Source organism: Metallibacterium sp. (genome assembly GCF_054637675.1).
The window spans coordinates 1-105,900 of the sequence record NZ_JBTSRB010000006.1 but is presented as its reverse complement, the minus strand read 5'-3'; the positions used below and the strand labels follow the sequence as shown (position 1 = coordinate 105,900).

General features: G+C 67.2%; 105 protein-coding genes, 2 tRNA genes and 1 pseudogene. 66 read left to right on the top strand and 42 right to left on the bottom strand.

From position 1 onward, the window contains the following. Nucleotides 1–336 precede the first annotated feature (336 nt). Entirely contained in the window at nucleotides 337–741 is a 405-nt protein-coding gene (locus tag ACYDAT_RS03860; protein ID WP_461440065.1) for a hypothetical protein, read from the bottom strand. Between the two features lie 45 nt (nucleotides 742–786). Here ACYDAT_RS03860 and ACYDAT_RS03855 point away from each other — a divergent pair, with 45 nt between their 5' ends. Next, nucleotides 787–1,134 carry an MGMT family protein gene (locus ACYDAT_RS03855; protein WP_461440066.1) on the top strand — a complete coding sequence of 116 codons (348 nt, stop codon included), beginning with the start codon at nucleotides 787–789 and terminating at the stop codon, nucleotides 1,132–1,134. 6 nt (nucleotides 1,135–1,140) lie between these two features. Here the strand turns inward: ACYDAT_RS03855 and ACYDAT_RS03850 are convergent, their stop codons facing one another. From ACYDAT_RS03850 to ACYDAT_RS03805, 10 genes are all read right to left on the bottom strand, one after another. Further along, complete coding sequence (locus ACYDAT_RS03850) at nucleotides 1,141–1,830, bottom strand: TVP38/TMEM64 family protein (protein ID WP_461440067.1); 690 nt, start codon at nucleotides 1,828–1,830, stop codon at nucleotides 1,141–1,143. A 109-nt stretch (nucleotides 1,831–1,939) separates the two neighbouring features. Next, nucleotides 1,940–3,112, bottom strand: coding sequence for a carbohydrate porin (locus tag ACYDAT_RS03845; protein WP_461448506.1), 1,173 nt, complete (start codon nucleotides 3,110–3,112; stop codon nucleotides 1,940–1,942). A 254-nt stretch (nucleotides 3,113–3,366) separates the two neighbouring features. After that, nucleotides 3,367–3,732: a hypothetical protein gene (locus ACYDAT_RS03840; RefSeq protein ID WP_461448505.1), complete on the bottom strand. Its 366-nt coding sequence runs from the start codon at nucleotides 3,730–3,732 to the stop codon at nucleotides 3,367–3,369. 31 nt (nucleotides 3,733–3,763) lie between these two features. Further along, complete coding sequence (locus ACYDAT_RS03835) at nucleotides 3,764–4,645, bottom strand: tetratricopeptide repeat protein (RefSeq protein WP_461440070.1); 882 nt, start codon at nucleotides 4,643–4,645, stop codon at nucleotides 3,764–3,766. 69 nt (nucleotides 4,646–4,714) lie between these two features. After that, nucleotides 4,715–5,734 carry an ABC transporter ATP-binding protein gene (locus ACYDAT_RS03830; protein ID WP_461440071.1) on the bottom strand — a complete coding sequence of 340 codons (1,020 nt, stop codon included), beginning with the start codon at nucleotides 5,732–5,734 and terminating at the stop codon, nucleotides 4,715–4,717. Beyond that, nucleotides 5,731–6,720 carry an ABC transporter ATP-binding protein gene (locus ACYDAT_RS03825; RefSeq protein WP_461448504.1) on the bottom strand — a complete coding sequence of 330 codons (990 nt, stop codon included), beginning with the start codon at nucleotides 6,718–6,720 and terminating at the stop codon, nucleotides 5,731–5,733. The genes ACYDAT_RS03830 and ACYDAT_RS03825 overlap by 4 nt, the downstream gene beginning before the upstream one ends. 162 nt (nucleotides 6,721–6,882) lie before the next feature. Beyond that, a complete protein-coding gene (locus ACYDAT_RS03820; protein WP_461448503.1) occupies nucleotides 6,883–7,824 on the bottom strand; it encodes an ABC transporter permease subunit in 942 nt (313 codons plus the stop codon). Then, nucleotides 7,821–8,753, bottom strand: coding sequence for an oligopeptide ABC transporter permease OppB (oppB, locus tag ACYDAT_RS03815; protein ID WP_461448502.1), 933 nt, complete (start codon nucleotides 8,751–8,753; stop codon nucleotides 7,821–7,823). Before oppB ends, ACYDAT_RS03820 begins: the two co-directional genes overlap by 4 nt. Further along, nucleotides 8,753–10,432: a peptide ABC transporter substrate-binding protein gene (locus ACYDAT_RS03810; protein WP_461448501.1), complete on the bottom strand. Its 1,680-nt coding sequence runs from the start codon at nucleotides 10,430–10,432 to the stop codon at nucleotides 8,753–8,755. The genes oppB and ACYDAT_RS03810 overlap by 1 nt, the downstream gene beginning before the upstream one ends. Nucleotides 10,433–10,579: 147 nt before the next feature. Further along, the gene (locus ACYDAT_RS03805; RefSeq protein ID WP_461440574.1) at nucleotides 10,580–10,846 is read right to left on the bottom strand and encodes a SemiSWEET transporter; all 267 of its coding nucleotides are present in this window, start codon (nucleotides 10,844–10,846) and stop codon (nucleotides 10,580–10,582) included. Between the two features lie 194 nt (nucleotides 10,847–11,040). On the opposite strand from ACYDAT_RS03805, the gene leuS reads away from it, so the two are divergent. Continuing rightward, nucleotides 11,041–13,824 (top strand): leucine--tRNA ligase, encoded by a 2,784-nt coding sequence (leuS, locus tag ACYDAT_RS03800; protein ID WP_461448500.1) that lies wholly within the window; start codon nucleotides 11,041–11,043, stop codon nucleotides 13,822–13,824. A 250-nt stretch (nucleotides 13,825–14,074) separates the two neighbouring features. On the opposite strand, the gene ACYDAT_RS03795 is transcribed toward leuS, so the two are convergent. Continuing rightward, nucleotides 14,075–14,347: a BrnT family toxin gene (locus ACYDAT_RS03795; protein WP_461448499.1), complete on the bottom strand. Its 273-nt coding sequence runs from the start codon at nucleotides 14,345–14,347 to the stop codon at nucleotides 14,075–14,077. Between the two features lie 103 nt (nucleotides 14,348–14,450). On the opposite strand from ACYDAT_RS03795, the gene clpB reads away from it, so the two are divergent. The 21 genes from clpB to ACYDAT_RS03690 all read left to right on the top strand — a co-directional run bounded on the left by clpB (nucleotide 14,451) and on the right by ACYDAT_RS03690 (nucleotide 34,898). After that, a complete protein-coding gene (gene clpB / locus ACYDAT_RS03790) occupies nucleotides 14,451–17,057 on the top strand; it encodes an ATP-dependent chaperone ClpB (protein WP_461448498.1) in 2,607 nt (868 codons plus the stop codon). Nucleotides 17,058–17,195: 138 nt separating this feature from the next. Beyond that, nucleotides 17,196–17,522, top strand: coding sequence for an FmdB family zinc ribbon protein (locus ACYDAT_RS03785; RefSeq protein ID WP_461448497.1), 327 nt, complete (start codon nucleotides 17,196–17,198; stop codon nucleotides 17,520–17,522). Between the two features lie 72 nt (nucleotides 17,523–17,594). Beyond that, nucleotides 17,595–19,352: an aspartate--tRNA ligase gene (gene aspS, locus ACYDAT_RS03780; protein WP_461448496.1), complete on the top strand. Its 1,758-nt coding sequence runs from the start codon at nucleotides 17,595–17,597 to the stop codon at nucleotides 19,350–19,352. A gap of 115 nt (nucleotides 19,353–19,467) precedes the next feature. Further along, complete coding sequence (locus ACYDAT_RS03775) at nucleotides 19,468–20,196, top strand: YebC/PmpR family DNA-binding transcriptional regulator (RefSeq protein WP_461438242.1); 729 nt, start codon at nucleotides 19,468–19,470, stop codon at nucleotides 20,194–20,196. Between the two features lie 213 nt (nucleotides 20,197–20,409). Further along, nucleotides 20,410–20,931: a crossover junction endodeoxyribonuclease RuvC gene (gene ruvC, locus ACYDAT_RS03770; protein ID WP_461438241.1), complete on the top strand. Its 522-nt coding sequence runs from the start codon at nucleotides 20,410–20,412 to the stop codon at nucleotides 20,929–20,931. A gap of 10 nt (nucleotides 20,932–20,941) precedes the next feature. Next, nucleotides 20,942–21,538, top strand: a complete 597-nt coding sequence (ruvA, locus tag ACYDAT_RS03765) for a Holliday junction branch migration protein RuvA (protein WP_461438240.1) — start codon at nucleotides 20,942–20,944, stop codon at nucleotides 21,536–21,538. A 10-nt stretch (nucleotides 21,539–21,548) separates the two neighbouring features. After that, the gene (locus ACYDAT_RS03760; RefSeq protein WP_461438239.1) at nucleotides 21,549–23,450 is read left to right on the top strand and encodes a potassium transporter Kup; all 1,902 of its coding nucleotides are present in this window, start codon (nucleotides 21,549–21,551) and stop codon (nucleotides 23,448–23,450) included. A 180-nt stretch (nucleotides 23,451–23,630) separates the two neighbouring features. Next, nucleotides 23,631–24,671: a Holliday junction branch migration DNA helicase RuvB gene (gene ruvB, locus ACYDAT_RS03755; RefSeq protein ID WP_461438238.1), complete on the top strand. Its 1,041-nt coding sequence runs from the start codon at nucleotides 23,631–23,633 to the stop codon at nucleotides 24,669–24,671. Then, a complete protein-coding gene (ybgC, locus tag ACYDAT_RS03750) occupies nucleotides 24,668–25,090 on the top strand; it encodes a tol-pal system-associated acyl-CoA thioesterase (protein WP_461438237.1) in 423 nt (140 codons plus the stop codon). The genes ruvB and ybgC overlap by 4 nt, the downstream gene beginning before the upstream one ends. Further along, nucleotides 25,087–25,773: a protein TolQ gene (gene tolQ / locus ACYDAT_RS03745; RefSeq protein ID WP_297921398.1), complete on the top strand. Its 687-nt coding sequence runs from the start codon at nucleotides 25,087–25,089 to the stop codon at nucleotides 25,771–25,773. Before ybgC ends, tolQ begins: the two co-directional genes overlap by 4 nt. A gap of 8 nt (nucleotides 25,774–25,781) precedes the next feature. Further along, nucleotides 25,782–26,231 carry a protein TolR gene (gene tolR / locus ACYDAT_RS03740; protein ID WP_461438236.1) on the top strand — a complete coding sequence of 150 codons (450 nt, stop codon included), beginning with the start codon at nucleotides 25,782–25,784 and terminating at the stop codon, nucleotides 26,229–26,231. Further along, nucleotides 26,218–27,162: a cell envelope integrity TolA family protein gene (locus tag ACYDAT_RS03735; RefSeq protein WP_461438235.1), complete on the top strand. Its 945-nt coding sequence runs from the start codon at nucleotides 26,218–26,220 to the stop codon at nucleotides 27,160–27,162. The genes tolR and ACYDAT_RS03735 overlap by 14 nt, the downstream gene beginning before the upstream one ends. Continuing rightward, nucleotides 27,159–28,499, top strand: coding sequence for a Tol-Pal system beta propeller repeat protein TolB (tolB, locus tag ACYDAT_RS03730; protein WP_461438234.1), 1,341 nt, complete (start codon nucleotides 27,159–27,161; stop codon nucleotides 28,497–28,499). The genes ACYDAT_RS03735 and tolB overlap by 4 nt, the downstream gene beginning before the upstream one ends. Nucleotides 28,500–28,796: 297 nt before the next feature. After that, entirely contained in the window at nucleotides 28,797–29,321 is a 525-nt protein-coding gene (gene pal / locus ACYDAT_RS03725; RefSeq protein WP_461438233.1) for a peptidoglycan-associated lipoprotein Pal, read from the top strand. Continuing rightward, nucleotides 29,318–30,178, top strand: a complete 861-nt coding sequence (gene ybgF / locus ACYDAT_RS03720; RefSeq protein WP_461448495.1) for a tol-pal system protein YbgF — start codon at nucleotides 29,318–29,320, stop codon at nucleotides 30,176–30,178. The genes pal and ybgF overlap by 4 nt, the downstream gene beginning before the upstream one ends. Next, a complete protein-coding gene (gene queE / locus ACYDAT_RS03715) occupies nucleotides 30,179–30,850 on the top strand; it encodes a 7-carboxy-7-deazaguanine synthase QueE (protein WP_461438231.1) in 672 nt (223 codons plus the stop codon). A 129-nt stretch (nucleotides 30,851–30,979) separates the two neighbouring features. After that, a complete protein-coding gene (gene queC, locus ACYDAT_RS03710; RefSeq protein ID WP_461438230.1) occupies nucleotides 30,980–31,660 on the top strand; it encodes a 7-cyano-7-deazaguanine synthase QueC in 681 nt (226 codons plus the stop codon). 181 nt (nucleotides 31,661–31,841) lie between these two features. Next, a tRNA-Lys gene (locus ACYDAT_RS03705) sits at nucleotides 31,842–31,917 on the top strand. A gap of 96 nt (nucleotides 31,918–32,013) precedes the next feature. Next, entirely contained in the window at nucleotides 32,014–32,970 is a 957-nt protein-coding gene (gene rfaE1, locus ACYDAT_RS03700) for a D-glycero-beta-D-manno-heptose-7-phosphate kinase (RefSeq protein ID WP_461448494.1), read from the top strand. A gap of 5 nt (nucleotides 32,971–32,975) precedes the next feature. Further along, on the top strand, nucleotides 32,976–34,055 hold the full coding sequence (gene rfaD / locus ACYDAT_RS03695) for an ADP-glyceromanno-heptose 6-epimerase (RefSeq protein WP_461448493.1): 1,080 nt from the start codon (nucleotides 32,976–32,978) through the stop codon (nucleotides 34,053–34,055). Nucleotides 34,056–34,304: 249 nt separating this feature from the next. Continuing rightward, on the top strand, nucleotides 34,305–34,898 hold the full coding sequence (locus ACYDAT_RS03690; RefSeq protein ID WP_461438227.1) for a Slp family lipoprotein: 594 nt from the start codon (nucleotides 34,305–34,307) through the stop codon (nucleotides 34,896–34,898). Nucleotides 34,899–35,159: 261 nt separating this feature from the next. On the opposite strand, the gene rimI is transcribed toward ACYDAT_RS03690, so the two are convergent. From rimI to ACYDAT_RS03675, 3 genes are read right to left on the bottom strand one after another with little or no spacing between them, the layout of a single operon-like run. Further along, nucleotides 35,160–35,636, bottom strand: coding sequence for a ribosomal protein S18-alanine N-acetyltransferase (gene rimI / locus ACYDAT_RS03685; RefSeq protein ID WP_461438226.1), 477 nt, complete (start codon nucleotides 35,634–35,636; stop codon nucleotides 35,160–35,162). Continuing rightward, entirely contained in the window at nucleotides 35,636–36,172 is a 537-nt protein-coding gene (locus tag ACYDAT_RS03680) for a hypothetical protein (protein WP_461438225.1), read from the bottom strand. Before ACYDAT_RS03680 ends, rimI begins: the two co-directional genes overlap by 1 nt. Beyond that, nucleotides 36,169–36,954: a CDP-alcohol phosphatidyltransferase family protein gene (locus ACYDAT_RS03675; RefSeq protein ID WP_461438224.1), complete on the bottom strand. Its 786-nt coding sequence runs from the start codon at nucleotides 36,952–36,954 to the stop codon at nucleotides 36,169–36,171. Before ACYDAT_RS03675 ends, ACYDAT_RS03680 begins: the two co-directional genes overlap by 4 nt. A gap of 181 nt (nucleotides 36,955–37,135) precedes the next feature. Between ACYDAT_RS03675 and ACYDAT_RS03670 the strand changes: the two genes are divergently transcribed. Continuing rightward, nucleotides 37,136–37,579 (top strand): DUF4124 domain-containing protein, encoded by a 444-nt coding sequence (locus ACYDAT_RS03670; protein WP_461438223.1) that lies wholly within the window; start codon nucleotides 37,136–37,138, stop codon nucleotides 37,577–37,579. A 41-nt stretch (nucleotides 37,580–37,620) separates the two neighbouring features. Here the strand turns inward: ACYDAT_RS03670 and trxC are convergent, their stop codons facing one another. Next, nucleotides 37,621–38,067, bottom strand: a complete 447-nt coding sequence (trxC, locus tag ACYDAT_RS03665; RefSeq protein WP_461448492.1) for a thioredoxin TrxC — start codon at nucleotides 38,065–38,067, stop codon at nucleotides 37,621–37,623. Nucleotides 38,068–38,348: 281 nt separating this feature from the next. Here trxC and ACYDAT_RS03660 point away from each other — a divergent pair, with 281 nt between their 5' ends. Together ACYDAT_RS03660 and ACYDAT_RS03655 are read left to right on the top strand one after the other, a co-directional pair. Next, on the top strand, nucleotides 38,349–39,059 hold the full coding sequence (locus tag ACYDAT_RS03660) for a YbaY family lipoprotein (protein WP_461438221.1): 711 nt from the start codon (nucleotides 38,349–38,351) through the stop codon (nucleotides 39,057–39,059). Nucleotides 39,060–39,119: 60 nt separating this feature from the next. Then, complete coding sequence (locus ACYDAT_RS03655; protein WP_461438220.1) at nucleotides 39,120–39,614, top strand: FKBP-type peptidyl-prolyl cis-trans isomerase; 495 nt, start codon at nucleotides 39,120–39,122, stop codon at nucleotides 39,612–39,614. Nucleotides 39,615–39,723: 109 nt separating this feature from the next. Here ACYDAT_RS03655 and ACYDAT_RS03650 read toward each other — a convergent pair whose 3' ends face one another. The 5 genes from ACYDAT_RS03650 to ACYDAT_RS03630 all read right to left on the bottom strand — a co-directional run bounded on the left by ACYDAT_RS03650 (nucleotide 39,724) and on the right by ACYDAT_RS03630 (nucleotide 42,661). Next, on the bottom strand, nucleotides 39,724–40,206 hold the full coding sequence (locus tag ACYDAT_RS03650) for a C40 family peptidase (RefSeq protein ID WP_461440786.1): 483 nt from the start codon (nucleotides 40,204–40,206) through the stop codon (nucleotides 39,724–39,726). Nucleotides 40,207–40,235: 29 nt separating this feature from the next. Then, nucleotides 40,236–40,442, bottom strand: a complete 207-nt coding sequence (locus ACYDAT_RS03645; protein ID WP_461448491.1) for a hypothetical protein — start codon at nucleotides 40,440–40,442, stop codon at nucleotides 40,236–40,238. Between the two features lie 96 nt (nucleotides 40,443–40,538). Further along, the gene (locus tag ACYDAT_RS03640; protein ID WP_461448490.1) at nucleotides 40,539–41,837 is read right to left on the bottom strand and encodes a TonB family protein; all 1,299 of its coding nucleotides are present in this window, start codon (nucleotides 41,835–41,837) and stop codon (nucleotides 40,539–40,541) included. Then, entirely contained in the window at nucleotides 41,834–42,259 is a 426-nt protein-coding gene (locus tag ACYDAT_RS03635; protein ID WP_461438217.1) for a BlaI/MecI/CopY family transcriptional regulator, read from the bottom strand. Before ACYDAT_RS03635 ends, ACYDAT_RS03640 begins: the two co-directional genes overlap by 4 nt. A gap of 153 nt (nucleotides 42,260–42,412) precedes the next feature. Then, complete coding sequence (locus tag ACYDAT_RS03630; RefSeq protein WP_461438216.1) at nucleotides 42,413–42,661, bottom strand: hypothetical protein; 249 nt, start codon at nucleotides 42,659–42,661, stop codon at nucleotides 42,413–42,415. 232 nt (nucleotides 42,662–42,893) lie between these two features. Between ACYDAT_RS03630 and ACYDAT_RS03625 the strand changes: the two genes are divergently transcribed. The 3 genes from ACYDAT_RS03625 to hutG all read left to right on the top strand — a co-directional run bounded on the left by ACYDAT_RS03625 (nucleotide 42,894) and on the right by hutG (nucleotide 45,267). Next, nucleotides 42,894–44,147 carry an NAD(P)/FAD-dependent oxidoreductase gene (locus tag ACYDAT_RS03625; RefSeq protein ID WP_461448489.1) on the top strand — a complete coding sequence of 418 codons (1,254 nt, stop codon included), beginning with the start codon at nucleotides 42,894–42,896 and terminating at the stop codon, nucleotides 44,145–44,147. 85 nt (nucleotides 44,148–44,232) lie between these two features. Then, entirely contained in the window at nucleotides 44,233–44,442 is a 210-nt protein-coding gene (locus ACYDAT_RS03620; protein ID WP_297927060.1) for a YgaP family membrane protein, read from the top strand. 39 nt (nucleotides 44,443–44,481) lie between these two features. Continuing rightward, nucleotides 44,482–45,267: an N-formylglutamate deformylase gene (gene hutG / locus ACYDAT_RS03615; protein ID WP_461438214.1), complete on the top strand. Its 786-nt coding sequence runs from the start codon at nucleotides 44,482–44,484 to the stop codon at nucleotides 45,265–45,267. Between the two features lie 103 nt (nucleotides 45,268–45,370). Here the strand turns inward: hutG and can are convergent, their stop codons facing one another. Next, a complete protein-coding gene (can, locus tag ACYDAT_RS03610) occupies nucleotides 45,371–46,036 on the bottom strand; it encodes a carbonate dehydratase (RefSeq protein WP_461438213.1) in 666 nt (221 codons plus the stop codon). An 82-nt stretch (nucleotides 46,037–46,118) separates the two neighbouring features. Beyond that, entirely contained in the window at nucleotides 46,119–47,516 is a 1,398-nt protein-coding gene (asnS, locus tag ACYDAT_RS03605) for an asparagine--tRNA ligase (RefSeq protein WP_461438212.1), read from the bottom strand. 103 nt (nucleotides 47,517–47,619) lie between these two features. Between asnS and ACYDAT_RS03600 the strand changes: the two genes are divergently transcribed. The 11 genes from ACYDAT_RS03600 (at nucleotide 47,620) to ACYDAT_RS03550 (ending at nucleotide 57,284) form a co-directional block, all read left to right on the top strand. Then, nucleotides 47,620–47,946 (top strand): HesB/IscA family protein, encoded by a 327-nt coding sequence (locus ACYDAT_RS03600; RefSeq protein WP_461448508.1) that lies wholly within the window; start codon nucleotides 47,620–47,622, stop codon nucleotides 47,944–47,946. Nucleotides 47,947–48,106: 160 nt separating this feature from the next. After that, nucleotides 48,107–48,505, top strand: a complete 399-nt coding sequence (rpsF, locus tag ACYDAT_RS03595) for a 30S ribosomal protein S6 (RefSeq protein ID WP_461438211.1) — start codon at nucleotides 48,107–48,109, stop codon at nucleotides 48,503–48,505. Nucleotides 48,506–48,516: 11 nt separating this feature from the next. Further along, nucleotides 48,517–48,747: a 30S ribosomal protein S18 gene (gene rpsR / locus ACYDAT_RS03590; RefSeq protein WP_297905197.1), complete on the top strand. Its 231-nt coding sequence runs from the start codon at nucleotides 48,517–48,519 to the stop codon at nucleotides 48,745–48,747. Nucleotides 48,748–48,818: 71 nt separating this feature from the next. Continuing rightward, entirely contained in the window at nucleotides 48,819–49,265 is a 447-nt protein-coding gene (gene rplI, locus ACYDAT_RS03585) for a 50S ribosomal protein L9 (RefSeq protein ID WP_461438210.1), read from the top strand. A 224-nt stretch (nucleotides 49,266–49,489) separates the two neighbouring features. Beyond that, nucleotides 49,490–50,881 carry a replicative DNA helicase gene (dnaB, locus tag ACYDAT_RS03580; RefSeq protein ID WP_461448488.1) on the top strand — a complete coding sequence of 464 codons (1,392 nt, stop codon included), beginning with the start codon at nucleotides 49,490–49,492 and terminating at the stop codon, nucleotides 50,879–50,881. Next, entirely contained in the window at nucleotides 50,878–51,954 is a 1,077-nt protein-coding gene (gene alr, locus ACYDAT_RS03575; RefSeq protein ID WP_461438208.1) for an alanine racemase, read from the top strand. Before dnaB ends, alr begins: the two co-directional genes overlap by 4 nt. Nucleotides 51,955–52,180: 226 nt before the next feature. Then, on the top strand, nucleotides 52,181–52,933 hold the full coding sequence (locus ACYDAT_RS03570; protein WP_461438207.1) for an acetoacetate decarboxylase: 753 nt from the start codon (nucleotides 52,181–52,183) through the stop codon (nucleotides 52,931–52,933). A 70-nt stretch (nucleotides 52,934–53,003) separates the two neighbouring features. Further along, entirely contained in the window at nucleotides 53,004–53,789 is a 786-nt protein-coding gene (locus ACYDAT_RS03565) for a 3-hydroxybutyrate dehydrogenase (protein WP_461448507.1), read from the top strand. 329 nt (nucleotides 53,790–54,118) lie between these two features. Then, the gene (locus tag ACYDAT_RS03560) at nucleotides 54,119–55,243 is read left to right on the top strand and encodes a patatin-like phospholipase family protein (RefSeq protein ID WP_461448487.1); all 1,125 of its coding nucleotides are present in this window, start codon (nucleotides 54,119–54,121) and stop codon (nucleotides 55,241–55,243) included. A gap of 73 nt (nucleotides 55,244–55,316) precedes the next feature. After that, the gene (radA, locus tag ACYDAT_RS03555; RefSeq protein ID WP_461438205.1) at nucleotides 55,317–56,690 is read left to right on the top strand and encodes a DNA repair protein RadA; all 1,374 of its coding nucleotides are present in this window, start codon (nucleotides 55,317–55,319) and stop codon (nucleotides 56,688–56,690) included. 126 nt (nucleotides 56,691–56,816) lie between these two features. Beyond that, entirely contained in the window at nucleotides 56,817–57,284 is a 468-nt protein-coding gene (locus ACYDAT_RS03550) for an OsmC family protein (RefSeq protein WP_461448486.1), read from the top strand. Between the two features lie 16 nt (nucleotides 57,285–57,300). Here the strand turns inward: ACYDAT_RS03550 and ACYDAT_RS03545 are convergent, their stop codons facing one another. Continuing rightward, nucleotides 57,301–57,672, bottom strand: coding sequence for a PilZ domain-containing protein (locus ACYDAT_RS03545; RefSeq protein ID WP_461438203.1), 372 nt, complete (start codon nucleotides 57,670–57,672; stop codon nucleotides 57,301–57,303). Between the two features lie 82 nt (nucleotides 57,673–57,754). Next, a complete protein-coding gene (locus ACYDAT_RS03540; RefSeq protein WP_461438202.1) occupies nucleotides 57,755–58,546 on the bottom strand; it encodes a cytochrome C assembly family protein in 792 nt (263 codons plus the stop codon). Between the two features lie 76 nt (nucleotides 58,547–58,622). On the opposite strand from ACYDAT_RS03540, the gene ffh reads away from it, so the two are divergent. The 5 genes and pseudogenes from ffh to ACYDAT_RS03515 form a co-directional block, all read left to right on the top strand. After that, a complete protein-coding gene (ffh, locus tag ACYDAT_RS03535; RefSeq protein WP_461438201.1) occupies nucleotides 58,623–59,999 on the top strand; it encodes a signal recognition particle protein in 1,377 nt (458 codons plus the stop codon). Between the two features lie 114 nt (nucleotides 60,000–60,113). Then, nucleotides 60,114–61,097 carry a glycosyltransferase family 2 protein gene (locus ACYDAT_RS03530; protein ID WP_461438200.1) on the top strand — a complete coding sequence of 328 codons (984 nt, stop codon included), beginning with the start codon at nucleotides 60,114–60,116 and terminating at the stop codon, nucleotides 61,095–61,097. A 34-nt stretch (nucleotides 61,098–61,131) separates the two neighbouring features. Beyond that, entirely contained in the window at nucleotides 61,132–62,952 is a 1,821-nt protein-coding gene (locus ACYDAT_RS03525) for a phospholipid carrier-dependent glycosyltransferase (protein ID WP_461438199.1), read from the top strand. After that, nucleotides 62,844–63,329: an SET domain-containing protein gene (locus tag ACYDAT_RS03520; protein WP_461438198.1), complete on the top strand. Its 486-nt coding sequence runs from the start codon at nucleotides 62,844–62,846 to the stop codon at nucleotides 63,327–63,329. The genes ACYDAT_RS03525 and ACYDAT_RS03520 overlap by 109 nt, the downstream gene beginning before the upstream one ends. Before the next feature lie 103 nt (nucleotides 63,330–63,432). Beyond that, nucleotides 63,433–63,675, top strand: a pseudogene (locus ACYDAT_RS03515) (CZB domain-containing protein); the annotation flags it as partial. Between the two features lie 3 nt (nucleotides 63,676–63,678). On the opposite strand, the gene ACYDAT_RS03510 reads toward ACYDAT_RS03515, so the two are convergent. Continuing rightward, nucleotides 63,679–63,801, bottom strand: coding sequence for a hypothetical protein (locus ACYDAT_RS03510; RefSeq protein ID WP_461448509.1), 123 nt, complete (start codon nucleotides 63,799–63,801; stop codon nucleotides 63,679–63,681). A 146-nt stretch (nucleotides 63,802–63,947) separates the two neighbouring features. Here ACYDAT_RS03510 and ACYDAT_RS03505 point away from each other — a divergent pair, with 146 nt between their 5' ends. From ACYDAT_RS03505 to ACYDAT_RS03495, 3 genes are all read left to right on the top strand, one after another. After that, nucleotides 63,948–65,453 (top strand): amidase, encoded by a 1,506-nt coding sequence (locus ACYDAT_RS03505; RefSeq protein WP_461438196.1) that lies wholly within the window; start codon nucleotides 63,948–63,950, stop codon nucleotides 65,451–65,453. A gap of 115 nt (nucleotides 65,454–65,568) precedes the next feature. Next, nucleotides 65,569–66,612: a glycosyltransferase family 9 protein gene (locus tag ACYDAT_RS03500; RefSeq protein ID WP_461438250.1), complete on the top strand. Its 1,044-nt coding sequence runs from the start codon at nucleotides 65,569–65,571 to the stop codon at nucleotides 66,610–66,612. Nucleotides 66,613–66,829: 217 nt separating this feature from the next. Then, nucleotides 66,830–68,212 carry a cytochrome C gene (locus ACYDAT_RS03495; protein WP_461438195.1) on the top strand — a complete coding sequence of 461 codons (1,383 nt, stop codon included), beginning with the start codon at nucleotides 66,830–66,832 and terminating at the stop codon, nucleotides 68,210–68,212. A 118-nt stretch (nucleotides 68,213–68,330) separates the two neighbouring features. Here the strand turns inward: ACYDAT_RS03495 and ACYDAT_RS03490 are convergent, their stop codons facing one another. From ACYDAT_RS03490 to ACYDAT_RS03470, 5 genes are all read right to left on the bottom strand, one after another. After that, entirely contained in the window at nucleotides 68,331–68,771 is a 441-nt protein-coding gene (locus ACYDAT_RS03490) for a biotin/lipoyl attachment domain-containing protein (protein WP_461438194.1), read from the bottom strand. A gap of 371 nt (nucleotides 68,772–69,142) precedes the next feature. After that, complete coding sequence (locus ACYDAT_RS03485; protein ID WP_461438193.1) at nucleotides 69,143–70,561, bottom strand: MBL fold metallo-hydrolase; 1,419 nt, start codon at nucleotides 70,559–70,561, stop codon at nucleotides 69,143–69,145. Beyond that, entirely contained in the window at nucleotides 70,558–71,466 is a 909-nt protein-coding gene (locus ACYDAT_RS03480) for a ribose-phosphate diphosphokinase (RefSeq protein ID WP_461448485.1), read from the bottom strand. Before ACYDAT_RS03480 ends, ACYDAT_RS03485 begins: the two co-directional genes overlap by 4 nt. A 4-nt stretch (nucleotides 71,467–71,470) precedes the next feature. Continuing rightward, nucleotides 71,471–73,003, bottom strand: a complete 1,533-nt coding sequence (locus ACYDAT_RS03475) for a thymidine phosphorylase family protein (protein ID WP_461438191.1) — start codon at nucleotides 73,001–73,003, stop codon at nucleotides 71,471–71,473. A gap of 166 nt (nucleotides 73,004–73,169) precedes the next feature. Then, nucleotides 73,170–74,591, bottom strand: a complete 1,422-nt coding sequence (locus ACYDAT_RS03470; RefSeq protein ID WP_461438190.1) for an FAD-binding oxidoreductase — start codon at nucleotides 74,589–74,591, stop codon at nucleotides 73,170–73,172. 118 nt (nucleotides 74,592–74,709) lie between these two features. Here ACYDAT_RS03470 and ACYDAT_RS03465 point away from each other — a divergent pair, with 118 nt between their 5' ends. From ACYDAT_RS03465 to tsaB, 3 genes are all read left to right on the top strand, one after another. After that, nucleotides 74,710–75,045: a hypothetical protein gene (locus ACYDAT_RS03465; protein WP_461438189.1), complete on the top strand. Its 336-nt coding sequence runs from the start codon at nucleotides 74,710–74,712 to the stop codon at nucleotides 75,043–75,045. Between the two features lie 144 nt (nucleotides 75,046–75,189). Then, nucleotides 75,190–77,121 carry an ATP-dependent DNA helicase gene (locus ACYDAT_RS03460; protein WP_461440775.1) on the top strand — a complete coding sequence of 644 codons (1,932 nt, stop codon included), beginning with the start codon at nucleotides 75,190–75,192 and terminating at the stop codon, nucleotides 77,119–77,121. A gap of 272 nt (nucleotides 77,122–77,393) precedes the next feature. After that, nucleotides 77,394–78,086 (top strand): tRNA (adenosine(37)-N6)-threonylcarbamoyltransferase complex dimerization subunit type 1 TsaB, encoded by a 693-nt coding sequence (gene tsaB, locus ACYDAT_RS03455; RefSeq protein ID WP_461438187.1) that lies wholly within the window; start codon nucleotides 77,394–77,396, stop codon nucleotides 78,084–78,086. 6 nt (nucleotides 78,087–78,092) lie between these two features. On the opposite strand, the gene ACYDAT_RS03450 is transcribed toward tsaB, so the two are convergent. The 3 genes from ACYDAT_RS03450 to ACYDAT_RS03440 all read right to left on the bottom strand — a co-directional run bounded on the left by ACYDAT_RS03450 (nucleotide 78,093) and on the right by ACYDAT_RS03440 (nucleotide 81,553). Beyond that, the gene (locus ACYDAT_RS03450; RefSeq protein ID WP_461438186.1) at nucleotides 78,093–78,782 is read right to left on the bottom strand and encodes a TSCPD domain-containing protein; all 690 of its coding nucleotides are present in this window, start codon (nucleotides 78,780–78,782) and stop codon (nucleotides 78,093–78,095) included. A 151-nt stretch (nucleotides 78,783–78,933) separates the two neighbouring features. Beyond that, nucleotides 78,934–79,341 carry a hypothetical protein gene (locus ACYDAT_RS03445; RefSeq protein WP_461438185.1) on the bottom strand — a complete coding sequence of 136 codons (408 nt, stop codon included), beginning with the start codon at nucleotides 79,339–79,341 and terminating at the stop codon, nucleotides 78,934–78,936. Nucleotides 79,342–79,405: 64 nt separating this feature from the next. Further along, the gene (locus ACYDAT_RS03440) at nucleotides 79,406–81,553 is read right to left on the bottom strand and encodes an adenosylcobalamin-dependent ribonucleoside-diphosphate reductase (RefSeq protein ID WP_461448484.1); all 2,148 of its coding nucleotides are present in this window, start codon (nucleotides 81,551–81,553) and stop codon (nucleotides 79,406–79,408) included. A 600-nt stretch (nucleotides 81,554–82,153) separates the two neighbouring features. On the opposite strand from ACYDAT_RS03440, the gene ACYDAT_RS03435 reads away from it, so the two are divergent. The 3 genes from ACYDAT_RS03435 (at nucleotide 82,154) to ACYDAT_RS03425 (ending at nucleotide 85,404) form a co-directional block, all read left to right on the top strand. Further along, the gene (locus tag ACYDAT_RS03435; protein WP_461438183.1) at nucleotides 82,154–83,248 is read left to right on the top strand and encodes a substrate-binding domain-containing protein; all 1,095 of its coding nucleotides are present in this window, start codon (nucleotides 82,154–82,156) and stop codon (nucleotides 83,246–83,248) included. Continuing rightward, complete coding sequence (locus ACYDAT_RS03430; RefSeq protein WP_461448483.1) at nucleotides 83,245–83,946, top strand: HAD family hydrolase; 702 nt, start codon at nucleotides 83,245–83,247, stop codon at nucleotides 83,944–83,946. The genes ACYDAT_RS03435 and ACYDAT_RS03430 overlap by 4 nt, the downstream gene beginning before the upstream one ends. Before the next feature lie 84 nt (nucleotides 83,947–84,030). Further along, the gene (locus ACYDAT_RS03425; RefSeq protein ID WP_461448482.1) at nucleotides 84,031–85,404 is read left to right on the top strand and encodes a leucyl aminopeptidase family protein; all 1,374 of its coding nucleotides are present in this window, start codon (nucleotides 84,031–84,033) and stop codon (nucleotides 85,402–85,404) included. Nucleotides 85,405–85,658: 254 nt separating this feature from the next. Here ACYDAT_RS03425 and ACYDAT_RS03420 read toward each other — a convergent pair whose 3' ends face one another. Continuing rightward, nucleotides 85,659–86,480 carry a universal stress protein gene (locus ACYDAT_RS03420; RefSeq protein WP_461438180.1) on the bottom strand — a complete coding sequence of 274 codons (822 nt, stop codon included), beginning with the start codon at nucleotides 86,478–86,480 and terminating at the stop codon, nucleotides 85,659–85,661. Nucleotides 86,481–86,630: 150 nt separating this feature from the next. On the opposite strand from ACYDAT_RS03420, the gene ACYDAT_RS03415 reads away from it, so the two are divergent. The 3 genes from ACYDAT_RS03415 (at nucleotide 86,631) to trhA (ending at nucleotide 88,248) form a co-directional block, all read left to right on the top strand. Further along, nucleotides 86,631–87,074 carry a hypothetical protein gene (locus tag ACYDAT_RS03415; RefSeq protein ID WP_461438179.1) on the top strand — a complete coding sequence of 148 codons (444 nt, stop codon included), beginning with the start codon at nucleotides 86,631–86,633 and terminating at the stop codon, nucleotides 87,072–87,074. An 18-nt stretch (nucleotides 87,075–87,092) separates the two neighbouring features. Further along, nucleotides 87,093–87,500: a GFA family protein gene (locus tag ACYDAT_RS03410; protein WP_461448481.1), complete on the top strand. Its 408-nt coding sequence runs from the start codon at nucleotides 87,093–87,095 to the stop codon at nucleotides 87,498–87,500. Between the two features lie 70 nt (nucleotides 87,501–87,570). Then, nucleotides 87,571–88,248, top strand: coding sequence for a PAQR family membrane homeostasis protein TrhA (trhA, locus tag ACYDAT_RS03405; protein ID WP_461438177.1), 678 nt, complete (start codon nucleotides 87,571–87,573; stop codon nucleotides 88,246–88,248). A 93-nt stretch (nucleotides 88,249–88,341) separates the two neighbouring features. On the opposite strand, the gene ACYDAT_RS03400 is transcribed toward trhA, so the two are convergent. The 3 genes from ACYDAT_RS03400 to ACYDAT_RS03390 form a co-directional block, all read right to left on the bottom strand. Beyond that, nucleotides 88,342–89,244, bottom strand: coding sequence for an NUDIX hydrolase (locus ACYDAT_RS03400; RefSeq protein ID WP_461448480.1), 903 nt, complete (start codon nucleotides 89,242–89,244; stop codon nucleotides 88,342–88,344). A gap of 121 nt (nucleotides 89,245–89,365) precedes the next feature. Then, on the bottom strand, nucleotides 89,366–90,715 hold the full coding sequence (locus ACYDAT_RS03395) for a ClcB-like voltage-gated chloride channel protein (protein WP_461438175.1): 1,350 nt from the start codon (nucleotides 90,713–90,715) through the stop codon (nucleotides 89,366–89,368). A gap of 24 nt (nucleotides 90,716–90,739) precedes the next feature. Continuing rightward, a complete protein-coding gene (locus ACYDAT_RS03390; RefSeq protein WP_461448479.1) occupies nucleotides 90,740–92,344 on the bottom strand; it encodes an electron transfer flavoprotein-ubiquinone oxidoreductase in 1,605 nt (534 codons plus the stop codon). Between the two features lie 96 nt (nucleotides 92,345–92,440). On the opposite strand from ACYDAT_RS03390, the gene ACYDAT_RS03385 reads away from it, so the two are divergent. Together ACYDAT_RS03385 and ACYDAT_RS03380 are read left to right on the top strand one after the other, a co-directional pair. Next, entirely contained in the window at nucleotides 92,441–93,838 is a 1,398-nt protein-coding gene (locus tag ACYDAT_RS03385) for an amidase (protein ID WP_461438173.1), read from the top strand. Continuing rightward, the gene (locus ACYDAT_RS03380; protein WP_461448478.1) at nucleotides 93,825–94,451 is read left to right on the top strand and encodes an alpha-ketoglutarate-dependent dioxygenase AlkB family protein; all 627 of its coding nucleotides are present in this window, start codon (nucleotides 93,825–93,827) and stop codon (nucleotides 94,449–94,451) included. The genes ACYDAT_RS03385 and ACYDAT_RS03380 overlap by 14 nt, the downstream gene beginning before the upstream one ends. 29 nt (nucleotides 94,452–94,480) lie before the next feature. On the opposite strand, the gene ACYDAT_RS03375 is transcribed toward ACYDAT_RS03380, so the two are convergent. The 4 genes from ACYDAT_RS03375 to ACYDAT_RS03360 are packed head-to-tail and all read right to left on the bottom strand — an operon-like array spanning nucleotide 94,481 to nucleotide 98,007. Further along, nucleotides 94,481–95,104 (bottom strand): ABC-type transport auxiliary lipoprotein family protein, encoded by a 624-nt coding sequence (locus tag ACYDAT_RS03375; protein ID WP_461448477.1) that lies wholly within the window; start codon nucleotides 95,102–95,104, stop codon nucleotides 94,481–94,483. Beyond that, nucleotides 95,101–96,042, bottom strand: coding sequence for an MlaD family protein (locus ACYDAT_RS03370; protein ID WP_461438170.1), 942 nt, complete (start codon nucleotides 96,040–96,042; stop codon nucleotides 95,101–95,103). The genes ACYDAT_RS03375 and ACYDAT_RS03370 overlap by 4 nt, the downstream gene beginning before the upstream one ends. A gap of 1 nt (nucleotide 96,043) precedes the next feature. Further along, the gene (locus ACYDAT_RS03365) at nucleotides 96,044–96,859 is read right to left on the bottom strand and encodes an ABC transporter ATP-binding protein (RefSeq protein WP_461448476.1); all 816 of its coding nucleotides are present in this window, start codon (nucleotides 96,857–96,859) and stop codon (nucleotides 96,044–96,046) included. Then, entirely contained in the window at nucleotides 96,856–98,007 is a 1,152-nt protein-coding gene (locus ACYDAT_RS03360) for an MlaE family ABC transporter permease (protein WP_461448475.1), read from the bottom strand. Before ACYDAT_RS03360 ends, ACYDAT_RS03365 begins: the two co-directional genes overlap by 4 nt. Before the next feature lie 399 nt (nucleotides 98,008–98,406). On the opposite strand from ACYDAT_RS03360, the gene ACYDAT_RS03355 reads away from it, so the two are divergent. From ACYDAT_RS03355 to ACYDAT_RS03325, 7 genes are all read left to right on the top strand, one after another. Further along, the gene (locus tag ACYDAT_RS03355; RefSeq protein ID WP_461448474.1) at nucleotides 98,407–98,982 is read left to right on the top strand and encodes a GspH/FimT family protein; all 576 of its coding nucleotides are present in this window, start codon (nucleotides 98,407–98,409) and stop codon (nucleotides 98,980–98,982) included. Then, a complete protein-coding gene (gene pilV / locus ACYDAT_RS03350; protein ID WP_461438166.1) occupies nucleotides 98,979–99,515 on the top strand; it encodes a type IV pilus modification protein PilV in 537 nt (178 codons plus the stop codon). The genes ACYDAT_RS03355 and pilV overlap by 4 nt, the downstream gene beginning before the upstream one ends. A gap of 11 nt (nucleotides 99,516–99,526) precedes the next feature. Continuing rightward, the gene (locus ACYDAT_RS03345) at nucleotides 99,527–100,858 is read left to right on the top strand and encodes a PilW family protein (protein ID WP_461448473.1); all 1,332 of its coding nucleotides are present in this window, start codon (nucleotides 99,527–99,529) and stop codon (nucleotides 100,856–100,858) included. Between the two features lie 5 nt (nucleotides 100,859–100,863). After that, nucleotides 100,864–101,490 carry a pilus assembly PilX family protein gene (locus tag ACYDAT_RS03340; RefSeq protein ID WP_461438164.1) on the top strand — a complete coding sequence of 209 codons (627 nt, stop codon included), beginning with the start codon at nucleotides 100,864–100,866 and terminating at the stop codon, nucleotides 101,488–101,490. A gap of 10 nt (nucleotides 101,491–101,500) precedes the next feature. Next, the gene (locus ACYDAT_RS03335; protein ID WP_461448472.1) at nucleotides 101,501–105,091 is read left to right on the top strand and encodes a pilus assembly protein; all 3,591 of its coding nucleotides are present in this window, start codon (nucleotides 101,501–101,503) and stop codon (nucleotides 105,089–105,091) included. A 2-nt stretch (nucleotides 105,092–105,093) separates the two neighbouring features. Beyond that, entirely contained in the window at nucleotides 105,094–105,519 is a 426-nt protein-coding gene (locus tag ACYDAT_RS03330) for a type IV pilin protein (protein ID WP_461438162.1), read from the top strand. A gap of 81 nt (nucleotides 105,520–105,600) precedes the next feature. After that, nucleotides 105,601–105,676 (top strand) — tRNA-Thr (locus ACYDAT_RS03325). Nucleotides 105,677–105,900: the final 224 nt, after the last annotated feature.

Here is a 105,900-nt window from a genome sequence, read left to right as displayed (position 1 = left end):
ATGCGAGAGCGGACAAGGCGGCCGGCGCGCAGCGCAGGGCGCGGCGTCGAGCGCCCGAGGCAGGAGCCGAGGGCCGCGTGACTTGCACAGCGTGGGATGCGCGACGCTAGTCACCCCGCGCAGCGGCGGGGCGCAGGCCGCCGCGGGACGGCTTTGGTTACTTTCCCCAAGAGGAAAGTAACCCGCGCGGCGACGGCCGGGCGGAACGATGGAATCTGGCCAATCCCTGGGAACGATCACGCATGCACAAACCACCACGCCATCGCCAAGGTGAGATCCTTCGCTGCGCTCAGGATGACGGCGCGCGGCCGACAACCAACCGCGCACCGCGCCCAATCAGTAGGCGTCGCCCTCCACGCTCAGCGCCTGTTCGAGCTGATCGCCGAGCATGCCCAGCTCGCGGATCAGGCGTTCGAGCTCTTCCAGCGAGAGAATGTCGTAGGGACGGTTCTCGCACAGGTGCAGGTAGGGCGAGCCTTCCAGGTCGCTGATGGCCAGGAAGCCGGCGCGCTGCTCCCAGTTGAAACGCAGGCAGCGCTCGGCATCCATGCCCACCACCGGACCGACGGGGGTGGAAACGCGCAGGTACTTGCGCCCGTTCTCGCCTTCCAGCTCGACCAGGTAAATGCCCTGGTGGCGCGCGCGGCGCAAGTCCAGATCGAAGCTGATCAGATACGGGTCGTTGGTACGCAGCGTGTATTGGCCGCCGATGTGCGAGCGGACGGACTCGAAGGTCAGCATGGCCGGTATCCGTTTGAACAATATCGTCATGGTAGCGTGATTGACATGAGCGCTGAATCCGGATCGCTGGCCGCACGCGCGGCCATCCTCGCCGCGATCCGCGGCGTGCCGACCGGGCGCGTCAGCAGCTATGGCGCGATCGCAGCGCGGGCCGGGCTGCGTGGGCGCGCGCGTCTGGTCGGGCGCGTGCTGCGCGAGGGCGCTACGCCCGCGTTGCCCTGGCATCGCGTGCTGCACAGCGATGGCCGTCTGGCAGCACCGCCGGGCACGACGCTGGCGCGCGAGCAGACGCGGCGCCTGGCCGCCGAGGGCGTGCCGGTGCGCAAGGGTCGCGTGGCGCCCGGGTATTTCGTCGATGGTGGCGATCTGGACGCGCTGCTCTGGCGCGGCTGAGTCGCCTCAGCGCTTCTTGCGTTGACTCAGCAGCACCGGCACCAGCGCCAGCACCGCCAGCGCGCTCAGCGGCAGTAGCACGTGCGGCTCCAGCATCATGCGCACGCCGATCGGCTCGCCACGCGCGATGGCTTCGCTCAGGCCCGCGCCCACCGCGCTCTCGAAGGCTTCCATCACCAGCCCGCCGGCGGCGGTGGCGGCCATGAACAGCCACAGCGGGCAGCGCAGCCAGGCCAGGCCCAGGGTCACGCCGCCAAACGGAAACACCGGCACCAGGCGCAGAAACAGCGTGTAGCTGGCGGGATGGTGCAGAAACCCCGCGCGAATTTTCTCTGCCAGCCGCGGCGCGGGCCGATCGCCCGCGTCCAGCGCATAACGCGCGGCCAGAAACAGCAGCAGTGAACCCAGCACCAGGCCCAGCGTGGACAGCACGGTGCCCTGGATCATGCCGAAGATCAGCCCGCCGGCGATGGTGATCAGCACCAGTCCGGGCACGCCGCTGGCCACCGCCAGCACCATGATGCCAAGGTAGCTCATGCGTGCCAGCCACGGCGACGCCGCGGCCAGATGGTGCAATTGCGCGTGATCGGCGGCGAGATGACGCGGATCGAAATGCCGCAGCGCGCCCGAGAAAAACAGCACGGCGCCAGTCGCGATCAGCAGCAGCAGGGGCAGCAGGGCGCGCAGGCGCTTCATCAACGGCTTCCGCATAAAAGCCGCGAGCATAGCGGCAAGCGCAGCGTCACGGCTGAGGTCTGACGCGCCACTCCCGGTTCCCTGCTACCGGCTACCGCGCCCTGCACGATCAAAAGCTGCCATCCACGCGCAGGCCGATCTCCAGCGCGTGCCCGGCGCGCGGCGCCAGCGCGGGATGCACGATGTATTGCACGTCCGGCTGCAGCGCGAGCTGGGCATCGATGCGCTTGCGCCAGGTCAGCTCGTACGCGGTTTCGGCGCGCGCGCCGCCGGGGTGTTGCAGGCGAAAGCTGGGGCTGAGCAGGGCGCGCGCCATGCCCAGGCTCACGTGTCCATGGTGGCGCGTGGTCCAGCGCAAACCCGCGCCGACATAACGACCGATCGCGCTTTGATACGGCTGGGTCTGGCCCCATTGCACGAAGCCACCGATGCGCCGCGCGCTGCCGGCGCCGAGCAGGACGATATCCGCCAGCGCATATACCCCGCGGTGCGCCTGTTGCGCGACACCGGCGCGATGCAAGGCCCACGCGCCCAGCGCCAGCTTGTAGCGGCCGTGTCGATCGAGGCCCAGTTCCAAGGCTTGCAAGCCGCCGTCGCCGCGACGCGGCAGATTCAAGCCCTGCGGAATGCCCGGATCGCGCGGCACGCCACTCCACAGCCCGGCCATCACGTAGAACGCATCCGGGTGCCAGCGCGCGCTGACGCCAGGCGCGGTCTGCGGCCAGATCGGCGTGCCGGCCTGCGAGCTGGTGGGCATTTGCCCGAACGATGAATTCAGCAGATCGCCGCCATCATCCGACACCAGACCGAACAGCTCGTCGTAACCCTGCCAACCCAGACGCAGCGCCCAATGCTCGCGCGCATCGCCCACTTGCCAGAACGCGCGATACAGCCGCCACGCATGGTGCGCGGCGAGGTTGTCCAGCACCTGGATATCGCCGGCATCGCGCGAGGGATTGCTGCCAAAGATGCGGATCAGATCGATATGCCAGTAGCTGTCCAGCCCGGATTGCAGGCGCTGGCGCCGGGTCAGGCGCAGGTCGATCAGCGCCGGCGCTTTCCAGCCGCGCGCGCGGCCGCCGCTGGCGGTATCCATCACGTCGAAGGCCCACAGCAGACGCACCCGCCAGGGCTGCGTCTTGTTGCTCGCCGTCAGCGGAATCGGCGCGCGCGGATTGCCGCCGACCGTGGCATCGGCGTGCGCCACTGGCAATAACAGGAGCGCGACCAGAATCGCGACCGCGCGCAGACAATAGTTGTGGCGCGCCGCGCGCATCTGCATCCGCCGCCTTCTTGGTTTGCGTGCCTCGGGAACCGTAGTTTATGAGCGCCACGATGCTGCCGATTGTGGTGAAGTCGGCTTGAACGCTGCGGACATGAAATCGTGCGCGATTCGTGAGCCGCGCCCTGGATGTGGCTCGGTGGGATGCTCGTGGAGCCGCGCGCAGACTTGCGTTCCGGCGCGGGTCGCGATGTTGCGCGCGGGTGCGGACTTGCCGCGCAAAAGGCCGCGTCGCAGACAACTTCAATCACAGGTCATGGATCGTGCGCGCGCTTGCCGGCCTCGCGATCCAGATGAAAGCGATGCAGCAGCCGATGCGCGAACGGCGCCAGCAGCACGCCGGCGAGGAATACCACCAGCAGTCCGCAGTACAGCGCATAGGTGCCGGCAAAGAGCTTGGCGCCCAGCGTCTCGGGCGTGGCCAGCGGACCCATGCCGGACAGGATCATCGCGGCGTTGACGTAGGCGTCGGCCCAGCCGAGGTGCGCGTAGTGGTGATAACCGAGCATGCCGATGCTCAAGGAGACGGCCACCACCAGCGCGGCGGCCAGCAGGTTGCGACCGACGCGGCGCAGGAACACGCGCCGCGGGGCCAGTGCATCGCTGCGCCGCTCCCACATCAGCGTGCCCCCGGCGATTCGGTTGCGGACATCAGAACAGCAGGCTGCTCATGCGTCGCCGCGCCTGCGCGACCAGCTCGGCGTCGTCGCTCAGCGCGAACGCGGCGACCAGGCGCCTCTTGGCCTGGCCATCGTTCCAGCCGCGCGCCTCGGCCAGCAGCGCCAGCCAGTCCTCCAGCGCGGCGGTTTCGGCGCCACCGAGCAGGCGCCGCACGGCGCGCAGATCGCGCGCGGCGTAATCTTTCGGATCGGCGGCGATGCGGCGCTCCAGCTCATCCAGCGCCGGCGCGCTGGCCAGCGCCCGGGCGAAATCCAGTTCGCCGCGCAGACGCCGTGCACGCGCATCGCTGGCGAGGTTGGCGGGCAGGCCGTCGAGCGTGGCGGCGGCGGCCTCGGCTTGGCCGACGCGCATCTGCGCCACGGCCAGATCAAGCTTGAGTTCGTCCTTGTCCGGCTGCGCGGCGACCGCGGTTTGCAACCGCGCCAACGCTTCGCCGGGCGCTTCCAGTGGTTGCATGGGTGCATCGAGTGCCGGTGCCTCGGCGGCGGCATCTTCTTGCGCCAGCGCCGGCTTGATGCCGTTACGATCGAGAAACTCGCGCACGCTGCCCTCGGGCATGGCGCCCATGAAGCCGTCCACGGGCTGGCCATCCTTGATCAGCACCACGGTGGGCAGCGAGCGGATGCCGAACATGCCGGCCAGCGCCATTTCCTGATCGCTGTCGATCCTGGCCAGACGGAACGCGCCGGCATACTCGCCCGCCAGTTTTTCCAGGATCGGCTTGAGCTGCTTGCATGGCGCGCACCAGCCGGCCCAGAAATCGATCAGCACGGGCTGTTGCATCGAGGCCTGCATCACCGCGCTGTCGAAGTTGGCCTGGGTGACATCGAGGGCGTGGGCGGTGGCGGTCATGGCGGGCTCCGGAACGAGATATCGCATGATTGGGGCGCGGCGCGCGCCTGACAAGAGCCGCGTTGAATCTCAGATTGCCGGCGCGACGGGTTGCGTCAGCAGCTCCTCGGCGCGGTGGCAGGCCACCTGGCCGCCGAGCAGGGTGCGCAGGGCCGGGCGCTCGGCGCCGCAGCGCTCGATGGCGAACGCGCAGCGCGTGCGGAACGTGCAGCCCGAAGGCGGATTGAACGGCGAGGGGATCTCGCCACGTACCGGCGCGGCACGCATGCGGCGCGCGGCGTCCGGATCGGGAATCGGCGCGGCCGCGAACAGCATGCGCGTATACGGGTGCAGGGGCCGCGCGAAGATCGCGTCGCGGCTGGCGATCTCCACCGCGCGCCCCAGATACAGCACCAGCACGCGCTGCGCGATGTGGCGCACGCTGGCCAGATCGTGGGCGATGAACACCAGGGTCAGCGCGCGCTCGGCCTTGAGTTCCTGCAGCAGGTTGATCACCTGCGATTTGATCGACACGTCGAGCGAACTCACCGGCTCGTCGCACACCAGCAGGCGCGGCTCCACCGCCAGCGCGCGCGCGATGCCGATGCGCTGCGCCTGACCGCCGGAGAACTCGTGCGCGTAGCGGTTGACCTGGCCGGGCAGCAGGCCGACGCGCGCCATCATCGCCAGCACGCGCTGACGGCGTTCGGCGCGCGGCAGGTCGGCACGCAGCGCGCGCAGCGGTTCGCCGATGATCTGGCCCACGGTCATGCGCGGATCGAGCGCGGCCAGCGGGTCCTGGAAGATGATTTGCAGCTCGCGGCGCAGCGGGCGCAGCGCGGCGGCATCCAGCGCCAGCAGATCGCGTCCGGCGTAGCGCAAATGGCCGCCGCTGGTCGGCACCAGGCGCAGCAGCGCGCGCGCCAGCGTGGATTTGCCGCAGCCGGATTCGCCGACGATGCCCAGCGTCTCGCGCTCGGCCACGTTGAAGCTGACGCCATCGACCGCGCGCAGCACGCGCTTGCGCTCGCGCCAGCCGCTGCCCGGCACGTGGAAATGCACGGACAGATCATCGACCTCGAGCAGTGGCGGCGCGAACGGCTCGTTCATGCCACGGCCTGCAGCTTGCCCAATGCTCCGACGTGATGACAGGCGCGCCAGTGATCGGGGCCGACATCCAGCAGCTCCGGTATTTGCGTGTCGCAGCGCGGCTCGCGGTACACGCAGCGCGGCGCGAACGGACAGCCGGCGGGCAGGTGCGCGAGGTCGGGCGGATTGCCGGCGATGGTGGCCAGCGCGCCGTGGCTGGTGACATCCGGGCGCGGCACCGAGCGCAGCAGGCCCTCGGTGTAGGGATGGCGATAGTTGGCGAACAGCGCATGCACGTCGGCCTGCTCCATCACACGGCCGCCGTACATCACGATCACGCGGTCGGCGATTTCTGCGATCACGCCCAGATCGTGGGTGATGAACACGATGGCGGTGTTGAAGCGCTGGCGCAGCTCGTCGAGCAGGGCCAGGATCTGACGCTGCACGGTCACGTCGAGAAACGTCGTGGGTTCGTCGCAGATCAGCACGTCCGGGCGCGTGAGCATGGCCATGGCGATCATCACGCGCTGGCGCATGCCGCCGGAAAATTCGTGCGGATGCATCGACAGGCGCCGCCGCGCATCGGTGATATGCACCATCTCCAGCGCCGCGATGGCCTCGCTCTCGGCCTCGCGGTGGCCCACGCCGCGGTGCTGTTGCAGTACCTCGGTGAGCTGCCGTCCGACGCTGAGGAACGGATTGAGCGCGGTCATCGGATCCTGGAAGATCATGCCCATGCGCGCGCCGCGCAGGTGATTGAGCGCGGCGTGCGAGAGGCCCAGCAACTCCTTGCCATCGAAGCACGCGCTGCCCTCGGCACGGCCGTTGCGCGCCAGCAGGCCCATCACGCCCAGCCAGGTCTGGCTTTTGCCGGAGCCGGATTCGCCGACGATGCCCAGCACCTCGCCGCGCCGCAGATCCAGACTGATGTCGTTGACCGCGCACACCGTGCCGCCGTCCACGGTGGCGAAGCGTACCGACAGGTCGCGCACTTCGAGCAGAGCCATCTCAGCGGTCCTTGGGTTGATCTGTTGGCAAAACCGGGCATCCTGCCGCGGTTTGCCGGCAAACGGTCGCGGCGGAGCCGCGCCACCTTTGTCGCGACATGCACATGCGTGCTCGTCGCGGCGGCACATCCTTGTGCCGGAGCGGCTTGTCAAGCCGCTCGGTTAGCGGTCCTTGGGGTCCAAGGCGTCGCGCAGACCGTCGCCGATGAAGTTGAAGCAGTACACGATCACCGCCAGGAAAATCGACGGGATGATCAGTTGATAGGGATACGACTGCAGCACGCCGGCGCCGTTGCTGACCAGCCCGCCCAGGGACGTCATCGGCGCCTGCACGCCGAGCCCGAGGAAGCTCAGGAAGGCCTCGAACAGGATGATCGAGGGAATCGTCAGGGTGATGTAGACGATGACGATGCCGATCAGGTTGGGCACGATGTGGCGGCGGATGATGCCGACGTTGCCCACGCCACCGGCGCGCGCGGCCTCGATGAATTCCTTTTGCTTCAGGCTCAGCGTCTGGCCGCGCACGATGCGCGCGATGTCCAGCCACGACACCGCGCCGATCGCCGCGAACATCAGCAGGATGTTGCGCCCGAACAGCACGATCAGAATGATCACGAAGGGGATGAACGGCACCGAGTACAGCACGTCCACGGTGCGCATCATCAGCCCGTCCAGCCAGCCGCCCGCATAGCCGGCGATGGCGCCCCAGGTGACGCCGATCAGCAGCGTGACCAAGGTCGCCACCACGCCGACCATCAGCGAGATGCGGCAGCCCCACAGCACGCGCACGAACAGATCGCGGCCGAGGCCGTCGGTGCCGAAGATGTGCCCGCCGGCCAGCGTCGGCGCCTGGTTGAGCAGATCCCAGTCCGGCGTGGCGTAGTTGTACGGCCACACCCAGGGCAGCACGATGCAGCCCACGGTGATCAGGCTCAGCACGATCAGGCTGAGCATCGCGGCACGGTTGCGGCGCAGGCGCGCCCAGGCGTCCTGCCACAGGCCGCGGCCGCGGGCGGTATCTTTTGCGGCCAGCGCCACGGCGCGCGCCGTGGCGGCGCGCCCGGGATACCAGTTGAACCACTCGCGGCGTGGCGCGCCGCTCATTGGAAGCGCACGCGCGGGTCGAGGATGCCGTACAGCACATCCGCGATCAGGTTGAACAGCACGATCAACAGTCCGTACAGCACGGTCACGCCCATCACCAGGGTGTAGTCGCGGTTCATGGCGCCATCGACGAAGAAGCGCCCGATGCCGGGCAGCGCGAAAATCTCTTCGATCACGATCGAGCCGGTGATGGTGTTGACCACCGCTGGACCGAGGAACGACACCATCGGCAGCATGGCCGGGCGCAGCGCGTGGCGCAGGATCACGGTGCGTTCGGGCAGACCCTTGGCGCGCGCGGTGCGGATGTAAGGGCTGTTGAGCACCTCGATCATGCTGCCGCGCATGACGCGCGCGGCGTAGGCGATCAGCGGCAGGCCCAGCGCCAACGCCGGCAGGATCAGCACCGTGGGATGCGTCGCCGACCAGCCGCCGGCTGGCAGCCAGTGCAGCCATACGGCGAACAGCAGGATCAGCACCGGTGCGGCCACGAAGGTGGGGATCGAGATGCCGATCATGGCCAGCGCCATCGGCATGTAGTCCCAGCGCGAGTTCTGCCGCAGCGCAGCCACGATACCCAGGGGAATGCCCAGCAGCAGCGCACCCAGCAGCGCCGGGATGCCGATCGCCAAGTCCACCGGGAAGCCCTGCGCGATCATGCTGTTGACGCTGGTGCCGCGGTACACGAACGAGGGACCGAAATCACCGCGCAGGATGCTGCCCAGATAATCGAGGTACTGCTGCCACAGCGGCAGGTTGAGGTGGTACATGCGCTCCAGATTGAGCTTGACCTGCGGCGGCACCGCGCGCTGCATGTCGAATGGCCCGCCCGGCGCCGCGCGCAGCAGGAAGAACGACAGCGTGATGATCACCAGCATGGTCGGGATCGCGCCCAGCAGGCGTTTCAGCGTGTAGCGGATCAACGCGGCCATCAGTGCTCCGTGTGCCGCAGGATGGCGATGTAACGCGCCGGATGCAGGTCCATCAGGTTGGGATACCAGCCGCGCACCCAGGGTTTGACCAAGCTGTCGGCGGTGTAGAAATACAGCGGGATGTAGGGCATCCGCTCACCGAGTGCGCGCTCGGCCTGCTCGAACAGCGCCATGCGCGCCGGCCCGGCCGCGCTGTGCTGGGCTTGCACGAGCGGTTGCTCGTAGGCCGGGTTGTCGAAATCGCCGTAGTTCATGGCATAGCCGGTCTGGAACTGCCGCATGAAGGTGTTGGGGTCGAGGTAGTTGCCGATCCATGCGCTCCAATACAGCTTGGCGTTTTTGTACTGGATGTCCTGCAGCATCACCTTCCATTGCTCGCTCCACAGCCCGATGTCGGCACCCAGGTTCTGCTTCCACATCAGGTTCAGCGCTTCCATCATGTGCCGCTCGGCACTGCCCTCGATGGGGTACAGCAACCGCACGCGCAGCTCGTGGCCGGGACCATAGCCGGCAGCGGCGTACAGCCGGCGCGCCTCGGCGATGCGTTGCGCGCGCGGCCAGTGCGCCCAGGCCGGCACCTGCTGCGTGTAGCCCGCGAGCGGTGGCATCAGCGAGTACGCGGGAATCCACAGGCCGCGTCCCAGCTTGTCGTCGAGTACATGGCGCTCGACCGCCATCGACAGCGCCAGACGCAGGTCGCGATTGTCGAATGGCGGCTGGTGCACCAGCATGCCCAGATAGGCCGTGCCGAAGTAGGGCGCGATCACCACCTGCGCGCCCAGCTCCTTGCGCAGCATGGCCAGATCGCTGGCCGGAAACGCCGTGGGCGAGGCCGCATAGTCGATGTCGCCGGCGAGGTAACGATCCAGCGCGGCGGCGGTGTTGTGGATCGGATATATCACTTCCTCGCGCAGGTGCACCGCCCTGGCGTCCCAGTACCAGGGATTCTTCAGCAGCGTCAGCCGCCCGTTGATCACCTCGTTGGCCAGATAGAACGGGCCATCGCTGATCAGGTGCGGTGGCGTGGTCCAGGCATAGCCCCACTTCTGTATCGTCGGTGGATACAGCGGATCGAAGTAGTTGTTGGTCAGCGCGTCCAGCAGGTAGGGCGCCGGTTCGCGCAGATCCACCACCAGCGTCCACGGCCCCTCTGCGTGCACGCCCAGCGCCGAGGGTGGCAGCTTGCCGCCCACGATCGCGGGAGCATTGACGATCATGTTCAGTGATTCGGCGTACTGCGCGGCGGTGGCCGGATCGACCACGCGCCGCCAGGCATAGACGAAATCCTGCGCGGTCACCGGCGCGCCGTTGCTCCAGCGCGCGTCATGGCGCAGGTGAAACACGTAGCGCAGCCCGTTCTTGCTCACCGTCCACGAGCTGGCCACGCCCGGCACGACCACGGCGCGCGCGTTCAGCGTGGTCAGGCCCTCGAACAGGTTGATCAGCACCTCGTAGGAAGGCTCGTCGGTGGACAGTGAGGGGTCCAGCGAGCGCGGCGCGCCGGAGACGCTGCAGCGAAACACCTGCTGCGCCAGCGGTGCGAGCTGGCTGCCAACGCTGTAGCTATGCGCCGTGACCGCGGGCTGGCGCGTGCAGCCCGTCAGCAGCATCAGCGCCAACAGCAGCAGACCAGTCGTGCTCCAGCCATGGCGCCGAGCGATCCGCTTGAACAAGGGCATGAAGATCTGCGCGCAGGACCGCATGGCGGCGACGAGGCTCTGATCAGCGCTGTCGCCGCGAGTTCCCCAAAGTGGCATTCGGCGACGCTCACAGTCAGCGCGAAGTCGCGTGAGGCGATTGCAATGAGCCGCGGTCGCGCCTCGATCTCAACCGTGGCGCAGCTTCAGGATCAGGATCGTGCCGGCCAGTGGGAGCGTGATCGCGTTGGAGACGATGATCGGCCACGCACCCAGCGCCAGCCCGTAGCCCAGCCAGAACGCGACGCCCACGGTAAAAACCAGATACATGCCCAGCGACAGCGCGCGCGTGTCGCGCGTGCGCCATGTGCGCCATGCCTGTGGAATGAAGGCAACGGTGGTCAGCGTGGCGGCGATATAGCCCAGCCAGTCGCCGGGCGGGATGCTTGTTGTCATGCGCGGATCATGTCACGGCGGTCAGCGTGCAGCTCGGCTGTACGTTCAATGCCGTTGCGCGCAAGCGATCGTCCTTCGGCACTGGCGTTGTTCATGGCACCGACATCGCGATGCCGGCATGGCCGCGCTTGCGCAGTCTTGGCGCTCTCGCGGGCGCTGGGATACCCTGCCGGGTCGAATGATCCGGTCGGGCCATGAGCATGCAGGACACCTACGAGCCGCAAACCATCGAAGCCGCCGCGCAGCAGTTCTGGAATGCGCGCGGCGCCTACACGGTCAAGGAAGACGCTGACCGGCCCAAGTTCTACTGCCTGTCGATGCTGCCGTATCCATCCGGCGCGCTGCACATGGGCCACGTGCGCAACTACACCATCGGCGACGTGATCAGCCGCTACCAGCGCATGACCGGACACAACGTGCTGCAGCCGATGGGCTGGGACGCCTTCGGCCTGCCCGCCGAGAACGCCGCGATCAAGAACAACACCGCGCCGGCGCAATGGACTTACGCCAACATCGAGCATATGCGCGAGCAGTTCAAGGCGCTGGGCTATGCCATCGACTGGTCGCGCGAGTTCGCCACCTGTCGCCCCGAGTATTACGTGCACGAGCAGCGCCTGTTCACGCGCCTGTTCAAGCAGGGCCTGGTGTACCGCAAGAACAGCGTGGTCAACTGGGATCCGGTGGATCAGACCGTGCTGGCCAACGAGCAGGTGGTCGACGGCCGCGGCTGGCGCTCCGGCGCGCTGGTGGAAAAGCGCGAGATCCCGCAGTGGTTTCTGAAGATCACCGCGTACGCCGACGAACTGCTGCGCGAGCTGGATCGACTGCCCGGCTGGCCGGAGTCGGTCAAGACCATGCAGCGCAACTGGATCGGGCGCAGCGAGGGCCTCGAGATCGACTTCGTCGTTGCCTCTCCTCTCCCATCGGGAGAGGGTGGCGCGCGCGACGCGACGGGTGAGGCGCACGACACGGTGACGGTGTTCACCACGCGCCCCGACACCTTGTTCGGGGTCAGCTTCATCAGCATCGCCGCCGAACATCCGCTGGCGCTCAAGGCCGCGCGCTCCAATCCGGCGCTGGCCGCGTTTCTGGCAGAACTCAAGCACGGTGGCGTGTCCGAAGCCGAACTGGAGACCCAGGAAAAGCGCGGCATGGATACCGGTCTGCAGGCCATCCATCCGCTCAGCGGCGAGAAGATCTCGGTGTGGGTGGCCAACTTCGTGCTGATGAATTACGGCACCGGCGCGGTGATGGGCGTCCCCGGCCACGACCAGCGCGACTGGGAATTCGCCAGCAAGTACGACCTGCTGATCCCGATGGTCATCGTCAGTCCCGCGGTGCGCGAGGCGATCCGCGATCTCGGCCAGGATGCCGCGCGCAACGCCGACCCGATGAGCGCCGCGCTGGGCGAAAGGCGCCCGCTGGATGTGCTCGAAGCGGCGGGTGAGCTGGATCTGGTGGATGAATTTCAGCGTGGCATCGTGGTCGATGGCGCTTACACCGGCTACGGCTACCTGGTGAACTCGGGCGAGTTCGACGGGCTCGATTTCAAGCAGGCTTTCGCGGCCATCGCGCGCAAGCTGGAAGCGCAGGGCAAGGCGCAGCGCAAGATCAACTGGCGCCTGCGCGACTGGGGCGTCAGTCGTCAGCGCTACTGGGGTTGTCCGATACCGATCATCTACTGCGCCCAGTGTGGTGCCGTGCCGGTGCCCGAGGAGCAACTGCCGGTGCGCCTGCCCGAGGACGTGGCGGATGCGTTTTCCAAGGTCGGCAGCGTGCAATCGCCGATCAAGGCCGACCCCGAGTGGCGCAAGTGCACTTGCCCGCAGTGTGGCGGTCCGGCCGAGCGCGAGACCGATACCTTCGACACATTCATGGAATCGAGCTGGTACTACGCGCGCTACACCTCGCCCGGTGCCGCCGAGATGGTGGATGCGCGCGCCGACTACTGGCTGCCGGTGGACCAGTACATCGGCGGCATCGAGCACGCCATCCTGCATCTGCTGTACTTCCGCTTTTTCCACAAGCTGCTGCGCGACGCCGGCATGGTGCATTCCGACGAGCCGGCCACGCGTCTGCTCACCCAGGGCATGGTGGTGGCAGAAACCTTCTTTCGCGCCGAGGTCGACGGCGGCAGGATCTGGGTCAACCCCACCGAGGTCGAGGTGCAGCGCGACGAGCGCGGACGCATCACCGGCGCGGTGGCGCGCGAGGATCATCGCCCAGTCGAGATCGGCGCCATCGAGAAAATGTCCAAGTCGAAGAACAACGGTGTCGATCCGCGCACCATGATCGCGCGTTACGGCGCCGACACCGTGCGCCTGTTCTCGATGTTCGCCGCGCCGCCGGAACAATCGCTGGAATGGAACGAGGCCGGCGTCGAGGGCATGTCGCGCTTTCTGCGCCGCTTCTGGCGCGAGGTCGCCACGCACGCCGCGCGGCCCGATCATCCCGAGGTCAAGGTCGCTGCGCTGACGCCGGAGCAAAGAGAACTGCGCCGTGCCCTGCACGAAACCATCGCCAAGGTCGGCGACGACTACGGCCGCCGCCTCAGCTTCAACACCGCCATCGCCGCGCTGATGGAGCTGCTCAACAGCGTGCAGAAGTTCGACGATGCGAGCGATCAGGGCCGCGCGCTGCGCCATGAGGTGCTGCAGACCATGGTGCTGCTGCTCAACCCGGTCACCCCGCACATCTGCCACGCGCTGTGGCAGGTGCTGGGCAACGCCGAGTGCGTGCTGGAGGACATCGCGTTTCCGCGGGCTGACCCCGCCGCGCGCGCGCGTGAGCGCGTGACATTGGCGGTGCAGGTCAACGGCAAGCTGCGCGGCACCATCGAGGTCGCCGCCGACGCCGCACGCGAGACCATCGAAGCCGCCGCGCAGGCCGAACCCAATGTCGCACTGTTCCTCAAGGACCAGCGCGTGCGCAAGCTCATCGTGGTGCCCGGCAAGATCGTCAATATCGTGGTGGGTTGAGCCGGTTGCCGGCGCGGCATTGGCTGGCCCGGCTTGCGACTGCTCAGGAACGCGCTGCGCGCTGCGCAACCTGCATCAGCCCAGTGATGCCTCGTTGACTGCGGCCGGAGTCGAGAAAACTTTCGCTACTTCCGGCTGCAGCAAAACCAGATTGGTGCCCTGCGCGTGCTGCTTCAAGTATTTGCCACGCACGCCTGGTCCCAGATCCTTGCGCTGGTATTCAGCGCGCAGCGTATCCAGTGGCGGTGCCTTACTCGTCTTGCCAGATTTTGCGCTTATGTGCGGTGGCCTCTCGGGCGTTGATGATGTGAATACCGTGTGCGTGCTCGATGTGAGGCACGACAAATATGCGCTGGCTGATGGACATGCCAAAAGTCAGAAACCGCAACTCGCCGATGGAGTGATCCGGGTCCGGAAACGTGCAAGCCAACGGATCGCCGAACACAAACCCGGCTTCCTCGAACGTGACGCCGTGCTTCTTGAGATTGCGCGCGGCTTTGGCTGCATCCCAGTCATAGTTCATGCAATGCAGTATAGGCCGCCAGGTGCGTGCTTGATTCCCGCGCGCGCAACCGCATCTAGTCCCGAGTGGCGGCACTGCCGTCTTGGCTTTGCGGGGCTTTCCAATGCGCATGGACAAACTCACTTCGCGCTTCCAGCAGGCGCTGGCGGATGCGCAGTCGCTGGCGCTGGGGCGCGACAACAACATCATCGAACCGGCGCATCTGATGGCGGCGCTGCTGGCGCAGCAGGGTGGCGGCACGGCGCCGCTGCTGACCCAGGCCGGGGTCAACGTGCCGGTGTTGCGGCAACGTGTCAACGAGGCACTGGAGCGCCTGCCCAGGGTCAGTGGGCAGGAGGGCAACGTCAATGCCAGCAATGATCTCAGCCGCCTGCTGAACATCACCGACAAGCTCGCGCAGCAGCGCGGCGACCAGTTCATCGCCAGCGAGCTGTTCGTGCTGGCGGCGCTGGAGGATCGCGGCGAGCTGGGCCAGGCACTGAAGGCGGCCGGCGCCGGCAAGGCGGCGCTGGAGGCGGCCATCGAGAAAATGCGCGGCGGCGAGAAAGTGCAGGCGGAGAACGCCGAGGACCAGCGTCAGGCGCTGAACAAGTACACCGTGGATCTCACCGCGCGCGCCGAGAGCGGCAAGCTCGATCCGGTGATCGGCCGCGATGAGGAAATCCGTCGCGTGATCCAGGTGTTGCAGCGGCGCACCAAGAACAACCCGGTGCTGATCGGCGAGCCCGGCGTGGGCAAGACCGCGCTGGTCGAGGGGCTGGCGCAGCGCATCGTCAATGGCGAGGTGCCCGAGGGTCTGCGCGGCAAGCGCGTGCTGGCGCTGGACATGGGCTCGTTGCTGGCCGGCGCCAAGTTTCGCGGCGAGTTCGAGGAGCGTCTCAAGGCGGTGCTCAACGAGCTGTCGAAAGAAGAAGGCCGCGTGATCCTGTTCATCGACGAGATCCACACCGTGGTCGGCGCCGGCAAGGCCGAGGGCGCCATGGACGCCGGCAACATGCTCAAACCGGCGCTGGCGCGCGGTGAGCTGCACGCCATCGGCGCGACCACGCTGGATGAATACCGCAAGTACATCGAGAAGGACGCCGCGCTGGAACGCCGCTTCCAGAAAGTGTTCGTGGGCGAGCCCACGGTCGAGGACACCATCGCCATCCTGCGTGGCCTCAAGGAGCGCTACGCGGTGCATCACGGCGTGGAGATCACCGATCCGGCCATCGTCGCCGCGGTCACGCTGTCCAACCGCTACATCGCCGATCGCCAATTGCCGGACAAGGCCATCGATTTGATGGACGAGGCCGCCAGCCGCCTGCGCATGGAGATCGACTCCAAGCCCGAGGAACTCGATCGCCTGGAACGGCGCCTGATCCAGCTCAAGATCCAGCGCGAGGCGCTGAAGAAGGAAAAGGACGCCGAATCGAGGAAGCGTCTGGCCGATCTGCAAACCGACATCGCCAGACTCGATCGCGAATTCGACGACCTCAACGAGGTGTGGAAGGCCGAGAAGGCCACGCTGCAGGGCGCCACCAGGATCAAGGAGCAGCTCGAACAGGCCCGTCTTGAACTGGAAGCCGCGCAGCGGCACCAGGATTACGCGCGCATGAGCGAGATCCAGTATGGGCGCATCCCCGAGCTGGAGCGGCAATTGTCCGCCGCGCAGGAAGTCGAGCATCAGGGCCTGACGCTGCTGCGCGACAAGGTCACCGCCGAGGAAATCGCCGAGGTGGTCAGCCGTTGGACCGGCATCCCGGTGAGCAAGATGCTGGAAGGCGAGCGCGAGAAACTGCTGAAAATGGAGGACGCGCTGCACCAGCGCGTGGTCGGTCAGGACGAGGCCGTGCGCGTGGTCAGCGACGCCATCCGGCGTTCGCGCGCGGGGCTGTCCGATCCCAATCGGCCCAATGGCTCGTTCCTGTTCCTCGGCCCCACCGGCGTGGGCAAGACCGAGCTGTGCAAGGCGTTGGCCGGCTTCCTGTTCGATACCGAGGAAGCCATGGTGCGCATCGACATGAGCGAATTCATGGAGAAGCATTCGGTGGCGCGGCTGATCGGCGCGCCACCCGGCTACGTGGGCTACGAGGAAGGCGGTTATCTGACCGAGGCCGTGCGCCGCCGACCCTACAGCGTGCTGCTGCTGGATGAGGTCGAGAAGGCGCACCCGGATGTGTTCAACGTGTTGCTGCAGGTGCTGGACGATGGCCGCCTGACCGATGGCCAGGGCCGCACCGTGGATTTCCGCAACACGGTCATCGTGATGACCTCCAACCTCGGCTCGCAACTGATCCAGGAGATCGCCGGCCGCGGTGCTGATCGCGAAGCCGCGTACACCGAGATGAAGGCCGCGGTGATGGCTGTGGTGCAGGCGCACTTCCGCCCCGAGTTCATCAACCGCCTCGACGAGATCGTGGTGTTCCGGCCGCTGGAGAAGGATCAGATCCGCGCCATCGCGCGCATCCAGATCACCCATCTGGAAAAGCGTCTGGCCGAGCGTCAGTTGTCGCTGCGCATCAGCGACAAGGCGTTGGATCTGCTGGCCAACGTCGGCTTCGACCCGGTGTTCGGCGCGCGCCCGCTCAAGCGCGCGGTGCAGCAGCAACTGGAAAATCCGCTGGCGCGCGCCATCCTGCAAGGCCAGTTCCAGCCCGGCGACACGATCGTGGTGGATGCCGGCGGCGGTGAGATCGGCTTCAAGCGCGAGGCCGGCGCGGCGGCCTGAGCCGCGCGGGAAAAAGCGGCCGGGTCGCCCCGGCCGCCTAGTTCAATCCTTGCGCGCTGCGGAAATGCGTGCTCTGGGCTTGATCCGGCCGCGCAAGCCCCAATGCTTGTGGCTGGTAAAACACTTGCTGGCTTCCCCATGCCGATCTACGCCTACAAATGCAATGCCTGCGGTCACGCCTTCGACCGCTTGCAGAAACTTTCCGATCCTGCGCCCGCGGCCTGCCCGACCTGTGGCGCCGCCCGGGTGCAGCGGCAAGTCACCGCACCGGCGTTTCGCCTGGCTGGCGGCGGCTGGTACGAAACCGACTTCAAGAAAGACGGCCAGCGCAACGTCGTGCGCAAGGACGAAGCCCCGGTCGCCGCGAGTGCCGACAAACCCGCCGCCGAGGCCAAACCCGCGGTCGAGGCCAAGCCCGCCAGCGCCAGCGCGCACAGCTGCGGCAGCGGATGCGGTTGCGGCTGAGCATGCATCGCCCGCGCCAGATGCGCTGCTAACATGAGCGGTTCGCACCGCCACCGAGGCGCGGAGCCACCCATGCGCAGCCATTACTGCGGCCAGATCGACGCTGGCCTGATTGATCACGAGGTCAGCCTGTGCGGCTGGGTCGATACGCGTCGCGACCACAGTGGCGTGGTGTTTGTGGACCTGCGCGACCATACCGGCATCGCCCAGATCGTGGTCGAACCGGACAACGCCGCGGCCTATGCCGCGCTGGCCGGCGCCAGCTACGAATGGTGCCTGCGCGTGCTCGGCACGGTGCGCAAGCGCATCAACGCCAACGAACGCATCGCCACCGGCGCCTTCGAGGTGCTGGCCGCGCGCGTCGAGGTGTTGAATGCCGCGCGCGATCTGCCGTTCGCACTGCACGAGCCGACCCACGAGGACACGCGTCTCGCGCACCGGCATCTGGACTTGCGTCGGCCCGAGATGCAGCACGCCCTGCGTACGCGCACGCGCCTGACCCAGGCGTTGCGGCAATGGCTGGATGCGCGCGGCTTCCAAGACATCGAAACCCCGATCCTGACCAAGGCCACGCCCGAGGGCGCGCGCGATTTCCTGGTGCCGGCGCGCATGCACGCCGGTGAGTTCTACGCGCTGCCGCAATCGCCGCAGTTGTTCAAGCAACTGCTGATGATCGCCGGCTTCGACCGCTACTACCAGATCGCGCGCTGCTTCCGCGACGAGGCGCTGCGCGCCGATCGCCAGCTCGAGTTCACCCAGCTCGACATGGAGTTCGCCTTCGTCGACGAGCACGCCGTGCAGGACACGGTCGAGGCCATGATTCGCGCGGTGTTCGCCGAGGTCGGCGGGATCACGCTGGTCGATCCGTTTCCGCGCCTGAGCTGGCACGAGGCGATGTCCCGCTACGGCTCCGACAAACCCGATCTGCGCATCGCGATGGAACTGACCGACATCGCCGCGCTGGTGAAACACAGCGAGTTCAAGGTGTTCAGCGACTGGGCCAACGCCGCCGATGGTCGCGTGATCGCGCTGCGCGCACCGGGCGGCGCGGCGCTATCGCGCAAGGCCATCGACGACTGCGCCGCACATGCCGCCAAATACGGCGCCAAGGGTCTGGCGTGGATGAAGGTCGAGGATGGTGCCAAGGGCCGTGAGGGCATCAGCTCGCCGATCGCCAAGTTTCTGGATGACGCCACGCTGGCAGCGATCCTGTCGACGACCGGCGCGGCCAGCGGCGATGCGCTTTTCTTCGGCGCGGCCGATTTCAAGACCGCCAGCGAATTCATGGGCGCGCTGCGCCTGAAGCTGGGCCGCGATCTGGGCCTGGTCGAGAACGCTTGGTGCCCGCTCTGGGTCACGGATTTTCCGATGTTCGAGTGGGATACCTCCGCGCAGCGTCACGTGGCCTTGCATCATCCCTTCACCGCGCCCAGGGTCGACGACATCGCGGTGCTCAGGGCTGACCCGGCCAACGCCGTCAGCCGCGGCTACGACATGGTGCTCAACGGCAACGAGATCGGCGGCGGGTCGATCCGCATCCACCGCCCGGACATGCAGCGCGCGGTGTTCGACCTGCTCGACATCAGCCCCGAGGAGGCCGAGGCCAAGTTTGGTTTTCTGCTGCGCGCGCTCGGCCATGGCGCCCCGCCGCACGGCGGCATCGCCTTCGGTATCGATCGTCTGGCCGCGCTGCTGGCCGGCACCGATTCGATCCGCGAGGTGATTGCCTTCCCCAAGACCACCGGCGCGCAGTGCCTGCTCACCGGCGCGCCCTCGCCGGTGCCGGATGCGCAGTTGGCCGAGCTGCATATCGCGGTGCGCGAGAAATAAGTCGCACCAGGCGATGTGCTGGGCGGCACTCTGGCAATCGCCAGGGCGGACGGCGAGACCGTTCACGCCGCGTTGTAGAATGCTGCGCTGCGAAAACCACTGACGAGGAATGGCAATGGGCCGGGGTCCATCCATCGAAGGCCGCAAGAATGCTTCCGACGCCAGGCGCGGCCAGGCGTTCACCAAGCTGGCACGCGATATCCGCGTGGCTGCACGCAGCGGTTTGCCCGATCCGGCCAACAACGCGCGGCTGCGCGCGGCGGTGGACAAGGCGCTGGTTGCCAACATGCCCAAGGACAGCATCGAGCGCGCGATCCGTCGCGGCGCCGGGCTCGAGGGTGGCCCCGTCGAGGAAATCCGCTACGAAGGTTATGGTCCAGGCGGCGTCGCGCTGCTCATCGACTGCCTCAGCGACAACCCACAGCGCAGCGTGGCCGATGTGCGTCACGCGCTGAGCAAGCATGGCGGAAATCTCGGCACCAGCGGTTCGGTGGCGTTCCAGTTTCAGCGCAGCGGCGTGGTGGTGATCGACTCCGCCGGAGACGCAGGCATCGAGGAGAAAGTGCTCGAAGTCGCGCTCGATGCCGGTGCCGATGATGTGCAAAACGAGGCCGGGCAAAGCACCGTGCTGTGCGCGCCCGAGCAGTTCGAGGTCTTGCACAAGGCGCTGCAGGATGCCGACCTGCCCATCGCGCATGCGGCCGTGGAGATGCTCGCGGCCAATCGCGTGCCGGTGCCCGCCGAGGCGTTGGAGCCGCTGCGGGATCTGCTCGACTGGCTGCACGATCTGGATGATGTGCACGAGGTTTTCCACAACGCATTGTTGCCGGACACGCAGGACTAAGAACCAGTGAACAAATTCCATTGCCCACTGCGGTTGAACCTGAGCGCGCCCTGCGGCGTTGCGGGGACCCCGAAAATCGCTCACGTGGCACGCACTACGCGCGCGATCTTCCGCACCTCGCGCCTTGCCGGACACGCTCAGGCTCAGCCTCGCGACGGCAGGGGATTCATTCACAGGTTCTGAGCGCACGCAGCGCGCGCGCCGGGCATGACCATGACCCGCATTCTAGGCATCGATCCGGGCTCGCTGCGCACCGGCGTCGGCATTGTCGATGTCGCGCCCGATGGGCGCGCGCGGCATGTGTTCCATACCGCGCTGGTGGTCGGCAATGCCGACAATTTCCCGCTGCGGCTGAAAGCGATTTTCGACGGTCTGCTGAGCTTGGTGAATGAATACGTGCCGGATGAAGTCGCCATCGAGCGCGTGTTCATGGCGCGCAATCCCGACTCGGCGCTCAAGCTGGGTCAGGCGCGTGGCGCGGCGCTGTGCGCGGTGCTCACGCGCACGTTGCCGGTGCACGAATACGCGCCTACCGAGATCAAGCGCGCCGTGGTCGGCGGCGGCCGCGCCGACAAGACGCAGGTGCAGCACATGGTGAGAATGCTGTTGGGTCTGGACGTGGCGCCGCAGGCCGACGCCGCCGATGCGCTGGCGGTGGCGATCGCGCATGCGCATGTGCGCGCCTCGGTGGTGCGCATGGGCGTGACGCGTGCCAACTGGAGAACGCGGCGATGAGAGCAGGGCGATGATCGGACGCATGCGCGGATTGCTGGTGGCCAAGCAGCCGCCCTGGGTGATGATCGAGACGGGCGGCATCGGCTACGAGCTGGAAGTGCCCATGTCGACGCTGTACGACCTGCCCGAGCTGGGGCGCGAGGTGATCCTGTTCGTGCACTACGCGCACAAGGAAGACACCGTCGCCCTGTACGGTTTTCTGCGCGAGACCGAGCGCGCGCAGTTTCGCAATCTGCTGCGGGTCAGCGGCATTGGCGCCAAGATCGCGCTGAGCGTGCTCTCCGGTGCATCAGTGGATGAGTTCGCGCGTCTGGTGCAGGCCGGCGATGTCACCGCGCTGACGCGCGTGCCTGGCATCGGCAAGAAAACCGCCGAGCGCATCGTGCTGGAATTGCGCGATCGCGTGGGTGCGGTGAGCGCGGTGCCCGTCGGCATCAATGCCAGTGCGTCGCGCGACCCACACAGTGAAGCACTGACCGCGCTGCAACAACTCGGCTACAAGCCGGCCGAGGCGCAGCGCCTGGTGCGTGATATCCAGGCGCCCGGTGACAGCGCCGAGGCGCTGATCCGCAAGGCACTCAAGGCCGCGCTCAGCGGCGGCAACTGAAGGCACCGGCATGGCCAACCCCACGGAAGTCCCCAACGCCAATCCGGAACTCGCCGGCAAGCGCCTCGCGGCAATGATGCTGGGCGCCGTCGGTGTGGTTTACGGCGACATCGGCACCAGCCCGCTGTACGCGATCCAGTCGACCTTCGGCGAGCACGGGATCTACGCCACCCCGGACAATGTGCTGGGCGCGCTGTCACTGGTGTTCTGGGCGTTGATCATCGTGGTCTCGCTGAAGTACATCCTGTTCGTGATGCGCGCCGACAACAAGGGTGAGGGCGGCATCATGTCGCTGATGGCGCTGGCCCAGCGCGGCGTCAAGAACAGTCCGCGCACGCGCCTGTTCCTGCTGACGCTGGGGCTGTTCGGCGCGGCACTTTTTTACGGCGACAGCGTGATCACCCCGGCGATTTCGGTGCTGTCCGCGGTCGAGGGCGTTGAAATCGCCACGCCAAAGATGGCGGAGTTCGTGGTGCCGATCACGGTGGCCATCATCCTGGTGTTGTTCGGGGTGCAAAAACACGGCACCGCGCGCGTGGGTACATTCTTCGGTCCGATCATGGTGCTGTGGTTCATCGTCATCGGCCTGCTCGGCGCGGCGAGCATCGTGCAGCATCCACAGGTGCTGTTCGCGCTCAGCCCGCATTACGCGGTGCTGTTTTTCATCCACAACCACACCGATGCGTTTCTGGCGCTGGGCGCGATCGTGCTGGTCCTGACCGGCGCCGAGGCGCTGTACGCCGACATGGGACACTTCGGCAAGAAGCCCATCCGCAATGCCTGGTTCGTATTGGTGCTGCCGGCGCTGTTGCTCAACTACTTCGGTCAGGGCGCGCTGCTGATCCGCGACCCCAGCGCGGTGACCAATCCGTTTTATCTGATGGTGCCCTCGTTCCTGTTGTACCCGATAATCGTGCTGTCCATGATAGCCACGGTGATCGCGTCGCAGGCGGTGATCTCGGGCGCTTACTCGATGACCAGCGAGGCCATGCTGCTGGGCTACTCGCCGCGTATGCGGGTGCAGCACACCTCGCATGAATATCGCGGCCAGATCTATCTGCCCTGGGTCAACACCATGCTGATGGTCATGGTGCTGATCGCGGTGCTGGGCTTCCGCTCGTCCAACGCACTGGCCGCGGCCTACGGTATCGCCGTGACCGGCACCATGGCTTGCACCACGGTGCTGCTGCTGGTGGTGGCGCGCAAGCTGTGGCACTGGCCGCTGCTGGTGCTGGCGCCGCTGGGCGCGGGATTGCTGACCGTCGATCTCGCGTTTTTCTCGGCCAACCTGATCAAGGTCGAATACGGCGGCTGGTTCCCGCTGGTGCTGGGCCTGCTGGTGTTCGTGGTGATGAGCACCTGGCGCCGCGGGCGCGAGCTGGTGCTGCGCGAGATGAAGCAGGGTGGCCTGTCGCTGGAGACCTTCATCGCCAGCATCGCCAACCACCCGCCGCTGCGCGTGCCGGGCACGGCGATTTTCCTCACCGCCAATCAGGACTCGGTGCCGCACGCGCTGCTGCACAACCTCAAGCACAACAAGGTGTTGCACGAGCGCAACGTGTTGCTTACCGTGGAGACGCTGGACACGCCCACCGCGGACTCCGGCGAGCGCGTCGAACTGACCGCGCTGGGGCGCGAGTTCTACCGGCTGGTCATGCGCTTCGGATTTTCCGAGGAACCGGATGTGCCACGCACCCTGCAGCAATGCCAGAAGCTGGGCCTGCCGTTCGACATGATGGACACGACTTTCTTCCTCAGCCGCGAGAACATCGTCGCCAGCGAGCGCGCCGGCATGGCGTTGTGGCGCGACAAGCTGTTCGCCTTCCTGGCTCGCAACGCCATGCCGGCCACCGCGTTCTTCCGCATTCCCGGCAACCGTCTGGTGGAGTTGGGCACGCAGGTGGAGATTTGACGGGGGCCGGGGCCGGGGCCGGGGATCCTGGAAAAATCCATGCGCGGCGCCGAGGAAGCTTTCGGTTGGTCATGCTGAGCGCGGCGAAGCATCTCAAGAACCGTGCTGGCTTGCGTCTTCCCGATGAAGGCTTGGCATTTCCCCGGTTCCCGGTCCCGGCTCTCCTGCCATAATCCCGGCATGACCGATTCGCGCCTGTTGGCACCCGTCGAAACCAACGAGGACGCCGTGATCGAAGCCTCGATCCGGCCGCAGCGTTTGTCCGAATATCTGGGTCAGGTACCGGTACGCGAGCAATTGGGGCTGTACATCGAAGCGGCGCGCAAGCGCGGCGAGGCGCTGGATCACGTGCTGATCTTCGGCCCCCCTGGCCTCGGCAAGACCACGCTCAGTCACATCATCGCCAACGAGTTGGGCGTCAACCTGCGCAGCACCTCCGGGCCGGTGCTGGAGCGCGCTGGCGACTTGGCCGCGCTGCTGACCAATCTCGAACCGCGCGATGTGTTGTTCGTGGACGAAATTCATCGCCTCTCGCCGGTGGTCGAGGAGGTGCTGTACCCGGCGCTGGAGGATTTCCAGATCGACATCATGATCGGCGAGGGTCCGGCCGCGCGCTCGATCAAGCTTGACCTGCCACCGTTCACCCTGGTTGGCGCGACCACGCGCGCCGGCTTGCTCACCGGCCCGCTGCGTGATCGCTTCGGCATCGTGCAGCGACTCGAGTTCTACAGCGTCGAGGAATTGACCCAGATCGTGCGCCGCGCCGCGCGCATCCTCGGCATCCATTGCGCCGCCGATGGCGCCACCGAGATCGCGCGCCGCGCGCGCGGCACGCCACGCATCGCCAATCGCCTGTTGCGCCGCGTGCGCGACTACGCCGAAGTGCGTGCCGACGGCGAGATCACCCGCGCCGTGGCCGATGCCGCGCTGCTGATGCTCAAGGTGGATGCCGAGGGTTTCGACGACAGTGACCGGCGCCTGCTGCGCGTGATCCTGGACACCTTCGAGGGTGGCCCGGTGGGCGTAGAATCGCTGGCTGCGGCGCTCAGCGAGGATCGCGGCACCATCGAGGACGTGCTCGAGCCGTATCTGCTGCAACAGGGATTCCTGATGCGCACCGCGCGCGGGCGCATGGCCACGGCCAAGGCTTGGCGGCATTTCGGCCTGGCTCCGCCGCGCCCGGCGGTGGGTTCGCTGTTCACCGGCGCGGATGAGGCATGAGCGCGCCGGCGTCGCTGTTCAGTTGGCGGATACGCGTTTATTGGGAGGATACCGACGCTGGCGGGGTGGTCTACCACGCCAGCTACGTGCGTTTCCTCGAGCGTGCCCGCACCGAATGGCTGCGCGCGCAAGGTCTTGAACAAACCCGTGTACGCGCGGAACAGGGCGTGGTATTCGTGGTCTATGGCATGAACCTGCGTTTTCGCCGCCCCGCCGTGCTGGACGACGAGATCGACGCGACCTTGCGCGTGGTGGCGCGCAAGGCCGCCGCGCTGGAGTTTGCGCAGACGCTGGTGCGCGTCGCCGACGCCGTGACCCTGGTCGAGGCGACGGTGCGCGTGGCGTGCGTGAGTGCCATCGATTTCCGCCCCGTCCCCATTCCCCGCAACCTGCTGACCGAGCCCACAATCCAACCATGAATGGCGATCTGAATATTCTCGATCTGGTGCTGCACGCGAGCTGGCCGGTCAAGGCCGTGCTGCTGATTCTCCTGGTGTTCTCGTTCATGTCGTGGGTGATCATCATCCGCAAGAAGGCGATGCTCGACGACACGCAGCGCGAAGCCAACGCCTTCGAGGAGCGCTTCTGGTCCGGCTCGGATCTGGCCGCGCTGTACCGCGAAGCCAGCGCGCGCGGCGAGGGCGTGCACGGCATGGAGGGCATCTTCGAAGCGGGTTTCCGCGAGTTCGCGCGCCAGCGCCAGCGGCGCATGGACACGCGCAATCTGCTCGAAGCCGCGCAGCGCGCCATGCGCGTGGCGCTGATGCGCGAGGTGGATCGCATGGAGCACAATCTGGAGTTTCTCGCCAACGTCGGCTCGATCAGTCCTTATGTCGGCTTGTTTGGCACGGTGTGGGGCATCATGGCCGCGTTTCAGGGTCTCGGCAGCATCAAGGAGGCGACCATCGCCATGGTCGCGCCGGGCATCTCCGAGGCGCTGGTGGCCACCGCCATGGGTTTGTTCGCGGCGATACCCGCGGTGTGGGCGTACAACCGCTACGCCACGCGCGTCGAGCGCTTGACGGTGCGTTTTGACACCTTCCAGGACGAGTTCTTTTCCATTCTTCAGCGCCAGGGTCCGGCCGCTGACGAACACGCCTGAGACCCGCCATGCAGTCTTCCCTGCGCGTGCGCAAGCGCAAGCTCAAGAGCGAGATCAACGTCGTGCCGTACATCGACGTGATGCTGGTGCTGCTGATCATCTTCATGGTGACCGCGCCGCTGCTGAATCTGGGCGTGAACATCCAGTTGCCGCAATCGGCGGCCAAGGCGATCACCACCGACAAGCGCCCGGTCGTGGTCGAGGTCACCGAGGATGGCCATTATTTTCTCGATCTGGGCGGCGGCAAGCGCGAGCCGGTCGATGCCGATGAACTCAAGGCCAAGGTCGCCGCGGTGATGCGCGTCAACCCGGAAGCCCCGGTGTTCATCAGCGGTGACAAGCGCGCCAGCTACAACGTGGTCTATCAGGCGATGGTGCTGCTGCAACAAGCCGGCGTGCCCAAGGTCGGGCTGGCCAGTCAGCCCGATGCCGGCGATGCCCACCATGGCCGCGGCTAAGGGCAATGCGCGCGCCGTTGCCCTCTCGGCGCTGCTGCACCTGGTCATCATCGGGTTTCTGCTGATGGCCACGCTGTCCTGTGGTACGTGGGAAAGCGGTTTCGCCTGGCTGGGGGTTCCGCCGTGGATGAATCCAGTGCAATGCGCGCGGCCAGCGGTGCTGGCCGGGCCGGTGATCGAGGCCGAGCTGGTTGGATTGGCGGCCGCGCCGCCGCCAGCGCCGCTGCATCTCAGGCAGCCGAAGATCAAGCAGCCGCCAGCGCCGCCGCCGCCGGCGGTGCGGATTCCCAATCCCCAAGGCCCCAAGCTGCCGGTGCACACCCTGCCGCCGCCGCCGCAGCGGCCCGATGTGCGCGAGCAACAGCGCGTGGTCGATCTGGCGCAGCAGAAGGCCGAGCAGGCCAAGCGGGCGCAGGTCGAGCGCCAACAGCAGCACATGAGCGAGGTCGACGCTGCGCGGCAGGACAAAGTGCAGAAGCTGCTGGCTGAGATGAACAATCTGCGTCAACAACGCGTGGCGCTGGACCGGCGCGCGCGTCTGGCCGCGCAAAAGGACGCGCAGCTCAAGGATCTGAAAAACCTGCCCACGGCCACCGCGCCCAACCTGGCCAGCGCGGCCAAGCCGGTCACCGGCATGGGCGGCAATCAGCAGAGTCTGCTGGCGCAATATCAGGCCGCGCTGGTGCAGGCCATCCAGCAAAACTGGCTGCGGCCCGACAATATTCAGAAACACGTCATCTGCCCGATCCGTATCATGCAGATTCCGGGTGGCAAGGTGATCAGTGCCACCATTCTGCCGGGCTGTCCCTACGACGAGGTGGCGCGGCATTCGGTCGAGGCTGCGGTGTTGCGCGCCTCGCCCTTGCCCTATCAGGGTTTTGAAAGCGTGTTCTCATCCGAACTGACGCTCAACTTCAAGGTGAACCAATGAAACTGCGCAGCTACAAGTTCCTCCTTGCCGTGCTGGCGCTGGCCCTGTGCGGTCTGCCGGCGTCGCGCGCGCTGGCCCAGGGCCTGACCCTGGATATCATCAACGGCGTGCCCTCGGCGATCCCGATCACGGTGGTGCCGTTCGCTTTCGAGAGCGCCGCGCAACCGCCGGCCACCGACGTGGCCGCGGTGATCCGCGACGACATGGTCCGCTGCGGCAAGTTCCGCACGCTCACCGGCGCCGATATCGTCGAGCACCCAGCGCACGGCAGCGAGATCAAGTTCCCGACCTGGAAACTGCTCAAGCAGGATTACCTGGTCATCGGCCGCGAGCGCGATGCCGGCGGTGGCCAGGTCAAGGTCACTTTTGAACTGTGGAACGTCAACACGCAAAAGCAGATGCTGACCGGCGCCTATACCGCGCTGCCCGAGGAGCTGCGCGGCGTGGCGCACCAGATCGCCGACCAGATCTACCAGAAGATCATCGGCCAGCCCGGCGCCTTCTACACGCGCATCGCCTATGTCACCACCACCGGCAGCGGCAAGAACATGCTGTGGTCGCTGATCGTGGCCGACTCCGACGGCTACAACCCGCAGATCGTGGTGCGTTCGCGCCAGCCGCTGCTGTCACCGGCGTGGTCGCCCAATGGCAAGGAACTGGCCTATGTGTCGTTCGAGAGCGGCGACTCGGCCATTTACCTGCAGAATCTCGCCACCGGGCAACGGCGTCTGATTTCCGGGCGCAAGGGCATCAACGGCGCACCGGCGTTTTCACCGGATGGCAAGAAGCTGGCGATGATGCTCTCGTTTGGCGGCTCCCCGGAGATTTATGTCGAGGATCTGGCTACTGGCCAGTTGACCCAGGTCACGCACAATCTGTCGATCAATGCGGAACCGCGCTGGATGCCGGATGGCCAATCGCTGGTTTTCACATCGGATCGCTCGGGCAAGCCGCAGCTTTATCAGGAATCCGTTGTGGGTGGCGGCGCCACCCGGCTTACCTTTCAGGGCGAATACAACTCCAACGTCGCGATCAACTACGACGGCAGCCAGTTGGCGATGATGCAAGGCAATGGCAACATTTATCGTATTGCGATCATGGACCGCAAGCTGGATAATCAGGTCCGTTTCATTTCGCCCGGACCCATGGACGAGTCGCCCAGTTTTGCACCCAATGGCAGCATGCTGTTGTATGCCGCAACCGACAACAATGGCAAAGGCGTGTTGTACGAGGTCGCCGACAACGGCAGCGTGCGGCAGCGTCTGTCACTGGTCAACGGCACCGTGCAGTCTCCTTCATGGGGGCCGTACCGGGTGCCGCCATCAACCCAGCCATAAACTGGCTCGGCTGACAACGGGTATTGATTTCACGGGTATGCACGGATGCAGCCCGGTGACTCCTGCAAGGACGATTTTTACAACGAGTAGAGCGGCTTGAAAAGCCGTCCCATGGCACCAAGGATGTGCCGCCGTGGCGAACGTGATATGTCTGCCACGGACACAGGCAACGCGGCTGGACCGCGTTCTATCACGCGCAAACCGCGGCAGGATGCCGGGCAGTGCAAACAGCAATAGCAAACGAACGTCCCGAAGCACCTTGATCCACTCTTTCCAACTACCCCGCGAGACACACCCATGAATACCTTCGCCCGCATCTCACTCGCAGCGCTGCTGTGCGTGGGTCTGGCTGCCTGCGCCAGCAAGCAGGAAGTCAAGCCGCAAGCCCCCACGCCCGCGCCGCAAGCGCCAGCCCCCGCTCCGGTGACCCAGCCGGTCAGCAATGGCAAGTTCACCCCGGCGGATCTTGAAACCAATGCCTGCCTGCTCAAGCGCTCGATTTACTTCAACTTCAATCGCGCCAACATCAAACCCGAATACGACGACATCGTTGCTTGCCATGCCAAGTATCTGGTGGACAACCCCGGCGCGCGCGTGACCCTGCAAGGCAATACCGATCCGCGCGGCAGTCGTGAGTACAACCTCGGCCTGGGCGAGCGTCGTGCCAACTCGGTCGAGCAGGCGATGGAAGCCCTCGGCGCCAATGCCGACCAGTTCACCGTGGTCAGCTACGGCAAAGAGCGTCCAGTGTGCAACGAGATGACCCGAGCCTGCTGGGCCAAGGATCGTCGCGTCGACATCGTCTACACCAAGACGGAATGAGTACACGCCAGTCCATGGCGGTGCTGATGGCGGCGGCCTTGTCCGCCGCCATCCTCGTGCCCGGCTTGGCGCGGGCGCAAAGCAGCCCCAGCCTTGCCGAGCAGGTGCAGCAAGTGCAGATGCAGTTGCAAAGCGCGCAACAGGGCACGCTGAGTCTGCTCAACCGCATCGATACGCTCGAGCAGGAATCCCGCGCGCAGCAGGGCCAGATCGAGCTTTTGCAGCATCGCATCCAGCAGCTCGAACAACCGCAGAAAGACCAATACCTCGTGCTCGATGCGCGTTTGCGCAAGCTTGAGCAGAACGCGGCGCCGGTTGCCGCGGCCGCATCGGATGCTGCAGCGCCTGCAGCGGGGGTAAACGGTGCAGTATCCGTCGGCGCGCCTGCCTCCGCCCAACCGACCGCTGCCACGGCAAAACCGCCGGCCACTGTGCCAGCATCTGTTACGCCCGCCGAGCAGGCTGCGGCACAGCAGACCGCGTACGACAACGCCTTCGCGTTTTTGCGCAATGGCGATTATGCCGAAGCTTCGCGGCGCTTCCGTGCGTTCCTGCAGCGGTATCCGCATGCCAGCCTCGCGCCGAATGCGGCGTATTGGCTGGGCGAGTCGTATTACGTCACCGGCAACTATCAGGTGGCGCTCGACACTTTTCATCGCCTGCTGACGCAGTACCCGCAGAGTGACAAGTCGCGCGCGGCCCTGCTCAAGCTTGGCTACTGCCAGTTCGAGCTGAAGCAATACGCCAACGCCAGTTCCACTTTCAACCAGTTGATCGCCACTTATCCGGGCACCGAAGAGGCGCATCTGGCGGCCGATCGCCTGCGCGTGATTCCGCAGCAGTCCAGCGGCGGCTGAGTGGCCGCTGTGGCGCCCGGTGTGGACGCGGAGTCGCGTCTGCGCATCAGCGAGATTTTCCTGTCTTTGCAAGGTGAGGCCGATGCCGTGGGTTGGCCCACGGTGTTCGTGCGCCTTACCGGCTGCCCATTGCGTTGCCGCTGGTGTGATACCGCCTACGCCTTCGAGGGCGGGCAGTGGCACGGCATCGATGACATTCTTGTGCAGGTGGCGCAGCACGGTGCGCGCCATGTGTGCGTAACCGGCGGCGAGCCGTTGGCGCAGCGGCGCTGCCTCGTGCTGCTGCAGCGGCTCTGCGATGCCGGTTACGCGGTGTCGCTGGAAACCTCCGGCGCTCTGGATGTCGGTGGCGTCGATGCGCGCGTGCGCAAGGTACTGGACTTGAAGGCGCCCGGCTCCGACGAGTCGGCGCGCAATCGCTGGGAAAATCTCGCGCTCCTGCGCGCGCAGGATCAGGTCAAGTTCGTGCTGGCTGATCGCGGCGACTATGACTGGGCCTGCGCGGTGCTGCGCGAGCATGGGCTCAACACGCGCTGCATGGTGCTGTTCTCGCCGGTTTATGGTGAACTGGCGCCCGCGGATCTGGCGCAGTGGATTCTGCACGACAAGCTCGATGTGCGATTCCAACTGCAACTGCACAAGCTGCTGTGGGGTGAGCAACCCGGGCGCTGAGTACCCTCTCCGGCCGGAAGGGCGGCCGTAGGGCCGGATACGTACTGCCTCGGCCTGCGTTGGTTCCGAACCCTCACCGCGTTCCCGAACTCCTTGCTCATCGGGTTAATGTTCACGTCTCACATCGTCATGACCCACACACCTCCCCGCGCCGTCGTACTTGTCTCCGGTGGCATGGATTCAGCAGTCACCCTGGCGCTGACGCGCGAGCGCGGCTTTGCCTGTTACACGCTAAGCGTGGCCTATGGTCAGCGCCACAGCGCCGAGTTGATCGCTGCCGCGCACAACGCGGTTGCGCTGGGTGCAATCGCGCACAAGACAGTGGCGGTGGACTTACGCAGCATCGGCGGTTCGGCGCTGACCGCCGAGATCGACGTGCCCGAGTCTGGCGGCGAGGGCATTCCGATCACTTACGTGCCGGCGCGCAACACCATCATGCTGTCCATCGCATTGGGCTGGGCCGAAGTGCTGGGCGCCGCGGATCTTTTTTGTGGCGTCAACGCGGTGGACTACTCGGGCTATCCCGATTGCCGTCCGGCCTTCATCGCCGCGTTCGAGCGTCTGGCGCGCGTAGCTACCAAGGCCGCCGTCGAAGGCCGGGAACTGCGCGTGCACGCGCCACTCATGGCCATGGGCAAGGCCGATATCGTGCGCGAAGGTTTGCGTCTGGGCGTGGACTTCGCGGCCACGGTGTCGTGCTACCAGGCCGATGCCGATGGCCGTGCCTGTGGGCGCTGCGACGCCTGCCGCCTGCGCGCCGAGGGATTTCATGCAGCTGGCGTTGCCGATCCCACGCGCTACGCTGTTTGATGAGCGCGCCGCGCTGCTAAACTTGTCGCACCTGCGGTTGGCGGCATGGGCTGCAGGGGCGCCAAGTCTGGTCCTGGCCCGGCATCGGCAGGATCAGCGCAGGCGAGGCAGTGCCTGATGCGCGCTGTCGCTGCGTCGTGCAGAGTCCAGCAGGCACGAAACCTCTTTTGCTTGTTCCCGTGGGCCGTTAGCTCAGTTGGTAGAGCATCGGACTTTTAATCCGCTGGTCGCTGGTTCGAATCCAGCACGGCCCACCATTGAAGCAATGCATCGGAGCCGCAGCGGAGCACGCCGGCGGCCTGCGAAGCAGCGCGGCCGATGCCGCTACAATGCCGCGTCCGCCGGTGCGGCCGGTGTCGCAGAGACTTTCGATGCAGCAGGACTGGCGCCGCCGCGCGGGCGCGGCACGCATACTGGTCGTTGGCGATGTGATGCTGGATCGCTACTGGTTCGGCGCGGTCGAGCGCATCTCGCCCGAGGCACCGGTGCCGGTAGCGCGCGTGCAGCGCGAGCAGGATCGCCTCGGCGGCGCGGCCAACGCGGCGCTGAACGTCACCAGCCTCGGCGCGCAGGCCACGCTGCTGTCGGTGGTCGGCAGCGACGAGCCCGGCCGGCGCCTGCAGCAACTGCTGGCCGAGTCGCCGATTCGCAGCGCGCTGCACGAGGATGCCAGCCTGCGTACCACGCTCAAGCTGCGCGTGATCGCGCGCCAGCAGCAACTGCTGCGCATGGACTTCGAGACCGCGCCCGATCACGAGCTGCTGGCGGTGCAGGGCGCGCGCTACGCCGCCGAGCTGCCGGCGCACGACGTGGTGCTGTTTTCCGACTACGGCAAGGGTGGCCTGACACACGTGGGCGAGATGGTGCAGGCCGCGCGCGTGGCCGGGCGCATCGTGCTGGTCGATCCCAAGGGCCGCGACTACTCGCGCTACGTCGGCGCCACGCTGATCACGCCCAACCGCGCCGAGTTCACCGAAGTGGCTGGCGACTGGCACGGCGAGGCCGAGCTGGACGCGCGCGCGCAGCGCCTGCGCGAGGACTTGAACTTGCAGGCCGTGCTGGTCACGCGCGCCGAGGAAGGCATGACCCTGTTCAGCGCTGCGGGCCGTTTGCACGTGGCGGCCGCTGCGCGCGAGGTGTTCGATGTGTCCGGGGCGGGCGACACCGTGATCGCCACGCTGGCCGCGATGCTGGGCGCTGGCGCCAGTCTGGAGGACGCCGTGCGCGCCGCCAACCGCGCCGCCGGCATCGTGGTCGGCAAGCAGGGCACCGCCAGCGTCAGCGCCGCCGAACTGTGGCCCGAGGAGTAAGCGCCATGCGCATCATCGTCACCGGCGCGGCCGGTTTCATCGGCAGCAATCTGGTGCATGCGCTCAATGCGCGCGGCATCGACGAAATCATCGCAGTGGATGATCTGGAGCAGGGCGACAAGTTTCGCAATCTAGTCGATTTGCGTATCGCCGATTACATCGACAAGCGCGAGTTCTACACGAGCTTCGCGCGCGGCCACTATGGCAAGGTCGAGACGGTGTTCCACCAGGGGGCGTGCTCGGACACCATGCAGCACGATGGTCGCACCATGCTGGATAACAATTATCGTGACAGCCGCGTGCTGCTGGATGCCTGCCGCGAGCGCGGTACGCGCCTGCTCTATGCCAGCTCCGCGGCGACTTATGGCGATGGTGCGCAGGGTTTTCGCGAACAGCCCGCCTGCGAGCGTCCGCTGAATGTGTATGGCTACTCCAAGCTGCTGTTCGATCAGGTCGTGCGACGCGCGCTGCCGCAGACGCGCAGTCAGGTGATCGGCTTCCGCTATTTCAATGTGTACGGAGCGCGCGAGCAGCACAAGGGACGCATGGCCTCGGTAGCCTTCCATCACTTCAACCAGTTCCGCAACGAGAGCAAGGTGAAGCTGTTTGGCGCCTACAACGGTTACGACGCGGGCAGGCAGGAACGCGATTTCGTGTGGGTGAACGATGTGGTTGCGGTCAACCTGTGGGCCTTCGAGCACGGCGCAGTCAGCGGCGTGTTCAACCTCGGCAGCGGGCGCGCGCAACCCTTCAATGACATCGCCGTGAGCACGGTCAACAGCCTGCGCGCACTGGGCGGCGAGCCGGCCCTGCCGCTGGCGGCGCTGGTGCAGGGCGGCTTGATCGAATACGTCGATTTTCCTGATGCCCTCGTGGGCAAGTACCAGTGCCACACCCAGGCCGACCTGGGTGCCTTGCGCGCGGCCGGCTGCACGCACACCTTTGCTCCGGTCGAGCAGGGCGTGGCGGCCTACGTGCGGCAGTTGGCCGAGGGCGGCCGGGGGAGAGGCGCAAGTCGGGAGGCGGAAAGCATCGTGGCGCGCGCTTCGTTGTCCGAGCAAGGGGAAAGATCTCGAGGTAACTGACCTTGCGCCTGAATTCAGGCGACTGGCTGCTCGTGTTACGCAACCGTATCCACATCGTCAACCGTCTCTGGGTTCAGACCGGCGTAGGGTTCAACGCGGCGCGGTCTGTCTCGCATTGCGTTACGACCGGGCAACATTCCGACCCGAAACCTTGCGTAACCGGAACCGCGCCAGCGCGAAATTTCGAGCGTCCGCTGTGGTCCAATCAACACGACTGAACGGTGCATCCAACATCCAAGGAGGTGTGCCATGAGTTACCAAGTGCTGAAACCGCTGGTTGTCGCGCTTGCCGTGCTCGGCTTGGCGTCCTGCGCGACAGTGCCCAGTGAACTGTCCGGCCACTATGCGGCGATCACGCCGCAGCAGGCCAGTGCAGGCGGGGCGTCAGGCACGCAGGTGCGCTGGGGCGGCAAGATCATCAAGACCGATCCCGGCCGCGGCGAAACCTGCATCTACGTGCTCGGCAAGCCGCTGAACAGCAGCGATGCCCGGCCGCGCATCGGCGCCGACTCGATCGGCCGCTTCGTCGCCTGCCACCCCGGCTTCTACGACCCCGAGGTCTATGCCAAGGGCCGCGAGCTGACCGTGACCGGTACCCTGCAGGGCACGGTGGTCAGGAGGGTTGGCCAGTACGACTACCCTTACCCGCGCGTAGCGGCTGACGTGATACACCTGTGGCCGGTCCGCCTCGCTTATCGCGGTTACTACGGCTACAACAGTTCTTTCTACAGCCCATTCTGGGGGCTCGGATACGGCCCCTGGTGGGGCGATGGCTTCTACGGCGGCGGTTTCTACGGTGGCGGCTTCTACGGCGACTACGACGGTGGCGACGACGACGACTAGTAGTGGCGCCCCAATCGGCCTACCTGATCATCGAGTACCGTGCGCGGCCAGCCCGCGCGCGGTGCATCATGGGTCGCCCCGTTCTTGTCATCGGGGTTGTTTCCAGCAGGCGGAAACTCATTGACAGATGAGGACATCCAAAGTCGAACATCGAGCGCTCGTGCGCCGCCGATCAAGAACACATAAAGCCGGATGGTGGCAAAGGTTCTGTCGGGGCGAATCAGGAGCATCCCGCGGAGTCATGGGCCGAGGAGCGTCGTTTCACTCGGGCGGCAGCATCTCCAGCGCCATGACGATGGCGTCCTCGCGCCCTCTGTGCGCCGGGTAGTAGCCGGGGCGACGACCGATCTCGTTGAAGCCGGCGTGCTCATACAGCGCGACCGCGTGCTGGTTGCTGGGCCGCACCTCCAAGAACACGCGTTGCGCTTCATGCCAGCGCGCCAGATCGAGCATGCGCTTGAGCAGGCGCTGGCCGTGGCCCAGTCCTTGTTCGGATGGCGCGATGCACAGATTCAGCAGGTGCGCTTCCTGCATGCCGACCGAGAGAATGCCGTAGCCGATGATGCGCGCGCCGCTGGCCAGCACCCAGGCGTTGTAACCGGCGCTGAGGCAGTCACGAAAGATGCCGCGCGTCCACGGAAACTCGTAGGAAGCAGTTTCGATCTCGGCGATTTGCGCCAGATCATCCACTTGCATGGGCCGCAGCGCGGCGGGTATCGATTGCGGTAGCGCGGCCATCACGCGGACCGTGCGTGGCGCCCGCGCAGGGCTTTCAGTGCGCGCCACAGCGTGCGCTTGCGTGCGGGCTGCGCCAGCATTTCTGCGGGTGCATCGGCGTGCTCGATCAAGGCGCTGGCTTGATGATCGAGCGGCAACAGGCGCCCCAGCGCAGTGCGCGCGTCGCTGCCCAGCACCAGATAGGCCGCCGCCGCGGGCAGTGCTTCATCCAGCGTGCTGAATTCAACGCAGGGCGCGCGCTGCAATGCGGCGGGCAGACACAACAGCGCGGCGCGCAGCAGTGCTTGCTGACGCGGATCGGTGGCGGCGCCTGTGGGCAGCAGCACGATCAGCGCCAGCCCGTCAGCCGGTGTAGCGACACCAGGCCTCGGCGCGGACAGGATGGCTGCTGGCTGCTGCGCTTGCAGCACGATCGGCGTTGCAGGTGTCGGCGCGCGCTGCGCAGCCTGCGCAACACGGCGCAACGCCAGCGGCTGCACGCCCAGCGCACGCAGCAGGCGCACACGCTCGGAGTGCGGCAACGCCAGCGCACTCATGGCGTGCCCGCGCGTCCGCGGCGGCGTTGGCGCTGCCGCGCGGCCAGGCCCAGCAGCGTCAGCACCGGGCCGGACAGCACGTACAACAGAATCACGCCGAAGGCCACGCGCGGCGGATCGATGGCCAGCGCCACCAGCACCAACACCACCACGAACAGGAAGATGAAGGGCACGCGATCGCCCTCCGGCCAGGCCTTGAAGCTGAAGTAACGGAAGCGGCTGACCATCAGCAGCGCGGCGGCGGCGGCCACGAACGGTGTGACGAAGACCAGCGCCCCGCCGTTCCAGCCAAGGCTTTGCGCGGCCCACAGATAAATCATGGTGAAGGCGGCCGCGGCCGGGCTGGCCAGTCCTTGAAAATAGCGCTTGTCGGCCATGCCAACCTGGGTGTTGAAACGCGCCAGGCGCAGCGCCGCGCAGGCCGCGTACATGAATGCCGCGGCCCAGCCGATGCGCCCCCACACCGGGCCATAGGCGCTCAACTTGGACAGCGACCACGAATACAGGATCAGGCTGGGCGCCAGGCCGAAGCTGACCAGATCGGAGAGTGAGTCGTACTGCACGCCGAACTCGCTCTGGGTATTGGTCAGTCGCGCCACGCGCCCATCCAGTCCGTCCAGCACCGCGGCCACGAACACCGCCAACACGGCGTCGCCAAAGTGCCCGCCCATCGCCGCGATGATCGCGTAGAACCCGGAAAACAGAGCCCCGGTGGTGAACAGGTTGGGCAGCAGGTAGATGCCCCGGCGCGGACGCCGTGGGGTTGGAGGAGCGTCATTCATGGCGGCAGTGTAAACCAAGCGCGGCGCGGTTCCGGGCTGGCATGGGCGGGCTTGTACAGGGTGCGCGCGTGCGCGACCGGCGTCACGCTGCGGTGGCTTCGCGGTGGCATCCGCGAGCAGTGCTCCGGGGCTCTGCTAAAGTGCCGACGACTACCTCAGGGGAGGCCTCCCGATGCGTCGCATGTTTCTTCTTGCCCTTGCGTTGCTGTTGCTCGCGCCGCTGGCTTCGGCCCAGGTTTACAAGTGGGTCGACGCCAAGGGCACGGTGCACTTCTCGCAGACGCCACCCCCGCCCGGGGTCAAGTACCAGTTGATGCACATGGCCAGCGACACCGGCAGCAGCGTGATGGGCACGCCGTCGACGGTGACCAGTACCAATGCCAATGCCGCGAACTCGGGCAAAGCACCCGGCGCGCAGGCGCCGGTGGCCAACACCCCCGCCAATCGTGTCGAGCTGTGCAAGCAGTTGCAGCAGAACATGATCCTGCTGGACAGCCCCGAGGCGCTCAACGTGGCCGGCGCGAATGGCAGGCCGGTGGCGCTGGACGCGCAGGCCCGCGCGCAGCAGAAAGCGCAAACGCAGGCGCAAATCCAGCAGTTCTGCGCGCCACCGAAAACACAGTAATTGCCCAATTGGCTGCCGTGTCCGACAGCGCGCGCGATGCCTCAGGTCGGCACGCCCTGCTGGCGCAGCCATATACCGAACTGCGGCAGCGACATGGCGCCGGACATGCGCGTCAGCTCGCGCCCGCCGCGAAACACGATCAGTGTCGGAATGCTGCGGATGCCGAGCATGGCCGCGGTGGCCTGATTGGCCTCGGTATCGAGCTTGGCGAAGCGCGCCTGCGGCTCGAACTGCGCTGCAGCCTGCTCGAACACCGGCGCGAAATTGCGGCATGGCCCGCACCACGCCGCCCAGCAATCCACCACCACCGGCAGTTGCGTGCGTCCGACCAGGGCACTGAAGTTGGCGTCGGTCAGCGCCACCGGATGCGCGTCGAACAGCGCTTTGCCACAGCGCCCGCATTGCGGTTGCTGGGTCAGGCGTGAAGCCGGCACGCGGTTGGTGGCTAGGCAGTGCGGGCAGGCGATTTCGAGGCTTTCGCTGGACATGATGGGCTCCGTGATCAGGTCGGCTCGCGTGTAACGGCGCATGGCGTGGCCGCGATTGATCTCGCCAAGATGGCGACTCCGGGCCACGATACAAGCCGTGCGGCGCGTGGCCCCCTATCTTGGACTATCCAATTCCGGCGCTGAGCATTATTGTGATGCGCATGCAGCAGGGGCAACGCATGCGAGATGGCGGCACGGTCGGGTGGAAAGGCTTGGTCGTAGCGGTAGCGCTGGCCACGCTGGCGGCCTGCGCGCCAGTGCGACAGCGACCCGTGGCGCCGATGTCCCAGTCGCCCGGAATGATTCTTTTCCACGGCAGCGCTATGTATCGCGAGCGCACGGCGCTACCGCAGGGCTCCACGCTCAGCGTCAGCCTGCTGCAAACGAGCGCTGGCGGCACGCGCATGCTGGCGCAGGTGAGCGGCTTGCCAGCGACGCATTCACCGGTGCCATTCGCGTTCAGCGTGCCACGCACGCTGTTGCAGCCCGGATATGCCTATGCGCTGAGCGCGCGCATCACCGATGCGCAGGATCGCGCGCTGTGGGTGCAGGCCGCGCCCGCGACGGTGGATCACGCCGTGGCCGACGAGTCGGTGACGCTGTGGCTGGTGCGCGCGGCGGCTGTGCCGGCAGCGCGGCCTGCACCCATGGCCGCCGCGCCGGTGCTTGCGCCGACGCAACGCGGACCTGCCTACGTCATCGCTGAAGGCCGCGAGCCGCAGTGGTCGGCGCGCATTTACGGTTTGGGCGCCGCGCGCAGCATGCACACCTCGATCGGCCACGACGACCCGCTGCGGCAAAGCCATGCCAAGGTCGAGCGTCTGCGCCTGAACTCGGGTGTGGTGGTTTACACCACGGCCGACGGATTCATCAGCTTGACCATCAGTCCGGGCGCCTGCCAGTTGCGCGGCAGCAAGAAAGCGCTGGCGTGGCGCGCAGTGCTGGAAACCCCTGCCGCCAGCTATCGTGGCTGCGCGCGCGGTTTTCCCTGAGAGAGCGCCGTTTGTGACCGCCCCCGGCTAGACTTCGCGTTTTGCCCGGGCTCGAAAGCCATGCCGATCGCCAAGGATCACGTCGTCAGCCTGCACTACCGCGTCAGCGAGGGCGGCCAGCCCATCGAAAGCTCGTTCGAGCGCAATGAGCCTCTGCACGTGCTGATCGGCCACCAGAACATCATCCCAGGCCTTGAGCAGGCGCTGCTCGGCCGTGATGCCGGTGAGCGCTTCAACATCACCGTGCCGCCCGAGCAGGCTTACGGTGCGCGTCAGGACGGCATGCTCGTGCGCGTGCCAAAGAAGTACTTCGCGCATGCAGGCCAGTTGCGCCCCGGCATGATGGTGCCGTTGGCGCTGAAGGACGGCGGTCAGGAGTGGGTCACCGTGACCAAGGTGGGCATGACCACGGTCGATGTCGATCGCAACCCGCCGATGGCTGGCAAGACGCTGGATTTCGAGGTGGAGATTCTCGCCGTGCGCGAAGCCAGCGCCGAAGAAGTCGCGCACCGCCATGCGCATGGCGCCGGCGGCGGTGCGCATAGCCATGGATGAGTCTGGGGGGGGTGCACGTGCTGCGTGAATCGGGAGCGGGGAGCCGATAACCGGGAGTGGGAAACGGGGGCGAAGCGCGTGGAGGTGCGGGCGCATGTCCGAGGGGGTCTTAGCGCAGCACGCGCTTGCCGTAGAGGAAATGCCGGCTCCAGTAGAGGTTGTCCAGCGCATCCAGGCGCACGGTGCCGCCGGTGTCCGGCGCATGCACGAAGCGACCCTTGCCGACGTAGATGCCGACATGGCTGACGCCGTTGCCCTCGGTCTGGAAAAATACCAGATCGCCGGGCGCAAGTTGCGCCAGATCAAGGCGCCGGTCGGGTAGACGGCTCATCTCGCGCGTGGTGCGCGGCAGATCCAATCTCGCCTCGGTGCGGTACACGTAGTCGACCAGGCCGCTGCAATCGAAACCGCTGGCGGGCGTGTTGCCGCCCCAGCGGTACGGCGTGCCGACCAGACTGATGGCGCGAAACAGCACGTTGTTGGCGGCCATCGCCGCGCTGCTGTTCGGCAGCGGGCGCGGCGGCGCGCTGGCGCAGGCGGCCAGCAACAGCAGCGCGAGCGCCAGCAGGATCAGTCGCAACCATCGATGCATCGGAGGACCTCGCTTGCGTCGCGGCGAGGTTAGCGCAGCGGCGCGGCAACTTGCACCACCAGGGTCAGCGGCGCCAGCTTCAGCGGCAGCAGCGCCGGTGGGTACACCGGGTTCTCGAACCGCGCCAGCGTTGCGCCGGAGAAGCTCTGCCCGGCGCTGAGCACGTAGCGGCGCGTGTTCGCCCCATGCACCGGCGTGTAGCTGCCGGTGCCTGCGAGTGGCGCAGGCGCGGGCACGGGTGGCGCGCTGGCGCAGGCAGCGAGCAGCACACCCCGCCAATAGACCAGCGACCTGCGCGCGTCGCTCGCGCCGTGCCGTCAGCGCAGCCAGACTCATGCCGGGGGCTTGTGCGCGGCTTTGCTTGCAGGTGTTTTCTCCGGGGGGATCTCAAATGTGATGGGCACTTCAATCCAACTCGCAACCGGCTTGCCACCCCGGGTTGCAGGTTTGAAGTGCCATTTGGTAGCTGCCTGCAGTGATGCATTGACCAGGTCCTGTGCTGGCTGCGGGCCAGGCTTCTGCACTTGCTTGATGGATAGCGGAGCGCCCTTTGTGCCGACCAGGACAGCCAGAAAGACCGTGCCCTGCTCGTGCTTTTTGACTGCATCGATGGGATAGCGCGGCGGCAACGTGTTGTTGAAGCTGATGTCTTGCGTAGGTGGATTCATGCCAGCCACGGTGTGTGTGGCAACCGGCACAGGGCTGGGTGCGGCCAGCACCGCGCCGCTAAGCAGGACCAAAATCAAGGCGGCACCGACTGCGCGGCGCGGCAGGGAACGAGGGGTTTGCGCAAGCATGGCGATACGCTCCTTGAGTTGACGCGGGTGGGCCACGCCACTGGCCAGCGGCAGGACGGCTCCGGTCGCGGCGAGCAGCAGGGTGTCGGCATAGGCGCGCGGCGCGGCGCGATGGCGCCGCAGCAGCAGCGCATCGCAAGCCAGCTCCTGATCGATCTGAAAACAGCGCCGCGCCCACGGCAGCAGCGGGTGCATCCAGAACAGCGCGCCCAGCAGCGCGGCGAGCAGGTTCCACCAGGCATCGCCTTGCGTGCGATGGCACAGCTCGTGGCGCAGGATGTGTGCCTGCTGCGCCGTGCTGTAGCGCTGCGTGAAGTCGGGCGGTAGCAGCAACAGCGGACGCGGCGCCCACAGTAGGGCCGGTCCCGCAGGGTGCATGGCGAGGCGCTGCGTGCGCGGCAGCGCATGCTGGCGGCGCACCGATTCGAGCATCGCCACGGGCAGTGCGTGCAAGCCACGGCGCAACGCCCGGTAGCGCCCTGTGAGCACCAGCAGCGCGCAGGCGCTCCCTGCGATCCAGACCATCAACAGCAGCAGCGCAGCGGGCGGCATTGTGGTAGCGCCGTGCGCCGGCGTGGCGTGCGCCAGCACCAGCATGCCGGCGTCCAGGTGGTACGGCAGTGCAGTCGATGCGGGACGCAGCGACGTCCACAGCGTGGCCAGCACCGCCACGGGCGGCAACAGCCATAGCCCATACGCGATGCGCATGCCGGCCAAGCGGCGCAGCGGATGACGCAGCAGCAATACCACCAGCAACGCCAGGCTGAATGCGGCCAGGGCATTCAGTGCGAACGCGGCCAGGGCGGACACGGCAACAGCATCGGGCGGAATCATGGTTGACTCCGCTTGTTCTTCTTGTCGGTGCGCCGTGTGATCGGCGCAGAGGACGCCGGCGCCGACTCGAGCTGGTCGAGCAGCGCGCGGATCTCGGCGATGTCCTTGCGGCTCAGTGCCTGGACGCGGCTGAAGTGTGCCAGCAGCGGCGGTAGGCGGCCAGCGAACAGGCGCTGCAGCAGCCCCCCGGCCTCCTCGCTGATCCACTCCTCGCGCTGCTTCAGCGCGGTGTAAATGTAGCGCCGGCCGTCGCGGTCGATCCGCACCACGCCCTTCTCGCGCAGGCGCGCCAGCAGGGTCTTGATCGTGGTCGGGCTCCAACTGCTGGAATCGGCGAGATGCGCCACGACCTGCTCGGCGCTGCTCGGACCGAGTGTCCACAGCGCTTCCATGACGCGACTTTCGGCGGGCGTGATCGACATGGCGAGATTCGGCTACGGATGTAGTCTATATGACTACGCCTGTAGTTTGTGGCTGTCAAGTGCTGCCGCGAAAACAGGCGCGTCATTGCACCCTGGCGCTATTGCGGCGCGGGCGCTGGAGCGGCTGCGCGGTCGGCGCAGCGCGCTATTGCTTCAGCCGGTCGCGGCCAGATCACCGTGCTCGTTTTCGAGGCGGCGTTCGAAATCCAGCGAGCGCTGCAGCGCGGCGGCGCGCAGCACCAGCGAGACCGGCTGGCCATTGCACAAGTTTGCGAGCAGGGACTGATGGAGGCAGGTGAAGGTGGGATCGGCCTGCGCCTCGGCCAGGGCGACGATCAGCGTGGCCAGCCAGCCACTGTCGGGATTGCGCAAAGTCAAAAGCAGTTCGGAAGTGGCGGCCATGGCAGTACTCTCGGGAGTCATGGCCAATCTGAAGCAGGCTCCGTGCCATACATTTACACATTGCAGAAACAATGATTTACGAATGACTCTGCAAGTCACGGTTTGTGATCATGCATGTGCTGCGCGTCACATTGCGACGCGCATGGGACCTTGCGCGGCAGCTTGCCGTCCCCTGGACACACGGCGCGCCACCATGCGAAAGGTACACACGACACCCGCTTACAATGCGCGCATGAGTGGCCAAAACGATGTACTGATTCTGGGTGCGGGCGTGATCGGTCTGGCTTGCGCGCTGCAGTTGCTGCGCGCAGGCGCGCGCGTCACCGTGATCGAGCAGACCGCGCCAGGCGCCGGCGCCTCGCACGGCAACTGCGGCACCATCACTCCCAGCCACGCGCCACCGCTGACCGCGCCGGGCGCGGTGCTGCGTGCGCTGCGCTCACTGCTGCATGCGGATGCGCCCTTGCGCATCAGTCCAGGGCTGGATCTGGCGCGCTGGCGCTGGTTGTTCGGTTTCGCGCAGCAGGCGCGTCCGACCGCGTTCTGGCGCGCCGCGCAGGCGCGCGCCGCGCTGCTGCAGCGTGCCCGTGATCTGCTGCCGCAGATGCTTGAGCGCGAAGGCATCGACGCCGGCTGGAGCGAGCAAGGTCTGTTGCTGGTGTTCCGCGACGCGCGCGCGTTGGCCGCCGAGCAGGACTATGTGGAGATGCTGCAGCGCCTGCAGATTGACGCGCGCGTGTTGTCTGGCGCCGAGGTTGAGGTGCGCGAGCCGGCGCTGCGCCCCGGCGTGGCTGGCGCCATCGAGCACACGGGCGATGCCATGCTGCGCCCGGAGCGGCTGATCGCGGGCCTGTCGGCCCGCGTGCAAGCCCTGGGCGGCGTGATCGAATCCGGCGCGCGCATCGAAGGCTTTGATACAGGCGACGCGCGCATCGCCGCGGTGCGCACCACGCGCGGCAGCTTCAGTGCCACGCAGGTGCTGCTGGCGCTGGGCGCGTGGTCGCCGCTGCTGGCGCGGCATCTGGGCCTGCGCATTCCGGTGCAGCCGGGCAAAGGCTATTCGATGACCTGGGACGCACAGCCCGATGCGCCGCGCGCGCCGCTGGTGCTGAAGGAGCGCAGCGTGTGCGTCACCGCCTGGGAGGACGGGTTTCGTCTGGGCAGCACGATGGAGTTTTCCGGCTGGTCCGAGGGTCTCAACCCGGTGCGCCTGGCCGCGTTGCAGCGCGCTGCGAGTGAATATCTGCGCCATCCGCCGCAGGCGCCGGCGCGCGAGCAATGGTGGGGCTGGCGACCGATGAGCCGCGACGAGGTGCCGTTGATCGGCCCGAGCACGCGCTGGCGCAACCTGTGGCTGGCCACCGGCCACGGCATGCTCGGTGTGAGCATGGCCGCGGCTACCGCGGAGTTGATCACGCAACTGCTGGATGGGCACGCGCCCACCCTTGATGCCGGGCTTTACGCGCCGGCACGCTTCGGCTTGTAAGACCGCGCTCGCGCTGTGGCATTGCGGCGGCGTCGCGTGCGCGTCGATCGGACTAGGATGGCGTCGCACTCACTGGAGAACCGCCATGAAACTCAACGTAGGCAGTCTGGATCGCATCATCCGTATCGCCATCGGCATCGCGTTGCTGGCCTTGATTTTCATTCTGCCGGGCAATGAGCGCTGGTGGGGCTTGATCGGCCTGCTGCCGCTGGGCACCGGCCTGTTCGGATTTTGCCCGGCGTACACGCTGTTCGGCCTCAACACCTGCCCGATGAAGACGCGTGCCAAGTCCTGATCGGGCTGGAATCGCGCCGGCTTTTTCGGAGTCATGGCCATGAGCGATTTCAGCCTGCATCGCGGCACCGCGCCGCTGCTGGTCAGCCTGCCGCACAACGGCATCGAACTGCCGTCCGCGATCGCCGCGACGCTGACGCCTGCGGCGCTGCGCGTGCCGGATACCGACTGGCACATGTCGCATCTGTACGGCTTCGCGGTGGAGCTGGGCGCCAGTGTGCTGGTGCCGCGCTGGTCGCGCTACGTGGTCGATCTGAATCGCCCGCCCGATGGTGCTGCGTTGTATCCGGGCCGCACCGAGACCGGACTTTGCCCGACCGAAACTTTCGCCGGCGAGGCGATCCATCAGGCGGGCGGTGCGCCCGATGTGTTTGTCACCGCGCAGCGCCGCGCGCGCTACTGGCAGCCGTATCACGACGCGCTGCGCGAGGAGCTGGCGCGGCTGCGCGCGCAGTTTCCGCGCGTGCTGCTGTGGGAAGGCCACTCGATCCGCGGGCGCGTGCCGCGCCTGTTCGATGGCGAGCTGCCGGATCTGAATCTGGGCAGCGCCGACGGTTTCAGCTGCGACGCGTCGGTGCAGTTGGCCATCGCGCACGCGCTGGCCGCGCAGCACGACTACAGCTACATCATCAACGGGCGTTTCAAGGGCGGCTACATCACGCGCCATTACGGCCAACCGCAGCAGGGCGTGCACGCGCTGCAACTGGAGCTGGCGCAGCGCACCTACATGGATGAGGACAGCTTCGCCTGGGACGGCGCGCGCGCCACGCGCCTGCAAAGCTTGCTGCGCGTGTTGCTGCAGGCGGGGCTGACGGCGGTCGGCTGAATCAAGTGCGGCATGACACCAAGGCGATCAAGCACGAAATGCGGAACGCGGTGAGAACGCACGTCCATGCAGCGAAGCTGGCAGCCAGCAGGCCCGGCCCGATTCAGCGCGCGAAATCCAGCGGCCGGGTCAGGCGCGCCAGCGCGCCAGCCTGCGCATCAAGCAGCGCTTGCGGCTGCTCCACGCGCATGCCCAGCGGGCGGATCTGGCCGTCGAACAGGCTGTAAATCCAGGCGTGCACGGCGATTTCCTGGCCGCGCGCCCACGCGTCCTGCACTACCGTGGTCAGGCACACGTTGGCGGCTTGCTCGATCACGTTCAACTCGCACAGGCGCGCGTGGCGCAGGCTGTCCATGTCGACTTCATCGAGCATGGCGCGGTGTTTGATCAGCACGTCGCCGACGTGGCGCAGCCAGTTGTCCACAAGGCCCAGACGGCTTTGATCCAGCACCGCCTGCACGCCGCCGCAGCCATAGTGTCCGACCACGAGGATGTGCTTGACCTTGAGCACATCGACTGCGAACTGGATGGTGCTGAGGCAGTTCAGATCGCCGTGCGCCACCACGTTGGCGACGTTGCGATGCACGAACACCTCGCCTGGTGGCAGGCCGATGATTTCGTTGGCCGGCACGCGGCTGTCGGCGCAGCCGATCCACAGGTATTGCGGCGCCTGCTGGCGTGACAGGCGCTTGAAAAAATCGGGTTCACGATCGCGCTGGGTTTGCGCCCAGCGGCGATTGTTGGCCAGCAGTTCGGCGATTTTCGGCATGCGCGCAGGATAACCCAGAGCACTGCGCGCATGGCGCGCGAGGCCCCCAGGATCGGCGCCGCGGACGCCATGTTCACCGCGCTCAGAACGTCGCGCTGCCCGGCGTGCGCGGGTAGGGGATGGCATCGCGGATATTGCTCAGTCCGCACAGATAACACAGCAGGCGCTCGAAGCCGAGGCCGAAACCGGCGTGCGGCACGCTGCCATAGCGGCGCAGATCGCGGTACCACTGGTAGTGCGCCGGATCGAGCTTGAACTGCTGCATGCGCCGGTCGAGATAATCCAGGCGCTCCTCGCGCTGGCTGCCGCCGATGATCTCGCCGATGCCGGGCGCCAGCACATCCATCGCCGCCACGGTGCGGCCGTCGTCGTTGAGGCGCATGTAGAACGCCTTGATCGCCTCGGGATAGTTCATCACCACCACCGGGCGGCCGACGTGCTCCTCGGCCAGATAGCGTTCATGTTCGGTCTGCAAGTCGATGCCCCAGGCCACCGGGAACTCGAACTTGCGCGGCGCGTTTTGCAGAATACTGATCGCCTCGCCGTAATCGATGCGTGCGAACGGCTCGCGCACGAACGACTCGATGCGGCTGATCACCGTGGGCTCGACGCGCTCGGCGAAGAACGCCAGATCATCCATGCGCTCGTCCAGCACGGCCTTGAAGATGGCCTTGAGAAAACCCTCGGCGAGCGTGGCGTCGGTGCCCAGATCAGCAAACGCGATCTCCGGCTCGACCATCCAGAACTCGGCCAGATGGCGCGCGGTGTTGGAGTTCTCGGCGCGGAAGGTCGGCCCGAAGGTGTACACCTTGCTCAGCGCCAGGCAGTAGGCCTCGACATTGAGCTGGCCGGAGACGGTGAGAAACGCCTCCTTGCCGAAGAAGTCCTTGTCGAAATCGATACCGCCGCCTGGTGTGTGCGGCAGGTTGGCCAGGTCCAGCGTGGACACGCGGAACATCTGTCCGGCACCCTCGGCATCGGAAGTGGTGATGATCGGCGTGTTCACCCACACGAAACCCTGCGCGCCCAGATAGCGATGGATGGCGCTCATCGCGGTGTGGCGCACGCGCGCCACCGCGCCGATCAGGTTGGTGCGCGGGCGCAGGTGCGCGACCTCGCGCAAGAACTCCAGTGAATGCGCCTTGGGTTGGATCGGATAAGTCTCGGGATCTTCGACGAAGCCGGTCACCTCGATGGCGCTGGCCTGGATCTCGAACGACTGTCCCTGACCCTGCGAAGGGCTCAGCAGGCCGGTGGCGCGCAGCGCGCAGCCGGCGCCGAGGCGCCTGATCTCGGATTCGTAGTTGCCCAGCGTGGCTGGTGCGACGATCTGGATCGGCGCGAAACACGAGCCGTCGGACAGGTTGATGAACGACAGCCCGGCCCTGGAGTCGCGCCGCGTGCGTACCCAGCCCTGCACGGTCACGCTGTGGCCGGACTGCGCGCCCGCGAGAGCCTGCTTGACACTCAAGATCGCCATGGTCATTCGCTCCTCGGGTGCGCTCGCGCGCCTGCGGCCAAACCCGGATCGTACCCGAGCCCCGCGCGCGCGCTAAACTGCCAGCATGAAAAACGTTGCATCTCTGCCCATCACCCTCAGTGCCGCCGCGCGTGCGCGTTGCGCCGAGTTTTTGGCGCATCAGCCTGATGCGCGTGCGGTGCGGTTTTCGGTCAAGCGCAGCGGCTGCTCGGGTTACAGCTACGTGGTCGATCTGGCCGATGAGCTGGGTGCCGATGATCTGCTGGCCGAATACGAGGGCGTGCCGGTCGTGGTGGCTGAGGCCAGCCTGCCGATGCTGCAGGGCGTGCAGGTGGACTTCCGTCGCGAGGGCCTGAATGCGGCTTTCGTGTTCGAGAATCCCAACGCCACCGGCGCCTGCGGCTGCGGCGAGAGCTTCACCGTCGGCTGATCCCGCCGCGCCAGTGCAAGCGCGGTCGGCTTGCCGCGCAGGCCGCGCCGCGGCTACACTTCCGCTTCTGTCTGCCGCGTGCAGGCAGCTCTTGCCTCACCGCCGGCCCGTGGTCGCGTCGGGAGGCTGCGCCTTTCGGGGCCATCCACGAGGACACAGCATGCGTCATTACGAAGTCGTGTTTCTGGTCCACCCGGACCAGAGCGAGCAGGTTCCGGCCATGCTCGAGCGTTACAAGAACCTGGTCGAGACCGATGGCGGCAAGATCCATCGCATCGAGGACTGGGGCCGTCGCCAACTGGCCTACACCATCCAGGACTTGGCCAAGGCGCACTACGCCATGCTCAATATCGAGTGCGGCGCCAAGACCGTGGCCGAGCTGGATACGGGCTTCCGCTTCAACGATGCCGTGTTGCGGCATCTGATCACACGTCGCGACGATGCCGTGACCGAGCCTTCGCCGATCCTGAAGGCCAAGGAAAAGGAAGAGTCCAAGTCGCCGCGGCGTCGTGACGAGGACGGCGAAGGCGCCGTCGAATCGCGCGAACAGGCCGCCTGAGGAGCATCGCCATGTCCAAATTCTTCCGCCGCCGCAAGTTCTGCAAATTCACCGCCGAGGGCGTGACCGAGATCGACTACAAGGATCTCAACACCCTGCGCCAATACCTCACCGAGAACGCCAAGATCGTGCCCAGCCGCGTGTCCGGCACCAAGGCGCGCTATCAGCGCCAGTTGGCCACGGCGGTCAAGCGCGCGCGCTTCCTGGCGCTGTTGCCCTACACCGACGCGCACGACGTCTGAGCCGGCGCTTGCGCTGATTCGGACACCCGCAAGGTTGCGCCCGCGTGGCGCTGACGAATACGGATACCACCATGGAACTAATCCTGCTTGAGAAAGTGAAAAACCTGGGCAACCTCGGCGACAAGGTCCAGGTCAAACCCGGTTATGGCCGCAATTATCTGGTGCCGCACGGCAAGGCGGCACCGGCCACGGCGGCCAATCTGGCCGACTTCGAGAAGCGTCGCGCCGAACTCGAAGCCAGGCACAACGCGCTGCTCGCCTCCGCCGAGGCGCGCCGCGCCGCGCTGGATGGCCAGGAAGTCAGCCTCAGCGTCAATGCCAGCCCGGAAGGCAAGTTGTACGGCTCGGTCGGTCCGCGCGAAATCGCCGAGGCTTTTACCGCGCGCGGTCTGCACGTGGAAAAAAGCGAAGTGATCATGCCTGAAGGCCCGATCCGCGCGACCGGCGAATCCAGCCTGACGCTGGCTCTGCATGCTGATGTCAATGCCGCGATCAAGGTGATCGTGCAGGCGTTGTGATTCCACGCTGCGCTGCTTGACCACGACGGGCGCCCTGGGCGCCCGTCGTTTTTCACTGCATTTTCTCCAGCACTGCGTGATCGCGTCGCAGGCACTGCGACGCCGCAGGCGCACTTTCGCGCACAGCTTATCCACAGGCTTGTGCTCTTCCGCCCTGTCGCGCCGCGGTCCATCATCCCCGCTTGGCCGCGCGTCGCCCGGCCACCGCGCAAGCCGGAGTTTCCATGCCTTCCCTGATGCCCGAACGCAAGCCCGCACCGTCCATCGACAGTCTGCGCATTCCGCCGCATTCGATCGAGGCCGAGCAGGCGGTGCTGGGCGGCATCATGCTGCAGCCCGAGGCATGGGATCGCATCGCCGACCTGGTCACCGCCGAAGATTTTTACCGGCGCGATCATCGCCTGATCTTTGCCGCCATCGGCCAATTGATCGAGCGCAACCAGCCCTGCGATGCGATCACCCTGGGCGAGTGGTTCGAGTCGCAGCAGCAGGCCGGCGATGTCGGCGGCATGGGTTATCTGGCCGAGTTGGTCAACAACACGCCCAGCGCCGCCAATGTGCGCGCCTACGCCGAGATCGTGCGCGAGAAGTCCCTGCTGCGCCGCCTGATCGACGCCGGCGTGTCCATCGCCGAGGACGGCTACCGCCCCGAGGGCCGCGCCACGCGCGAGCTGGTGGATCTGGCCGAGCAGCGCGTGTTCGCCATCGCCGAGGGCGGCAAGCGCGCCGGGCAGGGCTACGTCGGCATGCACGAAACCGCGCGCGAGGTGCTGCGCCTGCTGCAAGAGCGCTACGAGCACCGTGGCCAGCTCACCGGGCTGGCCACCGGCTTCACCGATCTGGATCGCCTGACCTCGGGCCTGCAGCCCTCCGATCTGGTCATCGTCGCGGCGCGCCCGGCCATGGGCAAGACCGCGTTCGCGCTGAACATCGCCGAGCACGCCGCACTGCGCAGCAAGAAAACCGCGCTGGTGTTCTCGATGGAAATGTCGGCCACGCAGTTGGGTTTTCGTCTGGTGTCCTCGGTCGGGCGCATCGACCAGACGCAACTGCGCAACGGCGATATTCCCGACGAGGACTGGCCGCGCGTGACCAATGCCATGAGCCTGCTCAGCGGTGCGCACATCTTCGTCGATGACACCCCGGCACTGGCGCCGATGGAACTGCGCGCGCGCGCGCGGCGTCTGCAGCGCGAGCACGGCCTCGGCCTGATCGTGATCGATTACCTGCAACTGATGCAGGTCCCCGGCAACACCGAGAACCGCGCCACTGAAATCTCGGAAATCTCGCGCGGCCTCAAGGCGCTGGCCAAAGAGCTCAACGTGCCGGTGGTGGCGCTGTCACAGCTCAACCGATCCCTGGAACAGCGCACCGACAAGCGCCCGGTAATGGCCGACCTGCGCGAGTCCGGCGCCATCGAGCAGGACGCCGACGTGATCATGTTCATCTACCGCGATGAGTATTACCACAAGGATTCACCCGACAAGGGCCTTGCCGAGGTGATCATCGGCAAGCAGCGCAACGGTCCCACCGGCACGTTCAAATTGGCTTTTCTGGGTCGCTACACCAAGTTCGAGAACTATGATCCAGGCCAGTACGGCGGGAGTTTCGAGTGAGTCGACTGGCCGTCGCGCACATCGATCTCGCGGTACTGACGGCCAACCTCACGCGCCTGCGCGCACTGGCCGCGCCTGCGCGACTGATGGCGGTGATCAAGGCCGATGGTTACGGCCACGGCCTGGAGCGCGTGGCGCGCGCCTTTGCTGGCGCCGATGCCTTTGGTGTGGCCGCCATCGCCGACGGCCAGCGCCTGCGCGCGGCCGGGCACGACGAGCGCATCGTGGTCTTGTCCGGACCGGATGCGCCGGGCGATCTGGCTGAACTGCGCCGCCTCGATCTGGACGCGGTGATCCATCACCCCAGCCAACTCGAGTGGCTGGAAGCCGAGGCTGGCGGCGCGCCGTTGCGCGTGTGGCTGAAGATCGATTCTGGCATGCACCGGCTGGGCTTCGCGCCGGCGCGCGTGGCCGAGGTGCATGCGCGCCTGACGCGGCTGCCGCAGGTGTCCCCGGAGATCGTGCTGATGACGCATTTCGCTGCCTCGGACGAGTTCGTCAATCCGGTCACCGCGCAACAGATCGAAACCTTCGCCGCCGCCACGCGCGGTCTGCCGGGGCCGCGTTCGCTGTCCAATTCGGCGGCGCTGCTGGGCTGGCCGTCGGCACGCGGCGACTGGGTGCGCGCCGGCGGGTTGCTGTATGGATTGTCGGTGGTCGCGGGCAAAACCGGCACCGATCATGGCGTGGCGCCGGCGATGCGTTTGGCCACGCGCCTGATCGCGATCAACCGCGTCGCACGTGGCGAATCGATCGGCTATGCAGGCACCTGGCGCTGCCCCGAGGACATGCCGGTGGGCATCGCCGCGATCGGTTATGGCGACGGCTATCCGCGCAGCGCGCCCAGTGGCACGCCGGTGTTGCTGCGCGAACGCGAGGTGGCGCTGATCGGGCGCGTGTCGATGGACCTCCTGGCGCTGGATTTGCGTGTCGTGCCCAACGCCCAGGTTGGCGACGAAGTGGTGTTGTGGGGGCCGGATCTGCCGGTCGAGCACATCGCCGCCGCCGCCGGCACGATCAGTTACGAGCTGACCTGCGGCGTGACCCGACGGGTGTTGTTCGTCGAGGGTTGAGGACCGCGCGCCGCCGTCATCGGCGCGCCATCGCAGCGCGTCAAGCTGAACCCGCGCTGCGCGCGGGATGAACTTTGCTGCGATGCAGCGAGTCTGACTTCCGTGTGCCGCGCCGTGGCTGGATCAGCGCGCCGGTGCAGTCGCGCTGACGCAGCCTTGCGCGCCGCTCTCTCGCGGGCAGTCCTGCACAGGTGCGGCCCTGCCTCGATGATCAGGAGAAATTCCCATGCAAGAAATCGATGTCGCCAAGCAGGCGTTTGCCATGCCACTGGCGCACCCCGCCTATCCGCGCGGTCCGTACCGCTTCGTCAATCGCGAGTTTTTCGTCATCACCTACCGCACCGATCCGGCACGCTTGCGCGCGCTGGTGCCGGAGCCGTTGCAGCCGCTGGATGACACGGTGAAGTTCGAATTCATCTCGATGCCAGATTCGACCGGCTTTGGCCACTACCACGAGTCGGGTCAGGTCGTGCCGGTGACCTACAAGGGCAAGCCGGGCACGTATCAGATCGCGATGTTTCTCGACGACGAGGCGCCGCTGGCCGGTGGCCGCGAGATCTGGGGTTTTCCCAAGACCATGGGCAAGCCGACGCTGCGCGTGGAGAAAGACACCCTGCTGGGTACGCTCGATTACGGTCCGGTGCGCATCGCCACCGGCACCATGGGCTTCAAGCACAAGGCGCTGGATCTGGACGCGGTGCGCAAGAGCCTGAGCGCGCCCAATTATCTGTTGAAGATCATTCCGCACGTGGACTGCACGCCGCGCATCTGCGAGCTGGTCGAGTACGACCTCGACGATCTCGTGGTCAAGGGCGCGTGGAGCGGCCCCGCCGCGCTGGAATTGCACCAGCACGCGCTGGCGCCGGTGACCGATCTGCCGGTGCTGGAAGTGGTCTCGGCGGTGCACGTGCTGACCGACCTCACCCTCGGCCTCGGGCGCGTGGCGCACGATTATCTGGCCAGGCCGCGCGCAAGATGAGCGCGTGCGCGCGACGCTTTCGCAAGCCCATTCGTCCATCCATTCGCAAGCCAGGAGTCACACCATGAACATGCAGCTCAGTCTCAAGGACAAGACCGCCATCGTCACCGGCGCTGCCAGCGGCATCGGCCATGAAATCGCCGAAACCTACGCCCGCGCCGGTGCCAAGGTCGCCATCGCCGATTTGAATCTGGAGGCCGCCAAGGCCACCGCAGAAGCCATCAACAAGGCCGGCGGCAAGGCCATGGGCGTGGCCATGAACGTCACCGACGAGGCCCAGGTCAACGCCGGTTGCGCGGCAGTGGCCAGGGCTTTTGGCGCGGTGGATATTCTGGTGTCCAACGCCGGTATCCAGATCGTCAATCCGATCGAGAGTTATGCCTTCGCTGACTGGAAGAAACTGCTCGCCATCCATCTCGACGGCGCCTTCCTCACCACCAAGGCGGTGCTGCCCGGCATGTACGCGAAGAAGTCGGGCGTGGTCATCTACATGGGCTCGGTGCACTCGCACGAGGCGTCCAAGCTGAAGAGCGCCTACGTCACCGCCAAGCACGGTCTGCTAGGGCTGGCACGTGTGCTGGCCAAGGAAGGCGGCGACAAGGGCGTGCGCTCGCATGTGATCTGCCCCGGCTTCGTGCGCACACCGCTGGTGGAAAAACAAATTCCCGAGCAAGCCAAGGAGCTGGGCATCAGCGAGGCGGACGTGATCAAGAACGTGATGCTCAAGGACACGGTCGACGGCGAGTTCACCACCACCGCCGACATCGCCAACCTAGCGCTGTTTCTTGCCGCATTCCCCACGGCGGCGCTGACTGGGCAGTCGGTCATCGCCAGCCATGGCTGGTTCATGAACTGAGATGGATCGATTCGCAAAACCGGGCATTCCTGTCGCGGTTTGCGAGCCAATGGTCGCGGCCAGGCCGCGCCACCTTTGTCGCGACAAGCACTGACGTACTCGTCGCGGCGGTACGCCCCCGTGTCGGAGCGGTTTTTCAGACTGCTGCACACAGGCCATCACTGCACAGGAGCAAGCCCGTGGCGCGCACACCGACACTTACACCGACACGCACACGCACACGCACACCCGCACGCACTGAACGCGCGCCGGCACGCGCTGCGGCTGCGCGCATCGACGCGCCCGCTCACGCCACGCCTGCAACGGCCGCTGCCGCCGCGACAGATCCGTTGCACAAGAACCTCGCCCAATACGGCGAAACCGCGCTGGTGCTGCAAGGTGGCGGTGCGCTGGGTGCTTATCAGGGCGGCATCTACGAGGCGCTGGACGCGGCGGCGGTGCGCATCGATCGCATCGCCGGCATTTCCATCGGCTCGATCAATGCCGCGCTGATCGCCGGCAATCCACCCGCGCAGCGCGTCAAGGCACTGCGCGAATTCTGGCAACTGGTGACACGTCAGCCACTGCTGCCGCCCTCGCCGTGGGAGTTGTTCGAGGACGCACTGGAATGGCCCGCGCCGTTGCGCGAGTGGCAAGGCCATATCGAGGGCCTGCGCGCGATCATGGAAGGCCAGCGTGGATTTTTTCATCCGCGCCAGAATCTGCTGCAGAGCCCGCACTTCACCAGCTTCTACGACACCGCGCCGTTGCGCGCCACGCTGGAAAGCCTGGTGGATTTCGAGCTGCTCAATCAAGGTCCGATGCGCATCAGCGTGGCCGCGGTCAATGTGAGAAGCGGCAACTTCGAGGTCTTCGACAGCGCCGAGCAAAAGCTGGGGCCGGAGCACATCATGGCCTCGGGCGCGTTGCCGCCGGGCTTTCCGCCGGTGCAGGTGGGCAAGGAGTTCTACTGGGACGGCGGGCTGGTATCCAACACGCCGCTGCTGCAGGTGCTGGGCGGACATCCCCAGCAGAACACGCTGGTGTTTCAGGTGGATCTGTGGAACGCCGAGGGCGCGTTGCCCAGGGATTTGGCGCAGGTGCTGTCGCGGCAAAAGGACATTCAATTCTCCAGCCGCACGCGCGCGTTTACCGACCTGCTGCAGCGCGCGCACGAGCAGCGCCACATCCTGCGCGAGCTGCTGCAGCGCATTCCGCGCGCGCAGCACGATGCGTTCTGCCGCGAGGTCGAGGCGATGGCGCGCGACGAGCGCTACAACGTCGTGCACATGATTTATCGCGACAAGCCGCAAGACGGCCAGGAGAAGGACTACCAGTTCGGCCGCCGCGCCATGCTGCGCCACTGGGGCGCCGGCCGCGCCGACACGCGCGCCACGCTGGCGCACGCCGACTGGTTCGCGCTGCCCGCTGCCGCGCACCCGTTCCGTACCCACGACCTGCATCGTGGTGGCTGATGGCGCCGCACACGGCGTCTCACGGTGCGCGACGCCGACTCGCTATGCTGCGCGCTCCGATCAGGAGCAGGTCGTGGCCAAGGCGAAAACCGCGTACGTCTGCAATCAGTGCGGTGCCGAGCACACGCGCTGGCAGGGCCAGTGCGCGGCGTGTGGCGCCTGGGACACCTTGAGCGAAATCGTGTTGGAATCCGTCACGCGCGCTGTGCCGGTGGTCAAGCGCAGCGGCTATGCCGGGCAGATCAGCGCGCGCATCACACCCTTGACCGAAGTGGCGCTGCAGGCGGAGGCGCGCAGCCTGATCGGCATCGGCGAGCTGGACCGCGTGCTCGGCGGCGGCCTGGTGCAGGGTTCGGTGGTGCTGGTCGGCGGCGATCCCGGCATCGGCAAATCCACGCTGTTGCTGCAGATGCTGGGCGCGCTGGGTGCGCGCCTCAAGGGTTTGTACGTCAGCGGCGAGGAGTCGCTGGCGCAGATCGCCGCGCGCGCGCAACGCCTCGGACTGGAACTCGGTCCTCTGCACGGGTTGGCCGAAACCTGCATCGAGCGCATCCTCGAACACGCGCAGGCCGCGCATCCGCAGTTGCTGGTGATCGATTCGGTGCAGACGCTGTGGAGCGAACAACTTGGCGCCGCGCCGGGTTCCATCAGCCAGGTGCGCGAGACCGCCGCGCGCCTGGTGCGCTATGCCAAGGAAACCGGCACCAGCGTGTTTCTGGTCGGGCACGTGACCAAGGAAGGTGGCATCGCCGGTCCGCGCGTGCTGGAGCACATGGTCGATGCGGTGCTGTATTTCGAGGGCGATGCCGACAGCCGCTTCCGCGTGCTGCGCGCGTTCAAGAACCGCTTTGGCGCGGTCAATGAGCTGGGCGTGTTCGCCATGAGCGAGCGCGGCCTGCGCGAGGTGCCCAATCCCTCGGCGATTTTTCTCGGCACGCACAGCGGGCCGACGCCGGGCAGCGCGGTGATGGTCACGCGCGAGGGCACGCGCCCGCTGCTGGTCGAGGTGCAGGCGCTGGTCGATGCCTCGCCGCTGGCCAATCCGCGGCGCGTGGCGCTGGGCCTGGACGGCAGCCGCATGGCGATGCTGCTGGCGGTGCTGCACCGGCATGGCGGTGCGGCGGTGTACGACCAGGATGTGTTCGTCAACATCGTCGGCGGCATCCGCGTGCAGGAAACCGCGGCCGACCTGCCGGTGCTGCTGGCGGTGCATTCCAGCTTTCGCGATCGCGCGCTGGCCGGCAAGACCGCGCTGTTCGGCGAGGTGGGCCTGTCCGGCGAGATCCGCCCGGTGCCCAACGGCGAGGAGCGCCTCAAGGAAGCCGCCAGCCACGGCTTCGAGCGCGCCATCGTGCCGCGTGCCAACGCGCCGAAGAAAAGCCATCATGGCGCGATGGAAATCATCGCCGTCGAGCGCCTCGATCAGGCGCTGGCGGTCAGCCTGTAGACTTCAGCGCAACATCAGGAGAGCGGTTGGAAAACCGCGACAAAGGTGGCGCGGCCCTGCCGCGATCGTTTGCTTGCAAACCACGGTAGGATGCCCGGTTTTGCAAATTGACAAGGAGATTTCGCGATGAGCGCCAGCGACGAATTGCGTCTGCACATCAGCCAGGTGGGCGATTACGCCTTCCGCATCGAGTTCGAGGGCACGCAACTGCAGGCCCTGCTCAGCGACGAGCCATCACCGCTGGGCCACGATGAAGGCCCCAATCCCTCGCGCCTGCTGCTGGCGGCGATCGGCAACTGCATGGCGGCCAGCCTGGTATTCGCGCTGCGCAAGTTCAAGAATCAGCCCGGTCCGATCACCGCCAGCGTGCGCGCCACGCCCGAACGCAACGCTGAAGGGCGCTGGCGCATTGCACGCGCCGAGATCGAGCTGCGCCTGGCCGAGCCGGGCGAGCATCACGCGCAACTGGAGCGCATCCTGCAGCAGTTCGAGAATTTCTGCGTGGTCACGCAGAGCGTGCGCGAGGGCATCGCGGTCGCGGCGCGCGTGCTCGATAGCAGCGGCAAACAACTGCACCCGCCGCCGCAGGCTTGAGCCCCGAGCCCCACCGCTACCGCCCCAGCTCCGCCAGTTCGCGATGCAGCAGTTCGGGTTGCTCCACGTTCAACTCGAGCAGGCGCTTGAGGCGCGCGAAGCTGTCCAGATCAATGCGATCCCAGGCAAAGGCCAGTTGCGTCGGATCGGCGCGCACCAAGCTCACGCCCATGCTCACCGGCAGGCTCTCGAAGATGCGCAGATCCATGCGAAAGCGCGTGCCGGGTGCTTGATCGCAGCCGGCGGGGTGCGAGACCAGTACGCCGCGCAGCGACAAGTCGATGAGATCGGCGGGCCAGGAGCCGTCGCGCGCGTACAGCTTCACCGCGCCTTGCAGCGTGATGCGCTGGAAACGACGACGTTCGCAGGACGGGCGCGAGGCTTCCATGACGTTGCGATCCGCAGGGCGGTGACGCGATTGTGCGCATGCTGCAGCGTGCGCGGCAAGCCATGCCGCCGACCGATGCGGCTCAGCCGCTACGACGCAGCAGCAGTTCCAGCACGAACTTGGTGCCGAAGAACGCGAGGATCAGCACCGCCATGCCGGCCAGCGTCAGCCATACCGCCTGGCGCCCGCGCCAGCCCCAGCGCCAGCGCCCCAGCAGCAGCACGCCGAACACCAGCCAGGCCAGAATCGAGAGCACGGTCTTGTGCACCAGATGCTGGTCGAACAGATTGGTCACGAACAGCGCGCCGCTGAGCAGGGTCAGGCTAAGCAGCACGAAACCGGCGCTGATCAATCGGAACATCAACGTTTCGGTCAGCGTCAGCGGCGGCAGCGCGCCGAGGAAGGCGGGCATGCGGTGGTGCCTGAGCGAGCGCTCCTGAAACGCCAGCAACAGCGCCAGCAGCGCCGCGATCGAGAGCAGGCCGTAGCTCAGCAGCGCAAGGGTCACGTGCAGCTTGATCTGCCAGTCGAGCTGCAACGGCGCCGTCGGCGGCGCCAGAAATACATCCACCGCCAACAGCGCCGCGGCCAGTGGAAACAGGATCACCCCCAGCGCCGCGACCGGGCGCCACAGGTTGACGATCAGGGTCAGCGCGGCGATCACGCAGGCGATCAGCGACAGCGCGGCGAAAAAGTGCAAGTCCAGCGCGCCGCGATGCGCCAGCGCGATCTCGCTGGCGTGCGCCAGCACCGCCAGCGTCGCCACGCCCAGCGCCGTGCCTCGCGGTGCCTCGCGTCCGTCCAGCACCGGCCGCGCCAGCAGCGCGGCGGCGGCCAGATACAGCGCGATCGCGGCAAAGGTCAACGGCAGCATGCGCAAAGTGTGGCACAGCGGGGCCGGGCTGCGATCGCACCGCTATACTGCGCGCTTTCCGCCTGATTGCACCCCCATGTTCGAGACCCTCAGCCAGCGCCTTGGCGCTACCGTCGAGCGTTTGCGCGGCCGCGGCCGGCTGACCGAGGAAAACATCCGCGAGAGCCTGCGCGAGGTGCGCATCGCGCTGCTCGAAGCCGATGTCGCGCTGCCGGTGGTGCAGGCGCTGATCGAGCGCGTCAAGGTGCGCGCGGTGGGGCAGGAGGTGCTGAAGAGCCTTACCCCCGGCCAGGCGCTGGTGAAGGTGGTGCGCGACGAGCTGACAGCGCTGATGGGCACCGCCAATGCCGCGCTGGATCTGGCCGCGACACCGCCCGCGGTGGTGCTGATGGCGGGCCTGCAGGGCGCGGGCAAGACCACGACCGTGGCCAAGCTGGCGCGTTTCCTCAAGGAGCGCGCCAGGAAGAAAGTGCTGGTGGTCAGTTGCGACGTGTACCGTCCCGCCGCCATCGAGCAGTTGCAGACGCTGGCCGCGCAGGTCGAGGTGGGTTTCATCGCCACGCCGTCGGGGCTGACGCCGGTGGCCATCGCGCGCCACGCGCTGGAGCAGGCGCGGCGTGAAGTCGCCGACGTGCTCATCGTCGATACCGCCGGCCGGCTGGCGATCGACGCCGCGATGATGGACGAGGTCAAGGCCCTGCACGCGGCGCTGAAGCCGGTCGAGACGCTGTTCGTGGTCGATGCCATGACTGGCCAGGACGCGGCCACCACCGCCAAGGCTTTTGCCGAGGCGCTGCCGCTGACCGGCGTGATCCTGACCAAGACCGACGGCGATGCGCGCGGCGGCGCGGCGCTGTCGGTGCGCTATGTCACCGGCCGCCCGATCAAGTTCCTCGGCGCCGGCGAGAAAACCGACGCGCTGGAGCCGTTCCATCCGGATCGTCTCGCGCAGCGCATCCTCGGCATGGGCGATGTACTCAGCCTGGTCGAGGAAGTCGAGCGCAAGGTCGATCAGGACAAGGCGCAGCAATTGGCGATGAAGGTCGCCAAGGGCAAGCGCTTCGACCTCAACGACATGAAGGACCAGCTCGAGCAGATGCTCAACATGGGTGGTCTGGCCGGGCTGATGGACAAGTTGCCCGGCGTGTCGGGGCTGCCGGACAGCGTCAAGTCCAAGGTCAACGACCGCGAAGTGCGGCGCATGATCGCGGTGATCAACTCGATGACGCGCAAGGAGCGCCGCCATCCCGACCTGCTCAACGGCTCGCGACGCGCACGCGTGGCGCGCGGTTCCGGCATGCAACCGGCCGATGTCAACCGCCTGCTCAAGCAGTACCAGCAGATGGAAAAGATGATGTCGAAAATCTCGCGCGGTGGCATCAAGGGCATGATGCGGCAGATGCAGGGCGCGCTGCGCGGTGGCGGCCTGCCGCCCGGCGCGGGCATGCGCTGAAGCGATTGCGATGCAGCGCTAGACTCGCCAGCGCCGTGCGTGGCCCATTCTTTCCGCGGTCGCGGCCACGCCGCGCGAAATCCTCGCGTCGCGCTCATGTCACTGGAGAACTCGATGCACGAATCGCGCCCTGCGCCAGCCTTGTGGGTCGTGGTGCCGATGTACAACGAGGCCGAGGTACTGCCGGAATTCCAGGCGCGGCTGTTGCGCGTGCTCGACGCGCTCGATCTGCCCGCGCGCGTGCTTTACGTGGATGACGGCAGTCGCGATGCGAGCTGGGCGCTGGCGCGGGATTTCGCCCGGCTCGATCCACGTGTGCACGGACTCAAGCTGAGCCGCAATTTCGGCAAGGAGACGGCGCTGACCGCGGGCCTCGATGCCGTGGCGCGTGCCAACAACGTGGCCGCCTGCGTGGTCATCGATGCCGATCTGCAAGACCCGCCCGAGGTGATCCACGAATTGATCGCGCGCTGGCGCGAGGGCGCCGATATGGTCTACGCCACGCGCCGGCGGCGGCTGGGCGAGAGCGGCATCAAGCGCCTGACCGCGGCGGTCTTTTATCGGTTGATGCGCCGGCTTTCGGCCACCGCGGTGCCGCAGGATACCGGCGATTTTCGTTTGCTCTCGGCGCGCGCGCTGCGCGCGCTGGCCGGACTGCGTGAGCGCCAGCGCTTCATGAAGGGTCTGTTCGCGTGGATCGGCTATCCGCAGGCACAGGTGCTATACGACCGCGCGCCGCGCGCCGCCGGCGCCACCAAGTGGAACTACGGGCGCCTGTGGCGCTTCGCGGTCGAGGGTATTACTTCGTTCTCCACCATGCCGCTGCGCCTGGCGACCTGGGTCGGCGTGCTGACCTCGGTGCTGGCCTTCGCGTATGGCGCATGGATCGTGCTCAAGGTGTTCGTGTGGGGCATCAGCGTGCCCGGTTACGCCTCTTTGATCGTCGCGATCCTGTTCCTCGGTGGCATGCAACTGCTGGCGCTGGGCATCATCGGCGAGTACGTCGGGCGCACTTATCTGGAGGTCAAGCAGCGCCCGCTGTATCTGATCGAAGCCAGCGTTGGAGCCGCCGCGCCGCCGTCGGACGCGATGCCGTGATGCGCGTTGCGTGGCGTTTTCATGGGGGTCGCTGGTGACGACAACAACTGCGCGCCAACGCCGCGCGGCGCTGTTGGTGCTGCTGGTGATGTGGTTGGGGTTGTGGTTTGCCGGCAGCCAGTACCGTTCCTTGCTCGAGCCCGATGAAGGCCGCTATGCCGAGGTGCCGCGCGAGATGGTGGCCAGCGGCAACTGGGTCACGCCGCGCTATGACGGCGTGCTGTTTTTCGACAAACCCACGCTGCAGTACTGGGGCACGGCGCTGGCCTACGAGGCGTTCGGCGCCAGCAACTGGAGCGCGCGCCTGTGGGGTCTGCTGACCGGTTTGCTGGGCATGCTCGCGGTGGGCTGGGCTGGTGCGCGCGCGTTCGGGCGTACCGCTGGCATCAGCGCCGCGCTGGTGCTTGGCAGCAGTCTGCTGTGGGTCGTCGGCAGCCACCTCAACACGCTGGATCTGGGCGTGAGTGCGTTTCTCGGGTTGTCGCTGTGCACGTTCATTCTGGCGCAATTGCCGGATGCCTCGGCGCGCGCGCAACGCGGCTGGATGTTGCTCACCTGGGCGGCAATGGCCGCGGCGTTTCTGTCCAAGGGACTGATCGGCGTGGTGTTCCCCGGTGGCGCGCTGTTTTTCTACATGCTGTGGACGCGCCAGTGGCATCTGCTGAAACGCATGCACTGGCTATCGGGACTGCCGCTGCTGCTGATGCTGGCGCTACCGTGGTTCATCGCGCTGAATCTGCGCCACGGGCAGTTTCTCGATTATTTCTTCATCCGCCAGCAGTTCACGCGCTTTCTCACCGATCGCGATGATCGTGCGCATCCGATCTGGTTCTTCCTGCCGGTGCTGGTGATCGGCATGTTCCCGTGGCTGGCGTTGCTGCCGGCGGCGCTGCGCGTGCCGCCGCGGCAGACGGGTTTCGATGCGCGCAAACTGCTGTGGATCTGGGTGCTGATGATCTTCGTGTTCTTCAGCGTCTCGCATTCCAAGCTGCCGCTGTATCTGCTGCCGGTGTTCCCGGCGGTGGCGCTGCTGATCGGCGACGCCATCGCGCGCATGCGTGCGCGCGCTCTCGGCATCGGCATCGCGATTGCAGCCGCTCTGCTGCTGATCGCCATTCCATTAGCGCTGCTGTGGCATGTACCGAGTGACCTGCTTGCCTTGGCCGCCGTGTTTCATGGCTACACGCGGCATCTGGCCTGGATCATGATGCTGGTGGCCTTGGCGTTGGCCGTGGCGGCGTGGCTGGCATGGCGCGGGCGCAAGCTGGCCGGCGTCGGCGTGGCCGCCTGCGCCGGCCTGGGGCTGATGCAGGCGGCGCTGATCGGCTTTCAGGCGCTGGCGCCGGCCTATTCGGCGGCACCGCTGTCGGCTGCGATGCAGCCGTGGCTGAAGCCGAATGCACCGATCTACATGGTCGACACGCTGCAGCGCGGTTTGCCGTTTTACCTGCGGCATCAGGTAACACTGGTGGGCGAGGCGCCCTACGACTTGCGCGACGGCCTGCGCTGGCAGCCGCAATTGCTGTGGTCCTTGACGGCTTTCCAACACGCCTGGCGCGCGCAGCCCGATGCGCTGGCGGTGATCACGCCGCCGCGTTTCGCCGCGCTGCTGCTGCAGGGTCTGCCGATGCGCGTGATCGCCACGTCGCCCAGGTGGGTGCTGGTGCGGCGCCCGCCTGTGGCGGCGGATGCGCATGCGCAGGCCAGCGTGGATAATCGCGCGCCACCGTTCGCGACATCCGCCGCATGCCCGCACGTTTCCTTGTCCGCCGCTCCGCCATCCACGGCAACGGCGTGTTCGCCCGTACCCCCTTCGCTGCTGCCCGCCGCGTCCTCGAATACAGGGGACGGTTGATCACCCACGCCGAGGCCGATCGGCTCTACGGCGGCAGCGTCGAGCAGGGCCACACGTTCCTGTTCAATCTCAACGAGAGCTACATCATCGACGGCAACCAGGGCGGCAACAGCGCGCGCTGGATCAATCACAGTTGCGCGCCCAACTGCCGCGCCGAGGTGCATGTGAACATCGACGGCGACGCACGCCGCGATCGCGTCATCATCGTGGCGCTGCGCGACATCGCCCCGGGCGAGGAGCTCACCTACAATTACGGCATCGTGCTGGAAGTGCCGCATACGTCGCGCCTGAAACGGTTGTGGGCTTGTCGTTGCGGCATGCCGCGCTGCAGCGGCACGCTGCTGCAGCCGCGCGCGCGGCGGCGCAGGCCCGAATGACTCCGAGTGACACGCAGCACGATCTTGCCGAAAGTGGCATTCACCAAGGCAGTCATTGCGGTGGCGATCTTGATCGAAAGCCTGGCCCGCGTTCCGGCGGCGCGTGAGGGGGTGTCATGTTCGATTGGCTGAAGCGGTGGCCGGAAGAACCAGTCGGCGCCGTCCCGGCGCCTGCCGGGCTGGATTTCGTGTCGCGATCAACGCGCGCATACCCTGGAGGGGTCGTTCGCGCGAGGTGATCGACGGCACCAGCCGGGAGCGGCCCGATCCTGCCGTGGTCGCGCGCGACGATCAGTGCCCGCTGGGCAAGTGGCTGCATCGCGAGGGCCGGCAGCAGTTCCAGCGGCATTCACTGTTTGTCGAACTGGTCGATCACCATGCCGAATTCCACGTGCATGCCGCGAGCGTACCGGATCAGGTGCGGCACGGGCGCATGCGCGAGGCGCTGCGGGTGCTGGCGCGCGGGCCACATGCGCCGGCTTCGGGGCGGTTTTCGCGCACTTGCTGGCCAAACTGTTCGCGCGGTCGGGCAAGCGCGTGAACTGAATGTTGCGCATGGCGTGATGCCGGCGCGCGCGACCTGCGGCATGCTTGCGTTTTGCAGCGTGGGGTCGCGCCATGCAGGAGTTCTCCGAATACGCCCGCCACGATGCGCTGGGTCTGGCCGCGCTGGTGGCGCGCGGCGAGGTCAGCGCCGCGGAGTTGTTGTACACCGCGCAATGCCGCGCGGATCGCGCGCAACCGCGCCTCAATGCGCTGGTGCGGCGCATGGATGTCGAAGCCGCGGCCACGCTGCGTGCGGGGATTCCACCAGGGCCGTTCGCCGGCGTGCCCTATTTGCTCAAGGATCTGATGCAGGCCTATGCCGGGGTGCCGATGAGCATGGGCAGCGCCGCGCTGCGCGACTACGTGCCGGTGCAGGACGACGTGCTGGTGCAGCGGCTCAAGCGCGCCGGGCTGGTGATCTTCGGCAAGACCAACGTGCCCGAGTGGGGGCTGGTGGCCTACACCGAGCCGAAGACTTTTGGCGTGACGCGCAATCCCTGGGACATCACGCGCACGCCCGGTGGCTCCAGCGGCGGCAGCGCCGCGGCGGTGGCCGCGCGCATCGTGCCGGCCGCGGGTGCCAACGACGGCGGTGGCTCGATCCGCATTCCGGCGGCTTATTGCGGCCTGTTCGGACTCAAGCCCAGCCGTGGTCGTGTCAGCCCCGGCCCGGAAGATGGCGAGGTGTGGATGGGCGCGGCCTGCGAGCACGCGCTCACGCTCAGCGTGCGCGACAGCGCCGCGCTGCTCGACGCCGTGGCCGGCGCGGCGCCGGGCGATCCGTTCGAGATCGCGCCCAGGGGCATTTTTCTCGCCGCCACGCAGGCGCCGCCGCCACGCCTGCGCATCGCCTTCAGCACCGCGTCGCCGTTGGGTACGCCGGTGGCCGCGGAGTGCATCGCCGCGGTGCAGGCCACCGCGCATCTGCTGCAGAAACTCGGGCATCAGGTCGTGGAGGCCGCGCCGCGCATCGACGGCATGGCGCTGATGCGCGCTTATCTGATGTTGTATTTCGGCGAGGTCGCGGCGCAGGTGCGCGAGCTGCGCGCGCTGCATCCGCAGGCGCGCGTCACGCAGCTGGAGCCGGCCACGCGCGCGCTGGCGGCGATTGGCGAGGCGATCAGCGCCGGCGAGTACATGCGCAGCCACCATCACTGGAACGATTTTGGTCGCGCGCTGGGCGACCATTTCACGCACTATGACCTGTGGCTCACCCCGACCACGGCCGACCGGCCGCCGCTGATCGGTGAGCTCGCGCCCACGCCGTCGCAGGAACGCCTGCTGGCCCTGGCCGCGCAACTGCGCGCTGGCAGCCTGCTGCGCCGGCTGGGCACCGTCGAGCGGGTAGCCATGCACAACCTCGCGCGCACGCCGTTCACACAGCTGGCCAATCTCACCGGCGTGCCGGCGATGAGCGTGCCGTTGCAGCAGACCGACAGCGGCCAGCCGGTGGGCGTGCAGTTCATGGGCCGCTTTGGCAGCGAGACGCTGCTGTTCGCGCTGGCCGCCGAGCTGGAGCACGCGCAGCCGTGGGCGAGCCGGGAGCCCGGTGGCGCGGAAGTAGGAAGTGGAGAGTAGGGAGTCGGACAGCCGCGCCACTCTCGATTCCCCATTCCCCACTTTCTACTACTCCCGACTGCGCGCGCGCCCGTTAAACTCGCGCGATGCCCAAGATGAAATTTTCCTCGTGAGCATGGACTGGCAGGCCGCGCGGCGCGCCGTGGTCAGGCGCTTGCTGCGCACGCGCGCGCAAGCCGATATCAATGCGCCGATCGACGCGACGGCGATTGCGCGCGTGCTGGTGGCGCGGCCCAATCATCGCCTGGGCAACGTGCTGCTGCTGACGCCGCTGCTGCAAGAGCTTGAACGCCTGCTGCCGCAGGCGCGCGTCGACGTGCTGGCCGGGCCGCCGTTCGCGGCGTGTCTGCTTGATGGCTACGCCGCGGTGGCGCGCGTGGACACGCTCAGTGCACGACCGCTGCATCAACCGCGCGCGCTGTGGGCGCTGTGGCGCGCCCTGCCGCGGCGCGGTTACACGCTGGCGCTGGATGCTGCCGAACGCTCGCAGTCGGCGCGCTGGGCGGTGACGCGCAGCGCGGCGCGCTGGCGCGTGGGCATGGGCGAGGGCGATGCCACGGCCGGCTTGACCCACGCTGTGCCCTACGCGCAGTGCGGCATGCATCAGGCGCAGATGCCGGTGCGCATGCTGCGCGCGGCGCTGGGCGTGGATATGGGTGCTCCGCTACCGCCGCTGGCGCTGCGCCTGCGTGTGGACGAGCGCGCCACTGCCGAGGCGCGCGTCAGCACTTTGTTGGGCTTGCGTGATACCGCCGCGCCACGCATCGGCCTGTTCGCCGAGGCCACCGGCGCCAAGCGCTATGACAGCGCGTTCTGGCAGGCATTGATCGCCGCGCTGCGTGCGCAGATGGCGCGGGTGCGGCTGGCCGAGATCGTGCCGGCGCACGGCCAGCCGCTGCTGCCGAACCTGCCCGGCCTGCATGCCGCGCCGCTGCGCGCGGCGGCGGCGGTCTGCGCCAGCTTTGATCTGCTGATCGCGGCCGACTCGGGGCTGATGCATCTGGCGGCAGCATCGGGGGTGCCGCTGGCAGGGTTGTTCCAGGCTACCGATCCGTCGCGCTACGGACCTTATGGCGCACGTCAGTGCGCGCTGGTGACGCAGAGTCTCGCGAGCGCGGATATCGCGCGCGCGGCACTGCAGTTGTTGCCGTGCGCGTGATGATTGCGCCGGTTGCGGCGGCAACACCTTGGCATATCGGTATACCGCCCAGGCGCTGCTACGCTCCGTTGCAGCCGGGCATGATGGGCGGCGCTTCACGTGCTTGCATCGAGAACCTTACGGCATGAGTCGGCTTTGATTCATGTCAAGAACGCACGGCATCGCGTCCCCCACGCTGTGCGCGCATCGTCCGGGGGATGCACTGTTGGAGATTGCAATGAGCAGATCGCTTGCCGCGCCGCGCGCGTTGCGCTGGCTGCATCGCACGCTCCTGCTCGGCGCGGGCGCGCTGGCCCTGCTGCCGGCGCTGCCGGCGCAGGCCGTGCCCATGTTCGCGCGCGAGACCGGCCAGCCTTGCGTGGCCTGCCATATCGGCGGCTTCGGTCCGCAACTGACGCCGTTCGGGCGCCAGTTCAAGCTCGACGGTTATCGGCTGGACGTGCACAACGGCTGGGATACGCATGTGTCGATGATGGCGATCGAATCGTTCACGGCGACCCGGAAGGGTCGGCCAACTCCGCCCGCCAGCGGCTTCAAGGACAACGACAATTCCGAGCTGCAGCAGGTTTCACTGTTCTACGGCGGCCGCCTCGCCGACCACTGGGGCATGCTGGGTCAAGTGACTTATTCACAGAATGGTGGCCTGCTGGGTTGGGACAACACCGACGTGCGCTACGCGCACAATTACACGCTGGGCAACGGCAAGGGCGGCGTGTTCGGTCTGTCGTTCAACAACAACCCGACGGTCTCGGATGTGTTCCAGACCGCGCCGGCGTGGATGTACCCCTACACCACGGATGATCTTGGCTATCCGCCGCCGGCCACACCGGCGATCATGGGTGGATTCGAGCAGCAGGTTGCCGGCATGACGGCCTACACCATGTTCGATGGCAGTTGGTATGCGGAGGCGGGCTTCTACCGCACGCTGTCGACCGCGCTGCTCAATCGCCTCAATGCCGGGTTCAACGGCCGCATCGTCGGCGCCGCGCCCTATGCGCGGGTGGCCTATACGCGCGGCGTGGGCTCGGGCGATGTCGAGGTGGGCGGCTTCTACTTCGATGCACGCCAGGGTCAGGTCGGCACTGATGCGCGGGGCAACCCGATCTCCATTCCGGGGCCGTACAACGCGTATCGCGATCTGGGCCTGGATGCGAGTTACCAGTTCCTCGGCAGCGGGCGCAACATCTTCACCTGCAACGGACTGTGGGTGAATGAGGAGCAGACCCTGAATGGCACCTACAGCCGGGGTGGATCGAGCAACCTGCGCAATACCGTCGATGCGGTCCAGCTCAACGGCGCGTACTGGCTCGACAACACCTATGGGGTGCAGATGGCCGTGTTCCGCGACAGCGGCACTGCCGATCCCGTGCTGTATGCCAGCCGCACCGGCTCGCCGACCACGCAGGGCAGCATGCTGGAGGTGGACTACAACCCATTCGGCAAGTCGACTTCATGGCACCAGCCCTGGGTCAATCTGCGCCTGGGCCTGCAGTACATCTATTACACGTTGTTCGACGGCGCGGCCCGCAATTACGACGGCGCGGGACGCAACGCGCATGACAACAACACCTTGTATGGCTACGTCTGGATTGCATTCTGAGTCGACGCACAACGCACACCGACCGCGCCCCAGGTTTGGGCGTGGCCGTGTTTTGCAATCCAGTCCCACCGAGGCGCGCACCCGAAACCTCCCGGCGCGTTGGCGCGGAGTGCGCCGCTCAGCCGCAGCCAGCGAAACCGTCGCTGGCCATCTTGGCTTCATAGGGTGCGGCCACTTGTGTGCCCGGCACCAGCGCGGCCTTGGCGGTGGTCCATGCCGCCGGCTTGATGCGCAGCAGCCAGCCGGCCTTGTACGGATCGGCGTTGGCCATTTTCGGGTCGGCGATCAGCGCGTCGTTGACCGCAGTGACTTCGGCATCGAAGGCGATCTTGGCCGGGCCTACCCATTTGCCCGATTCGATGGTGGCGCAGGACTTGCCCGCCTGCACTTCCTTGCCGGCCTTCTTGGGCGTCACCGCCACCAGTTGCCCGGCCATCGCGACCGCCACCTGGGTCATGCCGGTGACCACGCTGCCGTCGGCCTCTTCGCGGTACCACATATTGTTGGCAACGTCGTAAAACAAATCGTCGGGGAACGAACAACCGCGCACGGTCGACATGATCAATCTCCTCGTTGTACGCATGGAATGGATCGGCGCGCGAGGTCTGTAACCGGACCTTGATCCTCGCGTGCACGGGACATTGTGAACATACAAGCGGCAGCTAAACAAGTTCGTGGCACAAGCGCCATGCCGCGTCCATCGCGTACGCGACGGACTGCGACCCCCGACAGTTGTCACCCGGGTCGGCAGGCGCCCGGCCGCGGCCAGTGAAGGCAGGGCCGCGCTGGGTGTCAGCAGCGGCACCGATCTGGCCAGATCGGCGGCCGTGGGAGTGGCGGTTTTTGCATCAGGCATGATGATCCCCGCAGCAAGCGCGATGCGCGCGACGCCGTACATTGCGCCGGCCACGCCGCCGAGTTTGATCGCGGTCAAGTTTGCCGTGCGCGATCGCCAAGCAGGATGGGTTCGCCCGCACCGGGCATCTGCCATGCGTAGCCTTCGCGATCGAGCAGCGCGCCGAAGGCCTGCATGCCGCGCTCGTAATCGCCGTGCACCAGCAACACGCGCCGTGGCTGGCCGCAACGCCGCAGCCATGCCAGCAATTCGCTGCGTCCGGCGTGCGCGGAGAAACCGTTGATGGTGTGGATTTGCGCGCGCACCACGATGTCGTCGCCAAATAGGCGGATCTGCTGCGCGCCGTCGATGATCTGTCGCGCCGGTGTGCCGCGCGCGGCATAGCCGACGAACACGATGCTGTTGTCCGCATGCCACAGGTTGTGGCGCAAATGGTGGCGCACGCGCCCGCCGGTGGCCATGCCCGAGCCGGCCATGATCACCGCGCCGCCGCGGATCTGGTTGATGGCCACGGACGCGGCGGTGTCGCGCGTCATGCGCAAGCCCAGCAGTCGCAGCGGATCGTGTTGCGTCAGCTCCTCGACAAAGCTCGCGCGCAGCGCGCCGCGATGCGCGAGAAAGATTTCCGTGGCCGAAATCGCCATCGGCGAGTCGAGGAACACCGGCAGGCGCTGCGGCAACGCGCCGGCGCGAATGCCGCTGTACAGCGCGTACAAAACCTCTTGCGCGCGCTCCAGCGCGAAGGTCGGGATGATCACGTTGCCGCCGCGCTGCAGGGTTATTGCCACGGCCTGCACCAACTCGTCCACCGAGGCTTGCCACGAGCGGTGGTCGCGGTCGCCGTAGGTGGTTTCCATGATCACGACATCGGGTGCCGCGGGCGGTGGCGCGGGATTCTCCAGCAGCGGCCGGCCGGGGTTGCCGATGTCGCCGGAAAACAGCACGCGCAAGCGCTCATCGCCGTCCTCGATATCGAGCAGCACCGAGGCCGAACCGAGGATGTGCCCGGCATTGACGAACGTGGCGTGGATGCCCGGCGCCACCGCGCGGCGCTCGCTGTAGCTCAACGGCGCGGCGAAATCATCGATGCAGCGCAGCGCGTCGGTGATGCCGTACAGCGGCGGCGTCGCGTTTGCGCCGTTGCGGCCTGCGCGGCGCTCGGCGCGTCGCGCCTGCTCCTCTTGCAGACCGGCGGCATCGAGCAACACCAGGCGCGTCAGTTCGCGTGTGGCGTCAGTGGCGAGAATCGCGCCGCGAAAGCCGCGTTTGCGCAGCAGCGGCAGGCGCCCGCAGTGATCCAGGTGCGCGTGCGTCAGCAGCACCGCGTCGATGCGCGCGGGATCAAACGCGAAGGCATCGCTGTTGTCTTCCTCCAGCTCGCGGCTGCCCTGAAACAGGCCGCAGTCGATCAGCACCCTAGCGCGCTCGGTCTCGATCAGATGGCACGAGCCGGTGACCTGCTTGGCGGCGCCGTGGCTGGAGAAACGGATCATGGCGCGGCCAGCATGGTGACGATGCCGTCGGCCAGCAACTCGGTCAGGTCGATGGGCGTGGCGTCGTGCGCGACGCTGTTGCTGCACACCACGCGTGCCGCGCCGGCGGCGAGGATGCCCGGCAGCGCGTCGCCGACGCACAGGCCATGCACGGCCACGCACACTGGCGGCGGCGTGCGCAACACGCGCAGGTGTTCAAGCGCGGCGATCAAGGTGCGACCAGAACTGATCACGTCATCGATCAGCACCGGTGTGTGCCCCGGCCAGCGCGCCAGATCGGGCACGCTGACGCGCACCGCGCTGTCGCCCAACCGGGTTTTTTCCAGCACCAGCACCGGCGCGCCGATGCGCTGCGCCACGTCCTCGGCCCATTGCGCGCTTTCGCCGTCGGGGCCGACGATCAGCGGCTGGCTGACGTTGCGCGTGATCCACTCCGCCAGCAGCGGCGCGGCATGCAGGGCATGCGCTCGCAGCGTGTAGATCTCATTGAGGTCGTGGATGCGATGCAGGTGCGGATCCACCGTCAGCAGCCAGTCGCAATGCGCCGAGAGTAGTTGCGCGTAGATGCGCGCCGAGATCGCCTGACCGGGCGCGAAGCGCGCGTCCTGGCGCATGTAGGCGAGATACGGCGCCACCAGGCCCACGCGTCGCGCGCCCAGCTCGCGCAGCGTCGTCGCCGCCATCAGCAGCGGCATGGTCCTGGCATCGGCATGATCCAGCGTGCACACCAGCACCGACTCGGTGTCGGGCGCGGGTGGATCGAGGCGCAGCAGCGATTCGCTGTCGGGAAAGCGGTGCACGGCGCAGGCAGCGATGCGCGCGTCATGCCCGCGCCGCTGCAGTGCTTGCGCGATGCGCTCGGCGCGCGCTTCGTTGCCGGGCAGGGCGTACAGGTTGATGGTCATCACATCAAGCCTCCACGTGCACGATACCGGGGTGGCGCTGCACGAAATCCAGCGCGTAAGCGAGTTCGCCGCGCGACTCGGCGTGCAGCACGAACAGCGGCTGCTCGCGTGCGACGCGCTCGCCCGCGTGCGCGCCCAGCCACAACCCGGCACATGGCGCTTGCGGCGCGCCGGCCAGCTTTGCGGCGCGTGCCAGCAGACGGTTGTCGATGCAGGCCACGCGTCCATCGCGCGTGGCTGTGACCGGATGCCGGAACGCCGCCACGCCCGGCTCGCGCAAGCCACCCTGCGCCAGACAAATGGCCTCGAACTTGCGCCACGCGCGGCCTTCGCCGAGGCAGGTACGCGCCAGCGCATGCGCGGCCTCGCCGTGCGCAAGTCCGCCCAGCTCCAGCACCGCAGCGGCCACTTGCAGGGCGCGCTGACGCAGATCATCCGGCGCAGCGGCCGCGTTGCGCAGCACCATCAGCACGTCGTGCGCCTCCAGCGCCGGGCCGATGCCGCGTCCCACCGGCTGGCTGCCATCGCTGATCAGGCCCTGCAGATGCAGGCCGACGGCGTGCGCGGTGTGGCTGAGCGCGTGCAGCAGCGCCTGCGCCTCGGCCTGGCTGCGCACCTTGGCGCTGGGTCCGACCGGAATGTCGATGAGCACGTGCGTCGATCCGGCCGCGACCTTCTTCGACAGCACCGAGGCGACGAGCTGACCCTGGCTATCCAGATCAAGCATGCGCTCGACGCGGATCAGCAGATCATCGGCCGGGCTCATGTTCATCGATCCGCCCCAGACCATGCAGCCGCCCTCGGCCTCGACCACGCGGCGCATCTCCTCCAGGCTCAGATCGACGCGGGTGAAGGTTTCCACGGTGTCGGCGGTGCCCGCTGGCGAGGTGATCGCACGCGAACTGGTCTTGGGCATGAACAGACCCAGGCTGGTGGCGATGGCCACCACGATGGGCGTGGTGCGGTTGCCGGGCAGGCCGCCGATGCAGTGCTTGTCGACCACGCGCGCGTGCGGCCAGCTCAGGCGACTGCCGGCGTGCACCATGGCGCGGGTCAGGCCGATCACCTCGGCGGCGTGCAGGCGCCCGTTGGCGCAGGCCACCAGAAACGCGGCGATCTCCACGTTGGACAGACGCCCGGCCACGATCTCGCTGATGATGGCGTCAAGCTGGTTCTCGTTGAGCGCCGCGCCGAAGATCTTGGCGCGCACGTGGCTCATGCTGTCGCTGGGCGGCGTGTTGCGCAGGCACAGGCGCTCGCCCGCGGCCGGCGCGAGGCGCTGCCACGCCGATTCCGACAAACCCGCCTCATCGGGCGCCAGCAGATCGCCCGTGGTCAGGATGTTGAGCGTGGCGATGATGCTGCGTTGCGCGCCCTGCACCTCGATGCGCGCGTGCGCCTCGAAACCCTCGGCGCGGCACACCGGCGAGTCGGCGCGCAGCACCACCACCGGCTCGTGGTGGGTATCGATGCCCAAGCGCCGCGGGCGCAGCGACAGGCCCGCAGCGGCATCGGCCGGCGTGGAAGCGCCACTCATGGCCGCTGCCTGCATGGCGCCGGCATGCGCTTGCCCAAGAGCAGCGCGGCGGTTTCGCCGTGGCGATGACGCATCACGTTGCTCCCTGAGCATGCGTTTCGCCGCATTGTGCGCGCGGCGGCGGCCGCTGATTTGACGCAGATCAAATCGCGCGCCGACATGCTGCTCAGGCTTGCAGGATTTTGCCCGGATTCATCAGTCCATCGGGATCGAGCGCGTGCTTGATCGCGTGCATCATCGCCAGCGCGGTGGCGTCCTTGTAGCGCGCCAGTTCGGCGGTTTTCAGCAGGCCCACGCCGTGCTCCGCCGAGAAGCTGCCGCCCGCGGCCATCGCCGCCGCGTGCAGCAACTCGTTGCACGCGGCCTCATGCTGCGCGCGGAAGGCGTCGGCATCGGCAGCGGCTGGCGCCTGCAGGTTGTAGTGCAGGTTGCCATCGCCCAAGTGCCCGAAGATCACCAGGCGCACCTGCGGCAGCAGCGCCTGCAGGCGCGTCGAGGTATCGGCCACGAATGCCGCCATGCGTGAGATCGGCACCGCGATGTCGTGCTTGATGTTGAGCCCCTCGGCGGCCTGCGCCTGCGGAATGTGCTCGCGGATCTGCCACATCGCCGTGGCTTGCGCCAGAGATGCGGCCAGCGCGCAATCGAGCGCGTCGCCGGCCTCCAGCACCGCACCCAGCACCGCTTCCAGCCGTGCCTGCGCGTGCGCCTCGTCCTCGCTGTCGGACAGCTCCAGCAGCACGTACCACGGTGCATCGAGTGGCAGTGGCGCGCGCAGCGCGGGGAAGTGCCGCGCCACCAGATGCAGGCATTCGCGGCTGATCAGCTCGAAGCCGGTGAGGCCGGCATCCAGTGCGTCGCGCGCACGCGCCAGCAGGTGCACCGCGGCGGCGACGTCGGCCAGCGCCACCCACGCCGTGCGCCGCGCTGCCGGCTGTGGATACAGCATCAGGCTGGCGGCGGTGATGATGCCCAGCGTGCCCTCGGCGCCGATCAGCAGATCGCGCAAGTCATAGCCGGTGTTGTCCTTGCGCAGCGCGGACAGCCCGTGCCAGATCGTGCCCTGCGGCGTCACCGCTTCCAGTCCCAGACACAGCGCGCGCGCGTTGCCGTAGCGCAACACCGCGGTGCCGCCGGCGTTGGTCGACAGCACGCCGCCGATGGTGGCGCTGCCCTCGGCGGCCAGGCTCAACGGAAACAGCAAGCCGGCTTCGCGCGCGGCACGCTGCACCTCGGCCAGCACGCAACCGGCCTCGGCCACCAGCACGCGGTCGGCCGCATCCAGCGCGCGCACGCGGCGCATGCGCTTGAGCGACAAAACGATCTGCGCGCCGCTGCCATCCGGCGCGGCGCCGCCCACCAGCCCGGTATTGCCGCCTTGCGGCACGATCGCCACGCGCGCCGCGCGGCACAGCCGCACCACGCTGGCGACTTGCTCGGTCGTGTCCGGCAGCGCCACCGCCAGCGGCGCGCCGCGATAGCGCTTGCGCCAATCCTCGGCGTAGCCCGCCATGTCCGCCGGCGCGGTGAGCACGTGGTCGTCGCCCAGCGTCGCGCGCAGGGCTGGCAGCGGGTCAACGGTCGTCATGGGCGCATCGTCGCATAGTGGTCGCTGCCGGTTGCGGCGCGGGCTGCTGCTGCGCAAAGCGAACCTTCGCCGTGTCGCCGCGACCGAATGATCGGATAAGGGACATGAGGAGAGCGCTGTGGGTGCGATCTACGCAGACAATCTCGTCAAGATTACCGATCGTGGAATCACATTTCACCACTACTATTTTCCATTCGGCGACAAGCGCGTGGAGTGGAGTCGGATCAGCAGTATCGAGGCGAAGCAGCCCTCCGTGGAGACTGGGAGTTGGCGCATATGGGGAACAGGCAACTTGTCGACCTGGTTCCCGCTCGATGCCAGGCGGCCGCGCCGCGACCGGATCTTGTTTGCCGCGTTGGGCGATGGCTCCAGCATCGGATTCACAGTTGAGAACTCCGCGGCAGTGATCGATATTTTCAGGCAGCGCGGATTGCTGCGCGAATCCTCCGTCTGAGTTTTCGCGAGTCTTCTGCGCGCCCTCGATGCGCAACGAGAATCCGGGCTGATGCAACAGTCCCGCGCAGCGCGGCTTGACAGCGTGAGCGCAGCGCAGTGGTCTTGCCGGTTCGCGGGTCGCTGTCTCGGCGATACTAGGGCGATGAATCAGTCTGACGATCCCCTCGGCGCTGACGGCGCGCTGGCCCGGCACATCGAAGGTTTCGTGGCGCGTCCGGCGCAGCAGGTCATGGCGGTGGCGGTGGCCGAGGCGCTGGACGCGCGCGGCGAGTTGCTGGTCGAGGCCGGCACCGGCACCGGCAAGACCTACGCTTATCTGGTGCCGGCGCTGCGCAGCGATTGCCGCGTGATCATTTCCACCGGCACCAAGGCGCTGCAGGATCAGTTGTTCAAGCGCGATCTGCCACGCGTGGCGCAGGCGCTGGGGTTGACGCCGCACGCGGCGCTGCTCAAGGGCCGCGCCAATTACCTGTGCCTGCATCGCATGCAACTGGCGCTGGACGATGGCCGTGGCGGTGCGCACGAGACCCACCAGCTCGCATTGATCCGGCAGTGGGCGGCAGCCACGCGCAGCGGTGATCGCGCCGAGATGGCCGCCGTGCCCGAGGACGCGCCGGTGTGGCTGCGGGTGACCTCGACCACCGAAAACTGCCTCGGCGGCACCTGCCCGCAGTTCGAGGACTGCTGGCTGGTGAAGGCGCGACGCACGGCGCAGGAGGCGCAGATCGTGGTGGTCAATCATCACCTGTTGCTGGCCGATCTGGCGCTGAAGCAGGACGGCTTCGGTGAGATCCTGCCCGGCGCCGCGGCCTTCGTGATGGACGAGGCGCACCAGTTGCCGGAGCTGGCCGGGCAATTTTTCACCGAGAGCCTCAGCCATCGCCAGTTATCCGATCTGGCGCAGGACACGCTGGCCGAATGCAGCGGCGTCAGCGGTGCGCTGGCCGCGCTCAGTCCCGTGGTGGATGCCTTGCAGCAGGCGCTGCGCGAGGCGCGTCTGGCGCTGGAAGCACTGCCCGAGCGCGGCGTGCTGGATGCGCTGGACAATTCGCCGGTGATGGCGCACGCGCTGGAAGCGCTGGCTGTCGCGCTGTGCGAGTTCAGCGTCGCGCTGGAATCGCAGGCGCCGCGCGCCAAGGGTCTGGCCGCGGTGTACGAACGCACGCAGCGCACCGGCGAATTGCTGGCGCGGCTGCGCGCGTTGGAGTCACCCGGCGACAGCGTGCGCTGGTACGAACGCCACGCGCGCGGCTTCGCCCTGCACGCCACGCCGCTGGATGTGGCCAAGCCGCTGCAGGCGCTGCGCGCGCGCATGCCGGCGGCGTGGATCTACACCTCGGCCACGCTCACCGTGGCCGGACGCTTCGATCACCTGGTTCAGCGCCTCGGCCTGCAGGCACCGCGCACGCTGCTGCTGCAAAGCCCGTTCGACTACGCGCGCCAGGCGCTGTGTTATCTGCCACCCGAACTGCCCGATCCGCAGGCGCGCGATTACACCGAGCGCGTGCTGCAGGCGCTGCTGCCGGTGCTGGCCGCCTCGCGCGGGCGCGCATTCCTGCTGTTCACCTCGCACCGCGCACTGAAGCTGGCGGCCGATTGGCTGCCGTCGCGCATGCCGTGGCCGCTGTTCGTGCAGGGCAGCGCGCCGCGCCACGAATTGCTGGAGCAATTTCGCGCCAGTGGCCACGGTGTGCTGTTGGGCGCGGCCAGTTTCTGGGAAGGCGTCGATGTCGCCGGCGAGGCGTTGAGCGTGGTGGCGATGGACAAGCTGCCGTTCGAGGCACCCGGCGATCCGGTGCTGGAAGCGCGCCTGCGCGCGCTGCGCGAGGTCGGTGAAAATCCGTTCGCGTCGTGGCAGGTGCCGAACGCGGTGATCGCCTTCAAGCAGGGCGCCGGACGCCTGATTCGCAGCATCGACGATCGCGGCGTACTGGTGCTGTGCGACCCGCGCCTGAGCGCGCGCGGCTACGGCAAGCTGTTTCTGGCCAGCCTGCCGGCGCTGCCGCGCAGTCGACGCATCGAGGATGTGCAGGCGTTCTTCGCCGCCGCGGCAGCGGATGCGGTGGCGACGTGAGCCGGAAGCGAGTTAGGAAGTGGGGGGTCGGTAGCCGGGAGCCCCCTTTTTGAAGTCATCCCCGCGCAAAAGCCTGCCCCCGCAAAAGCGGGGGCAGGAGCGGGAATCGCTTCACAACAGCGAAGCTGGTCATCCAGTCGCAGCCATGCAAGGCCCGCATGGATCCCGGCTCGGCGCTGCGCGCCGTCCGGGATGACGAAGGCAAAAATCGCAGCGTGCTCGTCCCGAGTCCCGAGCATGACGAATCCGCTGCACTCGCCTAAGCTGCGCGCATGATTCTGCTCGCGCTGGAAACCGCCACCGATCAATGCTCCGCCGCGCTGTATTGCGACGGCGCAGTGCATGCGCGCAGCCTGCATGCGCCGCGGCGTCAGGCCGAGATCCTGCTGCCGCTGTTCGATGAACTCTTGGCCGAGGCCGGCGTGGCGCGCAGCGGCATCGACGTCATCGCCTTCGGGCGCGGACCGGGCGCATTCACCGGCGTGCGCCTGGCGGTATCGGTGGCGCAAGGGCTGGCGCTGGCGCTGGATCGGCCGGTGTTGCCGGTGTCCACGCTGGCGGCGCTGGCCCTGGCCGCGCCGCGCGAAGCCGCGACGATTCTGGCGGTGCTCGATGCGCGCATGGGCGAGGTTTACGCCGGCGCGTTTCGACGCAGCGGCGAAGACGCGCTGGAACTCATCGGCGAGGAAAGCGTCGGCCTTGCCGAGGTGGTCGTGCTGCCGCAAGCCGCAAGCTGGTTCGGCATCGGTAGCGGCTGGGGCGCTTACGCAACTGCGCTGCGCGCGCGTCTTGGCATCACGCCGCTATCAGGCGAGGATGCCGCCGCGCAGCCCGAGGCCGCCGCCGTGGCGTGCCTGGCTGCGCCACTGTTCGCCGCCGGTGCTGGCATGCCTGGCGCACAGGCACTGCCGGTGTATCTGCGCGACAAGGTTGCGCTTACGCGCGCCGAGCGCGGCATAGGCTGAGTGCGCTCAGCCGCACTTGCTGTAGCCGCAGCTCAGGCAAGTGGCGCAGCCGTCCATGAGCACCATGGCGTGGGTGTTGCACTTGGCGCACAAGGTGGCGCCGGGCGGGTAGCTGACGGCGGCGGTGGCCTCGGGTGATTTCAGCGTGGCCTCGTAGGCGGCGCGCTTTTCGGCGATCAGCGCGCGCTGCGCGTCGGAGATTTCGCTGTCCTTGATCATGCCGATGCTTTTCAGATGCTGCTCGATGATCAGGCCCAGTTCGGCCACGATCGAGGGCATGTACACGCCGCCAGGCCTGAAGTAGCCGCCGCGCGGATCGAACACGGCCTTGAGTTCCTCGACCAGAAAGGTGACGTCGCCACCCTTGCGGAACACGGCGGACATGATACGCGTCAGCGCCACGATCCACTGGAAATGCTCCATGTTCTTGGAGTTGATGAACACCTCGAACGGGCGGCGCGATTCATGCGGCGTGCCAGCATTGAGCACGATGTCGTTGAGGGTCACGTACAGCGCGTGCTCGAACAGCGGCGACTTGATCTTGTAGGTGGAGCCCACCAGCACCTCGGGGCGTTCCAGGCGCTCGTGCATCTGGATCACTTCGGCCTCGGGGGCGGCGCGCGCCGTGCTGCCGCTGGCGGCATCCGGGTGGGCGACGCTGTAACCCTTGATCTTGCGCGTGATCTTGATGGTCATGATGGGTCTGCTGAGTTGCGGATGCGGCGGATTGGGCAGTGCGGCGCCGGGCGGCGAGGCATTGCGCGAAGCATGCGATGGCGTCGGCGCAGCCAGCGCTGCAAGGTACGCTGCAGGCGCCGTCAGAGGTGCCTGCAGCGGCTTGCGGGCATTACTTCTTCTTGCTCTTGGCAGTGGACTTCTTGACGGCCTTTTTGACCGTCTTCCTGGCGGGGGCCTTTTTCGCCGCCGCCTTCTTGACCGCCTTGACGGCCTTCTTCACCGCCTTGACAACTTTTCTGGCGGATTTCTTGACTGACTTCTTGGCGGCCTTTTTTGGAGCCGTCTTCCTCACGGCTTTCTTCAGCGCTTTCTTGACCGACTTCTTGGCAGCCGGTTTCCTGGTCGCGGTTTTCTTTGCGGTCGCCTTCTTCACAGCCGCTTTTTTCGCTGCGGGTTTCTTCTTGACCGGCTTGCGCGCAACCGGCACGGGCGCAACGGCGACCGGCGCGGGCGGGACAACAGTGGCGGGCGCACCCATGCCCAGGGTCATTTCGATACTCGTGTGTTCGCTTTGCATGACTTCAGCTCCGACAGTGGTTGAACCATGAGACTTGCGGGACGCGGATGCATTCCCTCGGTGCTCAGAACTTGCCGTAATAACCTTCCTTCAACGCATCGAACAGATTGGCGGCGGTGTGCATCTCGCCGTCGTACTCCACTTCCTCATTGCCTTTCACCTCGACCACGCTACCGTCTTCCAGCTCAAAGCGGTAGAGGGTACTTTCCAGATCGGAATCCTTGACCAGCACGCCCTGGAAGGCCGCGGGATTGAAGCGGAAGGTAGTACAGCCCTTCAATCCCTGCTGGTGCGCGTAGCGGTAGATGTCCTTGAAGTCCTCGTAGGGATACTCGGTGGGCACGTTGGCGGTCTTCGAGATCGAACTGTCCACCCATTTCTGTGCGGCGGCCTGGATGTCCACGTGCTCCTTCGGCGAGATGTCATCGGCGGCGACGAAGTAATCCGGCAGCTTCGACTTGGGATCATCGCTGAAGGGCATGGCTTCGGCGTTGATCAATGCGCGATAGGCCAGCAGCTCGAAGCTGAATACCTCGATTTTTTCCTTGCTCTTGCGGCCCTCGCGGATGACATTGCGCGAGTAGTGATGCGCGAAGCTGGGCTCGATGCCATTGCTGGCATTGTTGGCCAGGCTGAGCGAGATGGTGCCAGTGGGCGCGATCGACGAATGATGGGTGAAACGCGCACCCACCTGCGCCAGCTTCCCGGTGAGGTCGGGGCGCACCTCGGCGATGCGCTGCATGTAGCGGCTGTATTTCGCGTGCAGCACGCGACCGGGCACGGTATCGCCGATCTTGTAGCCGTCGCGCGCCATTTCCGGGCGCTGGCGCAGCATGGCGCCGCTGACCGTGAAATCCTCCGCGAGGATCGGCGCGGGGCCTTTCTCCTCGGCCAGTTGCAGCGCCACTTCCCAGCCGGCGATGGCCATCTCGCGCGCGATGTCCTCGGTGAAGCGGCAGGCATCCTGGCTGCCGTAGCGCTGCTTGAGCATGGTCAGCGTGCTGCCCAGGCCCAGGAAGCCCATGCCGTGGCGGCGCTTGCGCAGGATCTCGTCGCGTTGCTGCGGCAGCGGCAGGCCGTTGATCTCGACCACGTTGTCGAGCATGCGCGTGAACACGCGCACCACCTCACGGTATTCGTCCCAGTCGAAGCGCGCCTTGGGTCCGAACGCATCGCGCACGAACGGGGTCAGGTTGACCGAGCCCAGCAGGCACGAGCCGTACGGCGGCAGCGGCTGCTCGCCACAGGGATTGGTGGCGCGGATGGTCTCGCACCACCAGTTGTTGTTCATCTCGTTGACGCGATCGATGAGGATGAAGCCTGGCTCGGCGTAGTCGTACGTCGAGACCATGATCATGTCCCACAGGTGACGCGCGCGCACGTGACCGTAGATCTTGCAGGCCACCAGGCCATCCGCGCGCGTCACGTAATTCTCGTGCGTGGGCCATTCGCGCCATATCACCTGCGCGGGGTCATCCAGTACGACTTCGTCCTGCTCCTTGATGTGCACCGGGAACAGCAGCGGCCAGTCGGCGTCCGCTGCGACCGCCTGCATGAACGCATCGGTGATCAGCAGCGAGAGATTGAACTGACGCAGGCGGCCGTCCTCGCGTTTGACGCGGATGAACTCGCGCGCGTCCGGATGCGCTACATCGAAGGTGCCCATTTGCGCGCCACGGCGGCCGCCGGCGCTGGACACGGTGAAGCACATCTTGTCGTAGATATCCATGAACGACAGCGGGCCGCTGGTGTAAGCGCCGGCACCGGACACATACGCGCCGCGCGGACGCAGCGTGGAAAACTCATAGCCGATGCCGCACCCCGCCTTCAGTGTCAGTCCGGCCTCGTGCACCTTCTCCAGGATGTCGTCCATGGAGTCGCGGATGGTCCCCGAGACGGTGCAATTGATGGTGCTGGTGGCGGGCTTGTGCGTCAACGCGCCGGCGTTGGAGGTGATACGTCCGGCCGGGATCGCGCCATGGCGTAGCGCCCACAGGAACCGCTCACGCCAGTGTTCGCGCAGTTCGGGCGTGGTTTCGACCTCACTCAGCGCGCGCGCGATGCGTTGGTAGCTGGCATCGATGTCCGCATCCACTGCCACGCCCTGCTTCGACTTGAGCCGGTATTTCTTGTCCCAGATGTCGAACGAGGCGGGCTGCAGCGGAATTTCCGCGGCGCCGGGAAGGGCGGGGGTGGCGCGTGCCGTGCTCATGTGCTGCGGGACTCCTTGTACTTACTTGTCTGCGCCGATGAGGAAGCGGGCGCGGACACGGATGCGGGTTTTGCTGCGGCGGTGATGCGAGGACTCAGGTCTGCACGCGGCGCGGATTCGCTGCGAGGGGTTCGCGGTCGTGACTCTGCACGCGTGCGCTGCTCGGAGCCAAGGCATGTTGCGGCATGGAAGCAACCCCTCCTGGTTGATCGATCAGCCCCACAAGTTGGGTCGCACTGCGGTTGCAACCACAACATCTTGTGGCGAAGCAGGGTGCAAAACTAGCGCTGGCCGGTTGGGGTGTCAACGCATTTTTGCGCCGCCAGGCGCAGGCCCGGTCATGGCCGCACAATCGCGCGGTTTTCATTGCCGGGTGCCTGCGAAACAGCCTGCGCATCGCGTTTGCATGCGTCACTTGCAGCCATCGGCGCGTGACATGCGCGTTGCCGCATGGCGCTGTCGGCGCGCTGTTGGCGTGCTTGCGGGAGCGGAAATCGCGCCGCTGTCCGGTCCGTGTCAATTTCGCGAACCGTGATGCGGTGCGTGCAACTGCGCGCCGCAGTGCCGATAATCGCCGCGCCTGTCCCGGGGATTGCTCGCATGCGCCACGCTTATCTGCTGCCGCTGCTGTCGCTGTTGTTCACCGCGGTCGCCGCGCCAACCGTCGCCGCGCCGGCCGCGACCACGCTGCGCTGGCGCGGCGACTTCACCACCGCCAACAGTCTTGCCGACGGTCTCGCCAAGGCATGGGCGCGCGACGGTGGCGGCAAGCTCGAGGTGGATTCGTTCAACACCATCTCCGGTATCGATCAGGCGCTCGATGGCAAGGTTGATATCGCTGGCAGTGCGCGACCACCGTTTTCCGGGCGCCCGCGGGAATCGGGTCTGGTGTTCACCCCGCTGGCATGGGACGCGCTGGTGCTGATCACCCACCGCAACAACCCAGTGCACGACATCACTCTGCAGCAGCTATATCAGGTGTACATGGGCTACACCACCAACTGGAGCCAGTTGGGCGGGCCGGACAAGCCCATCAATCTGTACTCGATCGCCAGCCCGCTGGACGGCGTCGAGTTCGACCTGCGCAAGTTTTTGTACGGCCGTGGTAATCAGGAGATCGCGGCGCCGCGCCTGTATCTCAACACACAGCAATTGCAAATCGCGGTCGAGCTCGACGCGGACGCGCTGGGCGTCAGCGCGTACTCGAATGTCTACCGCAACCCCAGGTTGCAGATGCTGCGCGTCGAGGGCATCAGGCCGGATGCGAGCAGCATCAGCGACGGTACCTATCCGATGCTGGTGCCGCTGTATTTCGGCAGCAATCCGAACGATCCCAAGGCCGCCGAAGTGCAAAAGTTCCTGCGCTTCGCCGAAGGTCCCAAGGGGCAGGCGGTGATCCGCGCGCGGGGCATGATCCCCTATGCCGACGGCGCTGCACTGGCGGCCGGCGCCGATACGCGCGCCACCTGGATCGCGCAGCGCCTCGCCGCCGAGCAGAGTGCCGGCAGGATCGTCATGAACGGCCCGCTGGCCGCGCCCGGCGCGACTTACTCGCAGGGCGCCAGCATCGCGCCGACCTCGCCCAACACGCGCGCCGCGCGCGCGCGCATGGACGCGCGTGACGCGCAGGACAAGAAATCCAAGGTACGGAAAACCGCCGACGCCGACGACAGCGAGGGCGGCGGTAGCGAGTGAGGCCGCTGCGCGCGCTCAGTCTCGACCTTGACGACACGCTGTGGCCGGTCGAGCCGGTGATCGCCGCCGCCGAGGCCAGCCTGCACGACTGGCTGCACGCGCACGCGCCCACGGTGGCCGCGGCGTGGCCGCCGCCGGCCATGCGCGAACTGCGCGCGCGCATCGCGCGGCACTGCCCCGAGATCGCGCATGATTTCAGCGCGCAGCGCCGCCTGTCCCTGGCGCACGCGCTGCGCGCCTGCGGTGCCGATGAAGCGCAGACCGAGCCGGCGTTCGAGGCGTTCTTCGCCGCGCGCAATCGCGTGGTGCTTTATGACGACGCGCTGCCAGCGCTGGCGCGGCTGGCCGCGCTGCTGCCGCTGGCCAGCCTGAGCAACGGCAATGCCGATCTCGCGCGCATCGGCATCGACGCGCACTTCGCCGTGCAGGTTTCGGCGCGCGAAGCGGGCGTGGCCAAGCCTGACGCGCGCATCTTCGCCGCGCTGTGCCAGCACCTGCACTGCGCGCCCGCGCAGGTGTTGCACGTGGGCGACGATCCGTTGCTGGATGTCGTCGGCGCGCACGATGCCGGGCTGCAGGCGGCCTGGCTCAACCGTACGGGCAGTGACTGGCCCGGCCCCGGACCGGCGCCTGCGCTGATGTTTCGCGATCTCGGCGAACTTGCCGACTGGTGCGCGGCGCGTCTCGGCGCGGATTAACATGATGGTTTCCGCAGCGCGCATCCGCGCAAGTCTGCGGTGCTTGCCGCGCGTCATCCCATTCCATCGTTTGCGGAGTCGCTCATGTCCAACCTGATCGCGCTGCACCGCGGCCAGCACGCGGTGCCGATCGAAAGCCTCGACACCGCAGCGCTGCCGGCCTGCCGCAAGCGCCTCGACGCCGCGCAGCGGCGCTGGCTGCAATCCAGTGATTTCAACGCGCGCGCCGGCAGCACGCTGCTGTTGCCCGATGCTGGCGGCAAGCTCGCGCGTGTATTGGTGGGTGTCGATCGCGTGGAGCCGTTGTGGGCGCTGGGTGCGCTGGCGCAGAGCCTGCCCAAGGGTGACTACGCGCTGGCCGTCGAAGGCGTGCTCGGCGATACACGACTCGCGGCACTGGGTTTCGCGCTGGGTGGGTATCGCTACACGCGCTATCGCAAGGCGCCGCGCGCGCCGGCGCGTCTGGCCGTGGCGCCAGCGCTGCTGGCCGAGCTGCAGCCGCTGCTCGATGCCGCCGCACAGGTGCGTGATTGGGTCAACACGCCGACCGAGGACATGGGCCCGGCCGATCTGGCTGCGGCGGCACGCGCGCTGGGCAAGGCACACGGCGCCAAGTTGCGCGAGTGGGTGGGTGATGAGCTGCTCGCCGCCAACTTTCCCACCATCCACGCGGTCGGCCGCGCCAGCCACCGCGCGCCGCGCCTGATCGAGTTGCGCTGGGGCAAGAGCAGGCACCCGCATTTGCTGCTGGTCGGCAAGGGCGTGTGTTTCGACACCGGCGGGTTGAATCTGAAATCCGGCGACGGCATGCGCTGGATGAAAAAGGACATGGGCGGCGCCGCGCACGCGCTGGCCCTGGCCGGGCTGGTGATGCAGGCGCAACTGCCGGTGCGCCTGACGCTGCTGATCCCGGCGGTGGAAAACGCGGTCGGCGGCAACGCGTTGCGCCCCGGCGAGGTCGTCACCACGCGCAGCGGACAGACCGTGGAGATCGACAACACCGACGCCGAGGGTCGCCTGATCCTGGGCGACGCATTGGCCTATGCGGGTGAGCAGCGGCCGGATCTGGTCATCGATTTCGCCACGCTGACCGGCGCCGCGCGCGTTGCGCTGGGGCCGGATCTGCCGGCGCTGTTCGGCAACCGCAGTGCTTTGCGCGATGCGGTGCTGGCCGCGGGCGAGGCCGAGCACGACGCGCTGTGGCCGCTGCCGCTGTGGCGGCCGTACCAGCGCATGCTGGATTCGCACCTGGCCGATTTCGCCAACAGCGGCGTCTCGCGCCACGCCGGGGCGATCACCGCGGCGCTGTATCTGGAGCGCTTCGTGCCCGAGGCCACGCCGTGGCTGCACGTCGATGTGTATGCATGGAACGATGCCGATCGTCCCGGCCGGCCCCGGGGCGGTGAAGCGCAAGGCCTGCGCGCGTTTTTTGCGTTTCTGCGGCAGCGGTATTCGTAGCGCTCGGGACTCGGGACTCGGGACTCGGGACTCGGGACTCGGGACTCGGGACTCGGGACTCGGGACCAAGCGTTGCGGTTCTGTCCTCGTCATCCCGGACGGCGCGCAGCGCCGATCCGGGATCCAGACGCGCCTTGCACGTGCGCGACCGGATGACCCGCTGCGCGGTTGTGAAGCGCTTCCCGCTTTCGCGGGGATGACGATGCAAAGGAACTCGGCAGCACGCTGGTCTTTCCGGATTCCCTGGTCGCAACTCAATGCGCCACCAGCAGCGGCAGCGGGCACTCGCGGAACAACGCGCGGGTGACGCCGCCCAGCACCATCTCGGTCAGCCGCGAGCTGCCCCAGGCGCCGAGCACGATCAGATCGCACTGCAACGCCTGCGCGCGCGCCAGGATGGCGGGCGCCGGCGTGCCCTCGGGCTGGAAGCGTTCGATGCTGGCGGCGATGCCGCGTCGCGCGAACCACGGCGCAAGATCCAGCGGCGGCAGCCAGGCCAGCCCTTCCGGGCCTTGCTCGCGGCTGCCATCGAGCACATGCACGGCCTCGGCGCGGGCCAGCAGCGGCGCGGCGCCGTGCAGCGCGCGCGCGGATTCCAGACTGCCGTTCCAGGCGATCAGCACGCGCCGGCCCGTGCTGGCGGCACCGGCCGCGGGCACGATCAACACCGGCTTGACCGCGGCGAATACCGTGCGCGAGGTACTGCCGAAGCCGATCGGCGCGTCCGCGCGCGTTTCCGGGCGCTGCACGATCAGCAGGTCGGCGCTGGCCACGGCCAGGCACAGCACCTGCGCCAGATCGCCTTCGCCGACGCGCCAATCGCCGTGCAATCCATGTTGCTGCAACAACTGTCGCCACCAGTCGGCCTTGGCGCTGGCGGCCTTGCGCGCCTGCTCGGCTTCCTGCACCTGCAGCGTGATCGCCTCGGGCACGGCGAAGGCGGCGCTGGGCAAGGCCGCGGCGAACACGCCACTGAGCCGCGCCTGCAGGCGCACGGCCAGGTCCAGCGCCAGGTCCAGCGCGGCGTGGCGCGTGCCGGGATGAGGAACATGCACGATAAATTCGGGGGTGGGCATGGGCGCACGGCTCCGCTGGATGTGAATGGCGTCAACGCCGCGTATGCTTTGCGCATTGCGTCGCATTGAGTGATGCGGCAAGACTATCGCCCGCCGCGCGTCGTCGCGAGTGTAGTGCCGCGCCGCCGCCTCAATCCCAAGGAGTGCCCCATGCGTATTCTCACCGCCAACATCCTGTGCGCCGGCCTACTGCTGGTCGGCAGCCTGGTCGCCATGCCCGTGCAGGCGCGCGACATCAGTTGTCAGATGCGCTACAACCTCAAGGGCTGGTCGTTGTTTTATCAGACCGCGCACGGCAACGGCGTGGTGACCTGCGACAACGGCCAGAGCCTGCGCGTGAGCATCGAGACCAAGGGCGGCGGCCTGACCATCGGCAAGTCCGAGATCACCAACGGACGCGGGCGCTTCGCCGGCGTGCGCAGTATCCGCGATGTGCTGGGCGCCTATGCCACCGCCGATGTGCACGCCGGCGTGGTCAAATCCAGCGCGGCGCAGGTGCTGGTCAAGGGCAATGTCACCCTGGCGCTTGCTGGCACCGGCAGGGGCTGGGATCTCGGCATTGCTTTCGGCAAGTTCGTGATCAAGGCTGATTGACGGCCCACGCGCGCGGACGTGAGCTCAGATCTGCACATCTGTCGTGGTGGTTGTCACTGCGGTCGCGTGCGTTTCGAGTGTCGAGTATCGGCGCAGCCGCTGGTGCTGGACTGCGATTGCTCGATCTGCCGCATGAGCGGGTTCTTGCATCTGATCGTGCCGGCCGCGCGATTCCGCCTGCTCAGCGGCGCCGAGGATTTGTGCGAGTACCGCTTCAATACCGGCACGGCGCGGCATTTGTTCTGCAAGACCTGCGGGGTGAAGAGTTTTTACATGCCACGCTCGCACCCGGACGGCATTGACGTCAACCTGCGCTGCGTGGATCCCGACTGCGTGCCCGGTTACACGCTGCAAGCCTTTCACGACGCCGAGCGCGCAGCGGAAACCGCGGCGCTGGCGCATCTGAGCGTGCCGGACTTGCGCTGAATCGGCATGGCTCATGCTGCGCCGCGGAGGTCCGTGATAGCGTACGGTTTTTTTTACGGCGGAGTCGCCGATGAATACCCACACCGCGCCGCGACCCAGCGTGCTGCACGCGCACGATGAGCGGGTCAGCATGTTGATTCATGCGCTGGGCATCGCGCTCAGCATCGCCGGTCTGGTGTTGTTGATCGTGACTGCGGCCGGGATCGGACGAGTACGCGCGCTGCTGGCCGTGGTGGTGTTCGGCAGCGCGCTGGTGTTGCTGTACAGCGCCTCGACGCTGTACCACGCCGCGCGTGGCGTCGATGCCAAGCGGCGACTGCGGCGGCTGGATCACATCGCCATTTATCTGCTGATCGCCGGCACCTATACGCCGTTCACGCTGCTGGCCCTGCGCGGCGCGTGGGGCTGGAGCCTGTTCGCGGCGATCTGGGCGCTGGCGGCTTTCGGCAGCACGCTGGAGTTCAGCAGTTGGGGGCAGCGGCGCTGGCTGGCGGCGCTGGTATACGTGGGCATGGGCTGGATCGGTGTGTTCGCGTTCGCACCGCTGCATGCGGTGCTGGCCGGTGGTGGGCTCACCCTGGTGCTGGCGGGCGGCGTGGCTTACACGCTGGGCGTGCCGTTCTATCTGTGGCGGCGGCTGCCGTTTCACCACAGCGTGTGGCATGTGTTCGTGCTGGCTGGCAGCGTGCTGCAGTTTCTCGCGGTGCTGCTGTACGTGCTGCCGCTGGTGCATCCTGCCGCGGCTTGATCACAGCAGCCAGGCACTGGCGAACACGCCGGGCATGGCGAAGCACGGCGCCAGCTTGACGATCAGTCCCATGGTTGGCACGGCGTGTGCGGCTCAGCGCGACCACCACGCGCCCGGGTAGTACACGCCGGGCTGCGGGCGTTCACGCAACACCTCATGGCGGAAGCGGAACAGCGCGGCCGGGCGTCCACGCGGTGCGCGCGCTTGCACGCCGGTGGCCTCGACCAGGCCGGCGTTCTCGATCAGGCGGCGGAAGTTCTGCGTGTGCAGTCGGCGCCCGGCCAGCGCCTCGATCACCTGCTGCAATTGGCTCAGGGTGAAGCTCTCGGGCAGCAGCTCGAACACCACCGGGCGATAGCGCAGCTTGCCGCGCATGCGCCCCAGCGCGGTGGCCAGGATGCGGCGGTGATCCTGCACCAGCGCGTGGCCCAGCCCGGGTGCGCCGCCGGCTTCTGGCACCAGCCCGGCTTCCCACAGCAGCTCATAGCGCTCCAGCGTGCGCTCGGTATCCCATGGCGCGCCATGCAGGCCGAACACCAATTCCACGCGCTCGCGCCGTTGCGCCGTATCGCCAGCCCAACGCAGCAGCGCCGGCGCCAGCGGCGCATCGAGCAGCACCGGGCGCTGCTGGCGCCAGTCCTCCCACGGCAGAAAGGCATACACGTCGTGCCAGTGCGCGGCACCCTCGGGCAGGGTTTGCTCGCGCGTCAGCGCGAGGTAGGCGATACCGATCGTGCGTGGCCGCGCATGGCGCAGGTGCGGATCGCGCTGGCGGTCGCCGAAGGTGTACAGCTGCTCGACGTAGCCGAGCCGGAAGCCGCTCACGCGCTGCACCCACTCGCGCAGGCCGCGTTCCAGCGTGGGATGCGCGGCGCTGTCCAGCGGACCTGCCGGCAGCGCGTAGCCCTCCGCCGTGGCTGCGGTGAGCACGCGCGGCGTGGCCGCGGTCACAGCCAGGATCACCGCTTCCAGATTGACGCCTAACGCATCCGGCATATCCGAAACACCCCTGCATTGAGCCTACGCCACTGCCACGGGGAATGCCCGCGACAGGTTCGTGTTGTGCTCTAGCAGAAGTGATGCCAACCGCGCGTGACACGCTGTGACCATTGGTCGATCAACGCGATACAGGCGGCTGCGGCGCGCTGTCCACGACGTCTTCCTCGTTCGCGGTGTCACGATGCAGCGCCTCATGGTAGATCGACTGCGGCCGGATCGCGCGCGAGACGTGGTAGGCCACCAGGCACGACAACATGAGTGCGGGCACCAGTTGATACTCCAGCGTCATCTCGAACACGATCAGGAACGACATCAGCGGCGCGTGCGTGGTCGCGGCCAGGAACGCGCCCATGCCGATCACCGCGTACACCACCGGCAGCGACGAGTCCGGCCACAGCGCGTGCGCGGCGCTGCCGGCCAGCAGACCCAGCAGGGCGCCGACGAAGATCGTCGGCGTGAACACGCCGCCGACCGCGCCCGAGCCGGTGGTGGCGGCGGTGGCGAACACCTTGGCGATCAGCACGGCCGCGACCAGTGCCAGCGGCCAGGGGTGCTTCAGCACGTCGTTGACGACGCTGTAGCCGTTGCCCCAGACCTGGGGCCACCAGATCGAGATCGCGCCGACCACCAGGCCGCCCAGCGCCAGTTTCAGCGGCAGGGCCAGCCGCAGTCGCGCGGCCAGCCGGTGCGCGCCGTCCAGCGTGACCATGAACAGCGGCGCCAGCGCGCCGAGGATCAGGCCCATCAGCAGGAACAGCGGCAGCTCCCACAGCGAGGCCACATGCAGCGGCGGAATCTTGTACACGGGCGCGTAGCCCAGCGCCTGGTGCACGGTGACTTCGGACACGACCGAAGCCACCATCAGCGGGCCGAGGCGACGGATCGACAGCGTGCCGTAGACGATTTCAGCGATGAAGATCGCGCCCGACAGCGCCGCGTCGTAAGCCGCGGCAAAACCCGCGGCGGCGCCACAGGCCAGCAGCAGGCGCAGGTCGTCGCCGTCGAAACGCGCGAGCTGGCCGATCCACGAGCCGGTGGCCGCGGCCAGTTGCACCATCGCGCCCTCGCGGCCGATCGAGCCACCGGCGCCGATGGTGCATAGCGATGAAGCGCTGCGCAGCAGCGTGCCCTTCACATCCTGGCGGCCGTCGCCGATGGCGATGGCTTCCAGATAATCCGGCTGATGCCTGCCCTTGGCGACGCGCTGCGCCAGCCACAGAATCGCTCCGGCGAAGACCCCGCCCAGCGCCGGGGTGAGCGCGCGCCGCCACGGCGCCAGCGCTTCGGCGGCGTGCACCAGACTGCCCGGATGCTGCGTGGCGAGGCGTTCGGTGAACGCCATGCCCTCGTGGAACGCCACCGTGGCCAGCGCACCGACCACGCCGATCAGCGCCGCCCACAACAGCAGCCAGCGGTCGTCGCCGTGATAGCCCGGCGCGCGCGGCGCGGCTGGCGCAGCGGGCTTCAAGCGCGCCGACTCATCGGTGCGCGCTCACAGGTCCTGGTAATTCGGGCCACTGCCGCCCTCCGGCGTCACCCAGTTGATGATCTGGTAAGGATCCTTGATATCGCAGGTCTTGCAGTGCACGCAGTTGGCGGCGTTGATCTGCAGACGCTTGCCAGCGGCGTCATCAACCATCTCGTAGACCCCGGCGGGGCAGAAGCGCGTGCACGGATTGGCATATTCGGTCGCACAACGTCCGATACAGATATTTGTGTCGGCCACGTGCAGATGCACCGGCTGGTCCTCGCCGTGCTCGGTGGCAGCGAAGTACACGCTGGCCAGGCGATCGCGCGGCGGCAGGATGCGCTGCACGTAATCGCGTCGCGGCGATTGCTGCGCGTCCACGCGCGCGAGCTGGGCGTGATCGGCGTGGTTGCGCAGCGTCCACGGCGAGCGCCCGGCGGTGACGGTTTCCCAACCAGCGTTGGCCAGCCCCAGCCACAGCCCCTTGTGAAAACCGGGGCGGATATTGCGCACGCGGCGCAATTCCCGCACCACGGTTGAGGCGCGCAGGCGCGCATCCCAGCCCGTACTTGCGTAGCCCTGCTCGGCCACCTGCGCGGCGGCCAGCATGGCCGAGCGCATGGCCTGGTGCGTGCCCTTGATCTTGGGCACGTTGAGCAGACCGGCCGCGTCACCGATCAGTAGCGCGCCTGGCATCTCGACCCTGGGCAGCGACTGATAACCGCCCTCGACCAGCGCGCGCGCGCCGGCGGAAATGATCTGCCCACCTTCCAGCAGCGGCAGCACGCGCGCATGCTGCTTGAACTGCTGGAACGCCTCCCATGGCGAGAACATAGGGTCGCGGTAATCCAGCCCCGCCACGAAACCGATGGCCAGGCGATCGCCGCCGAGGTGATACATGAAGCTGCCGCCGTAAGTCGCCGGGTCCAGCGGCCAGCCCAGCGTGTGCACCACCTTGCCTGGCTCGCCGCGTCCGGCCGGCAGTTGCCAGAGCTCCTTGAGGCCGATGCCGTAGGTCTGCGGATCGACGCCGCGATCGAGGCCGTAGCGGGCGATCAATTGCTTGCTCAGATGTCCGCGGCAGCCTTCACCCAGCACCGTCAGCGGCGCCTTGATGTCGATGCCTTGCGTGTAGCCCGGCTTGTGACTGCCGTCGCGCGCCACGCCCATGTCGCCGATGCGCACGCCGGCTACGGCGCCCCGCGCATCGAACAGCGGTTCGGCGGCGGCGAAGCCGGGGTAGATCTCCACGCCCAGCGCCTCGGCCTGTGGTGCCAGCCACGCGCACAGCGCGCCGAGGCTGACGATGAAGTTGCCGGCATTGTGCATCTGTGGCGGCGTCGGCATTTTCAGTGCCTTGCGCGGGTTGCGCAGCCACCAGAATTCGTCGTGGCGCACCGGCACGCACAGTGGCGGTGGCGCGTCGCGCCAGCCCGGCAGCAGCGCATCCAGCGGTGCCGGCTCGATCACCGCGCCGGACAGGATCTGCGCGCCTACCGCCGCGGCTTTTTCGATCACGCACACGCGCGCCCCGGGCTTGAGCTGCTTCAGACGTATCGCGAACGCCAGCCCGGCGGGGCCGGCGCCGACGCTCACGACGTCGTACTCCATCGCATCGCGTTCGCTCATGGTCATGCGGCCGTCACTGAAACGATCGTTTGATTGTCCAGCTTTGCGACGCGGGCGGCAACGCGCACAATACGGTATTGCTTGGAGAGCAGCAGGATGAATCACGGCGCGGTCGATGCAACCCGTTTCGGCGTGTGTCAGACGCTCGCCGCGCTGGCCTCCGGCAATCTTGGCCCGGTCGATGTGGCCGAAGCCTGCCTGCAGCGCGCGCATCGGCTCAATCCGCAACTGGGTGCGTTCGTCGATTTGCGCCCGGTGCTGGTGCGCGAGCAGGCGCAAGCCAGCGCGCACCGCCGCCGCGAGCACGTGCTCGGGCGGCTTGATGGCATACCCGTCGCGATCAAGGATTGCTTCGACATCGCCGGCTGGCCAACGCGCGTCGGTTTGCCGCGCGCGGCGGTGGAGATGGCCACCCACGACGCCGCCGCGGTGACGCGACTGCGCGCCGCCGGCGCGGTGTTGATGGGCAAGACCGCGCTGGACGAGGGCGCGCTGGGTGCGCACGGACAAAACCCGCACTATCCGCCGGTGCGGCACCCGCGCAAGCCCACGCATACGCCGGGTGGCTCGTCCTCCGGTGCGGCGGTGGCGGTGGCCAGCGGCATGGCGCTGGCGGCGCTGGGCGCCGACAGTCTCGGTTCGGTGCGCATCCCCGCCAGTTATTGCGGCCTGGTCGCGCTGAAGCCCACGCATGGCGAGATTTCCTGCGTCGGCATGGCCCCCAGCGCGCGGCGCCTGGACTGCGTGGGCATCCTCGCGCGCGAGGTGCGCGACGCGGTGGTGATGCTGCAGGTGCTGGCCGGCTACGACGCCGAGGACGCGTTTTCGCGCAAGCGCCGCGTGGCCTTCGCGCTGCCCGATTTGGAGCCCGGACGCCTGCGCATCGGCCTGCTGCCGGATCTCGCCGCGCTCGGCGTGGGCGCCGACATGCAGCAGGTGTTCGCGCGCGCGCTGGACACGCTGGGCGAACTGCTCGGCCAGCGCCACCGCGTCGATTGCGCGGACTGGGATTTCGCGCGCGCGCGCCGCGCCGGCCTGCTGTTGATGGAGGCCGAGATGCTGCGCACCTTTGCCGCGGATCTACTCGATGTCGCGCATCCGGTGTCACCGCGCTTCCGGCACATGCTGGACTACGCGCGCGACAAGAGCGCCACCGATTACGTCGCCGCCGATCGCATGCTCGACGCCGCGCGGCTGAAGGCGCGGCGCCTGTTCGCGCAGGTCGACGTGCTGGTTACCCCGACCACGCCCAACGGCGCGTATGCGCTCGATCAAAGCGAGCCGGCCAACGCCGCCGATCTGACCAGCTTCGCCAGTTTGTCCGGCTGCCCCGCGGTGAGCATCCCCATGGGCACGCTGCAGGATGGTTTGCCGGCCGGCCTGCAACTGGTCGGTCCGCCGGGTTCCGATCTGCGCCTGCTGGAGCTGGCCGAGGTGTTCGCCGCGGCGCTGGATGCCACGCCCGTGTTTCCCATGGGCGATGGGCATCCCTGAGCCGCACCACGCGCTGCCCGGCGCAGTGCTGCCGCTGCCCGACGCGCTGCTGCGGTTCGCGCCGGATTTTTTGGCGACAGCCGAGGCCGACGCGCTGCTGCATGAACTGCACGCCGCGATTCCATGGGAGCAGCACCACGTGCGATTGTTCGGGCGCACGCTGCCGGCACCGCGCTTGTCGTGCTGGATCGGCGATCGTGACGCCGCGTACACCTACTCGCGCGTGCGCTTCGCGCCGCGCCCGTGGCCGTCGGCGCTGGCGGCGCTGCGCGCGCGACTGGAGACATGCTGCGCCGCGCGCTTCAACAGCGTGCTGGCCAATCTGTATCGTGATGGCCGTGACGCCATGGGCTGGCACAGCGATGACGAGCCGGAACTGGGCGCCGCGCCGCTGATCGCCAGCCTCAGCCTGGGCGCACCACGCCGATTCCTGCTGCGCGCGCGCAGCGGCGGCGCCACACGCAGCACGATGCTCACGCTGAGTCATGGCAGCCTGCTGCTGATGGGCGGCGCCTGTCAGCGCCTGTACCGCCACGCCGTGCCGCGCACGCGCGCCGCCGTGGCGCCGCGCATCAATCTGACCTTTCGCTGGGTGCAGCCGCGGCAACGCTGAGGCTCATGCCACCGCGATGACTTGTCGCGTCACCGCGTCGTCGTCGCGCTGGTTGCGCGCAACTGCTGCACGGTCCACGCGGCGACGGCGTCCTGCAAAGTGACGCTGGCCTGGCCAAAGGCTTGCACCGCAGCGGCGGCACGGTCGTTCGCGGCCGGCGCGCTGGCGCTGAAGCGCTGCTGCGCGAGCAACTGGCGCGAGGCGTTGTCGAGCAGGCGCACTTGCAACGTCACTTGCGCCGCGGCGTGCTGGCCATCCACGCGCAGGCGAAACTCATCCAGATCGCTTTGCAGCGTGTACTGCGCCAGCACGCCGCTGTCGGCGGGCACCGCGCGCGCGATGCCGGCATCGATCAACGCGGCCAGCAGGCGCTGGCGCAGCATCACCGCCGGGCGTTCGGCCCAGCGCGCGCCGGCGTACACCTGCAGTTGATCGGGTTGTGGACTGACCAGCAGCGCGGCGCTGTCGAGCAGGCCGTTGGCCGCAGGCAGCGTCACCGCGAGCGTGCTGCGCAGCGGCGCTGCCGCAACTGTCGGCGCTGGGGCCGGCGGCAGCAAAAATACCTGCGGATTGCCGCGTGGTCCGATCAGGCTGCTGCACGCGCCTAGCAGCAGGGTTGCAAGCAGCAGCGCGGCGAAACGGAGGCGGTTCATTGCGGGTGGTACTCCTTGGGGGCGTCGTGGCCAAGCAGGTAGGCCGCCGGATCGGGCCGCAGGCGCGCGCTCAGCGCATTGAGCTGGCGCAGGGTGAGCTGCAATTCGCGCAGCGTCGGTCCCAGTTCTGCGGTGCCCTGGGTGCCGGCGGCCAGCGCGCCGCGATTCTCGGCGATGACCTGCTGCAGTTGCGTGCTCATCTGCTGGAACGATCGCAAGCTGGCCTGCGCGCTTTGCAGGGTGGCACGGCCCTGATCGTTGATCAGCGCGTTGGTATTGCTGGCGAGCTGATCGACTTGCGCCAACGTGGCGTTGAGGCGCGTGCTGGCGCCCGCCAGTTGCACCAGCGCCGTGCGCAACTGCCCGCGTTCGGCGGCGATCGCGGCGGTGGTTTCATCGAGATGCTGCAGGGTGCTGACGAGGCGCTGCACGTTCTGCGCCGAGAGCAGCTCCTGCAGGCGCTGCAGCACTTCATTGACGTTGGTGGCGATGTCCTCGCCGGAGTTGAGCAGCTTGGACAGCTCGGAATTCTGCGCCACGATCACCGGGATGTGACCGTCGTGGCCGCGCAGCCGCGGACTGTCCGGCGAGCCGCCGGTGAGCTGGATGAAGGCCACGCCGGTCAGGCCCAGCAGGCCGAGCTTGGCGCCGGTGTCCAGTTTGACCGGCGTGTCGCCGGCGACCTGGATGCGCGCGATGACCTTGCGCGGGTCATGCGGATCGAGCTTGAGATCGGCGACCTGACCGACCTTGATGCCGTTGTATTGCACCATGCCGCCATTGGACAGGCCGGTGACCGATTCGTTGAACACCACGTCGTAGTAGGCGTAGGCGTGATCGACGCTGCTCTTGCCCAGCCACAGCACGAACAGCAAGGCACCCAGCAGCACCGCCAGGGTGAAGGCGCCGATCAACACGTGGTGCGCGCGCGTTTCCATGTCATGTCTCCGGGGTCGGCGCGGCCCAGGCCGCATTGGCGGCGCGCCCGCGCGGACCGTGAAAATAGTCCTGCACCCAAGGATGAGCGCAGCGCTCGACCGTGGCCAGATCGGCGCACACCAGTACGCGGCGATCGGCCAGCACCGCGACGCGATCGCAGACCGCGTGCAGGGAATCGAGATCGTGTGTATTCATGTACACGGTCAGGCCCAACGCGTCGCGCAGGGTGCGCAGCAGATGATCGAAGCCGGCAGCGGTGACCGGATCGAGCCCCGATGTGGGCTCGTCGAGAAACAGAATCTCCGGGTCCAGCGCCAGCGCGCGCGCCAGCGCCGCGCGCTTGCGCATGCCGCCGGACAGTTCGGACGGATACTTGTCGCGCGCGTCCTGCGGCAGACCGGCCAGCGCGATTTTCAGCGTCGCCACGCGGCGCGCATCGCGTGCGCTCAGCGCAGTGTGTTCCAGCAATGGCACGCAGATGTTGTCAACCACGCTCAGCGAGGAAAACAGCGCGCCATCCTGAAACAGCACGCCGATGCGGCGTTCGATGGCGATACGCCGTGGTGGCGACAGCGCGTGCAGGTCGGCGCCAAGCAGGCGCACCGTGCCGGCGTCGGGGCGACGCAGGCCGATGATCGTGCGCAGCAGCACCGACTTGCCGGTGCCGGAGCCACCGACCACGCCAAGAATCACGCCGCGGGGTACTTCCAGATCGAGGTGCTCGTGAACGACCTGGATGCCGAAGCGCGTGCCCAGATCGCGCACCGCGATCAGCGTATCCGGCGTGGCCGCGAGCGCAGCGGGCAGCGCGCTCACCAGCCCATCTCCATGAAAAACAGCGCGGCCAAGGCATCGACCAGGATCACCACGAAGATCGCCTGCACCACGCTGGAAGTGGTGCGCTCGCCGACTGATTCGGCGCTGCCGGTGACCTTGAAGCCCTCCAGACAACCGATGATGCCAATCAGAAACGCCAGCACCGGCGCCTTGCTCATACCCACCCAGAAATAGCTCAGTGGCGTGTCGGCGTGGAACAGCGAAAGAAACATCGCCGGCGGAATGCCGATTACCGTCACGCAGACGATGGCGCCGCCGAGCACGCCGGCCAGCATCGCGATCAGGGTGAGCATCGGCAGGCCCAGCATCAGCGCCAGCACGCGCGGCAGCACCAGCACCTCGATCGGGTCCAGCCCGATGGTGCGCAGCGCGTCGATCTCCTCGTGCGACTTCATCGCGCCCAGTTGCGCGGTGAACGCGCTGGCGGTGCGTCCGGCCAGCAGGATCGCTGCCAGCAACACGCCGAATTCGCGCAGAAACGCGAACGACACCAGATCGACCGTGAACACGCTGGCGCCATACGTGCTGAGCACCGTGGCGCCCAGAAACGCGATGACCGCGCCGACCATCAGCGACAGCAGCGCCACGATCGGCAGCGCGTCCAGCGTGGTCTGCTCCAGTTGCGCGACCAGCGCGGTCATGCGCCAGCGCCGCGGACGCAGCAGGTTGCGCGCGAGGGTTTCCAGCACCAGGCCGATGAAGCCGAGCAGGGTGCGCGTCTGGCGCCAGATCGCATCGCTGGTGCGCCCGAGATGCGCCAGCAGTTCGACGAAGCCCAGCCCGTCGCCGCTCGGCGGCGTGTAGGCGAGGATGTCGCTGACCGCGCCGCCAACGGTGCCCAGCAGGGCGCGGCGCTCGGGAGCGAGATCGGGCAGCGCGGCGATGACAGCGCACAGACGTTGCGGACCCAGCAGCAGGCTGAGCAGACCGGCGCCTGCGGTGTCCAGTGCGCTGAGCGCGCTCAGATCGAGGTGGAAATCATCGCCAAGCGTGTTGCGCATGGGCTGCATCTGCCGCTCGATGGCGGCGAAATGCGCCAGCGTCCATGCGCCGGAAACGCGCAGCGTCACGCTGCCGTCGCCGTCAGCAAGCAAGTCGACGCGGCCAGGGACGTCAGACGTACTCATGGGTGCGAGATTAACAGTTCGACCGGATCAGCCGGGACTCAGGGCTCGGAAATAGTGAGTCGCGAGTCGGAAGTCGGAACTGAGCTGGCCGCGTGACGCGGGTTCCGGCTTGTCTTGCCGAGCATCGCGAAGCATCTCAACGCAGCGGCATGCGTCATGCCGCACACAAGACGCCGCGCAACAAGCGCCGCCTGCATGCTTCGGCCGGTGGCCTCAGCATGACAAAACATCGAGGCGGCAGTGGCCCGCATGCACAACGCGCGCCTTGCAAGCGGGTTTGACCTTTCCCCGGTCCCCGGTTTTGCGCCTTTTATCTGCTCAAAATATCCGTTAATCAGAAAAACAGTCATTATAATCACGTAAACGTATAGTTTCACTGCCGTACATCCGAACAGGGCGATGCCGATGTGGTGTCGAGTCGGTGCAAATGTCCGTGTGGGGCACGGCTTCTCGATGATGGAGATGCTGATCGTACTGGCCGTGGTGGCGGTGCTGGTCACCTTGGCGGCGCCCGGTTTGCGTATGGCGCTGATCAAGCTGCAGGTGGGCAGCACCATCAACGCGCTGGTGGCCGACTTGCAAACCGCGCGCACGCTGGCCATCAGCCGCGGGCGGCTGGTCGGTGTGGTGGCTGTCAATGGCAACTGGCTGGATGGCTGGCAGATCCAGCCGGATAGCGCGCCCGCCACGGCCGGCTACACCGCGGCCAGCGGCGCACCGCTGCGCCAGCATGAGGCGCTGGACGTCGAATTCAGCGCCGCCGCCGGTCGCGGCGGCGCGCTCGGCAGCGTGGTGTTCGCGCAGGACGGCAGCGTTTACGACACCGCCAGCAATGGCCGCGCCAGTATCGATACCACATTCAGCGTGTGCAAACCGGCGGGCAGCCAGGCGCAAGCCATGACGTTGGTGGTGCATGCCTCGGGGCAGATGGAGTCCTACCGCGACAGCAGTGTCAGCGGAGCCACCTGTTCATGAGCGTCTGTCTGCCGATGCACGCGCGGCGCGGCTTCAGCCTGGTCGAGGTGCTGGTCGCGGTGCTGATCTTCAGCCTTGGCCTGCTCGGTCTGGCCGGGCTGCTGGTCGTGTCCACGCAGTCCAGCCACGCCTCGTATCTGCGCACCCAGGTTGGCTTCATGGCCGAGCAGATGGCCAACCGCATGCGCGCCAATCCGCAGGGCGTGTGGGTCGGCAGCTATGACAGCGCCGCATATCCCATCGCCGGTACGCCACCGGCCTGCGACAGCGCCGCAGGTTGCTCGCCGCCGCAGGTCGCGCAACGCGATCAGATACTGTGGAGCCGACAGTTGCAGCAGTTTCTGCCCGCGGGCGCGAATGCCGCGGTGCAGTGCACGCAGCCGGGCGCGGGGCCGGCGGTCAGCGCCACACAGTTTGCTTATCGCCCACCGTATGCCGGCACCTGTTCGATGACCGTCACCTGGACCGAAACCACGCTCGCGCGCGGCGGCACGCCGGCTGCGCAAACCTTTGCCTGGGTATTCCAGCCATGAAGCTTCCAGACATGAAGCCGATTCGCGGCCTCTCACGTGGTTTCACCCTGGTCGAGCTGATGATCGCGCTGGCCCTGGGCCTGCTGGTCACCGTCGGCATCATCAGTGTGTTTGTCTCCACCAGCAAGGCCGGCAACGTGCAGACGCAGATGGCGCGACTGCAGGAGGAGGGCCGCTACGCCATCGGTCAGATCGGCAGCGATCTGAGCATGGCCGGCGGTCTGTACGGCGCCAATACCGGTGGCCTGGCCACGCGGGAAACCTGGGGCTACATGGACGGTCTGCGCAGCCCGACGGCGTATGTGCAATTCGCCAGCCTCGGCCTGCCTGACAACGCGGTGGCGCTGGGCAATCCGCCGGCCGCGCCATATCCGCTGCCTTCACGCATCTATGTCAGCGGCCATGAGTGCAGCGCCGCGGCTTGTACTCCCGCGGTTCCCGTCGCGATCGCACCGGTCATGGGTACCGCCGCGGGCAATCGCGTGCCCGGTGCCGACGTGCTGACGCTGCGCTACGTCACCGGCCGCGGGTGGTCGGTGGTCGAGGGCGGCTCGGCGCAGGTTTGCGATGCGACCAACAACCTCACCTCGATCCGCATCGTGCCGCAGGCCGGCGATGCACCGCTGGCGAGCTTCCAGGCCGGCGATCTGGCACTGCTCACCGATGGCTCGGCGGCGTCCGTGTTCAAAGTCACACGCGCCGGCGGCGTGTTCACGCCGAGCAGTGATTTTCCCGGCTACGCACCCGGTTGCGTCAACACCCAGACCGACGCGCGCCTGTACAACTTCTCCAACGATTTCACCACCATCACCTACTACCTGCAGTTGCTGGCCGACAGCAATCCGGATGCGCCGGCCGGGCATCGGGTCGCGGCGCTGATGCGCAAGGTCAACGGAGGCCCGGCCGAGGAAATCGCGCGCGGCGTCGAGCGCCTCGATTTTCGCTACATGGTCGAGAATGCCGACGGCGGCGTGATCGTGCTCGGTGCCGACAACGTGGCGGCGGGCACCGATGGCTCGGGCAATGCCATCGATTGTCCGGTGCAGCCCGATCTGAGTGCTTTCACCGGCGCCACGCTCAGCGAATTGCGGCAGGGTTGCCTGTGGCGCGCGTTGCGCGCCATCGAAGTCCACGCCCTGGTCGACAACGCCACGCTGTTGCCCGCACTCGGCGCCAACGAGTTGGCTTACCGCTACTCCTGCGACGGTAGCGCGAGCTGCACCAACAGCGGCGCCGCGCTGGCGCCAACCGCGCTCACCGCGCCGCTGCCCAACGGCCTCGACAAACGCATGCTGCGGCGTGAGTTCGTCGGCATGTACAGCGTGCGCAACTACAACCCGTGATGCCCATGCCTGCGCTCATTCGCAACCCGACTGTTCCGACCGCGTCGACACGCCAGCGCGGCGCCGCGTTGATGGTGGCGCTGGTGTTCATGCTGCTGCTGGCGATCCTCGCCATCGGCGCCATGCGCAGCGCCTTGCTGCAGGAAAAAATGGTCGGCGCGGTGCGCAACCAGCAGCTCGCCGGCATGGGCGCCGAGTCGGCGCTGCGTGCGGCCGAATTCCGCCTGTGGTCGGCCAGCCTCGGCGCGCAGCCGGTGATTTGCGGCGCGGCGGCGCTGGGCGGTTGCTACAGCTACGTCGCCGGGCAGCCCAATGCCACGGTGCAGGCGTTCATCGATGCCCGCGGCTGGTTCACAGCCGGTGCGACCAGCTACAGCACGGTGGACATGACCGCGCTGCCGGGCGCCACCACCAATGCACGCCTGGCCAGCAATCCCGTGTTCCTCGTCGAGGATCTGGGCATCGAGACACCGCCCGGCCTCGGTCCCGCGCATGAGTCGGGTACTACCGGCCCCAACGCCGGGCCGCGCAGCGCCGACAAGCATCTGTACCGCATCACCGCGCGCAGCACCGGTGGCAATGCCAACAGCGTACGCGTGGTGCAGACCACCTTCGCCGCCAAGAGCAACTGAGGACCACGCCATGCGCCACCGTCCCCGTGTCGCCCGCGCGCACAGCGTCTTTGCACTGGCGCTGATACTCACGCTTGCCGCTGGCCTGCACAGCGCACCCGCGCGGGCCGTCACGTATTACACGGTGGACCTCAGTACCACGCCGCTCGATCTGACCAAGAACGTCGATCCCAACATCGCCGTGACGTTCGATGATTCGGGGTCGATGAGCTGGGATTTCATGGGCGATCGGCGGCCGTTCGACAATGTTGGCTGGAGCGACGTCTGGCGCTGCGCGGGCGTGATCGATCCGCGCGTGACCGCGGCCGGTGACTTGCGCGCCCATGCCATGAACGGCGTGTACTACAACCCCAACGTCGTCTACCCGCCGCCGCTGTATGAGGACGGTGCCTCGTTCCCCAATGCCGATGCCACCCTGGTGGCTGTCTGGAACGATGGCATCCAACGCAATCGTCCGCTCAACGCGGGCAATCCGGGCACGACCCATTTCACCGGCGCGTGGTCTTGTCCCGGCGCGTCCTCGAATCCGGTTGGCACCGGGCCTTACTACTGGCGACTCAAGACTGGCGTGAACATCGGCACGCTGGGCGCGGTGAACACCGCGAATCTGTACATCGCCTCGAACTGGGAGGCCGTGGCGGTGCCAGCCAGCCAGTACCAGAATTGGGCCAATTGGTGGGCTTATTACCGCACACGCAATCTGATGACGCGCAGCGCGCTGTCGCGCGTGTTCGGCAGCCTGGGCGACGACATTCGCGTCGTCTACCAGAACATCAACAGCGATACGACCACGTATCCATGGCTGGCCAAGGACAGCACGCCGATCACGGCATTTTCCGGCGCGGCGCGCAGCAAGTTCTTCGACTGGATTTACCAGGTGCCGGCAGAGGGCTGGACGCCTGATCGCGAAGCCACCATCCGCGCAGGCAAGTTCTTCGAAAGTGGCACGCCGGGTGGCGGCAAGCAGTTCACCAGCGAAGATCCTTATTGGAACGGGATGACGGGCGCCGACAAAGCCGATCTGACCTGCCGGCAGAACTTCCACATGCTGGTGACCGATGGTTATTGGAATGGTGATAACCCTCCTGCATTGCCAGGCGCTTTCTTCACCAGCGAAACCTCGCGCACTTTGCCCGATGGCACGGCTTACAACGTGGGCGTTGCCGCAAGCCGAATTTTCTCCAATGTCTCGGGTTCGCTCTACGAGTCCTCCCTGGCCAATATCGCGTTTTATTACTGGGCCAAGGATCTGCGCCCAGATCTGGCCAACAACGTGTCGGCGTACTTCCCCGACAAAGCCACCGGCGTCTCCGGTGCACCGGTTGCAGGCGTCATCACCAGCCCCGCGTCGATTCCGGAGATCTACTACAACCCGGCCAACGATCCGGCCACCTGGCAGCACGCGGTGCAGTTCATGATCACCCTGGGCGTAGCCGGCACGTTGAATTATCCCGATGATCTGAACGCGTTGCGCACGGGCGGCAAGGCTTGGCCGCTCCCGGTCTGGAATGGCATCGAGGCCGTGGACGACACATGGCACGCCTCCATCAACGGCCGCGGTGATTACTTCAGCGCCTCGGATCCGGGCGAGCTGGTCAGCAAGCTGCAGGACATCATCAACAACATCGTCGCGCGGCGTACGGCCTCGACCGCCGGCAGCCTGAGCACCGCCGTGCTCACCGTGAACACGGTCAGCTACGGCACTGGCTACGACTCCAGCGACTGGAGCGGCAGCGCCACCGCGCGCAATGTCGATCCCGATACCGGCCTGTTCGGCGGCACGTTGTGGGATGCGGGCTGCAAGCTCAGCGGCGGTTTCTGCGTGGCCACCGGCAGCAATCCGGGCGCGGCGCGCGATCCGGACACGCGCGTGATTCTGACCGCTCAGGGCACCGGCACCGGGCAGGGCATCGCCTTGCGCTGGGCCGCGCTACCCACGGCCCTGCAGAGCCTGCTCGACAAGGACGAGAACGGCACGACCGATGGCAACGGCAGCGCGCGCCTCGATTTTCTGCGCGGCGATCGCGGCAACGAGGACAGCCTGTTCCATCGCCGTGGCTCGGTGCTGGGTGCCGTGGTGAATTCACAGGCGCTGTACGTGGCCGGACCGGACAGCGGCTATCGCGACACGTTCCCGACCGGCACGCCTGAACAAATCGCCGCCGCGGGCGGCAATACCTACGAGCGTTTCGTCTACACCAACCGCGCGCGCGCGCCGACGATTTATCTCGGCGCCAACGACGGCATGCTGCATGCCATTGACGCCACCGCCACGGCGGCCGGCGGCAACGAGCGCTGGGCCTACGTGCCGTACACGCTGTATGCCACGTTGAGCAAGGTCAGCGCCAAGAACTACGTGCTGCAGCCGATGGTGGACGCCACGCCGGTGGAGCGCGATGTGTTCTTCGCGGGCGCCTGGCACACGCTTCTGGTCGGCGGGCTGCGCCTTGGTGGTCGTGCCGTCTATGCGCTGGACATCACCCATCCCGCCGCGAGCGAAGCTAGCCCCGGTGCCAAGGTGCTGTGGGAGTTCAACCACGCCTCCAGCGGCGGCGGCGATCTCGGCTACACCTATGGTCAGCCCAACGTCGGTCGCTTGGCCAACGGCAAATGGGTGGTGCTGGTGCCGGCGGGTTATTTCCCCAACGGCAGCAGCGATGCCGCGGCCAGCAACCCTTACAGCAGCCTGTTCGTGCTCGATGCCCAGACCGGCGCGTTGATCCGCCAGATCAAGACCTCCAGCGCGCCGCAAACCGCGGTGATCAGCTACGGCCTGGCCGCGCCGGTGCTGGGCGATTACCAGAACGACCAGATCGATGATGCCGCGTTTGCCGGCGACCTGCGGGGTAATTTGTGGCGCTTTGATCTGTCCGATCCAAACCCCGCCAATTGGAGCGTCGACCTGGTGTTCAAGCCGACCACGCCCGGCGCGCGCCCGATCACGGCCATGCCGCGTCTGTTCCCCGATGTGCTCACGCGCAAGTTCGACGTGGTGTTCGGCACCGGCAAGTACCTCGGCCTGTCCGATCGCACCAATGCCGGCGTACCCACGCAGGCGTTCTACGGCGTACGCGAATACGGCAGCGCCGCGCCGGTATATCCCAGTGTCGACGACGATCTGGTCGCGCAGGATCTCGGCGCGCTGGCCAACGGCGCGCGCGTGCTCACCGACCTGCCGGTGCCGGCGAGCACCCGCGGCTGGTACTTTTTGCTGGACAGCGCCGTGGGTGAGCGCGGCGTGGTGAGTCCGATCGCCTTGTTCAACACCAATCGCGCGATTCTGACCACGTTGATTCCGGGCGGCAGCGATCCGTGCAACCCCAGCCGTCAGGGCGCGGTGCTGGTGGTCGATGCCGCCAACGGCGGCTCCAGCCCCGGGCTTGCCTCCTTGGCGGGTGGGCTGACGCTGGCGGCTGGTTACGGCGTGGCCGGCATCCGCGTGAGCAACCCTCCGGCGGCTGGCATGCTGCCAGTGGCCACACGCGTCGGCGGCGGCAACCTGATGCTGCCCGGCATCCTGCTGCCCGGCGGCAGCACCTTCCAGTTTTCCGACAGCTACTGGCGCCGCCGCTCCTGGCGCGTGCTGCAACAGGGGGACTGAGCATGCTGCCCGTCACTGCGTACACCCGCCGCGCACGCACGCGCGGCTTCACCTTGATCGAGCTGCTGATCGTGGTGGTGATCATCGCCATCCTCGCCGCCATCGCCATTCCCGGCTACCGCAACTACGTACTGCGCACGCACCGCACCGACGGCAAGGATCTGCTGCTGCGTCTGGCCATGGCGCAGGAGCGCTACCACACGGCGAACAACCGCTACACCGCGACGCTCGCGGATCTGGCCCAACCCTCCAGTTCCGAACACGGCTACTACGCCGCGCAGATCGCCACCGCCAGTTCCAGCCTGGCCTACACCTTGACCGCGGTGCCGCAAGCCGATCAGGTCAACGATGCCTGCGCCGATCTCACCCTCGACAACACCGGCGTCAAGGGCTACTCCGGCAGCGCCAGCAACGGCGCCTGCTGGTAGGCGCTGCGTGCAAGTGCTGATGCGCGCGGCGTTCTTGTTCTTGTCGCTGTATGCATCCGTGCGTAAACTACGCGACCTTTCGCCGGAGTAGCTCAGTTGGTAGAGCGGCGCATTCGTAATGCGTAGGTCGTAGGTTCGACTCCTATCTCCGGCACCACTTGCACTTCCGGGCACGTCCGCAGCAGTCCAGAAAACCCAGCAGAAACCCAGGAAAATGCTAGCTTTCCCGTCCGGGAACGTCCGGTGCTGTCCGCTTGCAGCCGGTCGCTATAGCGAGTGACTTTCCGAGTAACCCGCAAAAAGCGGTTTTCGAGTTACTCGCCCATGCTGACTGATACCAAGCTCAAGGCCCCGCGCCCACGCGTGAAGCTCTACCGCGTT

Coding starts and splice junctions, on each gene's coding strand:
- ACYDAT_RS03860 (WP_461440065.1), bottom strand. CDS start 741: ATGCTGACCTTCGAGTCCGTCCGCTCGCACATCGGCGGCCAATACACG.
- ACYDAT_RS03855 (WP_461440066.1), top strand. CDS start 787: ATGAGCGCTGAATCCGGATCGCTGGCCGCACGCGCGGCCATCCTCGCC.
- ACYDAT_RS03850 (WP_461440067.1), bottom strand. CDS start 1,830: ATGAAGCGCCTGCGCGCCCTGCTGCCCCTGCTGCTGCTGATCGCGACT.
- ACYDAT_RS03845 (WP_461448506.1), bottom strand. CDS start 3,112: ATGCAGATGCGCGCGGCGCGCCACAACTATTGTCTGCGCGCGGTCGCG.
- ACYDAT_RS03840 (WP_461448505.1), bottom strand. CDS start 3,732: ATGTGGGAGCGGCGCAGCGATGCACTGGCCCCGCGGCGCGTGTTCCTG.
- ACYDAT_RS03835 (WP_461440070.1), bottom strand. CDS start 4,645: ATGACCGCCACCGCCCACGCCCTCGATGTCACCCAGGCCAACTTCGAC.
- ACYDAT_RS03830 (WP_461440071.1), bottom strand. CDS start 5,734: ATGAACGAGCCGTTCGCGCCGCCACTGCTCGAGGTCGATGATCTGTCC.
- ACYDAT_RS03825 (WP_461448504.1), bottom strand. CDS start 6,720: ATGGCTCTGCTCGAAGTGCGCGACCTGTCGGTACGCTTCGCCACCGTG.
- ACYDAT_RS03820 (WP_461448503.1), bottom strand. CDS start 7,824: ATGAGCGGCGCGCCACGCCGCGAGTGGTTCAACTGGTATCCCGGGCGC.
- oppB (WP_461448502.1), bottom strand. CDS start 8,753: ATGGCCGCGTTGATCCGCTACACGCTGAAACGCCTGCTGGGCGCGATC.
- ACYDAT_RS03810 (WP_461448501.1), bottom strand. CDS start 10,432: ATGCCCTTGTTCAAGCGGATCGCTCGGCGCCATGGCTGGAGCACGACT.
- ACYDAT_RS03805 (WP_461440574.1), bottom strand. CDS start 10,846: ATGACAACAAGCATCCCGCCCGGCGACTGGCTGGGCTATATCGCCGCC.
- leuS (WP_461448500.1), top strand. CDS start 11,041: ATGAGCATGCAGGACACCTACGAGCCGCAAACCATCGAAGCCGCCGCG.
- ACYDAT_RS03795 (WP_461448499.1), bottom strand. CDS start 14,347: ATGAACTATGACTGGGATGCAGCCAAAGCCGCGCGCAATCTCAAGAAG.
- clpB (WP_461448498.1), top strand. CDS start 14,451: ATGCGCATGGACAAACTCACTTCGCGCTTCCAGCAGGCGCTGGCGGAT.
- ACYDAT_RS03785 (WP_461448497.1), top strand. CDS start 17,196: ATGCCGATCTACGCCTACAAATGCAATGCCTGCGGTCACGCCTTCGAC.
- aspS (WP_461448496.1), top strand. CDS start 17,595: ATGCGCAGCCATTACTGCGGCCAGATCGACGCTGGCCTGATTGATCAC.
- ACYDAT_RS03775 (WP_461438242.1), top strand. CDS start 19,468: ATGGGCCGGGGTCCATCCATCGAAGGCCGCAAGAATGCTTCCGACGCC.
- ruvC (WP_461438241.1), top strand. CDS start 20,410: ATGACCCGCATTCTAGGCATCGATCCGGGCTCGCTGCGCACCGGCGTC.
- ruvA (WP_461438240.1), top strand. CDS start 20,942: ATGATCGGACGCATGCGCGGATTGCTGGTGGCCAAGCAGCCGCCCTGG.
- ACYDAT_RS03760 (WP_461438239.1), top strand. CDS start 21,549: ATGGCCAACCCCACGGAAGTCCCCAACGCCAATCCGGAACTCGCCGGC.
- ruvB (WP_461438238.1), top strand. CDS start 23,631: ATGACCGATTCGCGCCTGTTGGCACCCGTCGAAACCAACGAGGACGCC.
- ybgC (WP_461438237.1), top strand. CDS start 24,668: ATGAGCGCGCCGGCGTCGCTGTTCAGTTGGCGGATACGCGTTTATTGG.
- tolQ (WP_297921398.1), top strand. CDS start 25,087: ATGAATGGCGATCTGAATATTCTCGATCTGGTGCTGCACGCGAGCTGG.
- tolR (WP_461438236.1), top strand. CDS start 25,782: ATGCAGTCTTCCCTGCGCGTGCGCAAGCGCAAGCTCAAGAGCGAGATC.
- ACYDAT_RS03735 (WP_461438235.1), top strand. CDS start 26,218: ATGGCCGCGGCTAAGGGCAATGCGCGCGCCGTTGCCCTCTCGGCGCTG.
- tolB (WP_461438234.1), top strand. CDS start 27,159: ATGAAACTGCGCAGCTACAAGTTCCTCCTTGCCGTGCTGGCGCTGGCC.
- pal (WP_461438233.1), top strand. CDS start 28,797: ATGAATACCTTCGCCCGCATCTCACTCGCAGCGCTGCTGTGCGTGGGT.
- ybgF (WP_461448495.1), top strand. CDS start 29,318: ATGAGTACACGCCAGTCCATGGCGGTGCTGATGGCGGCGGCCTTGTCC.
- queC (WP_461438230.1), top strand. CDS start 30,980: ATGACCCACACACCTCCCCGCGCCGTCGTACTTGTCTCCGGTGGCATG.
- rfaD (WP_461448493.1), top strand. CDS start 32,976: ATGCGCATCATCGTCACCGGCGCGGCCGGTTTCATCGGCAGCAATCTG.
- ACYDAT_RS03690 (WP_461438227.1), top strand. CDS start 34,305: ATGAGTTACCAAGTGCTGAAACCGCTGGTTGTCGCGCTTGCCGTGCTC.
- rimI (WP_461438226.1), bottom strand. CDS start 35,636: ATGGCCGCGCTACCGCAATCGATACCCGCCGCGCTGCGGCCCATGCAA.
- ACYDAT_RS03680 (WP_461438225.1), bottom strand. CDS start 36,172: ATGAGTGCGCTGGCGTTGCCGCACTCCGAGCGTGTGCGCCTGCTGCGT.
- ACYDAT_RS03675 (WP_461438224.1), bottom strand. CDS start 36,954: ATGAATGACGCTCCTCCAACCCCACGGCGTCCGCGCCGGGGCATCTAC.
- ACYDAT_RS03670 (WP_461438223.1), top strand. CDS start 37,136: ATGTTTCTTCTTGCCCTTGCGTTGCTGTTGCTCGCGCCGCTGGCTTCG.
- trxC (WP_461448492.1), bottom strand. CDS start 38,067: ATGTCCAGCGAAAGCCTCGAAATCGCCTGCCCGCACTGCCTAGCCACC.
- ACYDAT_RS03660 (WP_461438221.1), top strand. CDS start 38,349: ATGTCCCAGTCGCCCGGAATGATTCTTTTCCACGGCAGCGCTATGTAT.
- ACYDAT_RS03655 (WP_461438220.1), top strand. CDS start 39,120: ATGCCGATCGCCAAGGATCACGTCGTCAGCCTGCACTACCGCGTCAGC.
- ACYDAT_RS03650 (WP_461440786.1), bottom strand. CDS start 40,206: ATGCATCGATGGTTGCGACTGATCCTGCTGGCGCTCGCGCTGCTGTTG.
- ACYDAT_RS03640 (WP_461448490.1), bottom strand. CDS start 41,837: ATGATTCCGCCCGATGCTGTTGCCGTGTCCGCCCTGGCCGCGTTCGCA.
- ACYDAT_RS03635 (WP_461438217.1), bottom strand. CDS start 42,259: ATGTCGATCACGCCCGCCGAAAGTCGCGTCATGGAAGCGCTGTGGACA.
- ACYDAT_RS03630 (WP_461438216.1), bottom strand. CDS start 42,661: ATGGCCGCCACTTCCGAACTGCTTTTGACTTTGCGCAATCCCGACAGT.
- ACYDAT_RS03625 (WP_461448489.1), top strand. CDS start 42,894: ATGAGTGGCCAAAACGATGTACTGATTCTGGGTGCGGGCGTGATCGGT.
- ACYDAT_RS03620 (WP_297927060.1), top strand. CDS start 44,233: ATGAAACTCAACGTAGGCAGTCTGGATCGCATCATCCGTATCGCCATC.
- hutG (WP_461438214.1), top strand. CDS start 44,482: ATGAGCGATTTCAGCCTGCATCGCGGCACCGCGCCGCTGCTGGTCAGC.
- can (WP_461438213.1), bottom strand. CDS start 46,036: ATGCCGAAAATCGCCGAACTGCTGGCCAACAATCGCCGCTGGGCGCAA.
- asnS (WP_461438212.1), bottom strand. CDS start 47,516: ATGGCGATCTTGAGTGTCAAGCAGGCTCTCGCGGGCGCGCAGTCCGGC.
- rpsF (WP_461438211.1), top strand. CDS start 48,107: ATGCGTCATTACGAAGTCGTGTTTCTGGTCCACCCGGACCAGAGCGAG.
- rpsR (WP_297905197.1), top strand. CDS start 48,517: ATGTCCAAATTCTTCCGCCGCCGCAAGTTCTGCAAATTCACCGCCGAG.
- rplI (WP_461438210.1), top strand. CDS start 48,819: ATGGAACTAATCCTGCTTGAGAAAGTGAAAAACCTGGGCAACCTCGGC.
- dnaB (WP_461448488.1), top strand. CDS start 49,490: ATGCCTTCCCTGATGCCCGAACGCAAGCCCGCACCGTCCATCGACAGT.
- ACYDAT_RS03570 (WP_461438207.1), top strand. CDS start 52,181: ATGCAAGAAATCGATGTCGCCAAGCAGGCGTTTGCCATGCCACTGGCG.
- ACYDAT_RS03565 (WP_461448507.1), top strand. CDS start 53,004: ATGCAGCTCAGTCTCAAGGACAAGACCGCCATCGTCACCGGCGCTGCC.
- ACYDAT_RS03550 (WP_461448486.1), top strand. CDS start 56,817: ATGAGCGCCAGCGACGAATTGCGTCTGCACATCAGCCAGGTGGGCGAT.
- ACYDAT_RS03545 (WP_461438203.1), bottom strand. CDS start 57,672: ATGGAAGCCTCGCGCCCGTCCTGCGAACGTCGTCGTTTCCAGCGCATC.
- ACYDAT_RS03540 (WP_461438202.1), bottom strand. CDS start 58,546: ATGCTGCCGTTGACCTTTGCCGCGATCGCGCTGTATCTGGCCGCCGCC.
- ffh (WP_461438201.1), top strand. CDS start 58,623: ATGTTCGAGACCCTCAGCCAGCGCCTTGGCGCTACCGTCGAGCGTTTG.
- ACYDAT_RS03530 (WP_461438200.1), top strand. CDS start 60,114: ATGCACGAATCGCGCCCTGCGCCAGCCTTGTGGGTCGTGGTGCCGATG.
- ACYDAT_RS03520 (WP_461438198.1), top strand. CDS start 62,844: ATGCCCGCACGTTTCCTTGTCCGCCGCTCCGCCATCCACGGCAACGGC.
- ACYDAT_RS03510 (WP_461448509.1), bottom strand. CDS start 63,801: ATGTGGCCCGCGCGCCAGCACCCGCAGCGCCTCGCGCATGCGCCCGTG.
- ACYDAT_RS03505 (WP_461438196.1), top strand. CDS start 63,948: ATGCAGGAGTTCTCCGAATACGCCCGCCACGATGCGCTGGGTCTGGCC.
- ACYDAT_RS03500 (WP_461438250.1), top strand. CDS start 65,569: ATGGACTGGCAGGCCGCGCGGCGCGCCGTGGTCAGGCGCTTGCTGCGC.
- ACYDAT_RS03495 (WP_461438195.1), top strand. CDS start 66,830: ATGAGCAGATCGCTTGCCGCGCCGCGCGCGTTGCGCTGGCTGCATCGC.
- ACYDAT_RS03490 (WP_461438194.1), bottom strand. CDS start 68,771: ATGTCGACCGTGCGCGGTTGTTCGTTCCCCGACGATTTGTTTTACGAC.
- ACYDAT_RS03485 (WP_461438193.1), bottom strand. CDS start 70,561: ATGATCCGTTTCTCCAGCCACGGCGCCGCCAAGCAGGTCACCGGCTCG.
- ACYDAT_RS03480 (WP_461448485.1), bottom strand. CDS start 71,466: ATGACCATCAACCTGTACGCCCTGCCCGGCAACGAAGCGCGCGCCGAG.
- ACYDAT_RS03475 (WP_461438191.1), bottom strand. CDS start 73,003: ATGAGTGGCGCTTCCACGCCGGCCGATGCCGCTGCGGGCCTGTCGCTG.
- ACYDAT_RS03470 (WP_461438190.1), bottom strand. CDS start 74,591: ATGACGACCGTTGACCCGCTGCCAGCCCTGCGCGCGACGCTGGGCGAC.
- ACYDAT_RS03460 (WP_461440775.1), top strand. CDS start 75,190: ATGAATCAGTCTGACGATCCCCTCGGCGCTGACGGCGCGCTGGCCCGG.
- tsaB (WP_461438187.1), top strand. CDS start 77,394: ATGATTCTGCTCGCGCTGGAAACCGCCACCGATCAATGCTCCGCCGCG.
- ACYDAT_RS03450 (WP_461438186.1), bottom strand. CDS start 78,782: ATGACCATCAAGATCACGCGCAAGATCAAGGGTTACAGCGTCGCCCAC.
- ACYDAT_RS03445 (WP_461438185.1), bottom strand. CDS start 79,341: ATGCAAAGCGAACACACGAGTATCGAAATGACCCTGGGCATGGGTGCG.
- ACYDAT_RS03440 (WP_461448484.1), bottom strand. CDS start 81,553: ATGAGCACGGCACGCGCCACCCCCGCCCTTCCCGGCGCCGCGGAAATT.
- ACYDAT_RS03435 (WP_461438183.1), top strand. CDS start 82,154: ATGCGCCACGCTTATCTGCTGCCGCTGCTGTCGCTGTTGTTCACCGCG.
- ACYDAT_RS03425 (WP_461448482.1), top strand. CDS start 84,031: ATGTCCAACCTGATCGCGCTGCACCGCGGCCAGCACGCGGTGCCGATC.
- ACYDAT_RS03420 (WP_461438180.1), bottom strand. CDS start 86,480: ATGCCCACCCCCGAATTTATCGTGCATGTTCCTCATCCCGGCACGCGC.
- ACYDAT_RS03415 (WP_461438179.1), top strand. CDS start 86,631: ATGCGTATTCTCACCGCCAACATCCTGTGCGCCGGCCTACTGCTGGTC.
- trhA (WP_461438177.1), top strand. CDS start 87,571: ATGAATACCCACACCGCGCCGCGACCCAGCGTGCTGCACGCGCACGAT.
- ACYDAT_RS03400 (WP_461448480.1), bottom strand. CDS start 89,244: ATGCCGGATGCGTTAGGCGTCAATCTGGAAGCGGTGATCCTGGCTGTG.
- ACYDAT_RS03390 (WP_461448479.1), bottom strand. CDS start 92,344: ATGAGCGAACGCGATGCGATGGAGTACGACGTCGTGAGCGTCGGCGCC.
- ACYDAT_RS03385 (WP_461438173.1), top strand. CDS start 92,441: ATGAATCACGGCGCGGTCGATGCAACCCGTTTCGGCGTGTGTCAGACG.
- ACYDAT_RS03380 (WP_461448478.1), top strand. CDS start 93,825: ATGGGCATCCCTGAGCCGCACCACGCGCTGCCCGGCGCAGTGCTGCCG.
- ACYDAT_RS03375 (WP_461448477.1), bottom strand. CDS start 95,104: ATGAACCGCCTCCGTTTCGCCGCGCTGCTGCTTGCAACCCTGCTGCTA.
- ACYDAT_RS03370 (WP_461438170.1), bottom strand. CDS start 96,042: ATGGAAACGCGCGCGCACCACGTGTTGATCGGCGCCTTCACCCTGGCG.
- ACYDAT_RS03360 (WP_461448475.1), bottom strand. CDS start 98,007: ATGAGTACGTCTGACGTCCCTGGCCGCGTCGACTTGCTTGCTGACGGC.
- ACYDAT_RS03355 (WP_461448474.1), top strand. CDS start 98,407: ATGCCGATGTGGTGTCGAGTCGGTGCAAATGTCCGTGTGGGGCACGGC.
- pilV (WP_461438166.1), top strand. CDS start 98,979: ATGAGCGTCTGTCTGCCGATGCACGCGCGGCGCGGCTTCAGCCTGGTC.
- ACYDAT_RS03345 (WP_461448473.1), top strand. CDS start 99,527: ATGAAGCCGATTCGCGGCCTCTCACGTGGTTTCACCCTGGTCGAGCTG.
- ACYDAT_RS03340 (WP_461438164.1), top strand. CDS start 100,864: ATGCCTGCGCTCATTCGCAACCCGACTGTTCCGACCGCGTCGACACGC.
- ACYDAT_RS03335 (WP_461448472.1), top strand. CDS start 101,501: ATGCGCCACCGTCCCCGTGTCGCCCGCGCGCACAGCGTCTTTGCACTG.
- ACYDAT_RS03330 (WP_461438162.1), top strand. CDS start 105,094: ATGCTGCCCGTCACTGCGTACACCCGCCGCGCACGCACGCGCGGCTTC.